The following is a 115,343-nucleotide window of genomic DNA, read 5'->3' on the forward strand; positions in this document are numbered from 1 at the left end:
GTACAATTACTTTTTATTACCATTACACTTGTAGCTTGTAAAAATGAAACTAAGGAGAATAAAACAGTTATAGAAACCGTAAAAAAAGAAGATATAACTACGAGTATTTATCCAGAATCTATAACCAAAGTATTTAATGCTCACGGAAGCATTGAAACATGGAATAAGATGAATACACTATCATTTACAATGGTAAAACCAGATGGAAATGAAGTAACTACGCTAAACTTAAAAACAAGAGCAGAACAAATTGATACGCCAAATTACACACAAGGATTTGATGGCACAACACTTTGGGTTAGTGAAAAAGACGGAAAAGAATATGCAGGAAAGCCAAAATTTTATAAAGGCCTAATGTTTTATTTCTATGCCATGCCTTTTGTTTTAGGCGATGACGGCATTGAGTATAAAGACATAGAGCCTTTAGTCTTTGAAGGAAAATCTTATCCTGGAATTTTAATTTCTTACGAAGATGGTATAGGCGAATCTTCAAATGACCAATACAAGATTTTTTATGATGCTGACACCGGAAAAATGGAATGGTTAGGTTACACGGTTACTTTTGGAAAAGATGGAGGCAGTGATGATTTTCATTTTATAAGATATAACAATTGGCAAACTGTTAATGGTTTGGTAGTGCCTAAGAGTATAGATTGGTATAAGTATGAAAATAATGCGCCAACAGAAAAACGAAATACAGTTCCTTTTACAAATGTTGTACTATCTGAAGAAGCACCAAATGCTAAATTATTTGTGCAACCAGAAGGTGCAAAATTGATTGAATAATGTATATAAATTACAGATGAGGTTTTTCACTTCATTCTGAATGAAATAAAAAAGCGAGCCATTTGGCTCGCTTTTTTATCATTTATTTGTGAGTTACTTTTTTTCTGAGAATTTCTCGGAATAACGTTTCCAAAGCTCAGTTTGGTGCGTTTCTAAGCTGAGGTTTCTACCATCAATAAATGCGTGAATTAATATATTGGTTCGCATATCTAATGCATCACCTTCACTAATAAAAAGTGTAGCACTTTTACCAATTTCAAGCGTTCCATAAGCATTATCAATGCCTAATATTTTAGCCGGATTTTTGGTAATTAATTGCAAAGCTTGTTCTTTAGTTAAGCCATAAGCAACCGTTGTACCAGCATAAAATGGAAGGTTTCTAGAGTTCATGCGTTCCATTTGTCCGCTTGGCTCTAGTGCAACTAAAATATCTGCATCCACTAGTTTTTTTGCTAGTTTGTATGGTAAATCATAATCATCATCTTCTAATTCTGGTCTGGTGTGTACACGTCGTAAAAATACGGAAACATTGTTTTCTTTTAAAAAGTTAGTTACGTTGCCAGCTTGGTAGGCACCAACAATAGTAATTTTAGAAACGCCTTGTGCTTTTGTAAAATTCACAGCATCTGTAATTCCTTTTTCATCATCTACATTAATATATAAGCGTTTAGAGCCATCAAATAATCCAGACATGGCCTCAAACGGTAAATGAGATTCCTTTTTGTCTCCTTTGTTATAACTCTTAGATTCCGCAAAATAATCGGATAATTCTTTTACTTGTTCGTTGTATTTTTTATTAGGTTTTAAACCTGCATCTTCGCCTAGCCACCAACGTCCTCTCGTAAAACTGCTAGGCCAATTGATGTGAATACCATCATCCATTTTTATAGCTGCATCTTCCCAGTTCCAAGCATCATATTGTACAACGGATGAGGTTCCAGAAATGCGTCCACCTCTTGGTACAACTTGCCCCAACAGCACACCATTTGGTCGCATAGATTCTATTACTTTAGATTCTGTGTTATATGCTATAATACTTCTAATGTGTGGATTGTAAGTTCCTAATTCAGATAAGTCAACAGAGGCTTTTACAGCATCTACTTCTACCAATCCTAAAGTTCCGTTAGCCACAATAAAGCCAGGATAAACGTGCTTACCTTTGGCATCAATAATGTCCATAGCTTGCTTTGTAAGAGGTGTTGAAGCTTCTGGTCCAATGGTTGTTATTTTTCCATCACTAACAACAATTATGCTGTTTTCAATAACGGTTCCATCTCCAATATGAGCGGTTGCACCAACAATGGCAAAATCTTTTGATTGCACTGGTGCAGGTGTTTGCTGTGCGAAACCTAACGTAATGCACAACAAAAATATAACGGTATTTATTTTATTTAAAGTTTTCATTTTTAATTGTTTTAGTGTGCAGTATGTTCATTATCCATTGAGTCGCAATGCATTAATTTATCTTCTTTCTTCTTAACAGGTTGGGTTTTTAACCCTTTGTTTTTATCTTGAAGCATTAGATTAATTAACTCACTTTTTTCCTTTTTAATCGCTTCGCGCATTTGCTTGTCTTTTTCTAGGTCAAAATAAGTGACACCTTCAATAATGGTTTTTTCAGCTTTAGCATAAATGGACAATGGATGGTCAGACCATAACACAACATCTGCATCTTTACCAACTTTAAGACTACCGACGCGTTTATCTAAATGCAATAGTTTCGCCGGATTCAAAGTCACAAATTTCCAAGCTTCTTCTTCACTAATACCACCATATTTTAACGATTTTGCAGCTTCTTGGTTGAGTCGTCTAGACATTTCAGCATCATCAGAATTTATAGCCACGGTAACACCTGCATTGTGCATAATTGCGGCATTGTACGGAATGGCATCATTCACTTCGTATTTGTAAGCCCACCAATCACTAAAAGTCGAACCGCCAACACCATGTGCTTTCATTTTATCGGCTACTTTGTAACCTTCAAGAATGTGAGTAAAGGTGTTAATTTTAAAGTCGAATTGTTCTGCAACTTTCATTAGCATATTAATTTCACTTTGCACATAAGAATGACAAGAAATAAAACGCTCGCTGTTTAAAATTTCGGCAAGCGTTTCCATTTCAATATCCTTTCGGTAAGGTTTACCGCTTTTTTTAAGTTCATCGTATGCTTTCGCTCTTGTGAAATAATCAATAAAAACTTGTTCAACTCCCATTCTAGATTGTGGAAAACGTGAATTTCTTCGCATACGCGATTGTTTTACGTTTTCACCCAAAGCAAATTTTATAAACTTTGGCGAATTGTCATAGATTAAATTTTCTGCAGATTCGCCCCATTTTAATTTAATAATTGCTGAGCGTCCACCAATAGGATTTGCCGAACCATGTAAAATTTGAATCGATGTTACGCCACCTGCTAAATTTCTGTAGATATCAATAGATTCATCATCTAAGACATCCTCAATAGTTACTTCAGCAGAAGAATTCTGTCCACCTTCATTAATAGATGAAGCTGCAATATGCGAATGCTCATCAATTATACCAGCCGTAATATGTTTACCAGTAGCATCAATCACTTTCGCGTTTTTATTTGAAAGGTTTTTTCCAATTTTAGCAATCTTTCCATCTTTAATTAAAACATCTATGTTTTCTAAAATGCCTTCCTTTTCATTGGTCCATACGGTCGCGTTTTTAAATAGTAGCACTTCAGATTTTGGTTTTTCCGTAAAACCATAAGCTAAGTTAGGGAAGGTGATAGGACTCATAAAAGGTTCATCTTCTACGTCTCCATGCATTTTTTTAGTACCCTTTTTATCGGCATCTTTTTGCTTCAATTTAATGGCATTAAACAGTAATTCATTTCCGTTTGGTAAGATTGCTTTTCCGTTTAACGAATTATTGTTAGCAGCATTAGCTACCACTCTTACAAACTCTTTTTTAGTGCTATCCGCAGTTTTAAAAGTTAGGTTAACCCAATTATCTTTATAACTCATTTTAGTACCTAAGATCTTGTCGTTACTTTTAATTGTAGCATTTGGTTTGCTTGTACTACCAGAAACTGAAAGTTCATAATCTGTTCCATTAATTTGAAACTTGTAATCACCATCAATATCATTTTTAGTCATATCTGAAACTACATTTGCATTGCCTTGAACCCAATTTTCGTAGAGTTTGGTTTTCTTTTCAAAAATATCACCATCTGTAATTAAAAAGTTAGCGTAGCTACCAGCTTTTAAAGTACCTAAAACATCTGATTTACCTAATAATGAAGCCGGAACTGTGGTTAAAGCTTCTAAAGCTTTTTGTTTAGAAAGACCCATTTCTATAGCTTTCATTAAGTTTGATGAGAATGATTTTTTAGATTTTAAACCATGTGTTGTAAAAGTGAATTTAATTCCGTTTTCTGCCAATAATCTAGGATTGTGAGGTTCTTGATTCCATGAGCGCATATCACTTAAAGATAATGTACTCGCTAAAAATGGGTCGTCAACATCATAAGCTAATTGAAAATCTAATGGCAAAATTACAGTGGCATTTGTTGCTTTTATTTCACTGATACGTTCATATTCATCACCACCTCCAAGAATAGTATATTGAATATTAAAAGCATCACCAACTTTATCAGCACGTAAAAGATTAAGTCTGCTGCCAGCTTCAAAAATCTGAAGCAAATTCTTGTTTTTATTTAAGGCTTCTAATGATAAATCTTTTGTGTCTATGTTTCCTGCTTCATACCATTTAGCATCATTATACATTTGTCGCAATAAAGCCATACTTCCCATAATAGACGATGGGTAAGATTGGTTAGATTTTGCACTTTTACTAAACGAAAAATGTTGAGATGTTCTGCCATCTACAATTCGCATGGCATTGTCAGCATTATTGTTTAAAGCAATTAAAGCACCAGTTCCGCGCACTACACCATCAGGGAAATGCGTGTTTACAACACCAAAGCCTAGGTTGAGTAATTCTGTAGCTGACTTTTCATCGTACTTAAAAGTTGTCATTACATCTTGTTCTGGCATAATGTGGTCGTTCCAGTAAAAACCGCTTCGGCTTGGTCCGTATTGAGATTCGCCACGTTGTCTTTTTGGTTTTTCTACACCAAATGTGGTGTATAAATCAATGAAAGAAGGATAAACTGTTTTACCAGAAAGATCAATTGTTGTGGTATTCTTCGGAATGGTTACCGATTGACCAACACTTACAACTTTGCCGTCTTTTATAAGTAGAGTGGCATTGTCTAAGACTTCGGTTGGTGACACATGAATCTTTGCATTTGTAAATGCAGTGTAATTGGTATTATTTGCAATGACACCAGAATTACTCGGAAAGTAGTCTTGTGCAAATAACGAAAAACTGCACATCAGTACGAGCAGTCGTAAATAGTATTTTATCATAAGAGTGGTTGGTTGGATTAACTTTCTAAATATAGGAAATATTGATTGAACCTAAATAGATTTAAATATTTTAACGTTTTAAGGGTAGTCGTACAGTAAAGTTTAGATTGCGCTCAACTAGACATTTAGGATATATTAAAGGCTTTTGCCTATATAATAATTAACCAAAAGCGCAACAACATAACTATAACTTTTCATACCAGCAGATTGATTGTTGGCTTTTAGAAAATTATCGAAGGTGGCTTCAAAAAGTGGTTCGATAGGATTCTCGTAAGATTGCCAGAAATCTTGAGTTTCTTGATAGTTTTTTAAGATGCCTTTATTAATAGTAGAAAGCATGTACTCATAACGTTCAAAGTCTCTTTTATAAACTTCAGCCAAACAATAACGTAATGCGAATGTATAGCCTGAATATTTAAAATAAATATCTTCATTATGTATAGCGGCCAAGCTACCTATAAAGTTAGCTTCATTTTCTGCTGCGTAGCCTAATTGGTGTGCAGCTTCATGACAAGAGGTTGTTGGGAATTTGTATGTTGATATTAATCCATTAACCTGGGCCTCGTTAGTAAACGGATTTAGATAACCAGAAAATCCCATGTAGGTTAATGGTAAACTATAAATCGATTTTTTAATGCTTTTAGGATGATACTCCAAATGCGGATAAACTTCAGAGAGTTTTTGGTAACCATCTTTTACTTTATTAAAAATCTCTGATTTGGTATGAGGTGAAACTACCTTTACAGTATCGTTTTTAGTAAGTTGAAATTGTAAGGCATTTGATTTTTTAATTAATCGTTCGGTAAAAGAAATCAATTGCTCATTTGAATATTCAGCTTCAATATTTAATGACTTATAAAGTGGTTGTCTGTAATAATTAAAAGCCCAAAGAATATGAAAAGAAAAATAAGCAATAGATAAGGTTGCTCCAATATCTAAAAACCAATTTTTAGTATCTTTTATAATGCGTTTTCTATTTACAATTAACCACCTTATTAAATAGATTCCGGCTAATGTGTAGAAGATGTCACCAGCAGAAAATGGTAGCCATCCAAAAGCATAGCGCATTAATTTTGAAATAAAAACATAAAGTCCGTTACTGTAAAATTGTTCTACAAACTCTGGGTAATGCTTCAATTGAGATAAAAAAAGTAGCTGGACACCAAAGAAAATTACAAGGATTAGTTTTTTGTTTTTACGCATGTTTCAAAAATAGGGAAAAGATTCATTGAGGCAATCTCAATAAAACTAGAAACAGCATTTTTTTATATGCGTTAGTCATTAAATTAGTCTTTTTTCTTCTTTTTAGTGGTTATAATTATGGCACCATTTGGAGCATTATATTTTTTTATGGCTTTTTCATCTTTAAAGACTTCAATCTTTTCAATATCATCAGGCGATAAGTTTTTGAGAGATCCTTTATTGGTTATTTTTCCATCTATAATTACCAAAGGAGATTTTTCATCTGTAATGGATATCTCACTAGTTTTTTCTGTAGATTTTTCAGCATCAACATTTTTCTTTGTTGTAATAAGTATAACACCATTAGGTGAGTTGTATTCTGTAATGGCTTTTTCTCCTTTAATTACAAAAACAGATTCAATCTTATCTTCGTCTAATAAGTCTATACTAAAATCAAATTTTTTACCATCAACATAAATATCTGGTTTTGCACCATCTTTTAACTTAACGTGTAGCTTTTCAACCAAAGAACTGTCTTTTTTTGCTTCATTATTTTTTTGTGCTTGCATTAGCAATATTGATAAAAATATTGCACATGCTGTTAAAATTATTTTTTTCATGGTTTAAAATGTTTTCTTATTAATAAATATTTAATTTTCTTCCTTATTCTTTTGTGGTATAGATAATTACCATGTCATTTTCATAAATGATATTTTTTTCATTGTCAGTAGAATCTGAATTAGAGACCATCTCCTTAGCTAAACTTAACAAGGCTTCTTTCTCAGAATAATTTAGTTCTTCTTGTTTTTGGTTGGTTATAATAAAAGTTATAAATAATAGCAATGAAGCTGCGGCAGACATGATACCAACAAACACCTTACGCTTTCTATTTTTTTTATTTTGAAATGATTCCCATAGTTTCTCATTAAAATTGTGAGGTGTTTCAATTTTATTATTTTTTACAAATGTAGACCATGCATCTAATGATGGTGTTATGCCTGAGGTTTTGTCTAATAAAAATTGTTCGTCATCTAACGTGGTATATCCTTCTTTATATTTTTTTAATAATACTTTAGTTTTATCCTCTTTCATAATAATAAGTTTTATCTAATTGTAGACTTACTTTTTTTCTTGCTCGAGATAACAATACTCTGGTGTGTTCAATTTTCAGTTGTAAGGCTGCAGCTATTTCTACAAATTCATAACCGTCTAAGTCACGCATTATAATGACTTCCTTTTGTTGCTCAGGGAGATTATTTATAATTTTTTTAATTATTGTGTGGAGTTCTTTTCTTTCTAGCTGTTCTAGATTGTTTTCTGACTTTAATATCTCCAGTTGAAACGAACTATCATAAATTTCTAGCTTTTTCTTTCTTAGTATATCAATACAATGATTCCGAGCTGTAGAAAAAACTAATGCAGTAATATTAGGATGTTTTTCAATTTGTTTCCGTTTTAGCCAAAGTTTTATCATTATTTCTTGTATCGCATCTTCAGCGTTTGGACTATTACCAAGCATCCGAGAAACCATTGGAAACAAACGTTTAGATTGTGAAAATACTTTAAGCTTAAATTCTGTTTTAGTCATTCTACTTTAATAACGATAAAATAGTAATGGACATAACACAAAAACATGCTTTTTTTTAATTTATTTTTATAAATTATTGACAATTAGATTGTTGACGTGTGTTCTTAAATCTCAATTTTTCGTTTTCAGAGAGATTACTAGATGTAATTTCTGTATTTAGTTTGGTTAGGGTAATTGCGTTTATTGAATCATTTAGAACCAATGGATACAACTGTATAGTTAGCGAGAAGTTTTATTTAACCCAATTTCTCTATTCTTTTAGCTATTTTATTTTTCCTAGTCGTTTTAAAATTAAGAGTGATATTCCTAATAAAACACCTATTCCTCCAAGAAAATATCCTCCGTATTTATCTTTATTTCCGCGAACAAAAAATGCTTCGCCATCTTTGTCAATAAATTGAACAGTTTTATTAAACCTTAAATCTCTATTTCTTTGAAGAGGTGTTTTGTCAGCGTGATAAATAGTGATTTCATCTCCAACTTTTAGCTTATCTAATTGTTCAAACTTGGGACTAAAATCTCCTGTTTCTTTTCCAACAAATAGGTCGAACATAATAGGGAAATCAACAATATGTATAAATCGGTGGTTTCCTTTATTTCTATAATTTAGATCTTGAAACGTTTTATCAAAATAATCTATTTTTCCAGTTAAACTTTCAAATTCAGTTTTTTCTTTACTTCCTCTAATAGACAGATAAACTCCAAATCCAACAATAGCAATACAAGCAATAAGAGATTTGTGAAATATTTCTTTAGGTTCTTTTTTTGTCATTTGGTTTTTGATATGTGTGCAGATTTATAGTTTTTATATTTCATTGGGATTATACACTATCAATTGTTATATTGATTTATCGAGTTAGGTTATATTTATTAGTGAACGTCAATACCATCAAAATTAATTTCGCTTATCACCAAATCAGTATATTTCTCTCCTTCGTAGGACTCCATTATTTCTAAAGTTAAAACTAAGTCTTGATTTTCTGTTGTGGATTGAATTGGTTCAATTTCAAATCGTTGAGAAGCTGTTGTGTCTTTTAATTCTAAAATTGCAATAGTTTCATTGTCAATTTTTAATTTTATTTTTTTTGCTCTAGAATTTTTTTTCCAAAGTTCTTTTGTTTTTATATATCCATTATAAATAACAATAGCATTAATTCTTGGCGACTTAGCTTTAAAATGAAAACTAATTGTTTCTCCAATACCGTTTTTAGATTGCGGAACCCAACCTGTGAATAAGTCGAAGTCGTGAATATTTTCATTAGAATAATTCTCATCATCATTTAAAACACTTGAAGATGACGTTTTGTATGGTCCACCACCACAATACCAGCTGCAACCAATAACATCGGTTTGTGGTCCGTAACCCAATTCTAGAGAGTCAATTGCTTTTGTCTCAGTTTCCGTTAATTCGGAATATTTAATTTCATTTTCAAGATTGTTGAGTTTAGAAAATAATTCAGTCGCCCTCTTCCAATATTCAAAATCCGATTGCGAATAATTATTTTCGATTCCCAAATTGGGTAAAAGAGTAACAGTATTTTGTCCACTAATGAATGCTATTGAAGTTAGAAATATAAAGAAGAATAAAAATCTCATTTTTTAGTGTCTTGTAAATTGATTAGGTAATATACATAATAACACTTTTTTTAGTGCTTATTTTATTAAATAACTTTGCAATGTTTTTTTATTCCACCTTTTTAATTTTTTCTTTGATTAACAGGAAACTCAAAATTAAAATAGTGCTAATTCCAACGAAAAGTAATCCGTATTTAAACAATCCTGTTAGGAAAAATGTAGCAAATCCTTTATAACGATTATTATTTGCGTATTCAACAAGTTGTGGTATAATGTTAGAATGCTCTACAAAGAAATAACCAATAATACAGGTTATGCTAACTAGGTATAACATTAGGATTTTTAGTTTCCTGTTGCGCATTACTTATTTGTCCTTTTAGTGCTAAGATTAAATAAACATAAGTAAAGTTAAATCATTATTTACAATCTAATAAAGACTGCTTCATATTTCGTAAATTTGCATTACTAAAAAATGAATTATTAACTTAAAAGATATCCACTTTTGTGGACAATAATATGAGTTCAGAAATAAGAGCCTTAGAACCAAAACAACTTTGGAACAAATTCGCAGATTTAAACGCTGTGCCAAGACCTTCTAAAAAGGAAGAACGCGTGATTCAATTTATGAAAGATTTTGGTAACAATCTTGGATTAGAAACCATTGAAGACGAAGTAGGTAATGTTATTATCCGCAAGCCAGCAACAAAAGGTATGGAAGACAGAAAGCCTATTGTAATGCAAAGTCATTTAGATATGGTGCATCAAAAAAATAACGATACGGTATTTGATTTTGATACACAAGGTATTGAAATGTTTGTAGAAGGCGATTGGGTAAAAGCAAAAGGAACAACACTTGGTGCTGATAATGGCTTAGGTGTGGCAACAATAATGGCCATTTTAGAAAGCGATACTATTGCGCATCCTGCATTAGAAGCTTTGTTTACTATTGACGAAGAAACCGGAATGACAGGTGCACAAGGTTTAAAAGGTGGTTTGCTAAAAGGTGAAATTCTTTTAAATTTAGATACCGAAGAAGATGATGAGATTGGCGTAGGTTGTGCTGGAGGCGTAGATGTTACGGCTACACGAGATTATAAAGAAGAAGAAACGCCAGAGTTTAAAATTGGTTATACCATAACTGTAAAAGGTTTACAAGGTGGACATTCTGGAATGCAAATTCACGAAGGTTTAGGAAATGCCAATAAATTAATGAATCGTTTATTATTTGATGGTTTTGAAAACTTCGGATTACGTATTTCTGAAATTGATGGTGGAAGTTTACGTAATGCTATACCTAGAGAAAGTAATGCTATTGTTGCCATAGACGCTGTGCATGAAGCTGCTTTTGAAGCTGAAATGAAAGATTTCGCTGATATGCTTAAGGTTGAATTTAAAACCATGGAGCCAGATTTAGAAATTATAGTATCTAAAACAGAGCTTCCTGAAAAAATTATGGATTTAGGTGTGCAAGAAGGTTTTACCAGAGCATTGTATGCAGCACACAATGGTGTTTATCGTATGAGTCCAGATATTGAAGGTTTAGTTGAAACCTCTAATAACATCGCAAGAGTTATTGTAAAAGATGGTCATATAAAAATTGGTTGTTTAACTCGTAGTTCTGTAGATAGTACAAAGGACGATTTGGCAAATACCTTACGCGCTACTTTTGAATTAACAGGTTGCGAAGTTGAATTTTCTGGCGATTATCCTGGTTGGGCTCCAAATATGGATTCTGATATTTTAAAAGTTATGGTTCCTATCTACGAGCGACTAAATAACGGAGAAAAACCTCATGTTGCAGCTTGCCATGCTGGTTTAGAATGTGGAATTCTAGGCACTAATTATCCTAATATGGATATGATTAGCTTTGGGCCAAATATTAAAGGCGCACACTCTCCAGATGAACGTGCTCAGATTTCTTCGGCACAGAAGTATTGGGAATTTGTACTAGAGATTTTAAAAAATATCCCTAAGGCTTAATTTAATAATCGTGTAAGGTTTCTATAACCTTTTGGGTATTAAGGTAAAGATGAAAAAAACCTACAAGGTTTTGGAAACCTTGTAGATCTAATTAAACTGTAATAAAAAAGCAGCTACTTATATGTTTAGTAGCTGCTTTTCTTAATTTATAATACCGTATAAAACTATTTTTTTATACTAGCCAATTCAATATCGAAAACTAGGTTTGCGCTTGGCGGAATTACAGGAGGATTTCCTCTTTCACCATAACCTAAGTAATAAGGAATAAAAACTCTGGCCTTGTCACCAATTTTCATGTTAAGCATAGCTTCTCTAAAACCAGCAATTAAACCAGCTGTTTTATTGTAAGGCATATCAAAAGATGTGTAACGACCAGCTTTATCGGTACGTTCATCATATTTACCATTCTTTTCAGCTACGTCTTTCCAGGTGGTCCAGAATAATTCGCCATTTTCTAAATAGCCAGCACATTCAATATTTACACGGTCTGTAGATTCTGGTGTTACACCATTACTTTCGTGTGTAAAAATCATAGCCATACCTGTTGGTGATTCTATTTTTCTTCCTGTTAAATTTTCATTCTTTTTTAAGAATGCAATCTGTGCTTGTTTCGCTAATTCTTCAGCTTTCTTTTTAGCTTCTTCTCTTATTTTAGCTTGTCTTTCTTTAATCTTAGGTAATTCTTCTGTAAACACTTTAGCAGCATCAAAAGCTTTTGCTTCCGGACCTTTTCTAATGATGTTTAATTTAGTAATCACAACATCTTCAACGGGTTTGTGATTTCTAGCTCTTGGGTCAATAACTTTAACGTTAGAGATAGAGTCTTGTATTTCTATACCCTCTACTAATTCTCCAAAAACGGCATGTTTATTATCTAACCTTGGGTCGGGTCTTTCCATAATAAAGAATTGACTACCATTACCATTTGGTCCACCATTTGCCATAGATAAAATACCTGGTTTATCGTGTTTTAATTCAGGGTGAAATTCATCATCAAACTTATAACCTGGATCACCCATTCCTGTTGCCGTTGGGTCACCACCTTGAATCATAAAATTATCTATAACTCTATGAAATGTAGTACCATCGTAATAACGTTTTCCTTTATATTCTTCTTTTGCTAAAGGATGTGTACCTTCTGCTAGTGCTACAAAATTTGCAACCGTTACAGGTGCTTTGTCATAAAACAACTTGGCCACCATAGTGCCTTTGTTTGTTACGAACTCTGCATAAAGTCCATCTTCTAATTCTGGATAAAGACGTTCTTGGCAAGAAATATTTACCAGTACTAATAATACAACGAAAGCTGTAAGTGTTTTCTTAATCATTTGTTTTAATAATTGTGTTTAATGTTACTTCGCAAATTAGAGGAACATTGGTTCCTATTTTATGTTCATCTCCGTAATACCCAAAAGCTTTTTGGGAAGGAAAAATAAATGTCGCTGATTCTGTTGGTTTTAATAGTTTTAAACCTTCTCGTAAACCTGTAAACAATTCTTCTTTGTCCATTACGTAGGTTTTATTGGTGTTTGCGTAAATTTCATCACCTTCTATATTAGAAACATCAAAAGTGAAATCTATTACATCACCAAATTGAGGTTGGGCTTTGTCGCCTTCAACTTGTGTATTATAAGCATACCAAAAGCCGCTTTCTGAGGCAATGTAATCTCTTTCTGGATTACTATTTATAATATCTTGTATTTGTTTGTTTTCAAGCTCATTAAGCTTTCTGTTTCGTTCGGCTGACTCTTTTAAAAAGGAACCCGATTGCACAGATTCTGGTAATCTTGCTTCGGGCGATTTACAGCCAAAAAACACTAAGGTAATAGCAAATAAAATGAGTAGGTTTTTCATATTAATTAAATTAATGTCCGTTTTGGGCAATGGACAATTGGTTTTTATATTGCGGTAATATACTAATAAATTTGTTTATGGTTGTTTCCATATTATCATCACTCCGTCCTCCAGCAGCATTTGTATGGCCTCCACCATGGAAATGAGCTCTAGATAATTCATTAACAGAAAAATCACCTTTACTGCGTAAAGAGATTTTAATTATTTGATCTTGTTTGCTTTCTGTAAACATTGCTGCAAAAATAATACCTTTTAAAGACAAGGCATAATTAACAAAACCTTCAGTATCTCCTTTTTTAAAATTAAATTCATCTAATTCAGCCTGAGATAACGTGATGTAGGCAGTTCTTAATTCTGGTATAACTTTGAGATTTTGTAAGGCACGTCCTAATAACTGTAAACGGTTGTAACTATTAGTGTCGTATATATTATTATGAATTTGTGAGTTTTCTGCACCTTTTTCTATTAAACATCCAATAACTTCATGTGTTCTTTTAGTGGTTGCAGGAAACCTAAATGAGCCAGTGTCCGTCATTATACCAACATAGAGACAAGTTGCTATTGCGGCATTTATTTTAGTTTCGTCACCAAGCATTTCAATAAAATTATAGACCATTTCGCAAGTAGAAGACATGCTAACATCCGAGTACATATATTTAGCATAGTCATCTGGTTGTTGGTGATGATCTATCATAAATTTAATTGCTTTGGATTGTTCTAATACTCCGGCCATATCATGTCCTGCTCTATGATAAGCATTAAAATCTAAAGTGAATATAAGGTCCGCTTTCTCAATTAGTGAAATACTTTCTTCGTGTTGAGTTTCAAATTTTAAAACAGAATTGTCGCCAGGTAACCACTTTAAAAAATCGGGATAATCATTTGGTGCAATAACGGTTGTTTGGTGATTATATAAATTTAAGTAATGATATAAGCCTAGAGTAGAACCCATAGCGTCACCATCTGGATTTCTATGAGGAACAATAACTATATGTTTTGGCGTGCTTAAAAGCGTCTTTATTTTTGAAATCTGTGTTTTAATCATAGATGGCGAAGATACATTATTCAGATATTTTGAAGAATACTTTTAATATGAAATTAAGACAGCTCTAATAATTAGAAATTAGATTCTAATGAATTTAAAAACTTTTCAGCATTAAATATTTTTAGAAAAAGTAATCTTAGTTATAACAAAATTAACATGGTTTTATTTATTGATTGTGGCTCTTGATTAATTAAAGAAATACATTACTTTTGCAGAATATTTAAAAAAAGATACATGGCAACTAACAGAACATTTACAATGTTAAAGCCTGATGCTGTTGAAAAAGGACACATTGGCGCAATTTTAGAAAAGATTTCAGCTTCGGGTTTTAGAATCGTAGCAATGAAATTAACGCAAATGACTAAAGCAGATGCTGAGGAATTTTATGCAATACATAACGAACGTCCATTTTTTGGAGAGTTAGTAGAATATATGACTCGTGGCCCTATAGTTGCAGCGGTTTTAGAAAAGGAAAACGCTGTAGAAGATTTTAGAACGTTAATTGGTGCAACTAATCCTGCTGATGCAGCAGAAGGTACTATTCGTAAAATGTTTGCAGATTCTATTAGCGAAAACGCTGTTCATGGAAGTGATAGTGATGATAATGCAGCTATTGAAAGTGCGTTCCATTTTGCTGGAAGAGATATGTTTTAAGAAAAAACATTTATAATATTAAAAAAAAAGACCATCTAAAAGGATGGTCTTTTTTTGTTTAAATCAATTTATAATTAGTTTTAATACAACAACAATTTATTAGACTATAATCTGGTGTCATTAAAGTCGTTTCTAAATTGATTTTCAGATGGTCTTAGATAAATGATATATAAAATTAAGACTAGTCCTAATACAATAAAATCGGGTTTTAAAAACAGAATTAAAAAGGCAGCTCCTTCTAAAATAGCTAAACGAATAATTGAAGCGGTTTGGTAAAATGGAATTTTTTCTTCAAGCTTTAATTTAGTGTCAACCTTTTTTAACTGATTGTTATATAGTAAATTACTGAGGATTATTGCCATTATCGGAATCATTAGATAAATTATTGAGGATGTATCTATTTTGGGTAGATTAAAATTTTCTACTGAAGTAAGGTTGCCTAAAATGATGTAAGCAACAATTATTCCAGCACAAATGGCAAGGTGAATAACTTTTATTGGTTTTAATTTCTCATTCATTTTCTATTTATTTAGAATGTATACCATCAAGATATGTAATAAGTCTTAAATTTAAGATACAATTTCAATAATAAAGGATTTATTTAGGTGAGGTTTTAAACTCTTTTTTATTCATTTTTTAAATATTATACAATTCAGCATTAAAAAAATACAATTCGGTAAGTTCAGTTTTAAAAAAGAAGACTTCTATTCGATATTTGTATCAAACAAAACCATTACTTATGAATTTACTCGTAAAAATAACTGTATTAACCATGATGAGCTTTTTAAGTTTTCAATTAGAAGCTCAAGATAATTTTACAATTACTGTAAAAGTTGAAGACGCTAATAGTAACGACGGTAAAATGTTTATAGCACTATATAACACTGAAACGGGATTTTTAAAGCAATCTTACAAAGGTGAAATTAGTGCCATTACCAATAAATCTTGTAAAGTTTTATTTAAAGATATTCCAAAAGGTGTTTATGCGGTTTCAATATTTCATGATGAAAACGATAATGGAAAAATGGATACTAATTTTTTTGGTATTCCTTCTGAAGATTATGGGTGTTCTAATGATGCTACTGGTTTTATGGGACCACCAAAATGGGAGGATGCTAAATTTGAACTAAACAAAAACAAATCAATCACAATATCACTTTAATTTAAAAACAATGAAAATGAAGAATACTATAATCATAGCTTTATTAATAATTACAGGATTTGCACAAGCACAAACAAATTTTGAAAAAGGAATGACCAAAGCCTTTGAGTCTTGGCAGAAAGGGGATACAGATAGTGCTCAAAATATGTTTGAGCGTATAGCAAAAGCAGAGCCAACAGAATGGCTACCTAGTTATTATATAGCACAGATAAATAGCTTAAAAAGCTGGAATGAGAAAGATGAAACGATACTAAAAGCACAGTTAGATAAGGCGCAAGAGCATTTAGATTTAGCAATGGCTATAAGTGAAGATAATGCTGAGCTAATAATAATGCAGGCGCAAATTTTAACCAATTGGGTTGTTTTTGATGGTATGACGTATGGTATGAAGTATGGTGCAAAAATTTCTGAGTTATATGGCAAAGCGTTAACCTTAGAACCAGAAAATCCAAGAGCAATGTTTTGTAACGCTGACTGGAATTTGAACAGTGCAAAATATTTTGGAAAAGATACAGCACCTTATTGCGAAGAGATTGAAGTATCCCTAAAACTTTTTGATACCTTTAAGCCAGAGAGCGCATTACATCCTAATTGGGGAAAAGAGCGTGCAGAAATTGTTGCAAAAGAATGTAAAGCCTAATAAATTAAACACATGAAAAGGTCAGTAAAAAAAATCATATTAACTTTTTTAATTGGAAGTGGAATTTTTCTAATAGGAAAACTTTTTTTCGGAGGTTTTGATTATAAAACAATAAATGATTTTTTTATTGAGTTTGGGTTTTATCAACTCTATGCATTTGTTTTAGGGTATTCTAATATGGCGTTTTTTGATTATATGGAAAAACGTCACTGGAAAACTGGAGATTCTATAAAGCGCATTATTATTGGAGTTTTAGGAAGTACCATTATAACATTAATTGGTTTATTTTTATTAAGAGCTTTTACTTCAGTTGTTATTTACAGTGTGGATTTTCAAACATTTTTAAATAACGAATCTTGGAAAGGCTACTCCTTTGGTTTATGGATAACACTGACCGTTGTTTCTATTTTTCATGTGATTTATTTTTATAATCGTTATCAAAAGAATAAAGTTAAAGAGCAAAAAATAATAGCTGGTACTGCAAGTGCAAAGTTTGATGCTTTAAAAAATCAATTAGATCCACATTTTTTGTTTAACAGCTTAAATGTATTAACAAGTTTAATAGAGGAAAATCCAGAAAATGCTCAAAAATTCACAACTTCTTTATCTAAGGTTTATCGTTATGTTTTAGAACAAAAAAGTAAAGAATTAGTAACAGTAGATGAAGAATTAAATTTTGCCAGAACCTATATGTCGCTGTTAAAAATGAGATTTGAAGACAGCATTATTTTTGAGATTCCTGATAAAGCTACAAACCCAGAGAGTAAAGTTGTACCATTATCATTACAACTTTTACTAGAAAATGCGGTAAAGCATAATATGGTTACATCGAGTAAGCCATTACATATTAAAATATATGAAGACGGAAATAACTTAGTGGTTATGAATAATCTTCAGCCCAAACAAATTGTAAAAAAGAGTAGTGGAGTTGGTTTAGAAAATATTAAGCAACGTTATCAACTGCTTTCAACCAGAAAAGTCATCATCAATCAACGAGAAAAGGATTTTGCAGTAGCAATACCTATGCTCACAAAACAAGTATCAATAATGAGAACAACACAAAAATCAAAAGATCGTCTTAACGACGATTATGTTAGAGCACGCAAACGTGTAGAAGAATTAAAAGGCTTTTACTATAGTTTAATTTCTTATGTTTTTGTTATTCCGTTTTTAATATTTATATGGTACACTTATTCAAGACACACCATACAATGGTTTTGGTTTCCAACGTTTGGTTGGGGTTTAAGTTTGGTCATTCAGGCTTATAGAGTATATGTAGATAATGGTGCATTAGGAGGTGATTGGGAAAAGCGCAAAATTGAAGAATATATGCGTAAACAAGATAATAATCGTTGGAATTAATATTTGATAAAATGAAAACTAATAATACAGATTTAACATATTTAAAGGCGAAAAATAGAGTAGAAAAGTTAAAGAAATTTTACAACCATTTAGCTGTCTATATTATAATTAATTCAATTATTACGGCTTTTAAGGTATTTAATAGCTTAGGTAGTTGGGAAAGTTTTACAAACGAATTATTCAGTTTTGATGTCTTAAGTTCTTGGACAGTTTGGGGATTAGTTTTAGTAATACACTTAATCTCTGTTGTGTTTTTTCAAGATTGGGAAGAACGAAAAATTGAAGCATATATGAAAAAAGAAAATGAAACAAAACGCTGGAATTAAATTATTGAATTATGAAAACACCAGATTCAGAATTAGATTATATAAAGGCAAAAAATAAAGTTGAAAAACTAAAACGATTTTATACACATTTTGCGGTTTACTTTGTTATTAATACGGTAATTACGGCAGTTAAAATAATGCATAACTTAAAAAATGGTGAAACATTTAATGAAGCTTTTTTTGATTTTGCAACCATAATTACTTGGTTAGTTTGGGGAATTGCAATTGCGCTGCATGCCTTTTCAGTTTTTGGACTTCCACTTATTCTAGGAGAGGATTGGGAAGAGCGAAAAATTGAAAAGTTGATGAATGATGAGCTACAAAACGAATAAAAATAAAATACAATGGAAAAATATCATATAGAACCTTACGAAGAATCTAATAATACAAGTGATTTTAGAAATGAAGAAGCTTATTTAAGAGCTAAAAAAAAGGTAGATGCTATAGTCGGTTTTTATTGGCATTTAGCAGTTTACATCGTAGTTAATATATTTTTAATTATTCTAATTGGAGTAAATGCTGGCTTTTCTGGCTTTGGTCCATACGCAACCGCTGTTTTTTGGGGAATAGGATTGGTGTTTCATTTCTTGGGTGTTTTTGGTCCAAACTTTTTATTCAATAAGGAATGGGAAAACAAAAAAATTCAAGAATTTATGGAGAAAGATAAAGAGCATTGGCAATAGTTTTAATACATTGTTATGAAACAAGAAATAGAAAAACAGCAGTTAAGAAAAGCAAAAGATAAGGTTAGAAAAGTAAAGATTTTCTATATTCATTTAGCTGGTTATATTATAGCTGTAGCCCTTCTTTTATATAATTTATATATTGTTGTAGGTCCATATAAAAATAATATCATCAGTTTAAATCTGAGTATTTTAGTGGCTTGGACCGTTTTTATAATTATACATGGAATAAATGTTTTTAAAGAAAAACAAATTTTTAGAAAGAGTTGGGAAGACAAAAAAACCAAAGATTTTTTAAACAATAAAGAAGAAGAAACCACTTTTTGGGAATAGATAAATTAGTTGTTAAGTAAATAAATTTAAATAATGAATGTAATCATAATAGAAGACGAAAAACCTTCAGCAAGACGTCTACAACGTATGTTAAAAACATTAAATATTAATGCAGAAACAATGTTGCATTCAGTTGAAGAATCTATTGATTGGTTTCAGAATAACAAACATCCAGATTTGATATTTTTAGATATTCAATTAAGCGATGGTCTGTCTTTTGAGATTTTTGAAGCGATTGAGATAAAATCAGCTGTAATTTTCACCACAGCTTATGATGAGTATGCATTACAAGCCTTTAAGCTAAACAGTATAGATTATTTGTTAAAACCAATTGACGACGACGATTTAAAAACCGCAGTAGAGAAATATAAAGGTAGAACACCACAAAATCAGTCGGTTACTTTAGATTTTAATGATATTAAAAATCTTTTAGTAAACCCAATAGAACGCGAGTACAAAAAACGTTTTTCGGTAAAAGTTGGTCAGCATCTTAAACTTATAAATATTGAAGATATAGAATGTATTTATAGCGAAAATAAAGGAACTTATGCTTTTACAAATGAAGGACGCAATTACCTCTTAGATTCTACTTTAGACCAGTTAGAAGAAGAGTTAGAACCTAATGTATTTTTCCGTATTAGTAGAAAATTTTATGTAAATATTAATGCCATTAAAGATATGGTTAGTTATACCAATTCTCGACTTCAAATAAAACTGAATCGTTTTAACGAGCAAGATATTATTGTAGCAAGAGAACGGGTAAAGGATTTTAAAAACTGGTTAGAATAATTATTCCTTATCGTCTATTCTGTTTTCATCAAAGGCAGATGGTAATAATTTAGGAATAAACTTTACAAATAAAGGTAAAAGCAACATGCCTCCAGGTAGCATAAAGATTGCTAAGCTTGGGATAGATTTAAAAATATCTAGTAATTGCGACTGAATTTTCTTCTGCTCTTCGTCAGTAAGTGTTCGTTGTGTAGATTGTGCTAAAAGCGTCATCGCTTCCTTACTTTCTGATAGTTCTTTAATTAATCGTTTGCTATTTCGGGTAATAAGTTTAGAAACAACCTTACTACTATTATCGTAAAAACTTTGTGCTAGGTTTTTAGAACTTAAAAATGCAACATCTTCTTTGTGTTCGTCGTAGAATAAATTAATATCATTAACAGATTGCGCAATAATTTCGCTATCTAAGATTAAATCATTTTTTAAACGTAACAAGAATTCGCGTTCTTCAGTGTCAATGGTTTTATCCGTCCAAGACGCCATGCAAACCAAATCAACAACGTATAGTTTTTCTAGAGGTTCAGATATAAAAGATACAGCGTTTTGGTATGTTGGTAGTTCTGAATTTTTATGACGAATAGAGCCTTCAAATAATTTTATAAGATTATCATCATACTCTGTTTTTACAGACTTATTGTCTATTACGGAGAATACAATAGTCTCTAGAGCAGATTCAAGATTATTTACGTAGTTTTTAATGTCTTTTTCATCTCTTAAAAAGCGTTGATATCCTAAAACATCAACAAACAAAAGAGCATTAATTAAAAAGTAATTAAAGTTTTTTGTAATAAAATTATCGTCGATATGAATACGCTTATGAATCATTTTCTCCAATAAACTATCTGGTGTTTTATCTCCAAATAATTCTTCAAAAAAAGACCGCTTCTGATTACTAATTGCTTTGTAGTATCTAATTAAACTATCTATAAAATCTTCATCAGATTTATGTTTTAAATAAATAAAGTAATAGGTGAGCAGTAAATTAATTTTGCAACGTTCCTCTTCAGTTAAATCAAAGGGTTTAATAATGTCGAGAACAACTTTAATGTTACTTCCGTAAATAAATCCTGCTTGTTTTAAGCGGTTATAAAACGCTTCGGTTTCTGTTTGCGAGTATACCGTTTCAGAAACTTGGTTTAATAACTTTTTTATCCAGCCATGAGCTGATGGATTCATATCTTTTAATTTGAAAAGTCAAAGTTAAATTTTTCTATTGATATATCACGATTTATTTCAATAACAAAACCACAACTTTTAATTTTATTCTAGGTGTCAGAGACGCAAACAATTAACTAAAATCACTAGACTTTAAATCAATAAGACTCCTTATAAACAAAACAATTTCACTATTTTTATAGCCATTATTCAAAACAAAAAAACATGAAGAAATTATCCCTTACAATTATTGCCTTTATTATCTCATTTTCGTCAGTAATGGCAGATGAAGGTATGTGGTTTTTAATGCATATAGAGCGTTTAAATTATCGCGATATGCAAAAAATGGGCTTACAATTAACGCCTGAAGAAATCTATAGTATTAACAACCAAAGCTTAAAAGATGCCATTGTACAATTTAATGGTGGCTGTACAGCAAGTATTATTTCAGATAGTGGATTAGTATTAACAAATCACCATTGTGGTTATGATGCTATTGCAGAATTATCAACTGCAGAACAAAATCATTTAAAAAACGGATTTTGGGCTAGTTCTATGGCAGAAGAAATGAAGCCAGAAAGTTTATACGTTCGCTTTTTTGTGCGTATGGATGACGTTTCTAAACGTATGTTAGCTCAAGTTAACGATAGTATGAGTGAAAAAGAACGAGAAGCTGCACTTAACAAAGAGATTGCTAAAATTGAGCAAGAGAATAGTGAAGGTGGAAAATATACGGTTTCTGTGCGTTCGTTTTATCAAGGAAATGAATTTTACTATTTTGTTTACGAAGATTATAAAGATGTTCGTTTGGTAGGAACACCTCCAGAAAGTGTTGGTAAATATGGTGGTGACACAGATAACTGGGAATGGCCAAGACATACTGGTGATTTCTCTTTATTTAGAGTTTATGCTGATCAAGACGGAAAACCTGCAGACTATTCTACAGACAACGTGCCTTTAAAAGCAAAATATCATTTACCAGTAAATATTGATGGTGTTAAGGAAAACGATTTTGCAATGATTTTAGGATATCCAGGAAGAACTAATCGATGGATGCCAGCACAAGGTGTAGAACAAAACGTTAAATACGCTTATCCTGCTTGGGTTGAAGGTTCTAAATTAAGCATGGATGTTTATAAAAAGTACATGGATGCAGACGAATCTATAAACCTTATGTATGCGTCTTCTTATGCAAGTATTGCAAACTATTGGAAAAATAGAGCAGGAATGATTGAAGCTTTAACCGAACATAAAACAGTAGAAAAAAAGAGCAAAATTGAAGCTAAATTTGATAAATGGGCGAATAAGAAAGCGAACAAAGCAACTTATGGTAACGTTATAGAAAATATAAATAAGTATTATAGTTTAACCAACGAAAAAGCGAAACAAGGTAATTATCTTATTGGGATGCTACGTTCTAGTAAGTTTGCAGTTTTACCTTATAGAGTAGGTTCTGCATTAAAACAATATGCAAGTGCTAGTGAAGCAGAACAGAAAAACCTATTACCTAGAATACAAGGATATGTTGAGAGTAATTATAAAGACTTCTATTTACCTTTAGAAGAAGAAGTTTTTGCAAAACAATTAGGTTTAATGGCTTCAAAATCTAATTACTCCTTACCAGAATTGGTAGCTGAAATTGGAGAAAAGAACAACAATGATTTTACTAGTTATACCAAAGCTATATTTGATTTAAGTATGTTTACTTCTAAAGAACGTGTAGAAGCATTTTTACAATATCCAGATATGGCTATTTTAGAAAATGACCCGTTATATATTTTATCTAATCAATTGTTGGATAAGTATAGAGAGAGTCCTGAAGATTTAGTACAGCCAGAAAATGATTTTCAAGCCTCTTTTAGATTATTGGTTAAAGGATTAAGAGAGTCTGGATTAAGTGATATTAAATATCCAGATGCAAATTCTACATTGCGTTTATCTTACGGAAAAGTGAGAGCTTTACCAGCAGATAAAAGAAACGATGCAAAAGAAAATAATTACACCACTTTTAAAGGTATGATTAAAAAATATAAGCCTAATGATAGTGAGTTTGATTTAGATCAAAGCATGTTAGATATTTATGAAAAGAAAGATTATGGTCGTTATGCTAACGAGCGTGGTGAGTTACCTGTAAACTTTTTAACGGATAACGATATCACAGGAGGAAACTCTGGATCACCTGTAATTAACGGTAAAGGCGAATTAATTGGATTGGCTTTTGATGGAAATATTGAAGCCATGGCAGGAGATGTAATTTTCGATTCAAAATTACAACGTACTATAAATGTAGATATTAGATATGTGCTTTGGTTAATTGATAAATACTCTAATGCAAAACATATTGTAGATGAGTTAACAATTATTACCAAATAGTAAAAAGAAAACTAATTGTAATAAAAAAAAGCGACCTGAATTATTGGTCGCTTTTTTTATTGGTTTTTAAGACTGTTTTAAAACTTATATATAGCTTTACATGCTTTTAACAAATATTAAGTTAGATGATTGTTTAACTATCAATTTAAGTTAACGTCACAACAGTAATATTATTTATCTCTTAGGAAAGTATTTACTTCAATAGCGACATCATCCCAAGTTTTACTAACTCCATCTGCACCTTTGTGTAAGTCATAGCAAACTTTATTTAATGCTTCTAAGGCACCTAATGCGTCCCAATCTTTTAGGTTCATTGTACCTTTCATGCTTACGCGTCTTTCTTCTGTAATACTTACTTCTAATGGTAACTCTGCAGTTACACCATTCATTGTTATTTTGGCAGTAATTTCATTATTTACAGCTCTAAGTTTTCCTTTTAAAAACTCAGTATCTAGCATAACACCAAAAAAGGAAGCTTTTAATTTAGCATCTCTTGTTTCATCTTTAGTAAATAAACTACTTACAGGAATGGTAAACTCTAAACCATTTAATGCTTCAGAAGGTGTAGCACCTGCTTTTTCTTCAAAATTTAAAGTTGCAAATTCACCACCAACGGGTACTTTTTCAGTTGTTTTATAAGCTGTCCATTTTACAGAAGTTGCTTCGGGTTTAACAATGTACTTAACAGTATTTTCAACTGTCTCTTCGGTTTCAGTTTCTGACTTTTTATTCTCTTGCTTACAAGATGAAAACACTAAGGCAATTACAGCGAGAATTGATAAATATTTTATTCTTTTCATGGTTTTTTTTGTTTAAGTAAAGTTAGTAATATAACAGCGTATGTGCAAGCCAGATTTGATTCTTAAGATTTTAATTTTAACCCGTATGATAAAAATCATATTTTAAAACCCAACATACGACTAATTTTGGTGGCTATAAAATAGGTATGAGTCAAACGTTAATACAAAAATATAATGTTGCGGGACCTCGTTATACGAGTTATCCAACAGTTCCTTATTGGGATCTGGATACGTTTTCATTATCAGAATGGAAAGCATCATTAAAACGGTCTTTTGAGGAGAGTAATTCTTCAGAAGGGATAAGTCTATATATTCATTTACCCTTTTGCGAAAGTCTTTGCACATTTTGTGGTTGCCATAAACACATTACAAAAAGACACGAAGTAGAATCGCCATACATAAACGCTGTAATAAAGGAATGGAATTTATATTGTGAGCTACTAAACGAAAAACCAAAAATTAAAGAATTACATTTAGGAGGAGGTACACCTACTTTTTTCTCGCCAGAACATCTTAATTTTTTAATAACGGAATTATTAAAAGTGTCTGATTTAGCTGAGGATTACGAATTTAGTTTTGAGGGACATCCTAATAACACTACAGAAGAGCATTTGCAAACTTTGTTCAATTTAGGATTTAGACGTGTTAGTTTTGGAGTGCAAGATTACAACATAAAAGTACAGATAGCCATACATAGAATTCAGCCATTTGAAAATGTAAAACGAGTTACAGACTTGGCGCGTAAAATTGGCTATACTTCTGTTGGGCACGATATTATTTTTGGTTTACCTTTTCAAACCGAAGCAGATGTTATAGAAACCATCAACAAAACTCAAGCTTTAATGCCAGATCGTATAGCATTTTATAGTTATGCGCATGTGCCTTGGATAAAAGGAAATGGGCAACGTGGATTTAATGATGACGATTTACCAACGGCAGATTCTAAACGAAAACAATACGAAACTGGTAAGCAAAATTTAGAAGATGCTGGCTATGTAGAAATAGGTATGGATCATTTTGCTTTAAAGACAGATTCACTTTACCAAGCCATGGAGAATGAAACACTGCATCGTAATTTTATGGGTTATACAGCCTCTAAGACACAGGCTATGATTGGTTTAGGGGTATCTTCAATAAGTGATAGTTGGTATGGTTTTGCTCAGAATGTAAAATCTATTGAACAGTATTATAATTTAATTGAAGAGAATACTATTCCGGTTTTTAAAGGTCATATTTTAAATAGTGAAGATTTAGTTATTAGAAAGCACATACTTAACCTAATGTGCAATTTTAAAACTTCATGGACAAATAACAATTTAACTTTTGATGATTTGCCTAACGTTCTCATAAAACTAAAAGAATTTGAACTAGATGGTTTACTTCAGTTTGAATCTAAACAGGTAACTGTTACAGATAAAGGGAAACCATTTATAAGAAATATATGTATGGCTTTTGATTTGTTATTACAACGAAAAAAGCCAGAAACAAAGTTGTTTTCAATGACAATTTAAATTTAAAAGTGATACTAATAACACTAAAAATTACAATTTAAAATGTGTGTTTTGTGTAAAGCATCATTAAATTAAAACTAATAATAATGAAAAAAATAATTGTACCCATAGATTTTTCTGAACATTCAGAATTTGCATTAGAAGCTGCAGCAAGTTTAGCACAAAAATTTGGTTCTGAACTAATTGTATTACACATGTTAGAATTGTCTAATGCTGTTATATCTTCAGCAAGTGATACATTAAGTCAAGAGGCAGTTTTTTATCTAAAAATGGCAGAACAAAAGTTTGAAACCTTTTTAGATAAACCATATTTAAAAGACATTAAAGTGACACCAATTGTTAAACACTTTAAAGTTTGGAGTGAAGTTAATGATGTTGCAGATGAGCATAACGCCAATTTGATTATAATGGGATCGCAAGGTGCTAGTGGTATAAAAGAAGTTTTAATTGGCTCTAATACAGAAAAGGTTGTAAGACATTCTGATGTCCCTGTTTTGGTAATAAAACATAACCCTATTTTATTAGATTTTGAAAATGTAGTTTTTGCATGTGATTTTTCTGAAGAAGCTGTTGAGCCGTATTTAAATGCAAAATCAACTTTTAATAAACTTGGTGCTAAAATGCATTTGGTATATGTAAATTCTCCCGATGGCAACTTTAAAAGTTCTTCAGAAATAGATAAAAAGGTTGCCGATTTCTTAAAAAGAGCAGATGGAAATGTAGATAATTTAAATACTGTAAATGTGGTTTCAGATTATTCTATAGAAAAAGGAATTCTAAATTTTGCTAATGTTATTGGTGCAGATTTAATAGCGGTAGCTACACATGGTAGAAAAGGTTTGTCACATTTCTTTGAAGGTAGTGTTTCAGAAGATATAGCAAATCACTCTACTTTACCTGTTATGACTTTTAAAATATAGTTATAGGTGTTAGTCTTTGTTAGTTAGTTTTTTATAACATCTATTTAAAACGTCAAAAGATTTAATTCTTTGGCGTTTTTTAATTTGTTAGAATCTATATCCAATCCTTAAATGCAGATTTAGAGCTAAAAAATTAATATCTTTTATATATACATTTTTTTCTTTAAAAAGATGACCAAATCCTAAACCTATACCTGTTTCATAGGTTAAATGACTTCCAATATTACGTCTTATTCCCCAAGTAGGAATTATAGAGATATCGCTAATAAAATTAAGATGACTAGGAATAGAGCCTATTACAAGATCGGGATGATAAGTTGTTCTAATTGAAATAAAATTTCCGCTGTTGCCATCTATTCGTTTTGATTTAGAAACACGTTTGTTTAAATTATAATACCACCTAGGTTCAACTATTATAGCTGGAAGAAACACAAATACTGATTCTTCGAAATTTTCACTGAAAGCGCCAAAATCTAATCCTAGTTCACTTCGTAAAGCTATAGAATTTGTAAGCTTTGTTTCATTATGTGCCCATATACCTAAGAAACCTGTTTGGATGCCAAAAGTTGATTTTTCTACGCTAATATTTTGATTTTGAGCTTTTATTGAAATAAAAGAAGTAACTAATAATACAAAAAGAGTGTATTTCATTTTAATTGGATTAATTAAGAATGCTAATATAGCACTAATCGTTTGAGTTTGTAAGAATAGATATTGCGCGTTAATGACACTCAATAGCGCTAGAGGCTGTTTCTACAATTGGAGCAGGAGAGATATAAGGAATTCCAAGACCTAAGCCTCTTAAAATAAATAATAAGCCTATAATTACAACAAAAACTGGTATTGCCTTTTGAATACGTTGTTTTATAGTACTATTTAAAAATTTTCCTAAATATATGGCTGTAGTCATAAGTGGTATAGTGCCTATTCCAAATAATATCATATACAAACTTCCTTCAAATAAACTACCTGTTGCAATAGCTCCAAATACTGCCATGTAAACTAATCCACATGGTAAAAAGCCATTTAGAAAACCAATGGTTAAGAATGTATCTGGAGTTCTCTTTTTTAGAGCCTTGCCTAAAGAAGATTTTAATTTAGAAATTAGTTTGTAAAGTGGTTTAGAAAGGTTGTGTTTGCTAATTGTTTTATAAGGTAAAATAATAATTACAATCATTAAGATACCGATGACAATGGAGAGTTGCTGTTGAACTCCAAACAGGTAAAAACTTTTACCTAAAAGGCCAAAAACCAACCCAATAATACTATACGCGATTAATCTGCCAAAATGATAAATGGCAATTTGAGATACTTTTTTAAAGGAGTTAGAACGATCTACGGGAAGCATAAAGGCAATAGGGCCACACATTCCCACGCAATGTAAACTCCCTAATAATCCTAATATGAGAGCCGAAACTAACATTTAATATGTGATTTCAGATTTATAGAGATAAGAATTATTGTTATATTGCCAATCTATTTTAATGTTCCAACGACCATCCAACAAGCGTTTGTCAGGTATGAGCAAATTGTGGTTAGACAATGAAATTGGAGTTTCAAAATCTAATTGCTTGTTAGATGGTCTGTATAGGAACACTTTTCCTTCAATATTTTTATAATCTAAATTTTTTGGGAATGAAATCTCAATGCCTTTATTAGTTTTTTTCCATGATATATTAGTACTTAGAGTTTTAGAATGTTCTTCTTTATCAATGTCATCTTGAAATTGAAGTTCTTCTCCATAATAGTCTTCAACTACCAAATCATGATTATATTTTTTATTTGTACTCATGCTAATAACAAAGTACATGATAAATGAAATAAAACATACAAAAGCTATTACTATTGCTGTTCCCCAATTTATTTTCATAATTCTACTTCCCTAAGGAATCTCCATTTTTTTGTTTTATTCTGAAAATTTTCCAGAATTTTTATGCTAGCTATTAAATATTTTTAATTAAAAGTTCTTGGGCCTAAGAAAGATACAGAAGTAGTTTCAATTAACTCACCATTGCTGTAAAGATCAATCGTTACTTCATTTTTATCTCCAGATAAATCACTTTGTTTTAATTCAATAAATAGTGTTCCTTCAGCTATGCCTTGGGCATCTACTCCAAAGGTATCTGATGTAGAAACTACATTTATTGAGCCATCCCATCCCCTTAATTTAAAACTCAAATCATTAATGTCTTGCGATGTTTTGTTTACTAATTTAAAGGTGTAAACATTACTTATAATTCCATTGGCTTTATGTTCAAAAAGTTGCCCAGGTAAACGTAATATTCTCGCTTCAACATCACTTCTTAACAATAACATACCAGCAAGTACTCCAATTAAAATAGTAAGTACAGCGATATAACCTTTCATTCGAGCCGTTAGTTTAAAGGGCTCTTTTTTCTCTATTTCATCTTCACTTGCAAAACGGATTAACCCTTTAGGAAGATTAATACTCTCCATAATATGGTCGCACTCATCAATACAAGCAGTACAATTAACACACTCTAATTGTGTTCCGTTTCTTATATCAATACCAGTTGGGCACACTTGTACACATTGGTTACAATCTATACAATCTCCATAGCCTAATGCTTCGCGATCTTCTTTTTTTCTAAATTTCTTTCTGCCATTTTCAGCCTCACCACGTTTGTAATCATAGGCAACAACAATAGATTTGTTGTCTAATAATACACCTTGTAAACGACCATATGGACAAGCAATTATACAAACTTGCTCTCTAAACCAAGCAAATACAAAATAGAATACTGCAGTAAAAATTACTAATGGAATAAATGTACCAGTATGCTCAAAAGGCCCGTCAGTAATATATCTTAGTAATTTGTCGCTGCCAATTAAATAAGCTAAAAATACATTAGCTATTAAGAAAGAAATTACTAAGTAGATAAACCATTTTAATAATCGCTTTCTAATTTTTTCTGCATCCCATTTTTGGCGCGCCAGACGTATTTGTTTATTTCGGTCTCCGTCAATCCAATATTCAATGCGTCTAAACACCATTTCTAAGAAAATGGTTTGCGGACACATCCAACCACAAAAAACACGTCCAAAACCTACTGTAAATAGTGTTATGAAGATAACACCAATTAGCATGGAAATGACAAATAGATAGAAGTCTTGTGGCCAAAAAGGAAAACCAAAAATATTGAACCGTCTTTCTAAAATATTAAATAATAGAAATTGATTACCATTGATTTTTATAAATGGAGCAGCAAATAGAAATGCTAATAAAAAATAGCTTAATAGTTTGCGCTTCTCATATAATGGTCCAGATGGTTTTTTAGGAAATACCCATTTACGTTTACCATCTTCATCGATAGTGTTTATAGAATCTCTAAAAACTTCATTTTCTGGCGTTTCCATTTTAGGACGGCTTTACGTTGTTTCTATTAATTAGAAGCCACTGTATTTATTTCAGTTGTTTCTGTTACTTCTTCCGTTTCAGTAGCAGGCGTTTCAGAGCTGTCTTCTGCTTTAACAGAATCATCTACCCAGATGTCTCCTTCGGGTGCTTTTGGCTCTGCAGGTATAGTACCTTGAAAATTTAAAACATAACTTGCTACCTGAGCCATTTCTAACGGTTTTAGTTCAGATTTCCAAGAAACCATTCCTTTACCATCTCGTCCTCCTTCAGAAATTGTTTTAAATACATTTTTTATACCGCCTCCTAAAATCCAATGTTGGTCTGTTAGGTTAGGACCAATACCTCCTCCACCATCAGCTTTGTGACAGGCTACACAGTTAGCTTCAAAAATCTTTTTACCCGAATTTAGATCTGATGTTTCAGTTAAAAGTTCTACCGTATTAAAGTCTACTAAACCTTTTGCTGTTTTTTTGTATTCTTCAATAGCAGCATTTGCTTCAGCATATTCAATTTCATATTCTTCAAATTGATCGTTACCATTTAATACATGATAGCGTATACCATATATTACTGCAAAAACTATTGAGATATAGAAACTGTAAATCCACCAAGGCGGTAAATTATTGTCTAACTCTTTAATACCATCGTAATTATGGTCTAATATAATTTCGCTTTCTTCTTCAATAGCTTTTTGTTTACCAACTAATTTAGAGTAGAGCGCCTTAACTTTTTTAAATTCTGGAGCTTTAGACTTAGAGGCTAAATAACGTTTCTTACCTTCTTCATCTAAACTTTGATATAGAATGTTATCCATTGAACTAACAATACCTTCTATAGCAATAAGAACTAGTAATACTAATAATAAGAATAGTAAAATAATTGGTTGCTCAATAAATGCAGGTTTATCTCCTGAGTCTACAAAGTATTCAACAAGTCCAGCAATAGCAAAAAAGATTACAGGAACTCTTACATATGATGGGATTAAATTTCTCATAATTCGGTATCGTTTTGGTTGTCTAATGGTAAGTTACTTACAGTGTTTATATAATCTTTCTTGGCAGTAACGACCCAGAAAAATAATGCTACAAAGAATATAAAGAATATAAGAAGCGAAATAATTGGATAAATCTCAATGCCATCCATACTATCCATATAGTTTTTTACAAATTTTAACATAATGATTTAGTTTTGAGCCGTTTCGTTTACAATATCTTTTACTTTTATATCAGTTCCTAATCGTTGCAAATAAGCAATCATTGCAACGATTTCTCTATTGCGCATTTCAACAAAATTATCTCCTGAAGCTGCTTTATCTGCTTCGTAAGAGGCTACAAAATCAGGATCACTATATAGATTTTCTTCTATTTTTTTACCTTGCTCTAACATTGAAGCTTGTGCATTTGCAATTTCTTCTTCTGTATATGGAACTCCTAAGGACACCATAGCTTCCATTTTCTTTTCTGTTAAAGATTTATCTAGTTTGGCACCTTCACCAACAATAAGCCATTTATAAGAAGGCATTATAGAACCACTAGAGGTTGTTTGAGGATCGTACATGTGATTAAAGTGCCAGTTGTCTGAATACTTGCCACCAACTCTATGTAAATCTGGCCCAGTTCGTTTACTTCCCCAAAGGAATGGATGATCATAAACATATTCACCTGCTTTAGAATACTCTCCATAACGTTCTACCTCAGATCTAAATGGACGTACCATTTGAGAGTGACAACCAACGCATCCTTCTCTAATATAAAGGTCTCTTCCTTCTAATTCTAAAGGTGTGTATGGTTTAACACTACTTATGGTTGGGATGTTAGACTTTACAACAAGTGTTGGTATAATTTGTACAATACCTCCAATTGAAATAGCGATAGTAGCATATATTGTTAATAATACAGGCTTACGTTCTAACCAAGTGTGCCATCCTTCTCCAGAAACACGACTTTTAGAAACACGTTTTAAAGCTGGTGCTTCGGCAAGTTCATCAGTTACTTTATGGTTCGCTTTTGAAATTGTTAATACAACATTAAAAACTAAAATAAGCATACCAGAAAGATATAATGTACCACCTATAGCACGCATCCAATACATTGGCATAATCTCAGTTACAGTTTCTAAGAAGTTACCATAAACTAAAGTACCATCTGGATTAAACTGTTTCCACATACTAGCCTGAGCAAATCCAGCAACATATAATGGTAAAGTATATAGCATTATACCTAGAGTTCCTATCCAGAAATGAAGATTTGCTAATCCAATTGAATGAAGTTTTGTTTTAAATAATCTTGGCACTAACCAATATATCATACCAAAAGTTAAGAACCCATTCCATGCTAAAGCTCCAACATGCACATGTGCAATAATCCAATCTGTAAAGTGCGCAATAGCATTTACGTTTTTAAGAGATAGCATTGGTCCTTCAAAAGTAGCCATACCATAACCAGTTATTGCTACAACCATGAATTTTAAAACAGGATCTGTACGTACTTTATCCCAAGCACCACGTAATGTCAGTAATCCGTTTATCATTCCTCCCCATGAAGGCATTAATAACATAATTGAAAACGTAGTACCTAAACTTTGTGCCCATGTAGGTAAAGCTGTATATAATAAATGGTGTGGTCCTGCCCAGATATATATAAATATTAACGACCAGAAGTGAACAATGGAAAGTCTATAAGAATAAACAGGTCTATTTGCAGCCTTAGGTACAAAATAATACATTAATCCTAAGAACGGTGTTGTTAAGAAAAATGCAACCGCATTGTGTCCATACCACCATTGTACCAAGGCATCTTGAACACCTGCGTATACAGAGTAACTCTTAAAGCTACTAACAGGTAATTCTAAATTATTAAAAATATGAAGTACTGCTACTGTAACAAAAGTAGCTATGTAAAACCAAATGGCAACATATAAGTGACGTTGACGTCGCTTTATCATTGTACCAATTAAATTAATACCAAAAGCGACCCATATAACAGCAATCGCTAAGTCAAATGGCCACTCTAATTCTGCATATTCTTTAGATGAAGAATATCCTAAAGGTAATGTAATTGCAGCACCAACAATAATAAGTTGCCAACCCCAAAAGTTAATGTTACTTAATAGGTCACTAAACATTCTAGCTTTCAATAATCGTTGAGTAGAATAATAAACTCCGGCAAAAATCGCATTACCAACAAAAGCAAAAATTACAGCATTGGTATGTAAAGGTCTTAATCGACCAAAACTTAACCAAGAGACACCATCTGTCATGTTTGGGAATAAAAACATAAAGGCCAATATTAGGCCTACGAGCATCCCAACAACACCCCAGAGAATGGTTGCGTAAAGGAATTTTTTAACGATTTTATTATCGTAATAGAATTGTTGCATTTCCATATAAAAAAAATTAGTCGGTTTTAGTTTGTTTAGATATACTGTTTTTTTCTTTTACTAGTTCATCTTCAAAAAGCATGCGCACAGATGGTGTATAATCATCATCGTATTGACCTGACCTTACTGCCATTATAAAAATAACAAAGAAAGTCACGCCAACGAATACGCTAACGGCTAATAAAATATATATAACGCTCATACCTAATTGAAGTTATTGCCCAAAAATAATTAAGGGCTTATTGTTAAAACATGACAATTATCATGTTTTGTTATTTTTAATCATTCTAATTTTCTACCAAGAATATTTGTAGCTATCGTTGTAAATATAACAATGCTTATAGAGCTTAACGGCATTAAAATTGCAGCAACCACTGGTTCTAGTTGACCAGTGACAGCAAAATATAAACCAATAATGTTATAAATAAAAGACAATACAAAGCTCCATTTTATAATTTTTATAGCAGATCTTGATGCCTGGATAAATTGATATAACTGATTAAATTTTGAAGCATCTAAAATACCGTCACAAGCTGGTGAGAAGACATTAACATCTTCAGAGATGGCAATCCCAACATCGCTTTGAGCTAATGCTCCAGCATCATTTAATCCATCACCAATCATTAATACTTTTGCTCCTTCAGATTGATGATATTTTATAAATTCTAATTTATCTTCTGGTTTTTGGTTAAAAATCAATTTTGTTTTTGCTGGAAGCAATTTTTTTAAATTTTCGCGTTCACCTTCATTATCTCCAGATAATATAACTAAATCAAATTGTTGTTTTAACTGATTAAATAATTTTGAGACGCCCTTTCTGTAACTATTATAAAAGGTGTATTTTCCTTTGTAAATATTATTACTACTTATATGTACGGTAGTATTTAAAACAGACGTTTCTTTTGTGTTTCCTACAAAATTGGCAGAACCAATTTTCATGTTTATAGTGTTGTGTTTTGCTTCAATTCCCTTACCTATGTGCTCTTCAAAAGCATCAAGTGTAATAATGTTATTTTCTTGTAAAACGTTATATAAAGTTCTACTTAATGGGTGGTTAGAGCCTCTAAGTGAGTTTTTTAATACTAAATTTTCAGAATCCGATAGAACATCACCTTCATATTCAGCATTGCTTTGTTTATTAGAGGTAATTGTCCCTGTCTTATCAAAAATAATGGTATTTATTTGCGCCAATTGTTCTAAAACACTTGCGTTTTTTACATAAAACTTTAGTTTGCCAAAAATGCGCAATAAGTTACCAAATGTAAAAGGTGCAGATAGAGCTATAGCACAAGGGCATGCAATAATTAATACTGCTGTAAATACATTCATAGCTTTATTAGAGTCTACAAAAAGCCAAAATATAGTGGCGACAATAGCAACCGATAAAATAGTAATTGTAAAATGTTTACTAATAGTGTTGGTTATAGAAGTAAAGCCATCTTCTTTATTTTTACTAAAGACATCATTGCTCCATAATTGCGTAAGGTAACTTTGCTCAACAGATTTTAGAGCTTCCAATTCAATAACACCATTGGTTTGTTTGCCTCCTGCAAATAATTTATCGCCAGATTGCTTAGAGACCTTTTGTGATTCACCTGTTACAAAACTATAATCAATTTGGGCTTTACCATTAATTAAAATACCATCAACAGGAATTAACTCTTCATTTCTAATTAAAATACGATCACCTTTTTCAATATCATAAACCTGTATGGTTTCTTCATAACCTTCCTTATTTATTTTTGTTATCGCAATAGGAAAGTAAGATTTATAATCGCGCTCAAAGGATAGAAAATCGTATGTTTTTTTCTGAAAGAATTTTCCAACTAAAAGAAAGAAAACTAAACCAGCGAGACTATCAAAAAATCCTGAACCAAAATCGAATATAATTTCAATAGTACTTCTAATAAACAAAACAGAAATACCTAAAGCAATTGGCACATCTATATTTAAAATTTTGGCTTTTAATCCTTTAAAAGCTGAAATAAAATAATCTTGAGACGAATAAAACACTATAGGAAGTGAAAGCGCAAACATTAACCATCTAAACAATGGCTTGTATTGTTCTAACCAATACTCGTTCACTTCAAAATACTCAGGAAAAGACAAAAACATAATGTTGCCAAATCCAAAAGCTGCAACTCCAAGTTTGTAAATTAAGGTTCTGTTGATTTGTTGTTTTCCCGATTTAAAATCATCTAAACTAATATAAGGTTCATAACCAATAGAACTTAACAGTAAAACCACGGATTTTAAGTTGGTTGTTTCTAAATTGTAAGTAACTCTTACCGTTTTTTTGCCAAAGTTGACCTGAGAATCTGAAATATGAGGATTGAGTTTGTTAAGGTTTTCAAGAATCCAAATACAAGAGCTACAATGAATATGAGGAATATATAAAGTTGCGATTTCTATAGAGTCGCTTCTAAATTCCGTTAATTTTTCTATAATATTTTCTTGAGATAGGAAATCGTATTTTCCTTCAATTTCTTTTGGAATTGATCCAGGTGAATTTTCTAAATCATAATAACAAGTAAGGTCGTTTTCGTTAAAAATTTCAAAAACGGTTTTACAACCGTTACAACAGAATGATTTATCCTGAAACGTAATTGGATGATTACCACAGTCATCACCACAGTGAAAACAACTATTGTTTTCCATTTTAAATTTTGCTCAATTATACCTATTACAAATATGATACAATATAACACTATATTTTATGATAATTGTCATGTTTTGATTAACTTTGACTTCAATGAATTTGCTATGAGTAAGTGCGATCAATGTATTATTAGACAATTTAATTCTCTAAGAGCTTTAGGAAAAGATGATTTAATACGAATTTCGGGATGTAAAACTTCTCGATACGTTAGTAAAGGAGAAATTATCTTTAGGGAAGGTGAGAGTGTTAATGGCGTCTATTGTATTAAAGATGGTGTTTGTAAATTGTCTAAATTAAGTTCTAATGGTAAAGACCAAATTGTAAAATTGATTGTTAGAGGTGATCTTATTGGGCAACGCTCTTTAGTCTCTGATGAGAAGTCTAATCTTACTGCCATTGCGTTAAATGACATGGAAGTTTGTTTTATTCCTAAGAATGAAATAATGAATGATTTAACTAATAACGCTAGGTTTTCTTTAGATATGCTTCAGGAAATGGCAAAAGAATTGAAAATTGCAGATAATGTTATTGTAGATATGGCGCAAAAATCTGTTAAACAACGCCTAGCTGATGTCTTAATATATTTGAATGAAACATTTGATAAAGATAAGGACGGTTTTCTTAAAGTTGTTTTATCTAGAGAAGACTATGCAAACTTAGTTGGTACAGCTACAGAATCTGCGATAAGAATTTTATCTCAGTTTAAAAAAAGTGGTTTGATTTCTACAACCGGAAAACATGTGAAAATTGAAGATTTAGAAGGTTTAAGGCGCGTTGACTAAAGGAGCTTTAGATAGCATAAAAAAAACTGAGGTTCATTCTATACAAACAGAATGAACCTCAGTTTTTTAAGTATTAAGGTCTTTTTTTTAATTTATTTTAAAAGATTTTATTTCATTGAAAGGTGTTGTTTTTAAAACTTCCATTGTTGCTTTATACGCTTTCCAATCCTTTTCAAAGAAATCATTTGTTTCAGCAAATAGCTTTTCTAAAGCATCTTTAGTTTGTTTAATTAATGTAGTTTCAGTTGAAGTTAATCCGTTTTGGCTACCATTTACATACCTACTTGCAGTTCTTAAACGCTGTAATGGTGTAACCTGAGGACTTCTGGTAATACCTTGTCTTTTATCAACTTTCCCTAGATACTTATCTAATAATTGATTAATAGATTTAACCACAGATTTTGAAGTTTTAATTTCTTCTTTATATTTTTCTTTATCTAATTTGGTCAACTCTTTTTTATAATTTTCTGCTATAGTTTTATTTTCTACTAATTGTTTTACGGCATCTGCTGTGGTTTGTTGCAATTGTTCTAATTGTTTTGAAGCAGCATAAATTTCATTAATATTTTGTTGAGAAACTTCTAATCTTGGATCAGATGCTATAGTTATTTTAGTTTCTGATGTTTGGTCGCCATAATGTAGAACTGCTCTATAAGTGCCTGGTTTTACTGTAACACCTCCAGATTCTCTTGTGCGTTTTCTAATCTTACGAGAAGGTCTGTCTGCACCAGCTTCGTCCATGTTCCATGTCCATTTCTGTATACCGTTTTCCTTTGGTGCTTTTGTTTTTAAAGTTCTAATTAAACGGTCGCCATCATATAGTTTTAATGTTAGAGAATCCCATTTTACTTTGTTTTTGTCTTTTTTAGAATCAATTTCAACAGTCTCTTCATCTTCTTCATTACCTTCATCTTCCTTTGAATCAGAATCTAACGATGCATGCTTTTTAAACAAATAAGAGAATCTTGCACCTCCTTTTCTATTTTCTCCTTGGTACATAGCATCTGCTCCAAATCTGCTACCAGTTGGTTGTTGGTAAGCAGCTAAATAAGCGGTTGGCGGATCAAACAATTTAATAGTTGAAGTTAATATTGATTTATCTTTAGCCATTGCTCTTAAAGGTCTAATATCATCTAAAACCCAAGCGGCTCTTCCAAAAGTACCAATTACTAAATCGTGCTCTCTTGGGTGAATCACTAAATCTTTTACAGAAGTTGTAGGGAAACCTTCTGTCCATTTAGTCCATTGATCGCCTGCATTTATTGAAATATATAAACCATCATCCGTACCTAAAAACATCAAATTAGGTTCTACTAGATCTTCAACAATAGCTAAGGTGTAACTTTTTACATCGTTTTCATCTACAATGCGCTCCCAAGATTTGCCGTAATTTTTAGTTCTGTAAGCATAAGGTGTGTAATTAAAACGTCTATAATCATTGGCTATTAAAAGGGCTTCTCCTTTATTTTTGTTAGATGCTTTTATTTGTGCAATCCAGCTTCCTGTTGGTAAACCTTTAATGTTTTTGGTTACTTCTGTCCAAGATTCGCCTCCATTAGTCGTATAATGCACGCGTCCATCATCAGTACCAGCCCAAAGCATATCTTTTTCAACTGGTGATGGTTCAATTACTAAAATTGTACAATGGTTTTCTGCTCCAGTGGCATCCATAGTTAATCCACCACTTTCAGACTGTTTTAATTTTGAAGGATTATTGGTTGATAAATCTGGTGAAATAACGGTCCAAGTTTCACCTTTATCTGTCGATTTATGTACAAACTGACTTCCAAAGTAAATGGTACTATTATTAAAAGGATCTATGTTTATTGCTGAGTTCCAATTGAATCTAAGTTTTACATTTGCATTAGGATGTGTTGGTCTTACGCCATAGTTATTTCCTGTTTGCCAATCATATCTACTTACGTAACCTTGCTGGCTCATAGACCAACCATAACGAGAGTTGTCTTTATCTGGTATAACATCAAAACCATCTCCAAAACTTATTTCTTGCCAATAGCTATTTCTTATGCCTTGTGCACGCCAAACGTAAGCTGGTCCTCGCCAAGAACCATTATCTTGCATTCCTCCATATACATTATAAGGAAATTCATTATCTACATTAATATGGTAAAACTGTGCCACAGGAAGATTACCAATAAATCGCCATGTTTTTCCGCCATCTTTAGTAATATTCATCCCACCATCATTGCCATCAATCATAAATTTACCATTTTCAGGATGAATCCACCAAGAGTGATGATCCGGATGCACACCGTTAACAACACCATAAGCAGGCATTAATTGTTTAAAATTTTTGCCACCATCTTCAGAAACGTTGACGTAGGTAAAAATAGAGTACACTCTGTTTTCATTTTCAGGATCTACGTAAATTTCAGAATAATAGAAAGGTCTGTTTCCAATGTCGCTTTTATCATTTATTTTTTTCCATTTAAAACCACCATCTTCACTTTTGTAAAGTGCATTTTTTTTGGCTTCAACCAAAGCATAAATAACATCTGGTTTATTTGGCGCAATAGCAACACCAATGCGTCCTAAATTTCCTTTTGGAAAACCGTCTTCTTCTGTAATTTTCTTCCATGTTTTTCCACCATCATGTGTAATATGCATACCAGAACCTTCGCCTCCAGAATTAAAAAACCAAGGTTCGCGCTTATGTTCCCAAAGTGTTGCAATTAATTTATTTGGGTTTGTAGGATCCATTATTAAATCTGCAGCACCTGTTTTGTTGTTAGCAAATAATATTTTATTCCAAGTTTCGCCTCCATCTGTAGTTTTAAAAACACCACGTTCTGGATGTTCTCCCCAAGGTGAACCAATGGCGCCAACGTAAACCACATCAGGATTTGTTGGGTCTACAATAATTCTATGAATATGTCTTGTTTTCTCAAGACCCATTGCTATCCAGTTTTTTCCACCATCTAAAGATTTATAAATTCCATAGCCACCATTTAAAGAGTTCCGTGGATTGCCTTCGCCTGTACCAACCCAAATAACACTTGGGTTAGATTGCTGAATCTCAACAGCACCAATGGAAGCGGTAACTTCTTTATCAAAAACAGGCTCCCAAGTAATGCCTCCAGAATTAGATTTCCATAAACCACCAGAAGCTGTACCAACATACATAACATCGGGATTATTAGTAACCACATCAATGGCTGTAACTCGGCCAGACATGCCTCCAGGACCAATATTTCTTGGTGACATGTTTTTTACTAAGTCCATTGAAAAGTCTTGTGCAGAAATAATAGTTATGCAACAGAGCATAACAAGAGAGAGAAATTGCTTCATTTTATAGTGGTTAATTAAGTAATGCTTAAAATTAAGTAAAATAATTATAGAAATCTTAAGGACTTGTTAAGTTATCTCTAAGTCTGTTTATTGGTTTGAAAATTCATTATTTTTACATAGCTATGAATAAAAAAATAAATAAAAGAGGCTTTGTATTTAAAACCTACGAAGCACCAAATCAGTCGCCTTTTGAAAAACTCTTTGAGATTTTTAAAGAATTAATCACACATACCTCGGGAGATTTTGACGAAGCCATAGATTGGTTACGTCAATTAGACAAAGAGTATAAACTCACCACACCAGAGTATACCATTGATGATTTTATAGAAGATCTAAAAAACAAAGGTTATATACGTGAAGAAATTGATCCTAATGGAGCAGGTGAAGGTGGAATGATTATTACTGCAAAAACCGAACGAGCTATAAGGCAACAGGCTTTAGACCAAATTTTTGGTAAAATTAAACGCAGTGGTTCAGGCAATCATAAGAGTAAAGGTGTTGGTCTTGGTGATGAGCATACAGGTGATTTTAGAACGTATCAATTTGGAGATAATCTAGACAAAGTTTCTATGACCGAAAGTATTAGAAACGCTCAAATAAATAATGGTATAGGCGATTTTAGTCTCACTGAAGATGATTTGGTGGTAGAAGAAACTCTTCATAAAAGTCAGATGAGTACTGTTTTGATGATTGATATTAGTCACAGTATGATTCTTTATGGAGAAGACAGAATTACACCTGCAAAAAAAGTTGCTATGGCTTTAGCAGAATTAATTACCACGCGATACCCAAAAGATACATTAGAAATCTTGGTATTTGGTAATGATGCGTGGCCAATTAAAATTAAGGAATTACCATACCTAAAAGTAGGACCTTACCACACTAATACGGTTGCAGGTTTGCAATTAGCCATGGATATGTTGCGCAGAAAACGTAACACTAATAAACAGATTTTTATGATTACTGACGGTAAACCAAGTTGTTTGCGTTTGCCAGATGGTCAATATTATAAAAACAGTAATGGTTTAGATCCATATATAACTAACAAATGTTATGCAATGGCACAGCAGGCGAGACGATTACATATTCCAATTACGACATTTATGATTGCAGAAGACCCTTATTTAATGCAATTTATTAGAGAATTTACGCAAGCCAATAGAGGGAAAGCATTTTACACTGGCTTAAAAGGTTTGGGTGAAATGATTTTTGAAGATTACGAGAATAACAGAAAAAAGAGGATTAAAGGATAAAAAAAGAAAAAGAATAAAGAGCATAGAAAAGAGAAATGGCTGAGTCTATTTTCTGTTATCTATTATCTCTTTTCTAATAATTGAATATGAAAATAGAAACAATAAATACATTAGGCGAATTAAAACAATCAGAATATCAATCAAAATCTATAAAAGATGAATTGAGAGATAATTTAATCGAAAACATAAAAAATAAGAAAACAACTTTTGAAGGTATTCATGGTTATGAGAATACAGTTATTCCTGAGTTAGAACGTGCTATTTTATCTAGACATAATATTAATTTATTAGGACTTAGAGGTCAAGCGAAAACACGTTTGGCTAGAATGATGGTAAATCTTTTGGACGAATATATTCCTGTAGTAAAAGGTTCTGAAATTAATGATGATCCGTTAGCACCAATTTCTAGATACGCTATTGAATTAATCAAAGAAAAAGGAGATAATACACCAATTACTTGGTTGCATAGAAGCGAGCGATTTGCTGAGAAATTAGCAACTCCGGATGTTACTGTAGCAGATATTATTGGAGATGTAGACCCAATAAAAGCTGCGAATTTAAAACTGAGTTATGCAGACGATCGCGTGATTCATTACGGAATGATACCAAGAGCGAACCGTTGCATTTTTGTTATTAATGAATTGCCAGATTTACAAGCTAGAATACAGGTAGCTTTGTTTAATATTTTACAAGAAGGCGATATACAGATTAGAGGATTCAAATTACGATTGCCATTAGATATGCAGTTTGTATTTACAGCAAATCCTGAAGATTATACTAATAGAGGAAGTATTGTAACACCATTAAAGGATAGAATAGGTTCTCAGATTTTAACGCATTATCCAGATTCTGTAGAAACGGCAAGAACAATTACAGCTCAAGAAGCAAAGTTAGATTCTAGACAATCAGAATCTGTTTATGTACCAGAATTAGCAAAAGATTTATTAGAACAAATTAGTTTTGAAGCTAGAGAAAGCGAGTACGTTGATGTAAAAAGTGGAGTAAGTGCACGTATGAGTATTACAGCTTTCGAAAATCTACTAAGTACAGCAGAAAGACGTGCTTTAATTTCTGGAGATGAAACAACTTCTGTACGATTATCTGATTTTATTGGTGTGATTCCTGCGATAACCGGAAAAGTAGAATTGGTTTACGAAGGTGAACAAGAAGGTGCAGATTTTGTGGCTAATTCATTAATGGAAGAAGCGGTGAAAACATTATTCCCGAAGTATTTTCCTAAGGTTGAAAAATTACAAAAGCAAGATGAAGAAACACCTTATGACGATTTAATCTCATGGTTCTTTAATGGTGATGGTTTTGAACTTTTAGATGAATATGACGATGCAACTTATAAAGCCAAATTAGATGAAGTAACACCTTTAGATGCTTTAATTGCTGATTATCAGCCAGAAATTGACCCAAAGGATGTCTATTTTGAAAAAGAATTTATTCTTTGGGGTTTAACCCAATTTAAAAAACTGAGCAAGTATCGTTATTCTGAAGGTATGCAGTTTAAAGATCCATACGGAAGTTATATTAGTGGCTTGTAGAATTTACCAATTACTACGACTTTTAATATTAGCATCGCAGAGTTTAATAATCTCTGCGATTCTTTTTTGTTGTGTTGCTTTTCGTTTAGCTTGGTTTAACCAATACAAATAACTTTTTCTGTAACTAGGAGCAAAGTTGAGGTAGTTGTTATAAGCATTTTTATTTTCATTAAATGCAATTTGAAGATTCTCTGGGATTATTCCTTTTTCAACAGCATCTAATGAAGTCCAACTTCCATTTTCTTTGGCTATTTTAATAGATTGATGTCCACTATGATGTATTAAGTTATCATTGTGTAATTCTTTAATATGTCTTTTATTAACGGCACTCCAAACGCTTTTTGGTTTTCTCGGACAGAAATATTGTATTCGTTTTCCGTCACCAAGGCTCTTTACGGTAGAGTCTATCCAACCAAAGCAAAGGGCAACTTTTACAGCCTCTTCCCAACGCATAGATTTGTTTTTATGCGCTACTTTATAAAAAATAAGATGAACACCATTTACAGAATCGTGATAGTTAAGCAACCATTCTCTCCATTCAACATCGGTTTTAAAATATAACTCTAGTAAATCTGACATTTATAATTTTTTCGAGTTAACAAAGAAGTCTCTGTCAATTTTTATAGATTCAGCATTGATTTTTTTTGTCTGAAATTTTGCTTTAGGAAACAACCATTCTGATTTTCCATCAATCTCAATTTGAATTGGCATATCAAAGCCATCCACAATGTTTGTCCATCGATATTTCAACTTATTATTTTTAATAGAATATTCTAAAGTCGGAATTTTAATGGTTCTTAAATACTGATTAAAAAATGCAGTTAAATCAATACCTGTTTTTTTACTTAAATAGTTTTCAATCTGCGATGTAGTCACGGTTTGATGATAGAATTCTGAATTTAGTCCTCTTAATATTTGTCGCCATTTTTCATCATCTTCAATCAATTGTCTTAGAGTGTGCAGCATATTAGCACCTTTATAATACATATCGCTAGAACCTTCATTGTTTACATTATAGTGTCCAATTAAAGGTTTGTCATTTTGAATGTTACTACGTGTACCAATGACATAATCTGCAGAAGCTTCTTTACCATAATAGTAATCTAAAAATAGGTTTTCAGAATAGGAGGTAAAGCCTTCATGTATCCACATATCTGCAATATCTTTATTGGTAATATTGTTGGCAAACCACTCATGTCCTGCTTCATGGATAATAATAAAATCGAACTTTAAACCTAGTCCAGTTCCAGATAAATCTCGACCCAAATAACCTTGTTTATATTTGTTGCCATAGGTAACGGAACTTTGGTGTTCCATACCTAAATAAGGCACTTCAACCAATTTAAAACTGTCTTCATAAAACGGATATGGACCAAACCAATGCTCAAAAGCTTTCATCATTTTAGGCGCATCTTTAAAATGGGTTTTAGCTTTTTCTAGATTATAAGAAAGCACCCAATAATCCATATCTAAATTCCCTTTTTCGCCTTCATAAACTTCAGAGAAATTGGTGTAATCTCCAATATTTACATTAACACCATAATTGTTAATTGGGTTGTTTACAAACCAATGTGAGGTTACTGTGTTATTATCGTTTTCTACTAATTTGCGTAAGCGACCGTTTGATACATTTGTTAGCCCTTTTGGATTAGTAACACTAATGAGCATACTATCTACTTCATCATACATATGGTCTTTGTTAGGCCACCAAACGCTTGAGCCTAAACCTTGACAAGATGTAGCAATAAAATGTTTATCGTTTTTATCTTTTTTCCATGAAAATCCACCATCCCAAGGTGCACGTTTCGCTTCCTTTGGATGACCTTGGTAATAGACATCTATAGTGTGAATTGCTCCAGTGTCTTGATTTTTGTTTAAGGTTATAAAATGTGCATTACCGTTATGTTTTACTTCTAATTCTTTTCCGTCTTGAAGTACTTTAGTGATTTTTAAAGGGTCTTGTAAATCTATTTGCATCACCTGAAAAGGCTTCAAAACTTTATACTGAATTGTGTTTTTTCCTGAAATGAATTTGTCTTCAGGTTTTACTTCAATATCAAGATGGTAATAGGTTAAATCCCACCATTCACGTTCTGGTGTTATGCTTCCTCTTAAAGTATCTTGTTTTGTAAAGTTGTTTTTATCTGTTAGTAAGCCTTGGCCTTGACAACTAGATACTAGAAATATTGCAGAAAGCAATACTAAAAAGTTTTTCATGATGATTTACGTTATAGTTCCTTCCTTTAGTAAAGGCTAGAAATGGATATTTATCTCATAATTTTATTAGGGAAAACAACAACACTCTCGTGCCCATTTTCTCCTAAAGTAGCGACTCCAAAGAATGAATTATCAATTACAATGCCTTTTAGTGTAAATTCGGTTATACCTTCCACATAGTGACTATGGTCCCAAGTTGGTGATGTTGTGTCTCTCCAGTAGATTTTATAACCTTTTGCACCTTCAACTTTGTTCCATTTTAACTTTGCAGATGCTTCAACAATGCCTCCAATGCCAACTTCGGTTGGCGCAGGAGGAGCAGAAGCTAGGCTTGCCATTGTAATTGCATTTACAGCGGTTAGTTTTTTACAATAAGGAAAATTTACATGCTCAAAAGTATCACCATAATTGATGCCGTTTTCTGTACGTATATCTTGATGTTGTTGCGTGTAGTTTTCATGTGCTTCCATGATTCTTAATCCTGCAAAACCCATGTCATTAAAAGGTCTATGGTGTCCACCTCGACCAAAACGATCTAATCTGTAAACTAACATCGGATTCATTTCTGGCATATAAGTTTTAGTAGTTTTGTAAACATAACGCGCTAATTGACGAGAAGTCCCATCGACTTCACCACCATAAAAACGACGTGTTCTATTTTGATTTGCGAGTTTTTCTGGGTCAGTTTCATCTGTTGTTATTGGTTCTGAAAAAATTCGGAATGCACGGTTGTCAATCACACCATCTACACCAGAGATGTTTCCTATCATATCATTGTTTAAAACACCTATAATATCCCAATTCTGTTCTTTAGCATATTTCGCTAACCCTTGTCCACCAAATAAACCTTGTTCTTCACCTGAAAGTCCGACATAGATAATACTGTTTTCAAATTTATATTGAGACAAAACTCTAGCAGCTTCAATGGCTCCTGCCATACCAGTTGCATTGTCATTAGCACCTGGAGCATCTGATGTAAAATCGTTTGGGTCACTAACTCTAGAATCAATATCACCACTCATTATAATAAAACGATTAGGATATTTTGTACCTTTTTGAATGGCAACTACATTAACCACATTGACATCTTTAACTATGCGTTGGTTTGTTCCTTTTTTAACGAAGTTATTTTGATAAAATACGTTGAGGCAGTTGTTACAATCTTTAGATATATTATCGAATTCGGATTTTATCCAACGACGAGCAGCACCAATGCCTCTTGTGGCTGAAATAGTATCACTTAAGGTATGTCTTGTGCCAAAATCTGCAAGTCTTTTAACATCATTACGCAAATTTTCTTCAGAAATTGCATCAACGATGTCATAGATTTTTTGATCTGTTTGCGCAAATGCATTTAATGATAATAGAAGTAGAAATAGCGGAATTAGATGTTTCATAGCTTAGTTATTTATAAGTTTTAAAGTTCCGAAAATATTGGCATCAATCCAACCTCTATTTTTATCTTCTCCGTCAACAAATACAGAGCCAATAAAATTTTCGCGTTCCTTGCTATTGTCATTATCGCAGTAGGCTAGGGCAAAGCCCATTAATTTGCCAGCTTGCAGTTTTATAGGAGAATTTTCAGCATCATCTTTATACGTGTCATTGAATAGAGAGATTCTTACTTCCCAAATGGTCTTGTTTCCTGTTGTGATTCGTTTAGACTCTATATGAGAATTATATAGTTTCCCTGTCTTTTTTGTAGACATATCAACAACATTTCCATCTAAAGCAATATGATAAGCGAATGCATTATGGTTAAATTGATGTTCGCCACCACTATTATCTTCATCTATAAAAACCTCAAGGCAATCATCGTCCCACCAAGCAATTAATGGGTTTTTATTGTTATCTATTAATTTGTCATCTTCTATTTCTGCTAAAAGATAAAGCGCGTCTTCTGTCCAAGTTAATTTGTAACGACCAGAAAAATCTTCTTCTGTATAAGGATTACCTAGCCATCTTTGATCTAAGGGTAACCATGTATTATTTTTCCAGATTTCTTCATCTGCTTTTCCATCTATTACTGGTTTTATGGTTGCTTTTTTTATAGTATTGAATTGATTTACAGGTTTGTCTATTTTCTTTTTATAATTGAATTTAACGGTTTCTGTTTTACCTTTTTCATTGATGTCTACATAGATATTCATTTCGTTGTCCGAAATTTTTTCAAACATCATACCTTCAAAAACCACTTTGTTTTCTGTGATTTTTAAAAGAGGAAAATCAACTGTTTCATCTTTTGTTTCCCAACCTTTAAGATCTGGTCCAAAATGTTTGAGTTGAAGAATTAATGAGTTTTTAATTTCTCTTATTACTTCAATCTCATAAAACGTTATTTTTCCGTCGTTAATTAATTTAAAGGTTGCCATCATAGAACCACCAGATGGCTCACTCCAAATTTCTTCTGTTATTCCTCCAAAAGCTTCACCATGCCAAGTGCCAGAAATCCATGCAATGTTTTCTAGTTTTGGTTCTAAGGTTTTTTCCGTTTGTGCATTTACTATTGAAATTGCTAAAAAAAAGAGTATTATATATTTTATCATAACTATTGTATAAAAGTAACTTTGGTAATTAATCCGTCTTCAACTTCATAAATGGCTACGGCATTAAAGATTTTTCCGTTGGCAGTCACTTGTTCTTCGTCAATAACTTTATTGCCAATAACAATTCGTTTTTTTATAAAAGCTCTTAAATCTGGCACACGGTTAAACCAATCATTATAGCTTTTTCTCATAGCTTCTTTGCCTTCCGTTTGAAGCGTATTTGGATAAACATATAGTTTAACATCATCTGCATAATCTTTCATAAATGCATCAATGTTTCTGGCATTGTAAGCATCTAAATTTCTTTGAATAATAGCTTCAATATCAGAAGTTTCTGTTGAAGTATTTGGTGAAGTAGTTTCTGTTTCTGTAATTTCAGTTTCATCTTCTGAACTATTATCAATAGGTTCTTGCGATGCACTGTTGGCTTCAATATCTCCTGCGATTAGTAATTGTGTACTCAAAGCATTGGTCGATAAACGTGTAATTTTTGTGATTCCGTTAGAAGATAAATCGGCAATTTGCTTCCAATTATTATCTTTATTTAAAGTGAGTTTGTATAGTATATTATCTTTTCCTGATAGAATTGTTTTATTATCTAACCAACATATATCTTCAACATTTGTTATTGTATTAGCAATCACTTTAATGGCTCCTGTTGTAGGATTTAATGATTTTATTTGCCATTGAATTTCATTCTCTTTAGAAATAAAACTTACCAAATTAGAATTAGGGATTTTGTGAAAAGAACGACCAACATTACTGGCGAGTTTTTGGTTGGTGCCATTTAGAATATTAGACACGTATAGGTTTAATTTTTCATCTTCGATTACTGCAGAAACAATGGTCTCATTATTAAACCAAGTGTAATATGCAATCACTTTATCTTTAATAAGTTCTGAAGATTGGCCATTGCTTAGACTATATGTATATAAGCGTTGTTTACCATCTGGATCCAATCTTACTGCAGAAACTTCATGTTTATTAGGGATTTTTAAAGGTGAATATTCTCCACCTTCGGTATGGTTTATCCAAATTTTAGCATTGTAACGTGTGTCATATTTAGCAATATCTGTTTGTCCATTTCTTATAGATGAAAAAACAATATATCTGTTATCCAAAAAAGAAGGTTGATTATCGTAGCCTTGATTATTTGAAATGTTTTTACCATTTTTTATTTCAATTTTAGAATTATGCGATTCTAGATCAAACAAAAATACTTCTGTATTCGTTTGTGCATAAGATACAATTGAAAAAAGGATTAATGATATTTTAAAAATAGTCTTCATAGAAAGAAATTTAATACCTTAAAGGCTATGTTATTTTTGTTTCAGTTGTTTTAAATTGGCATTCAATTCGTTGAGGTAGTACTGTCTTACTTTTTTATCTTTTGCTATTGCTATTGATTGTTCAAGATAAGCAATTGCTGTTTTTTTATCCTCTTTCATTGAGGCTATTTTACTAAGACCTTCTAATGCTTTATACGAATCAGAATTTGCAATTAAGCAGTGTTTATAAAGTTTTTCTGCTTCTTTTAAGTTTTTAAAGCTTAAATAATTGTTTGCTAATTGGATACGAAATTGTTCTAAGCTAACAGGAAAGTGTGATTTTATACCAGATTCCATTTGTACTAAATCATCTTGCTTATTTTTTCGAATATAGTAATTGGTAATATTTCCTAAACTATACCAAGGCAACAAAAATTCGGAATTGTATTTATCATTTAATTGTTTGTAGTAAGCAATGACGTCGCTACCGTTTTTAAATGAGTAAAACGTTTCACTATCTAAATACCAACCCTTAAATACATCATTTAAAACATCTGTTATTGCTGTTAAATGTAAAGAACCATGGTTGTCTTCAGGATAGGCATTTAGGTGCCAATTGGTTTGCTCAGAACTTTCTTTTTCTAAAACAGCAACTAACTCATCTATACCCATACCCTCTGTGTTGGCTTGCGCGATATAAAGTTGAGAATTAGTTGTAAATTCATTTTTAAATTCATCTTCTAACCGTTTTACAATTTCATAGTCATTAAACCAATATGAAGGGTCTATAGCTAAAAAGACATCAAAATCATTAGGATTTGTCATCCAGTAATGTGTAGTTAATATTCCAAATTTTGAATGTCCTATTAAGATATCTAAATCAGAAGTTCTGTAAGATTTATTGATTAGTGGTTTTAATTCCGTTTGAATGAATTTTATAAACGTATCTGCATTTTGCTTTGGGTCGGAATTTTGAAGTTGTTTTGTTCCTCCATTGTCAGAAATGCCTATTAAAATAGCTTCAGGAATGGTAAATGCAGAATTTGATAAGAATTCTATTAAACCACTGTCGTAATGAAAATTATAGTCACCATCTAATAAATAGATTACAGGGAATTTTGCTTTATTATTTTCATCATAACTAGGAGGTAAATACACTTGATAAGCGCGTTGTTCCTTTAAAATTTCAGATTGAAAACAATAACGTTCACCAATAGAAATTTGCTGCGCATGTGAAACGCTAGAAATCATAAAAACAAACAGAATCCTTAAATAGTGTTGGTATTTCATTATGTGTTATCTTATTATTTTCGAAGATACTAAAAATAAAAAAGCCAATTCAACTAAATGAATTGGCTTAATAATTAGAGATATTTGAGTTAGTCTAATTATTGAAATATTTAGAAACAGTATTTGTTTTCTGCTTTTACTTTTTCTGCAATCTCGATACGTAAATCTACGATATCTGGATAGTTTGCATATTTTGTAAAACGTTTAAGACCCATTAACATCATACGTTGTTCGTCACCTTCAGCAAAAGAAATAATACTTTCTTTTCCTTTTTCTTCAACGATATCTACTGCGTGATATAAATATAATTTAGCCATAGCAATTTGTGCAGATTGTGCTTCAACTCCAAATCGTTTTGCATTTTTCTCTGTTCTTAAAATTGCAGATTCTGCCATATAGATTTCAATTAAGATATCTGCAGCTGCAATAAGTAATTGTTGGTGCTCTTCTAATTGAGGACCAAATTTTTGAACGGCTCCACCAGCAACCATTAAGAACGCTTTTTTCAACTTCTTAATCATTTCTTTTTCTTCAGAAAATAATTCCGAATAATCTGGAGTATCAAAAGAAGGAATTCCCATTAATTCTTCTTGAACTTTTTGTGCAGGACCTAATAAATCTACGTGACCTTTCATAGCTTTTTTAACAAGCATACCAACGGTAAGCATTCTGTTAATTTCGTTAGTACCTTCATAAATACGAGCAATACGAGCATCTCTCCAAGCAGCTTCCATAGGTGTTTCTTCAGAGAATCCCATTCCACCAAAAATCTGGATACCTTCATCTGCACAGTTTTGTACATCTTCAGATACAGCCACTTTTAGTATAGAACATTCTATTGCATATTCCTCAACGCCTTTAAGTTCTGCTTCTTGATGTGTGTTTCCAGCGGCAACTCTTAAAGCAATTCTATCTTCAATGTTTTTAGCAGCTCTATATGTTGCAGATTCACCAGCATAAGCACTTGCTGCCATTTCTGCTAATTTTGTTTTAATAGCACCAAAATCTGCAATAGGAGTTTTAAATTGTTTACGCTCAGTTGCGTAATTTACAGCAGTTGTTAAAATACGACGTTGTGAATCTAAACAAGCCGCAGCTAATTTAATACGTCCTACGTTTAGTGCATTCATGGCAATTTTAAACCCTTCACCACGACCAGCTAACATATTTTCAACAGGAACAACAGTATCATTAAAAAATACTTGACGTGTAGATGATGCACGAATACCTAATTTGTGTTCTTCTTCACCTAAAGTGATTCCGTTTGGATTATCTCCATCATATTCAACAATGAATCCAGTAATATTTTTATCGTCTTCGATACGAGCAAAAACTATCATCAAGCTACAGAAACCTGCATTTGAGATCCACATTTTTTGTCCGTTAATTTTGTATGATTTTCCATCTGCAGAAAGCTCTGCAGTTGTTTTACCAGAATTAGCATCAGATCCAGCTCCAGGCTCTGTTAAACAGTATGCTCCAAACCACTCTCCTGTAGCTAATTTAGGAACGTATTTTTGCTTTTGTTCTTCTGTACCATAAAGTGTAATTGGCATAGTACCAATACCTGTATGTGCACCAAAAGCAGTACTAAAAGAACCAGTTCCAGAAGAAATATAATCACAGGTTAAACATGTAGATACAAATCCCATACCTAACCCTTCATACGCTTCAGGAACAGCAACACCTAAAAAGCCCATTTCACCAGCTTTACGCATCACTTCTTCAGTTAATGCATAATCTTTAGCTTCAAATCTCGCTTTGTGTGCAATGATTTCACGTTCGTTGAATTCCATTACGGATTCTTTCATCATTGTTTGTTCTTCTGAAAAATCTTCAGGAGTAAAAATGTCGTCACAATTTGTTTCTTTTACAAGGAATTGTCCTCCTCTTAATAATTCTTTTTCTTCTGTTGCCATAATAAGCCCCTTCTAACTTCCCCAAAAGGGAAGAACTGTTACAGGGTGAGTTTTAGTTATACTTTATTTTAATTTGTTGTCTTTAGGTTAGGATGGGCTTCTTAATTAAGAAACTCAAATATCCCACAAGCCCCTTGACCTGTACCAACACACATAGTAACTGCTCCATACTTCCCTTTCATGTCTTGCTTTCGCATTTCATCAAAAAGTTGTACAGATAGTTTTGCTCCTGTACATCCTAATGGATGACCAAGTGCAATTGCACCACCATTTACGTTAATGATATCTGGATTAAGGTTTAATTCTCTAATTACAGCTAAAGATTGTGAAGCAAACGCTTCGTTTAATTCAATCAAAGCTAAATCGTCTTGTTTTAAACCTGCTTGTTTTAATGCTTTTGGTATTGCTTTTACTGGTCCAATTCCCATGATACGAGGCTCAACACCTGCGGCAGCATAGTTTATCATTCTTGCAATTGGCTCTAAACCTAGTTCTTTAACCATGTCTTCACTCATAACCATTACAAAAGCAGCTCCATCACTCATTTGAGATGAGTTACCAGCTGTAACACTTCCTCCAGCAGCAAATACTGCTCTTAGTTTTGCTAAAGCTTCTTTATTGGTTCCTTTTCTAGGACCTTCATCTTTAGTTACGGTGTACGATTTAGTGGCTTTTTTTCCGTTAGCATCAATGTAAGTTTGCTCGACTTCAATTGGTACAATTTGATCTTGAAAACGATTTTCAGCTTGCGCTCTTAAAGCTTTCATATGTGAATTGTAAGCAAACTCATCTTGGTCTTCACGAGATACGTTGAACTGTTTTGCAACAGCTTCTGCAGTATTTCCCATGCCCCAATAATAATCTTCATGACCCGCTTTTACAATATCGTAATTTAATTCTGGTTTAAAACCAGTCATAGGTACACTACTCATGCTTTCTGCTCCACCAGCAATAATACAATCTGCCATTCCAGCCTGTATTTTCGCCGTTGCCATACCAATAGTTTCTACTCCAGACGAGCAAAAACGGTTCACGGTTACACCAGGAACATCAACAATATCTAATCCCATTAAAGAGATTAAACGTGCCATGTTTAAACCTTGAGAACCTTCTGGCATTGCGTTACCAACAATTACATCGTCAATACGTTTTGGGTCTAATTTAGGCAGTTCTTTCATCATGTGTTTGATGGTCTCTGCAGCTAATTCATCAGTTCTTTTAAAACGGAACACGCCTTTTGGTGCTTTACCAACTGCTGTTCTGTATGCTTTTACTATATATGCTGTTTTCATCTTTTTCTTAGTTTCTTAAAGGTTTTCCTTTGGTTAACATGTGTTGAATTCTTTCTAATGTTTTACGTTCTGTACAAAGAGAAAGGAATGCTTCACGTTCTAAATCCAATAAATATTGCTCGCTAACTAAAGTTGGTTCAGATAAATCTCCACCAGCCATGACGTAAGCTAATTTATTTGCAATTTTCATATCGTGTTCTGAAATGTAGTTAGAGTCTTGCATCGAGTCTGTTCCGACTAAGAACATACCTAAAGCTTGCTTACCTAATACTTTTACATCAGTACGTTTTACAGGTTGTGTATAACCAGAATTAGCCATTAACATAGCGTGTTGTTTTGCTACTGCTATTTGACGGTCTTTATTAACAACAACGACATCTTTTCCTTTTTGAAGTAGGTTTAAATCGAAAGCTTCATAAGCCGAAGTCGATACTTTTGCCATACCAATAGTTAAGAAGTGTTCTTGTAACACGTTAAGTTGTACGTCTCCTTTTTGGAATGTATCAGATGCTCTCAAAGCCATTTCTTTAGAACCACCACCACCAGGAATAACACCAACACCAAACTCTACAAGTCCCATGTATGTTTCTGCAGCTGCAACTACTTTATCTGCGTGTAATGATAATTCACATCCACCACCTAAAGCCATTCCGTGAGGAGCAGAAATAGTTGGAATAGAAGAGTAACGCATGCGCATCATGGTATCTTGGAAATATTTGATAGCCATGTTAAGCTCATCATACTCTTGCTCTGCAGCCATCATAAAAATCATTCCGATGTTTGCACCAACCGAGAAGTTTGCCGCTTGGTTACCAACTATTAATCCGGCAAAATCTTTTTCTGCTAAATCAATACCTTTATTTAGTCCTGCAAGTACGTCTCCACCAATGGTATTCATTTTAGATTGGAATTCTACATTAAGGATTCCGTCTCCTAAATCTTCAATAACAACACCAGAGTTTTTAAATACTTCGTTTGTTTTTCTAATATTATCTAAGATGATGAAACTATCTTGACCAGGAATTTTTGTTTGTGTTTTAGAAGGAATATCATAGAAATATGTAGCACCTTCCTTTACTGTATAGAAAGATGTACTTCCAGAAGCAATCATCTCATTAACCCAAGCAGCAGGCTCTAAACCTTCCGCTTTCATTAATTCGATACCTTTTTCTACACCAATAGCATCCCAAATTTGGAAAGGACCATGTTCCCAACCAAAACCAGCTTTCATAGCATCGTCAATTTTATAAACATCATCTGAAATTTCTGGAATACGATTAGACACGTAAGCAAATAATGCTGTGAAGCTTTTTCTGTAAAATTCTCCAGCTTTATCTTTTCCTTTTACTAATACTTTAAAACGGTCAACAACTTTATCAATCGTTTTCGTAAGTTCTAAAGTTGCAAATTTTGCTTTTTTAGAAGGTCTATATTCTAAAGTGTTTAAGTCTAAAGCTAAAATTTCTTTTTTACCTTCTGCAGTAACATTCTTTTTATAAAATCCTTGTCCAGTTTTACTTCCTAACCATTTGTTTTCCATCATGGTGTTGATGAAATCTGGTAATTCAAATAACTCTAAACGTTCGTCATTTGGGCAGTTTTCTCTAATTCCGTTTGCGACGTGAACTAAAGTGTCTAATCCAACAACATCAACCGTACGGAAGGTTGCAGATTTAGGACGACCAATTACTGGACCTGATAATTTATCTACTTCCTCAACTGTTAAGTCTAAATCTTTTACTGCGTGAAATAAACTTTGTATGCTGAAAATACCAACTCTATTTCCTATAAATGCAGGCGTATCTTTAGCAACAACAGATGTTTTTCCTAAGAATTTTTCACCATATTCATTTAAAAACTCAAGTACAGAAGCATCTGTTTTTGGTCCAGGAATAATTTCGAATAACTTTAAGTAACGTGCTGGATTAAAGAAGTGTGTACCACAGAAATGCTTTTGAAAATCTTCACTACGTCCTTCGTTCATGAATTTAATAGGAATACCAGAAGTATTAGAAGTAATCAATGTTCCTGGTGTTCTGTATTTTTCTAGTTTTTCAAACACTTGTTGTTTAATATCAAGTCGTTCTACAACAACTTCCATAATCCAATCTACATCTGCAACTTTAGCTATATCGTCTTCTAAATTACCAGTTGTGATACGACTTGCAAATTTTTGATTGTAAATAGGAGAAGGTTTAGATTTTAGTGATGCAGTTAATGCATCATTTACTAATCTGTTTCTTACGACTTTGTCTTCTAATGATAATCCTTTAGCTTTTTCTTTGTCGTTTAACTCTCTAGGAACGATGTCTAATAATAGTACATCTACACCAATGTTGGCAAAATGGCATGCGATTCCGCTACCCATAATACCTGAACCGATAATGGCTACTTTTTTAATTCTACGTTTACTCATCTTACTTTAAAATGTGTTCTTTTTTGTTGTATATCTGTTTATTTGAAATCATGTTATTAATAACTTCGGCAACTTTTTGAAAGTTGGCTAATTCTTCTTCACTAACATTAGCTTTAATGGTTTCATTAAAAGTGATGACGCGTTCTTTGGAATAGTTTCTTTTCTCTCTTCCAAATTCGGTTAAAAAGATTAAAACGCCTCTACCGTCTTCAGGATTTGGTCTCCGTTCTATTAATCCTTTATTCTCCATAGTTTTCAAGGTTCTAGAAAGGCTTGTTGCTTCCATTCCCATTTTTGGACCTAAAGATGTAGATGGTGTTCCATTTTCTGGATCAATACTCAATAATGCAAATCCTGTTGCCATGGTTGATTCGAATTTAAGAGCTTCTTCATTATACATTTTGTTAACCGCTAACCACGTGGTTCTTAGTATGTAATCTATTGTTTTGTCTTTCATAATCCCGTATTGGGAATCAAATATAGTAAAAAATACTATGCACGCATAATAAATGGTCAAAATAATAAGTTATTAATACTTCAGTAATTGGGTGTTTAATTTAGAAATGTCTTATTTTAAAGGCTGTATTTTGAGATTATCTCAATAATAAACATAAAGATTTAACATTTTGAAAATGACATTGTCATTAAATAGAATTCTTTAATATTTTATCTGATAAGTAAAATATTTAATCAATTAGCTATAAATCTTATCGTATAGATCCTTGTAAATTTCTTTAATAATTACACGTTTCATTTTCATTGTAGGTGTAAGTTGTCCACCATCTATAGACCAAACATCTGGTGTGAGTTCAAAACGTTTAATTTGTTCCCATTTACCAAAGTTTTTGTTGTATTTGTCTATTTCTTTTTGAATACGATTAATAACAATTTCTGAATTAGCTATTTCAGATTCTGATTTTCCAACACCATTTTGTTTATGGTCTATCCAATCTCTTATAAAATCGAAATTAGGTTGTATTAAGGCTGCAGGCATTTTTTCACCTTCTCCAACAACCATAATTTGTTCAATAAAAAGCGACTGTTTCATATCGTTTTCTAAAAGAGGCGGTATTACATATTTTCCACCAGAGGTTTTAAACATTTCTTTCTTACGACCTGTAATTTTTAAAAAACCATCTGCATCAATTTCTCCTTTATCTCCAGTATGGAAATAATCACCTGTCATAACACTTGCTGTTTTATTTGGATCCTTATAATAGCCTAACATTACATTTGGGCCTTTTATTAAGATTTCTCCATCGTCTGCTATTTTAACCTCAACGTCATCTATTGGTTTTCCTACAGTACCTACTCGATAACCGTTGTTTTTGTATAAGCCAACGGCAACAACGGGAGAAGTTTCGGTTAAACCATAACCTTCCATGACTTTCATTTTAGCTGCTCCAAAAATTCTTGCTAATCTTGGTTGTAAGGCTGCACTACCAGAAACCATAGTACCTAGTTCGCCACCAAGTGCTTCGCGCCATTTACTAAAAATCAATTTATTGGCAATTTTGAGTTGAAACTCGTACCATGCACCATTAGTTCCATATGGTTCCCAACGCTCGCCCAATCTTACAGCCCAAAAGAATAACGCTTTTTTTGCACCTGTCAATTCTTCGCCTTTTAGCATTATTTTATCGAAAACTTTTTCGAGTAACCGAGGAACAACGCTCATTAAATTGGGTTTTATTTCTTTGGCGTTATCTCCAATTTTATCTATGCCTTCTGCAAAATATATGGATGCTCCAGAATGTTGATACACATATATTAATAGACGTTCAAAAATATGACAAATAGGAAGAAAGCTTAAAACACGATTATCTCCTTTTTTTAAAGGGACTCTAGGAGCACTATTTAGCGCATTGCTAGTTATATTCCAATGAGACAACATGACGCCTTTAGGTTTACCTGTAGTACCAGAGGTGTAGATTATTGTTGCTAAATCTTCTGGTTTTACGGCTTCTTTTCTTAATTCTACTTCTGGTTGATTGCTTTGGTCTTCACCTAGTTTAAATAACTCTGAATAATGTTTGCAACCTTCAATATGATCAAAAGAATAAACGTCTTTAATTTTTGTGTTTGCCTGTACTTGTCTAACTTTTTCTAAAACTTCTTTATCTGAAACAAAGCAGTAAATTGATTCACTGTGATTTAAAACATACTCATAATCTTCAGCAGAAATCGTAGGATAAATTGGGATATTTTGCGCTCCAAGTTGAAGTACACCAATGTCCATAATATTCCATTCTGTTCTATTTGTTGTGGAAATAACAGCAATTTTGTCATCCTTTTTTATACCAAGCCTCAACAATGCTCTACTTATAGAATTGGCTTTGTCAACATATTCTTGGGTTGATATTGGTGTCCACTTCCCATTGTATTTTGTAACTAATGCAGATTTATTTGGTTTGTGCGTTAGTTGGTAATAAGGGAAATCAAAAAGTCTTGTTATTTCTGTCATTTGAATCTAGCAATTATATCTTCGCAAATTATGAAAATAAAAAGGATTTTCAAATATGAAGATAAAAAAGTGGTAGTTTATTAAAAAAGGTGATATTTTTTTGCGGTATCTTTAATCTGGTTACTTTTTATTTGCTTTAATAAGTTGTTTTATTTTTAAAATAATTGTAGTTTTATGCTTAATTTAAATTGGTTTACCAATCTGGTTATCCAATTTAGTTATTGTTTAATTTTATAGTTTATTAATAATTTTTATAATCGCTTATGAAAACTTTTTACACTTTTAAGAGACATGCTGTATTTGCACTGTCTTTTTTACTATTATCTACAATTAGTATTTATTCTCAAACAACATACAATGTGGCTAATTTAGATGATATTGATGCGCTTGAGGATTTATTTGAAACTCTTGCTGCAGGAGATACTGTTATTTTAGCAGATGGAGTTTATAATACTGATGAGAGAATTAAATTTTCGCCAACAACTGGTACCGCTGCAATGCCAATTACATTTAGGGCACAGACACCAGGAGGTGTTAAATTTACGGGAGGATTAAATATGAGTATAGGTGGAGACTATGTAGTAATTGATGGTTTTCATTGGCAAGGTGGTTATGGATCCAGTAAAGTAATTGAGTTTAGGGATGGAGAAGACTATGCCAACCATAGCACCATGCAAAATTGTGCAATGGATGGATTAGGGATTGATCCAGATGATATAGAAGCAGGAACAAGCGTAAAACATAATTGGGTAATGCTATACGGTAATTATAATACTGTTATAAATTGTTCATTTATGAATAAAGTAAGTTCTGGAAATATGATTTTGGTAGAATTAGCATACAATGCCTATCCTCCTGTAGGTGATGGTGAGCCAGAAATTAACACTAGTTGCGATATCGTAGGACACACAATTAGTAATAACTACTTTTATAACTATGAGAAAATAGACGCCTCTTTAACTAATGCAGGTGACAGTGAAACTATACGTATAGGAACAAGCTCTTATCAAAATGTTGATAGTAATACAATTGTTAGCAATAACTATTTTGTTGAAGCAGATGGTGAAAATGAAATTATTACTAATAAAAGTAAAAACAATTCCTACATTAATAATACGTTTAGACGCTGTAGAGGATCTCTAGTATTACGCCATGGGTCTAATGCAACAGTTGAAGGGAATTACTTCTTAGGTGAAAATGTTGATGGTACTGGAGGTGTGAGAATTGTTGATAGCGAACATACCATAACCAACAATTATATTCAAGATTGTATTACCGTAGTTGATCAAGCTAAGTGGAATAATGGAATAACCTTTTTAGGTGGAAGTGCAAATAATTCAGTGCCTTGTACTTCTGATAACACATCTAGTGATTATCAGAAAGTGGAAAATATTACACTCTCTAATAATACGATTATAAATACTAATGCGCCTTTATTCTATAATACAGATAAAGGTTCTACTGACCCAACAGGAACAGTTGCTAATAATTTAATTTATTTTACCACAGGAAATGCAAATATTACAGATGTAATTTCTGGTGATACTCCTACATCTTATGCTGACCTAGGAACAACATTAAACTATTTAGGTAACGTTTATACAGGCAGTGCATTAGGAGCAACGAACGCTGGTTTTTCTCAAGAAAATGATATCGTAGCGACTCTTAATGGTGAAATTTACACTTTTTCTGGTACAGGTTCTACAGGCAAAGGTGCTGATATGGGTGTATATTCTCCAACTACAGACGATATGGTAGGTTATGGAATAGGTGCTTGTTTTTTAGATAATTTAGGGAGTAATATTACTGACGGAAATTGTACTATCGTAGTGCCAGAATCATTAACTATAAGTAGTTTACCGTTACTAGATTCAGAGTCTAATAGTTATGATGTTTTTGTTTATGCTAATGTAGGTTGGACAGCAATGCCTAATGATACTTGGATTTCTTTAGATATTAATTCTGGTACAGGTGATGCAACAGTTTCTGTTACAGTAACTGATAATATTGAAACAAGCAGCAGAACCGGAACCATAACTTTTACACAAAACCCTGGAGGTGATAATATTATTAGAACATTAACGGTTACTCAAGAAGGAGCAGATTTAACCGATTTATATGATTTAATTAACACTGGCATTGAGGGAGAGGATCCCGTTTTTGTCCATTCTTTTTCTAAAGAAGAAGTAAACGGCATAGATAAGTTTAATTATGCAACAAATACTTTAGATAAAGACAATAGCTCAGTTTGGGCAGCAGATGATGGTGCTATTTTGCCTGGTGACTATAAAGGCGATGGTGAGTATATTATATATGATTTGGGCAGTATTTATAACCTAGACTTAGTTCAGTTTAGTACAACTAGTAAACCAGACGCTTTTGGATTTCAAGTTTTGGTATCTACAACAGGTACAGATGAAGCGGACTTTTCAATGATATTACCTACAACTGGTGATTTAATTTTAACAGCAACTAACACAACTGATTTTAATCTTTATGAAGTCGATGCTAGTGCACGCTATGTAAAGTTATTAGGTTATGGAAGATTTAATAGTGCAGGTGATTCTAGAGAAAGTGTTTGGAGTGCAGTTGGTGAAATTGAATTTTTTGGAACTCAAAGTTTATCTATTGCAGATGATGAGTTTGTAAAAAATATAAGTATCTATCCTGTTCCTACAAGTGATATATTAACAATTAAAGTATTAAATGATACGGAAATAGAAAATGCGAAGATATACAGTGTAACAGGGAAATTAGTTTTAGATACTAAGACAAAACTTACCAATTCAGAGTTTTCAATAGATTTATCGAATTTAGAAAATGGTACTTATATAATTAGTTTAACTAATACTAAAGGTTTTAAAGCGTCAAAATTTATTGTTGTTTCAAATTAAAACTGTAAAACTATTAAGTAAGCTAAAAAATAGCTCTTCCTGTTATGAAGAGCTATTTTTTTATTTATAGCATAAATTAGAACACTTCGATTTTAAACTTGAGAATAGTTAGTAATCTGTAACTCAATATTTAAATTAATCAAAATTTGAAATTGCATTATAGTATTTTGTTATGAAATTATCTTTTTATTTGATTATTTTTGAGCTTTTGATAAAAATTTGAATTTAGATTATGAATAGCTGTTTTTTCAAACGTTTTCGTAAATAAATCGTGTAAATTCCAATGTTTTAGAGGGTTTTATGACAAAAGTCAGGTTTAATAAAGATCATTGTATCTAACTTTGACAACTCAAAATAATGGTAATAATTTACATAATATTAATAATTAAAAAACATGGAAGTAAAACAATTTAAAAGTGGAGTTTGGACAGAAAAAGTCAATGTTAGGGATTTTGTTATAAACAATATTACACCTTATCATGGGACTCATGAATTTTTAGTTGGACCAAGTGCAAAAACTCAAAAACTTTGGGATTTATGTAAACAGGCAACTCAAGAAGAAAGAGATAATAATGGTGTTCGTTCTGTAGATACAGAAACTATTTCTACTGTTAGTGCTTTTGAAGCTGGATATATTGATAGAGATAATGAAGTAATAGTTGGTCTGCAAACAGATGAATTATTAAAAAGAACAATGAAGCCTTTTGGAGGTTTTAAAGTAGTTCAAAAAGCATTGTCTGAGCAAGGTGTTGCACCAAATGAAAACCTCACAAATTTATTCACTAAATATGTTAAAACACATAATGATGGTGTTTTTGATGCTTATACTACAGAAATTAAAAAGTTCCGTTCTTTAGGCTTTTTAACAGGTTTGCCAGATAACTATGCAAGAGGTAGAGTAATTGGAGATTATCGTCGTGTAGCATTATACGGAATAGATTTCTTAATTAATTCTAAAAAAGCTGATAAAGAAGCGATAACAGGTCCAATGACGGACGATGTTATTCGTTTACGTGAAGAAGTGGCAGAACAAATTAAATCATTAAAAGAAATGATTGAGTTAGGTGCTAAATATAATTTAGATTTAGCGCGTCCAGCTCAAAATGCCCAAGAAGCCGTACAATGGACATATATGGCTTATTTAGCAGCTGTAAAATCTCAAGATGGAGCAGCAATGTCTTTAGGTAATGTATCAACTTTCCTTGATATTTTTATTGAAAATGATTTAAAAGAAGGTATAATTACTGAGCAAGAAGCACAAGAGTACATTGACCAATTTGTAATGAAATTACGTATGGTTCGTCACTTAAGAATGGCAGCTTACGATGAAATTTTTGCAGGAGACCCAACATGGGTAACTGAAGCAATTGGAGGAATGTTTTCTGATGGAAGAAGTAAAGTTACTAAAACATCGTTCCGTTTCTTACATACATTATACAATTTAGGGCCGTCACCAGAACCAAATATTACAATCCTTTGGTCTGAATCTTTACCACAAAACTTTAAAGATTATTGTGCAAAAGTGGCTATAGATACATCATCTATTCAGTTTGAAAATGATAATTTAATGCGCGAAAATCGTGGTTCTGACGATTACGGTATAGCATGTTGTGTATCTTACCAAGCATTAGGAAAATCTATTCAATTCTTTGGCGCACGTACAAACCTTGCTAAAACTTTATTATTAGCTGTTAATGGTGGACGATGTGAGTTTACAGGAAAACAAGTAGTAGAAGGTATCCCAGAATACACAGATGAGTATTTAGATTTCGATAAAGTAATGGCTAATTTCAAAATAGCTATGAAAGAAGTGGCTCGTGTTTATAATGATTCAATGAATATTATACATTATATGCATGATAAATACTATTATGAAAAAGCTCAGATGGCTTTAATTGATACTAATCCTAGTATTAATATAGCATATGGTATTGCAGGTTTATCAATTGTAGCAGATTCACTTTCAGCCATAAAATATGCAAAAGTAAAACCTGTTAGAAACGAAGAAGGATTAACTGTAGATTTTAAAATTGAAGGCGAATTCCCTTGCTATGGTAATGATGATGATAGAGTAGATGCTTTAGCAGCAAATGCGGTTGCCGATTTTAATAACGAGTTAAAACAATTACCAGTTTATAAAAATGCAGAACCAACAATGTCTGTTTTAACCATAACATCTAATGTGTCTTATGGTAAGAAAACAGGAGCAACACCAGATGGTAGAGCTTATGGAGTGCCATTTGCACCAGGAGCAAACCCAATGCATGGTCGCGATAAAAATGGAGCTATAGCATCATTAAACTCTGTTGCAAAAATTGATTATAAAGATTCTCTAGACGGAATTTCTAACACCTTCTCAATTGTACCAAAATCATTAGGTTCAACTGAAGAAGATAGAATAGACAATTTAGCAACAACCTTAGATGGTTATTTCTCAAGAAATGCACAGCATTTAAATGTGAATGTTCTAGATAAGGAAACATTGTTAGATGCTATGGAAAATCCAGGAGAATATCCACAGCTTACTATTCGTGTATCTGGTTATGCTGTAAATTTTGTTAGATTAACAAAAGAACAGCAAATGGAAGTGATTACACGTTCTTTCCACGAATCCATGTAATTTTTATTAATATTTTGAAAGCATCTAGGTAAAGAAAATTTATTTTTCATTATCTAGATGCTTAATTTAAATACTATACCTATCAAAACAGCAGAGAATATATTAAGAGTGCATTCAATTGAGTCGTTCGGTACGCATGATGGTCCCGGAATTCGCATGGTTATATTCTTGCAAGGATGTAAACTAAAATGCTTGTATTGTCATAATCCAGATTCAATACAAACCACAGGAGGTGAAGAATACCATATAGAAGAGCTAGTGCAAATGGCTCTTAAAATGAAATCTTACTTCGGTAAAAAAGGAGGTGTTACCGTATCTGGTGGAGAACCATTGTTACAAGCCAAAGCATTAATTCCTTTTTTCAAAAGACTAAAAGAAGAAGGTATTCATACCAATATAGATACTAATGGTAGAATATTAAATCATTTTTCTCGAGAATTATTAGATGACTATGCCGATTTAATAATGTTAGATATAAAACATATGACAGAAGAAGGTTATGTGGCTTTAACAGGACAGGCAAATAAAGAAATAGCATTTAATCTTGCAAAGCATAGAGAAGACTCTGGGAAAAACATGTGGTTACGCTATGTTTTAATACCAGGACTTACAAATGACCCAAAATTATTACATCAATTAGGTAATCATTTCAAAGATTATAAAACTATTGAGAAAATTGAAATTCAGCCTTATCATAAATTAGGAATACATAAATGGGAAGCATTGGGTTGGGAGTATCAACTTAAAGACGCTCGAGAAAACACTGAAGAAGAATTACAAGAAGCTTCAGAAATATTAAAAACTTATTTTAAAGAAGTAAGGATTAATTAACATCCCTATCATTATTCTAAACACTATATTTTCATAAGATTCATTTAATAAATCTTTTAGAAACTACATTACTACGCTTGAAAAAACAACCACATGAAAACGTACAAAGAAGAACATAAAAAGGCATCAGAGTTTGCTACACGATCTGATTACTTAGATCACGAATTACAAATAATGAAGCCTAGAAGGTATAAGCTAAACCTTCCTGGTAGAGATTTTAGATTTGAATGGGAGGATTTAGTACCTGCGTTTGCAGGTACTCTTGGGATTATAGCAATGTATTCTTCTGTAATGATGGCTTGGGCAGAAGGTTTAACAGAAGCTTGGGATCATATTACACTAGGCAAGGAGTTTGCCATAGAAGTATCTCGAGTAGAAATGTTAATTCCGGCTTTGCTATTTGTTATTTTAGCTTCAGGTTTTTTTAATCCTAGAGCAAATTTAGCAGGTAATCATGGTCCTATGATTCCTTTAATAGCAAGTATAGCTTTAGCAGGTGCTCACCCTTTAGCATTAGCCATATTAATTGGTGTTTTTGGTTTACTTCTCAGTTTTTTTAAAGGAGGATCAAGGCTTGTTAATTTAACGAGTAAAGGTGTTGCAGGTGGTCTGTTGATATTTTTAGGGTTTTCTGGTGCTTTAGTTCAAATAGAGACCATTCAAAACTGGAGTATGGGATTAGAGACTAGTACAATTGAAGCTGGTTCTATGGGATTTTTAGGGCTCCTAATTTTGGGTGTAACAGTAATATTGTATAGTTTCCTTGCACGTATTGAAAAGCGTTGGTTGGCCATACCTGCCTGCGCTATTACAGCATTGATTGTAGCTTTAATAGGTGGTGCCAGTTTTGATCTTCAGTTTACAACTCAAATAGGATTACCTAACTTAAATCCTGTTTATTGGTGGGGAAATACAGAAGAAGGGTGGATGCTTGGGCTACCAAATACGCAACATTTTTTAGCGTCGTTACCTTTTGCTATTTTAGCTGTAGCCATGTGGTCTCCAGACTTTTTAGGACATCGTATCTTTCAAGAAATGAATTACCCAAAGAAATCTGAAAAAGTACTTATGGATGTTGATGATACCATGACTATGTGTTCTATAAGACAAATGGTTGGTACAGCTGTTGGTGGCGGTAATATTACCTCCTCTTGGGGAACGTATATGATACCTGCTGCAATTGCAAAAAGACCTATTCCAGCTGGCGCAATTTTACTTGGTTTAATGGTGATTATCGTTGCTATTTTGGGTTTTCCAATGGATATAGCTGTGTGGCCACCAGTAAGAGCAATTGCATTATTAGTTGGTGTGTTTTTACCAATGATTGAAGCTGGTATACAAATGGTGAGAAAAAGTGCATGCTCTCAAGCTGCAGGTATCTGTATTTTTACAGCTATGGTTACAAACCCAGTGTTGGCTTGGGCATTAGCTATGTTTTTAGATAATAATGGACTAATAGGTGATAAAGACAGACCAAAAACGCTTTCTAAAGTAGACAAATTGGTGATACCATTAGCCATACTTATAGTTTGTATCGGTGCCATGCTAGCTGTAGGTATGTTAGAGTCTAGTTATGGAATTCTACCTTACTTATAGTTTCAAAATTACTCTGTAAATTCTATTTTACTATAGTATACAAATCTAAGTTTTAGATAACAAAAGCACTTTAATATTAAAGTGCTTTTGTCATTTTATAGGTTTACTTAAATAATATTAATTGTTAATTTAATAATTAAGTATTCAAAGCGATGATGTTGTTATGTTCAAACTTTTTGGCTAAAATACTTAGCTTAATAATTTCTTGCTTGTTTTTAAAAATGATTTTGATCATTTTATAATTGTCGTTTTGATGTTAAATTTAGTCTTTCCCATATAGAAAATTCATTTAGCAAATAATTTTAAAACATCATTATAATGGAAATAGCAGAAAAAGTTAAACCTAGAGTTTACAGATTTGGAAATAAATCAGCAGATGGTGATAGTAAAATGAAGAATTTATTAGGTGGTAAAGGTGCTAATTTAGCAGAAATGAGTACTATAGGCATTCCGGTTCCGCCAGGATTTACAATTACAACTGATGTTTGTACAGAATATAACATACTTGGTAAGGATGCCACTGTAGATTTAATTAAGGAAGAAGTAGAAAAGTCAATCTTAAATATAGAAACTCAAATGGGTTCTGTATTTGGTGATAAAGATAATCCATTGCTAATCTCTGTTAGGTCTGGTGCAAGAGTGTCTATGCCAGGAATGATGGATACTGTATTAAATTTAGGACTTAATGACGAGGTTGTTATTGGTTTAGCAAAACGCACTAATAACGATCAGTTTGCATGGGATTCTTACCGTCGGTTTATTCAAATGTATGGTGGAGTTGTTCTAGGAATGAAACCAGAATCAAAAGATGATATAGACCCTTTTGAGGAAATTATGGAACACCTTAAAGAAAAGCGAGGAATTCATCTAGACACTGAATTCTCAATTCAAGATTTACAAGATTTAGTTTACGATTTCAAAGATGCTGTAAAAAAACGTACAGGACATGATTTTCCAACTAATCCGTGGGAACAACTTTGGGGAGCTGTAATGGCTGTTTTTGATAGTTGGAATGGTAATAGAGCAATCTATTATAGAAATATGCATGGTTATCCTGCGGATTGGGGAACAGCTGTAAATGTTCAAGCTATGGTTTACGGTAATATGGGTGATAATTCTGGTACAGGTGTTTGTTTTACTCGCGATGCTGGTACAGGCGAGAATGTTTTTAATGGAGAATATTTAATAAATGCCCAAGGAGAAGATGTAGTTGCTGGTGTTCGTACACCACAACAAATTACTAAATTAGGGTCACAACGTTGGGCAGAATTGGCTAAGATTGATGAGGTGGGTCGTGCAGAAAATTATCCGTCACTCGAAGAGTTGATGCCTAAAATTTTTAACGAATTAAATGGGTATCAGAACATTTTAGAAAAACATTATCGCGATATGCAAGATATGGAGTTTACCATTCAAGATGGGAAACTTTGGATTCTTCAAACCAGAAATGGTAAGCGTACTGGTGCTGCCATGGTGAAAATTGCTATGGATTTGCTAAAAGAAGGTATGATTAACGAAAAAGAAGCTTTATTAAAAATTGAACCCAATAAACTCGATGAATTATTACATCCAATTTTTGACCCAAAAGCCCTTAAAAGAGCCAATGTTATTGCACAAGGATTGCCTGCATCTCCAGGTGCGGCAACAGGTAAAATTGTTTTTTTTGCAGAAGAAGCCAATAAATATAAAAACAGTATCCTAGTGCGTATTGAAACATCACCAGAAGATTTAGAAGGTATGAATATTGCCAAAGGTATTTTAACTGCTCGTGGCGGAATGACGTCGCATGCAGCTGTTGTTGCACGTGGTATGGGTAAATGTTGTATCTCTGGAGCAGGTGCATTAAAAATAAATTATAAAACAAAAACACTTACCGTTGATGACCATGAATATCACGATGGAGATTGGATTTCATTAAATGGCTCAACAGGAAATATTATTGAAGGAAAAGTGGCCACTGTAGAGCCAGAATTAAGTGGTGAGTTTGCTGAGGTTATGGAATTAGCTGATAAATATGGCGTAATGAAAGTTCGTACCAATGCAGATACTCCAAAGGATGCTAAAGTTGCACGTAATTTTGGTGCTCAAGGTATTGGTTTAACAAGAACTGAGCATATGTTCTTTGAAGTCGATAGAATTAAAGCCATGAGAGAAATGATATTGGCAGATACCGTTAAAGGCAGAAAACAAGCACTTGAAGAATTATTGCCAATGCAGCGTGCTGATTTTGAAGGTATTTTTGAAGCTATGGAAGGCCTTTCGGTAACTATTCGTTTGTTAGACCCTCCTTTACATGAATTTGTGCCTCATCAATTAGCAACTCAAAAAGAATTGGCAGACGATATGCATATTTCTTTGCAAGCTGTTAAAAACAAAGTATCAGAGCTCGAAGAGTTTAACCCAATGCTAGGTCATAGAGGTTGTAGATTAGGAAATACCTATCCTGAAATTACAGAAATGCAAACGCGTGCTATACTAGAAGCCGCGCTTAACTTAAAAGAAAGAGGAGTTATATGTAAGCCTGAAATTATGGTGCCTTTAGTTGGTACTGTAAAGGAATTTGAAATGCAGGAACAAATTATTAGGTCAACAACAAATGCTGTTTTTGAAGAACGTAAAGACAGTATTGAGTATTTGGTTGGAACAATGATTGAAGTTCCTAGAGCAGCTTTAATGGCTGATTTAATTGCAGAAAAAGCGGATTTCTTTTCGTTTGGTACTAATGATTTAACACAAATGACCTTTGGGTATTCTCGTGATGATGCTGGAAAGTTCTTACCAATATATATTGAAAAAGGTATCTTAAAAGTGGATCCATTTGAAGTAATTGATCAAGAAGGTGTGGGGCAATTAATAGAAATTGCAACACAACGAGGACGAAGTGTAAAACCTAATTTAAAAATAGGTATTTGTGGAGAGCATGGAGGTGAGCCAAGTTCTGTTGAATATTGTTACAGTGTTGGTATGAATTATGTGAGTTGTTCACCATTTAGAGTACCAATAGCTAGATTAGTATCTGCACAAGCAGCAATAAAAGCAAACATGTAATTAGTGTTTTAAAAAAGCCTGACGTAAATTACCTCAGGCTTTTTTTTATCTCAATTATCTATTTTCAATCCACTTTCTTGCATTAATAAAAGCTTCTAGCCAAGGCGACACTTCGTCATTTCTATCTTGTGGGTAATTTGCCCAATTCCATTGGAAAATAGAACGTTCTATATGTGGCATAGTTACTAAATGACGACCTGTTTTATCGCACATCATCGCAGTATTAAAATCCGAGCCATTAGGATTTGCAGGATATTCAGCATAACCATATTTAGCAACAATGTTGTATTTGTCTTCAGAATATGGTAAGTTAAATTTACCTTCTCCATGCGAAATCCATACGCCTAGAGTTGTACCTGCAAGGGTTGATAACATCACTGATTTATTCTCCTGAATTTTAACTGAAGTAAATCCACTCTCGTGTTTATGAGAATCATTATGAACCATTTTTCCATGAATTTCATGTTCTGGATTTATTTCATCTAACTCCATAAATAGCTGGCATCCATTGCAAATTCCTACAGAAAGCGTGTCTTCTCTTTTAAAGAAATTTTGAAAAACGGTATTAGCTTTTTCATTGTACTTAATAGCACCAGCCCAACCTTTTGCGGATCCTAATACGTCTGAATTACTAAATCCACCAACCGCTCCTAAAAACTGAATGTCCTCTAAGGTTTCTCTTCCAGAAATTAAATCCGTCATATGAACATCCTTAACATCAAAACCAGCTAAAAACATAGCATTGGCCATTTCACGTTCAGAATTACTTCCTTTTTCTCTTAAAATAGCAGCTTTTGGTCTAGGTTTATTTGAGTCTGTTTTTGATAATTTACCAGTAAAATGAGAAGGGAATTTATATTCTAAGGCTTGATTTTTATAATTATCAAATCTGTCTTTTGCTAAGCCGTTTGCCGTTTGTTTTTGGTCTAGTAAGTAAGAGGTTTTATACCACATATCTCTTAATCTCGAAACAGTCATGGTAAATACTTCGTTACCATTTATAATTCCTAAAACATCACTTTCAGTAACGTCGCCAATTTTATGAAATTCAATATTTGCATTAGATAATTCAGCTTCAATAGAATCATCAGAAGATTGAAAAACAAGTCCTGCATTTTCAGCAAATAATACTTTAAATGAATCTTTTTCTCCAAGATTGGTTAAATCTAACTCAGCACCTAAATTATTATCAGCAAAACAAAGTTCTAATAATGTGGTTATTAATCCACCAGAAGCCACATCATGGCCTGCAACAATTTGATCGTTCTTTATTAAATCTTGAATGGTGTTAAATACATTTTTTACGTAAGCTGCACTTTTAATATTAGGTGTTGTATTACCTATTTTATTATTGATTTGTGCGAAAGAACTTCCTCCTAATTCATAAGAATCTTGCGAAAGATTAATATAATAAATAGAACCTTTTCCTTTTTGTAATACAGGCTCTACAACTTTAGTAATATCATTACAATTGGCTGCTGCAGATATAATCACAGTACCTGGAGAAATTACATCACCATCAGGATATTTTTGCTTCATTGAAAGCGAATCTTTTCCTGTTGGTACATTTATCCCTAAATCAATTGAAAATTCTGAAATTGCTTTAACGGCTTCATATAAACGTGCATCTTCACCTGCGTTTTTACAAGGCCACATCCAATTAGCAGATAAAGAAATACTTTTAAGACCATCTTTTAAAGGTGCCCAAATAATATTGGTTAAAGCTTCTGCAATTGAGTTACGACTGCCAGCTTCAGGATTAATTAAACCCGAAATAGGAGAGTGCCCAATTGATGTAGCAATACCTTCTTTTCCTTTAAAATCTAAAGCCATTACACCTACATTATTTAATGGTAATTGTAATGGACCAACACATTGTTGTTTGGCAACTTTACCACCAACGCAACGGTCTACTTTATTTGTTAACCAATCTTTACTTGCAACAGCTTCAAGTTGTAAAACTTGATCTAAATAGTCGTAGAAATTTTTAGTGTTATAAGAAATGCCACTGTATTCTTTTTCTACAGTAACATCATTCATTATTGTTTTTGGAGAACTCCCAAACATATCTTCCAAAGCTAAATCCATAGGTTTTTTACCTGTAGTTTTAGATTCAAAAGTAAAGCGATGTTTTCCGGTAACTTCACCAACATCATATATTGGAGAACGTTCTCTATCTGCTATTTTATGTAAAGTATCTAAATGTTTCTCTGCAATAACTAATCCCATTCGTTCTTGAGACTCATTACCAATAATTTCTTTTGCAGACAAGGTTGGGTCGCCAACTGGTAATTTGTCTAAATCTATATGTCCACCAGTATCTTCAACCAATTCCGACAAACAATTTAAATGTCCACCAGCACCATGATCGTGAATAGAAACTATGAAATTCTCATCGCTTTCTACCATGCCACGTACAGCATTAGCAGCACGTTTTTGCATTTCAGGGTTAGAACGTTGTACGGCATTTAGCTCAATACCAGAAGCTAAAGCACCTGTGTCTGCCGAAGAAACTGCTGCGCCTCCCATTCCAATTCTGTAATTATCTCCTCCAAGAATAACAATTTTATCACCTTCTTTTGGGATATCTTTTATGGCTTGGTCTGCTTTACCATATCCAATTCCACCAGCTTGCATTATTACTTTATCGTAACCAATTTTACCATTAGCATCGCTATGCTCAAAGGTTAAAACTGAACCACAGATTAACGGTTGACCAAATTTGTTACCAAAATCTGAAGCACCATTACTAGCTTTAATTAAAATGTCCATTGGAGTTTGGTACAACCATTTACGTTCTGGAAATGCTTTTTCCCAAGGACGTTCGTCGTTTAATCTTGAGTAAGATGTCATGTAAACCGCAGTACCAGCTAAAGGCAGTGAGCCTTTTCCACCAGCAAGTCTATCTCTAATTTCTCCACCAGAACCTGTTGCTGCGCCATTAAATGGCTCAACAGTTGTTGGGAAGTTATGTGTTTCTGCTTTTAATGAAATTACAGACTCAAAATCTTTTGTTGTGTAAAAGTCTGGTATATCTGCACGTTGAGGTGCAAATTGTTCTACTATTGGTCCTTTTATAAAAGCAACATTATCTTTATAGGCAGATACAATATCGTTTGGGTTTTGTTTTGATGTTTCTTTTATAAGTTTGAATAAAGAGGTTTCTTTTTCTTCTCCATCAATAACAAACGTACCATTGAATATTTTATGACGACAATGCTCAGAATTTACTTGAGAAAATCCAAAGACCTCAGAATCCGTTAATGGTCGTCCTATTTTTTTTGAAACACCTTCTAAATACTGAACTTCTTCATCACTCAGAGATAAACCTTCTTGCTCATTATATGCAGAAATATCTTCAATATTTATTATGGATTCTGGTAGAATATCAATATTGAAAATTTCTTGATTAAGACTTTGAAATTTTTCAGAAATCATTGGGTCAAAATCTGAAAAATCTTTAGAAACAGAAGTGAATTCTTCAATTCTAATAATATCAGAAACACCCATATTTTGAGTCATTTCAACAGCATTTGTACTCCATGGTGTTATCATTGCGGCTCTTGGTCCAACAAAAAAAGCATCGAGTGATGCTTGTTCTATTTTTGGCTGGTTGCCAAATAACCATGTCAATTTTGATATGGTTTCTATTGATAATTCTTTTGTGGCTTGAACAGCATATACTGTGCTGTTTTGGTTTCCGAAGAAATGAATCATTTATCTGTGTTATTTGTCGTGAAAATTAAAACACAAAGTTAATCCATTTTGTGGTAATCTTTATATGTTTTGAATTTAGAATAGCGAAGTATTCAACAAGTTTTAAACAAAAAAAGCAGCTATATAAGCTGCTTTTTGTAATAAGATGTCCTTGTTTTATTGCTTTATCAGTTTCTTTGTAATAGTAGAATTACCTTGAGAAATTTTTACAATATATACTCCAGATTGTAATTTTTGAAGATTTAAAGTACTTGTTTTGTTTATTAAAGTCTTTGTGACTTGTTTTCCTAATATATCATAAATTTCTATAGTAGTTTCAATATTAGACTTTAAATCTACCTTTAGATTATTATTAACCGGATTAGGGTGAAGTTTAACACTTTCTATACTATATTCATCTGTACTTAAACCAGCATAACAAGTATAAGAAAGGTCATCAAACATAACTCTGTTGCTCGAGCCACTATTTCCGTCTATTACAATTGAAATATTATTTTCAATATTAATATTAGGTATGGTGATGGTTTGTTGGTTGTCACCGTAAGCAATGGTGCTAATAAATGTTCCGTTAACATTAAGGTTAAAAGTTCCACTTCCTCCACTAAAAACGCGTTGTGTAGTTACAGTTAAGGAACCAATGCCACCTGAAGTTGTTGGTAATGTTAAAGTTCCATTTCTTACGGTTATTGCTCTTGTATTTAAAGTTTGATCTGTTCTGGCATCTGTAGCGTTCCATGTGCCACCTTCGTCTCCAGTCCAAGTTACATCAGAATAAGAACCTGATGAATTTCCTAAATTTTCAAACGTTTCTGCTAAACAATCTGTTCCGCCAACGCTACCATTATTAGTTGTTGTTGCACAAGATTGATTGCTAAATCCTGAAGTGTTTCCAGCAGCATCTTTTGCTTTAACTGTAAAACAATAATTAGTATCAGGCAATAATCCCGTTACAGTTGCAGTATTAGAAACAACATTAAATGAATACACAGCATCTATATAAACATCATAGCTTGTAACAGCTATATTATCTGTAGAGGCTGTCCAGTTTAAATCAATGGTACTATCAGACGGATTAGAAGCTACTAAATTTGTTGGGTCAGTTGGCACTTCAGTATCTGTTGTAGGGTTCCAAATCATGTTTGCATATTCTGGGTGGTCTACAAAAGGGTTAGCATTACCTTGAAAATTGTATGCAGCATTATTTCTGTCAATTTCTTGTTGGTCTACTGGGTCAACATTGTAATGCCAATCTAACAACAATGTGATTGCCCAATCTTCTAAAGCTTGATTCTCAGTACCATTAAACATATCAAAACCACCATAGTTATCCATTGTATCTTCATAACGTACAGCAAAATAAAGCACAGCTCTGGCAATATCACCTTTAAATTCATCAATTGGTTCAAATACAGTACCAGAATAACCAGACACACTACTTGATCCTCTTTTTGAACCATTTAAAGAGGTCCAATTGGCAGAACTTACAGTTCCAAAAGGAAAGCTTCCTCTTTGTCCGTTAGCGTAACCGTCACTAGGAATTACATGGTGAATGTCATTTCTCATAGGAGAAGCACTACTGAAAGCAGATTGAGGAACTAAATGTTCACGATTATAACAATCTCCTTCAGAACTATAATTTCCACAGTTATTTGAGAAATGGTTATAACCATAAGGGTCAGCTCCATCAGGATTTTCTGTATAATACAATAAAATACTACCATCATTTTCATAGGCAGTATCTGTAAATGTTGTTACATAACCATTATAAAGTTCACCATATCCTTGGTCTACATGACCATTACTTATAATGTTTTTTAATTGTGTCTTTAAAGCATATTCTGTTAAACCACTAGCACTATCATAATAGTTAGAAGGGATTTGTGCAAAACCTAGGGTTGTGATGAAAAAGAAAAATATGTAAAGGTGTTTCATAAGTAATAATGTTAATTATTAATTTGGGTTATTTTTTTCTAAAAGCGCCATGTAAAAGCCATCAAAACCAGATTTGTAAGCTAATACTTTTTTGTCTTTTACAAAGGTAAAATCTTTTCCTGCTTCTGAAGTTAAAAATTTGTCAACTTGTTTTTGATTCTCAGAAGGTAAAACAGAACATGTTGCGTAAACCATTTTTCCTCCGGGTTTTACCATTTTAGAATATTGTTCTAATACTTCTTGTTGCGTTTTCTTAATATTTTCTATGAACTCAGGCTCAAGTTTCCATTTAGCATCCGGATTTCTACGCAGAACTCCCAAACCAGAGCATGGTGCATCAATTAATAAACGATCCGCTTTACCATGTAGTTTTTTTATTGGTTTAGTAGAATCAATAACCTTCATCTCAATATTATGCACACCATTTCTACGTGCTCTAATTTTTAATTTTTTCAATTTACTTTCGTAAATATCCATAGCAATTAACTGTCCTTTGTTTTCCATTAAGGAAGCTAAGTGTAATGTTTTACCACCAGCACCTGCACAAACATCAACAACTTTCATGCCTGGTTTTACATCTAAATAGTCTGCAACTAATTGAGAAGATGCATCTTGTACTTCAAACCAACCATTTTTAAAAGCTTCTGTTCTAAAGACATTAGCACGTTCTGTAAGTTTTAAAGCCGATGGATGGTTAGGTAGAAATTCAGTTTCAATTTCTTCAGATTGTAGTTTTAATTGCAAATCTTTTTTAGTTGTTTTTAAAGTGTTTACTCTAAGGATGACATCAGCTTGCTCATTTTGCATTGCTATTTCTTTAGTCCACTCTGCCTCACCTAATTCTGCAACACCTAATTCGTCAATCCAATCTGGAATTGATTCTTTAAATTTTCTAATTTTAGATAATTCATCAAAACGTCCTTTTATTTTTCTGGTAGGCGTATCTGTAAAGTATTTCCAGTCTGGTAATTTTATTCCTTTTAAGGTAGCCCAAACGGCAAACATGCGCCATAAATCATCTCTATGGTAAGGTGCTTTTACATCAGCGATTTCTGCATATAATCTTTGGTAGCGTACAATTGTGTAAACAGTTTCTGCAACAAAACCTCGGTCTCTACTTCCCCAACGCTTATCTCGTTTTAGTAATTGCTGTATTACTTTATCTGCATATTCACCTTCATTAAAAATAAGGTGTAATCCATCAATCACTGCAAAGCATAAGTTTCTATGTAATCTCATAACTAGTCTTCAATTTTCAATCCTTAACTCACAGTTTTATTAATCTGCAAAAAAGAACGTGCAAAGTTAAGTTAAAAGTTTAAAATGTATGGGTCTTTATTGAAAAGTGTTATTTTTAAATTTTATTAGAGATTTAATAAGGTAAGCGCAAGTTTTTGTGTTGAAAAGCATCTAAAGCTAATTAAACATAAATCATTTTTTTGACGGAAACACAATTTATAGAAGAATTAAAACTAAAAAGTACCAAGGCTTATGGTAAGCTTTTGGATGACTTTCAGCAAAAAGTCTTTGGTACTTGTCTTTCTTTTGTGCCTAATAAAGAAGATGCTGAGGATATTGCGCAAGAAGTGTTTGTGGAAGTTTTTAATTCTATAAGTAAGTTTAAAGGTGATTCCAAGTTATCTACATGGATATATAGAATTACAACAAATAAATGTTTAGAGTTTATTAGAAAAAAGAACACAAAAAAACGTTTTGCTTTTTTACAGTCAATAACAGGAAATGCGATTCCGATAGATAAAACGGATTATTTTACTGAAATGAATCATCCAGGAATTTTGCTTGAAAATAAAGAGTTAAGTGAAACCTTGTTTAAAGCGATAAATAGTTTGCCAGAAAGTCAAAGTGTTGTTTTTACACTTCATAAAATTGATGGTAAAAGTTATCAAGAAGTCGCCGAAATTACAAAACGAAGCTTATCTTCAGTTGAGTCTGTGATGTTTAGAGCAAAAAAGAATTTACAGAAAGGTTTAGAAAATTATTATAAAAAAGAACAATAATGCAAGTTTTTTAAAATTTATGCATCTAAAGCTATATATATGAAAACTAATGTTGAAATGAATAAGAAAATTAATGACGTATTTGATTCTGTTGAATCAATTCAAGAAGTCAAGGTCTCTCCTTTTTTTAAAGAAAAGGTGATGCATCAAATTCGTACTGCATCAGAAGATATACAAGACACTTCATGGTCTTGGTTTACACCAAAATTACAATTGGCTACTTTGGTATGTGTTGTGGTTTTAAATGTTTTAGCATTTAATAATTTAAAAGAATCTACTTATGATGAGAATGTGAGTAGTTTTGCAGAATCTTATGGATTATCAGTAAGTACAGAATCGTCTTTATTTAATTAGTTATGAAGAAAAATACATTTTTATACATTTTACTTTTCTTTCTAATTGTAGTTAATGGTTTTTTTCTGTTTAACTACATTGGAATGCGTAGTTTTGATGGACTAGAAGATTCTCGAAGAGACAAAAATTTTATAGTAAATGAACTTGGATTTAATGCTGAGCAATTAGAAGAATTTAATGATAAGAGTAAAGGTCATCATGAAACAATGACGCGTTTTTCTGAAGAGATTAGAATTCTAAAAGATCAGTTATTTAGTTCATTGACTGATGATAATGTACAAGTCGCTACTATAGATTCGATTTCTTCATTAATATGTGATATAGAAACTTTAAAAGAAAAAGAGGTTTTTTATCATTTTAAGATGATTCAAGATATTGCAGATGATGAGCAAAAGGAAAAATTTAAAAGTATATTAAAGGATGCTTTAAGGCGAGGTGATAATGAAAATAGGCCACCACCAAATGGTGCGGAAGGTCATAGACCACCTCCTCCAAACGATGGAGAAGGACATAGGCCTCCACCGAGATAAGATTAAATATTTAGTAAAAGACTTTCAACATAACGAAGGTCTTTTTTTTGTGTTTTTTTTAACATAGTTGCACACAAGTTTATTAACCGCATTCACATCTAAATTTAAGTATCAATATAAACTCAAAAAATATTTAGATATGAAAAAATTTAGAGTAAAAATTAGACTTTTATTAGCAATTATATTGCTTAGCTTCTCAATTATAAGTTTTAATGCTTGTAGTGATGACGATTCAATATCTGAAAATGCAGATTCAGATACGGATGATGATACATTAACAGATTTAGCAATCAGTTTTGTGTTAACAGATACAGGTCAAAATGTTTTTTATGATGATGATGGAAATGAAATATCTACACCCAGTGCTTCAGAAGATTATTACGGCCAAGATGCACAATTTACAGGGATTGAGTCTTCTTTTCAAGATAATGGAGATGGGACAGTAACTGATTTAAATACTGGATTAATGTGGCAACAAACACCAGACTTTGAAAGACACAATTATTATGATGCTTTTGATTATGTTGATGATCTAGAAACTGGAGGTTATACAGATTGGAGACTTCCAACAATAAAAGAATTGTATTCTTTAATTAATTCTAATGGTAGTTTAGATGCTACTTCAACATCAAACTCTCAACCTTATCTCTATGATGATTATTTCGATTTTGAATACGACCAAATGATGTCGTACGCAGGTCAATATTGGTCGAGTACAAAGTATGTTAAAGGAGGTTTGCAAGACATAAATATGGAAGGTGCTTTTGGTTTCAATTTTGCAGATGGCCATATTAAAGCTTACGAAACAGGGTTGTATTTTGATGGCAGCACTGGAGTGGAAAATCCTGGTTGTTTTGTTAGAGCGGTTAGAGGAGAAGAAAATATATATGGCGTAAACAGTTTTAGTGATAATGGAGATGGAACTATATCTGATACAGCTACAGGCTTAATGTGGCAACAAGTAGATGATGGAAATACTTATGATTGGAAAAGCGCCCTTGCATACGCCACTAATAGTGAACTTGCAGGCTACACAGATTGGCATTTGCCAAATACAAAAGAGTTACAAAGTATTGTAGATTATGATAAAACTACATTCCCAGCAATTGACGAAACTTATTTTTCTTGCACAGATGATGATAGTTGGTTTTGGACTAGTACAACGCAAGGCGATTTTAAGTATACAGCTTGTTATCTAGCATTTGGTAAAGCTTACAGTAAAGATAATAGCAGTGCAACCGAATATTACGATTGGCATGGAGCAGGTGCTCAGCGTTCTGACCCAAAAAGTGGAGACATAGAAGACTATCTTTTAGAATCTGTAAATGCGGTTGATTCACTTCGTATCCAAAACTACGTAAGATTAGTGAGAGACATAAATTAACAAAACAAATACTGAAATGCTGATTGAGGTCATTTTAAGAGAAATGAAATATTTAGTCCTTTGCATTGAGTTTTGGTGAAATTTATCAGAATCAAAAGAAAATAAATAATTTATAATAGAGCAGATTATGCCAATTAAAAGTATAAAGGGTTGTATAGGTTGCGAAGAGTGCATAAAAAGCTGTCCAACTGATGTTATCAGATTAAATCCTGATTCTAAAAAGGCAGAAATATTATACCCAGAAGACTGCCAAATTTGTCATTTATGTAGAATGTACTGTCCAGTTGATGCTATAACCATTACACCAGACAAGTCTATTCCTGTGATTGTTTCTTGGGGCTAAAATCCGTATCATGAAAACAAAAAACTATATTATCAAATTTTCGGCACTTATTTTTACATTTATTGTAGTGCCATTGTTCTTGTATTTCTCTGGAAATTTTGAAAGAAGAAATATCTTAATGGAAACACTTTCCATAGTTACTATTTTAGCGTTTTCATTACTGCTTTCTCAATTTTTTACATCCAGATTAAATTATAAATTAATGAAGCAAATTAGAATGGTCAATGTTGTGGCTATTCATAGATTTATTGGTTACATTTTTATTTCAGTAATCTTACTGCATCCATTTTTTATTATTGTTCCAAAGTTTTTTGATAATACTTTAACACCAACAGATGCCTTTGTGCGATTGATAACAACGTACAACACTACAGGCATTATTCTCGGGTTAATTGCTTATGGAATCATGATTATTCTAATGGTTACAGCATTTTTTAGATTTAAAATGAATTTACACTATCGCACATGGAGAAGCTTACACGGTTATTTAACCTTACTATTTGTAATTACAGCTACTTGGCATGTAATTGATATGGGAAGGCATAGCAACGGTTCATATACACTGTTTTATCTTCTGGTTGTGGCAACAGGAATTTATTATGTAATGAGAAAGTACCTATTTAAAAAAACAGCAAAAAAATGACAACAGAATCTAAAAATATGTCAAGACGAAAGTTCATCACATTAGCTGGAGCTGGAGCAGGATTCGCAGCTATGGCAGGATTTGGAATGAATTTAGATTGGGCTTTAAACAAGCCTGAAATTGATACAGATGCATTAGGTATTAACAAGATAAGTACAGATGTTTTGGTTGTTGGCAGCGGAATGGCTGGCTTGTTTGCTGCTGTAAAAGCACATGATGCTGGAGCTAATGTAATGATGGTTTCTAAAGGACGCTTGGGAGCTTCAGGACAAACGCCATTTGCCAAAGGAATTTTTGCCTATGATAAAGACAAAGAAGAAATAAGTATCGATGAATTTGTCGCTAAAGTATCGCGTTCTGCGCTTGGTACAAACAATCAGGCTTATACCAGACAACTAGCAGAACATTCATTGGCACGAGTAAACGAGTTAAGAGAATGGGGATTTTTTGAATCTTCCTTGTACAATAAAAGCTTTAGTAAACCCATTGAAGAACGTAATATTCCTCTTCAAGAACGTGTAACCATTACACATTTAATTAAAGAAGACGAAAGAGTTGTAGGAGCAGCTGGTTTTAGTATTGATGAGCAGAAAGTGTTGTTTTACGAAGCAAAAAGCGTTATACTTTGTACAGGAGCTGGTGGTTTTAAACCTAACGGATTTCCTATTTGTGATTTAACCCACGATGGTACAATAATGGCTTATGATATTGGAGCAAAAGTCACTGGAAAAGAATGGAACGACGGTCATCCATCGAGAGGAGAAAATCCGGCAGCTTGTTACGATGGTTGGGGAGATATGTTTGAACAAAAACCAGGCACAACAGGTATAGAAGTGCGCCATGATCTTGGTGTTGATATGAATTATATGGCTTATATGAATGGTGGAGCTGCTCAAATGGGACCTCCAGGAATGGGAAATCAGGACAATAAAGTCAAAGGAGGACCTTTTACGCCAGAAGAATTTACAAAAAGAGACCGTGGAGATGGACCACCTCCAGGTGGTGAAAATAGAAAAAGACCTCCAAGAAAAGAACGTGAAGATGGACCACCAGGAATGGGAAGAGGAACTGTTGTTGGTGGTTCATCTGCAGGTATGTCAATTCATAAAGCAGAGGGATTGGTGCCAATAAATGATAAATGCGAATCTACAATTAAAGGGTTGTATGCAGCAGGTGATGCTTTGGGTTCTTATATGGCAGGAGGAATATACACACAAATAGGTTCTTCTCTATCTGGCTCTGCAGTTCAAGGAGCTATTGCAGGCGAAACGGCAGCTAATTATAGCAAAAATGTGAAATCGCATAGTATTTCAACTTCAAAATTAAACAGTATTGAAGAAGAGATTTTGGCACCGTTAAAACGAGAAGCTGGTTATAGCCCAGCTTGGGTAACACAAACCTTGCAGAGTATTATGATTCCAAATTTCATCATTTACATCAAAAAGGAAAACCTAATGAGAGCTGCTTTGGCTTATGTAGAAGAATTAAGAGATCACCATGTGCCACATTTGAGGGCTTCAAACTTACATGAATTGCGTTTGGCGCACGAAACTAAAAATATGGTTATTAGTGCAGAAATGAAATTGAGGGCATCCCTAATGCGAAAGGAAAGTAGATGCAGTCATTACAGATTAGATTACCCAGAAATGGATAATGAAAATTGGCAAGCATGGATTAATATCTTTAGAGGAAAAGATGGCACAATGCAGCTAGAAAAGCAACCTTTTGATACTGTGAACCAAATAAACTCTGTTAGAAATAAAGAGACTGTATAATTTGAGGTTTACAAAAATCTAGAAGTTTGTTTTTTAAGTTTTTTTTAACTGATGTACTCACAAGTTTAATAAGAAAACTGCATCTAAAACCATATAATTTAAAACTTAAAAAGATGAAAAGTAACACATTAAAAGCAGTAGTATTAGTATTTGGAGTAGTATTGTTTATGTCAGCAAATGCATATGGTCAGTCTGGAGATAGACCAGAAAGAAAAGAACCACCAACTTTTGCTGAGTTATTAAAAGAAATGGATGCTAACGAAGATGGAAAATTGGCCAAAGAAGAATTAAAGGGACCTCTAAAAGATGATTTTGCTAAGATTGATACTGATGAAGATGGTTTTATTTCTGAAGAAGAATTTAAAAATGCCCCAAAGCCAGAACGTAAAGAGCGCAAAAGAGATTAATAGTGATTGTTTAGATTGATTGGTTGTAAAGGCTTCATAAGAAATTATGCAGCTTTTAAAGCATTAAGTTATTAAAAACGTAAAATTAAAAATCTAAGAAAAATGAATAATGTAAAAAAGAGTATAAATATTGTTTTTATAGTCACAATTTTTAGTGCGGCATTGTTGATGTTTAACGCTTGTAGTGACGATGATAGTAATGAAAGTTCTTGCGTAACAACCACATGGTATCAAGACTTAGATGGTGATGGTTTAGGTGATCCAGATATTAGTCAAGAAGCATGTGATCAACCAGATGGTTATGTTGCAGATAATACAGATACTAATGATTCGGACGATTCAGACTTTGAAGCTACAGATTGGACAGAAGCCACGCATAGTAAAGATGCTGATCCAGATTTTGATGAAGTATTTGAAGATAATTCCGTAAAACGAATAGATTTTGTAATCAGTGAAACGCGTTGGCAAAGTATGCTAGATGATATGACAAGTCTTTATGGAACTTTTGGAAGTGGAAATGGTTCATTCTCAGGAGATGAAGAAGATCCAATTTTTGTGCCAGCTGAAGTTTTTTATAATGGAATAGAATGGTATCGCGTAGGTGTTCGATTTAAAGGAAATTCTAGTTTAGCGAGTTCTTGGGCTAATGGAATTCTAAAACTGTCGTTTAAGTTAGATTTTGATGAGTTTGAAGATGACTATCCACAAATTGATAATCAACGTTTTTATGGATTTAAAAAGTTAAGCCTTAAAAACAATTATAACGATAAATCTATGATGAGAGAAAAAGTAGCAGGTGATGTTTTTAGAAATGCTGGTTTAGTAGGTTCACATACGGCATTTTATGTGCTCTATGTGGATCATGGAGATGGTCCAGAATATTTTGGAGTTTATACATTGGTAGAAGAAGTTGATGATACGGTTTTAGATACCCAATTTTCTGATGATGATGGTAATTTATATAAGCCAGATGGTGATGCAGCTACTTTTGCAGCAGGAACTTATGATGAAGATGAATATGTAAAGAAAACGAATGCAGACGATGCTGATTTTTCAGATGTTCAAAGTTTATTGTCCATAGTTAATGATGCTTCAAGAACGACAGATGCAGCAACTTGGAGAACAAATTTAGATGCTGTTTTTGATACGGATGTATTTTTAAAGTATTTGGCGGCTAATACCGTTATTCAAAATTGGGATACTTATGGTAAAATGTCACACAACTACTTTTTGTACAATGATCCAGATACCAGTAAATTAACTTGGATTCCTTGGGATAATAATGAAGCACTAGAAGATGGTAACCAAGGAGGAGCATTAGCTCTTAATTTCTCAGATTTAGGCAGTAGCTCATCATGGCCACTAATTGGTTACCTATATGCGGATGATGTCTATAAAGCCAAATATGATACTTATTTGCAGGAAATTGTGGATGATGCTTTTAATGTGAGTAACATACAAGCGCAGTACGCAACATATTCAACATTGATTGAGCCTTATGCGACCTCAGAGATTGATGGCTATTCATTTTTAAATAGTAGTTCAGATTTTCAAGCAGCAGTGAGCGAATTAAACTCGCATGTGGTTTCACGTGCTTCGGCTGTAAGTGCATATTTAGATTAATAAATAATTGAGTTTTTTAGATTGATTATTAGTTTATTTGTAAGAGCTTCGTGAGTAATTGCGGAGCTTTTATTTTAAATATTAGAAATAGAAAATGTTCAATTAGAAGAATTAAAGATGAGAATATTTAGGAAAATAAGAAAGAATTTACTGATTTCAGGAAAAATAAAAAATTATCTGCTATATGCTCTAGGAGAAATATTACTAATTGTAATAGGTGTATTAATCGCATGGAAAATCAATAATTTAAATGAATTAAGAAAGAACAGAATTGTAGAACTAAAAATTTATCAATCTTTAAATGAAGAGCTAAATTCTAACCTAATTTTATTAGATGCTTCAATTGCTAGTTATACTAAGAATACATTGGCGATAGAAAAGACAATGGATATAATAGTACAAGAAGAAAAAAATGAATTAGCTTTAGATGACAAGCTAAGTATTATTAATGTGGACTACAAAGCTACTAAATTACATAATGGGTGAATACCACAAACAAATTTGAATTTATAGAAAGCACAGTGCTTAAAGACCTTATTGCAGCATACCCTAATGAATTAGATAGTTTTGAAAGTCAAGAAACAAAAATTGAAAATATTATTGTAAACCGATTACAACCAGCTATCGAAAAACATATTTCCTTAATTGATATACTTACTAATAGAGAGTTAAAAAGCAATAATATACAACGATTTTCTGGTCAGTCAAATTACTTCAGTCTACTAACAAGTAGAGAATATCAAAACTGTTTGGTAGACCGATTATTACAGACTGAAATTCAACTAAAAAATGCTATAAATTTAAGAGACAAAACACAAACTATTGCCTCTAATTTGCATAAGGAGTTAAAGGATTAATGTGAGAGATTTTCTTTTCAAAAAAAATAAAAATTGAGCACAAGTTTTTTTTAAACAATGCATCTAAATATCTATTATCAATAAAATCAAACCTAAAAAGAATGAAAAAAAACATTACTCTACTATTAATTTTCATGTTATCAATGCATGCATTTTCGCAAGATTTGTATGATATTAATACCATTCAGACCATAGAAATCCAGTTTGCAGAAAGCAATTGGGATGCGTTGCTAGATGCAGAAAAAGCTGGCGAAAATAACTATACGGAAGCCACTTCTGTGACTATAAATGGAACGGTTTATAACCAAGTTGGTGTAAAGTATAAGGGGAATAGTTCTTATAATGCTAATCAAATAAAGAATCCATTTCATATAGAATTAGATACTTATGTAGATCAAGACCATCAAGGTTATACAGATATAAAGCTGGCCAATGTGATGTTTGATCCTTCTTTTGTGAGAGAAACAGTAGCCTATAATATTGTTAATCAATACATGGATGCACCAGAAGCGAATTACGCAAATGTGTATGTAAATGGTACTTTAATCGGTTTGTACACTAATACAGAGTCTATTTCAAAGAAATTTGTAAACAAGCATTTCGACTCTAACGATAATGCTTTTTTTAGTTGTAGCCCTCCAGATGGTGCAGGACCACAAACAACAACACTGCCAAATTTGGAATATTTGGGTACAAGTTATACAAGTTATGATGATGCTTATGAAATTAAATCTAATGATGAAGATGATCCTTCAGTCGCCTTAGCACATTGGGATGATTTAATAGATCTTACGTATACATTAAATTACGATATTTCTAATATAGAAGCCGTTTTAGATGTAGATATGGCACTATGGATGTTGGCTTTTGATAATGTAATTGTTAATTTAGATAGTTACATTGGGCAGTTTAAGCAAAATTATTATTTATACAAAGATAACAATGGGCAGTTTAAATCTGTAGTTTGGGATTTAAATATGTCCTTTGGTACTTTTGCAATGACAGGAGAAAGTAGTGGTGGTCCTGGTCCAGGTGGAGGAGGAAGCACTCTAAATTCCACCACTCAAAAAGCGCAATTAGATTATTTGCTGCATGATACAAGTACTAGTTTTCCTCTAGTTTCTAAATTATTGGCTGTGCCTAAATATAAGAGAATGTACTTAGCACATTTTAAAACGATACTTACTGAAAACATTAGTAATTCTAATTATTTAACGCTTGCAAATGATTATCAAGCCATAATTTCTGCTGCAGTTGCCGCAGATACAAACAAATTTTATACGAATTCTCAATTTACAGGAAATATTAATACGGACTATAGCTTAGGTATGAATACAGCACCTGGCTTAACTAATTTAATGAGTGCTAGAAGTTCTTATTTATTATCACAATCAGATTTTACAAATACACAACCTACAATAACTAATTTAGGATCTTTAGTAGAAGTGCCTATAATTGGAGATGTAATTACAATTACGGCTAATGTTACAGATACTAACGATGTGTATTTGGGATACAGAACAGATGAAACAGTTCCATTTACTAAAGTATTAATGTACGATGATGGTGCACATAACGACGGTGCTGCTGGTGATAACGTATATGGTGTTGATGTTACTATTAATGAGTCTTATATGCAATATTATATATATGCAGAAAATAGTAATATTGGTGCATTTTCACCTGCAAGAGCAGAGCATGAGTTTTATACTGTAAATGCAACTTATACAACATTAACGGCAGGAGATTTAGTTGTAAACGAAATATTAGCATCTAACGATACTGGTGAAACAGATGAGCAAGGCGAATATGAGGATTGGATAGAATTATACAATACATCAGATGAAGCTGTAAGTTTAGATAATTTATATTTATCAGACGACGCAGAAGATCCATTAATTTATCAATTTCCAACGGGTACAACATTAGAACCAGATAGTTATTTAATTGTATGGTGTGATAAAGATACTGAACAAGGTGATTTTCATGCAGATTTTAAACTTTCATCGGGAGGAGAAACAGTAATTTTATCTTATGCAGACGGAACAATATTAGAGAATATTACTTTTGGAGAGCAAACTACAGATTTAGCTTATGCCAGAAATCCCAATGGTACAGGAGATTTTGTAATACAAGAACCAACTTTTAATGCAAATAATGAAGGGTTAGAAGAATATGAAGTTTTAAATGTCGGAGATTTAGTTATAAATGAGATTTTAGCTTCTAACGATTCAGGAGCTACGGATGAGCAAGGTGAATACGAAGATTGGATAGAATTATACAATACAACAAATGAAACCCTAAGTTTAGATAATTTATATTTATCAGATGATGCAGACGACCCTTTAGTTTATCAATTTCCCACAGGAACAACTTTAGAGGCAGATAGTTATTTAATTGTATGGTGTGATAAAGATACTGATCAAGGTGATTTTCATGCCGATTTCAAATTTTCATCGAGTGGTGAAACTGCAATTTTATCTTATGCAAACGGAACAATTTTAGAGAATATTACTTTTGGCGAGCAAACTACAGATATGGCTTATGCCAGAAACCCAAATGGTACAGGAGATTTTGTAATTCAAACTCCAACTTTTGCAATGAATAACCAATCGTTATCAATAGATGAGGTTTTATTTAATGACGGATTAAGGTTCTATCCTAACCCTACTTCAAATTATTTAGAGATAGAAAACTCTAATTATAGTATTGAAACCGTAAAAGTTTATAACCTTCAAGGTCAGCAATTGCTTAATAACCAATATCTAGATAAAAATTCTATAACGCTCGATTTTACTGCATTCTCAAAAGGCTTGTATATGGTAGTTGTTAATGAAATCACAGTATTAAAAATTGCGAGAAATTAATTGTAATTTATAGAGGTACTATTTATTTTATTAGAAAAAAAAGCTCAAGAATAATATCATTCTTGGGCTTTTTTATAGTGGCTACATAATTATTTTGAAATAGAAAAAGTTGAAAATTATAGCGTTGTTCTTTTGTGATTTTTTTAACAACATTACAAACAAGTTTATAACAGAGAAAGCATCTAAAGCTATATAACTTTATAATTAAAACCACACAAAATGAAAACAATAGAAAGAAACTCAAAATTCCTTTTCATGGTGTTAACTTTTAGTATTTCTATACTAACTTTTAATGCCTGTAGTGATGACGACAACGATGTTAACGTTATAGTGTCAGAAGATATTGAAATAACCGATACCAATTTATCTGGCACGGCTGAAGGAGATACAGATAACTCTGGTTACGACGAGGACGATTTAGTAGAAAATGCAACTTTTGAAAATACAGTGCAAATTGTGTTCTCTAATACTTCTGCAACAATTACAAATCCTGTTCCTGATGATGTGATTATTACACAAGATGGAGCAGATATTACCATTAATTCTTCAATTTCAAAAGTAGCTTACGAAATTTCAGGTACAACAACCGATGGAATGCTTAAAATTTATAGCGATAAAAAGTTTAAGCTAACACTTTCTGATTTAAGTATTACAAATGAAGACGGTCCTGCTATAAATATTCAATCATCAAAAACAAGTTTCGTAATATTAGAAGGTACTACCAATTTAGCAGACGCTTATAGTTACAGTAATATTCCAGATGATGAAGATGCTAAAGCTGCTTTTTTTAGTGAAGGACAGTTAGTATTTAGTGGTTCAGGAGAACTAGTAGTTACCGGAAACTATAAACATGGAATTGCTAGTGATGATTATGTAAGAGTTGTTAGTGGAACAATTACGGTAAGTGATGCGGCTTCAGATGCCATACATACCAATGATTATATTATTGTAGATGGAGGTACACTACTTTTATCAGCAGCTAGCGACGGTATGGATTGCGAAGAAGGTTATATTATTATCAACGACGGAACCTTTAATATAAATGTTGTTGATGACGGAATTGTAGCCTCTTACGATATAGATGATGAAGAAGAACCAGACGATTCTATTATGCCAAATGTAACCATAAATGGTGGTGATTTTGTAATAAATACTTCTGAAGGTGAAGGCATAGAAGCCAAAGGAACAATGACCATTAATCAAGGTACAATAAACATCAATTCATACGATGACGGTCTTAACGCAGGTGATGATATATACATTAACGGAGGAAATATTTATGTTTACACCACACTTAACGATGCTATTGATAGTAATGGAGGAATTACCGTTACAGGTGGTACAACCATTGCCATAGCAGTTAGAATTGACGAGCCAGATGGTAGTTTTGATTGCGATGATAATACATTTAAAATTACAGGAGGAACAATTTTAGGATTGGGCTTAAATACTTCATTCCCAACTGAAAGCGAAAGCACGCAAAATTCTGTGATTTTTGATGGTGTAAGTGCTAACCAATTATTACATATTCAATCAGAAGATGGAACAGAAGCGCTTACTTATCTAGTACCAAATAGAGTAAACACAATTATATATTCAAATGCTAAATTAGAATCAGGGCAAACCTATGATATTTATACAGGAGGAACCGTAAGTAATGGAACTGAACTTAACGGATTATACACTTCTGGGACTTATAGTAATGGAATAAATTCAGGTGATTATTTTACCATAAATAGCACAGTTACACAAATAGGAGGAGATATGGGACCTACAGGAGAACCAACTAACGGAGGTCCTGGTGGACATTAAAAATAGAATTATGAAAACTAATAAAACTAAAATAATATTTACAATTTTGGTGTTTTTAATAAGTATAACTGCGTTTGCGCAAGAGCCACCAGGCGGTCGAGGAGGAAGAGGGCGTGGACAAGGAGGACCACCAAATGGAAATAAGCCAAATGCATCAGAAATTTTAAAATTATTAGATTCTAATAATGATGAATTAATAGATAAAGAAGAAGCTGCAAATGATGAAAGAGGTAAAATTGCAAAAGATTTTGATATCATAGACGCTAATGAAGATGGATTTATAGATTTAGAAGAGTTAGAATCAGCATTAGATAGTTCAAAACCAAGAAAAGTATCTGTAAAAAAGTTGTTAAAGGAGGTTGATCAAAATGAAGATGGTTTATTAAATGAATTAGAAGTTGCTGCAAAAGATAAGCGTGATTTAATGGAAAGTTTTTCTGAAATTGATGAGAATAAAGATGGCCAATTAGATAAAGATGAACTTGAAGCTTTTTATACTCCTAAAGAAGAGGATAAGAAGAAAAGAAAAGAGAAGAATTAATAAGGTTTAATAAGTTTTTTGTAAATTAAAAGATAACAACAAATCAAATTAAATGAAGTACTCGATTTTTTCTAAGTCAACGTTCTTTTTATTAATGATTGCCGCACTAATAGTAAGTTGTAAGCAAACTGTTAAAACGGAAAGTGAAGGCCCAAGCAATCACCCTCAAGGTGGACGACCAAATGTGTCTGAATTAATATCTGAAATGGATGTCAATAAAGATGGTAAACTTTCAAAATCTGAAGTTCATGGACCATTGTCTAATGATTTTTATAAGATTGACGCAGATAATGATGGTTTTCTAACTGAAAAAGAATTAGAAAATGCACCTAAGCCAGAAAGAAGAGAACCAAGACAAATGGATAACTCTAATAATGTTCAAAAAGATTTAGAAGTAACTATAAATGTAGACCCTTCTTTATTTATAAAAGAGAGTTTATTAAAAGATATCACTAAAGAAGAACGAACACTTGCAGATGGTACTAAAGCACTTTGCTATATTATAACAACGGCTTCTCAGCCACAAGAACATAATATGGGGCCATGGTGTCCTACACATATCAATGATGGTAAAGACAAAGGCGGTATGTGGTTTAAAGATGATAAAGTGTATGATGTAGATGGTCATTTTATAGCTAATCTTAAAGATTTTTATAATGATGAAGAATGGGCACTATTTAGAGAAGATGGTTCTATTAAAGTAACTGATAGCCAAGATGAATGTGAAGCAGCTGCAAGACCAGATGTAGATGAAAAGTATCATAATTACTGTGTGCAATGTATGCCAGATTATTATAAAGAGAAAGTGTCTACTTATGTCATTCCTGTAAAACCTATGTATTTAGAAAACTCAAATCCTTTAGGTGGCAACGGAATTGGTATAGCTTTCAATGGTGTTAATTTTGATGCCTCAGCACCTACACACGCTATTCTCGCAGCACATACATTAGCACCTTTAGATGATGCAGGCGGACACGTAAATCCACATTCTGGATATCATTACCATGCGGTAACTGGCTCTACTAAAGAGGTTGCACAAAAAGATGTACATGCACCAATGATTGGTTATGCCTTAGACGGTTTTGGGATTTATGCACATACAGATAGCATGGGACATTCAGATAATAATTTAGATGACTGCAACGGTCATTACGATGAGGTTAGAGGTTATCATTATCATGCAGGTTCTGCAGGAAGTAATAAAATTCTCGGTTGTTTGCATGGCATTAGCGGCTCGTTAAGTGTTTCAAATTAATTAGTAATTAAACAGAATAAAAATTGAATCAGGTATAAAAGAGTTTGCTGTTTGAGATATTATCTTAAAAGGTGCTTCAAAAAAAAATGTGTTTTTCTGCGCAAGTTTTTTATTAAAATCACATCTAAAGAATTATAAGCTTAAAACAATACACTAGCTATGAAAAATATATTTAAATTAATATTTCTTACAATTACAGTTTTTTCTTTAAACCTGGCCTGCTCATCAGATGATGAATCCTCAAGTAGTGTTGCAGATGATGTGGATGATACAGATGATGTTGTGGTAACTGAACTTCATGCAGCCTTTGCTGAGTTTAATTCAGATGCGGTTACTGTTATGTTGTCAGATGACGGAACAGATATTTATATAGAAACCACAGGTTTTCCAAATCACACCTCAATTTATTGGCACCCAGACAATGAGCTGTATATAGATGAATCTCCCCAAGGTGTTGTGAAAACAACACAAGACACTTACATTGGAGGTGGTACAGGAGAGGCTTCTAGCTTTACCGTTGATGCTTCACCAGATTTAGATGGTGCTACCGTGGCAACGGAATTAAATACCATTGGTATTGCAGTTAGTGGAGCAGCTATATTTAATGATCAAGAAGGCGCTGGTGATTTGGATCAGGCTGCTGGAAGTTTAGATTATAATGGTGCCCACAAAGGACCAGGTGTTTACCATTATCACTTAGAGCCAAAATCAATTACAAATGATGACGATGCGTTAGTTGGTATTTTACTAGATGGTGTCTTTTTATACGGAAGAAGAGATTACCCATCAAATGAATATCCATCAGATTTAGATGCTTCAGGAGGACATTTTGGGCCAACACCTCACAATGAAGATGGTGAATATCACTATCATATAATAAACGAAGAATACAATGCACCTTTATATGCCTATGATGAAGCTATTGTTCTGTTTGCAGGCCCATTTCAAGGTTATTAAAGATAATATTTATGAGGTCAATTCTTTGTTTTATCCTTATTACATTTTCAATATTAGGTTGTAAAAAAAACGAATCTATTAACATGAGTAGTAATGATGTTGCAGAAGTTGAAACCATTGTTATCAAAGACATTGAGGTCTTAAAAGAAGATTTAGTTTTAAATGGAAATAAAGGTAGGTGGTATTATAAAGAAGAACCATTTAATGGATATTCTTTAAAATATTACCCAAGTGGAAAAATAGAAGAGAAATGGGGTTTTTATAATGGCAAAAGAGAGGGTGTTGCAAAACGTTGGACAAGAAACGGAAAGCTTCAGGTAGAATCTTATTATAAAAATAACCGTTTATCTGGTGAATATAAAAGTTGGTGGGAAAATGATACACTAGCAAGTTTAGCTTTTTACAAAGAAGGTTTATTGCAAGGTTTGGAGAAAAAATGGTATTCTAATGGTCAATTGGCTAAATTAAGAAACCTTATTGATGGAAAAGAAGAAGGTTTTCAAAAAGCTTGGTTAGTCAATGGTACATTATACGTTAATTATGAAGCTAAAAATGGAAGAATTTTTGGTATGAGAAGGGCAAATTCATGTTATAGATTAGAGGATGAAGAGATTATTAGAAGGAAGAAAAAATAAAATTATAATAATGCTTTTAGTAGCAATTATTTGGAGCTGTAAAGAGAATACTAAAAAAGAAAAAATAGAAGTTGTTGAGACAAGTAGAGTAGAGTATTTACCGTTTTATAAGGATGATACTTTTACACCACATTGGTTAACACCAGGAACAATAGAGGAAAAGCAATTTCATAAAATCCCAGATTTTAAATTAGTAAATCAATTAGGTGATACAATTTCTCAAAAGACATTTGAAAATAAAATATATATAACGGATTTCTTTTTTACTACATGTCCTGGTATTTGTCCAAAAATGACAAATAACATGGCTAAAATTCAAGAAGAATTTATTGATGATAACGATGTTTTATTATTATCACATTCAGTAATGCCAAATACAGATACAGTTTCTGTTTTAAAAGCCTATGCTGATACTAATAATGTTATTAATAATAAATGGCATCTTGTCACAGGTGATAGAGGCTCGATTTACAATTTAGGAAGAGAACACTATTTTGTAGAAAATGATTTAGGAGAAGAAAAGAGCATAGAAGATTTTCTTCATACAGAAAACTTTTTACTGATAGATAAAAACAAACATATTAGAGGTATTTACAATGGTTTAAATAGAGCGTCAATAGCTCAGCTAATTGTAGATGTAAAAGCTCTAAAAACGGAAACTAATGTGATGAATTAGTTTATAATTGATTGATTGATAATTTGAAAAGCTTTGCGATTATTCGTGAAGCTTTTCTATTTTTAGAGAAAATTATAATTATGAAGAATTTAATATTTGTTTGCTTCTTGTTGATTGGGTTAAGTTCTTGTAAATCTGAAGAACCATTAAAATTAGAAAATATTTCTAGGGTTGAAATTGAAATTTTAATGCAAGATTCTTTATTAAATATTAGAGCATTAGAAGTTGTTGGAAAAGAAAATGTTGGCATGTTTGCAACTTCTAATGGAGATATAGGAATAATGTATCAGATTAATCGCCCAGAATTATATCCAGGGGAAGAAAAAATAATGTCGGCTAGTATAAGTGCTAAACTTGGAGCTGATACCCTAGATGTAAATATTAGAGCAATGTCTAAGACAAATAATGCTCATCATTATATATCAATAGGCAGTCCAACTAGAGCTTTTAAATTATCTAAGTCTGGAAAAAAAATTACTTACCAAGAAAACCATAAAAAAGCCTTCTACGATTCCATGGATTTCTGGAACGATTTAGAAGGTATTGCTATTGGAGATCCAACGGATGATTGTATGAGTATTATTATCACCAGAGATGGAGGAGACACTTGGGAGAAAATATCTTGTAATAATTTACCAAAAGCCAAAGATGGTGAAGCTGCTTTTGCGGCTAGTGATACTAATATTGCAATAGTTGGTGACCATACTTGGGTAGCAACAGGAGGAAAAGCTAGTAGAATATTGTATTCTCCGGATAAAGGAAAAACTTGGGACGTTTATGATACACCAATTGTTCAAGGAAAAGAAACCACAGGAATATATTCTTTAGCCTTTTATGATGAGAACAACGGATTTGCCATTGGTGGAGATTACACCAAACCAAACGATACAATAAATAATAAAATAAGAACAATTGATGGAGGAAAAACTTGGCAAGTTGTAGCTAATGGAAAAGGACCAGGTTACAGAAGTTGTGTACAATATATTCCAAACTCAAAAGGTAAAGAATTAGTAGCTGTTGGTTTTAAAGGCATCGATTACAGTAATGATGCTGGTGACTCATGGAAACATCTAAGCGATGAAGGATTTTATACCATTCGGTTTTTAAATGATTCTGTAGCTTATGCAGCAGGAAAAGGTAGAATTAGTAAATTAACTTTTGGTGAATAAAAAAAGGAAGCTACTCGCTTCCTTTTTTTATTTTTTATTACTTCTATTTTTACTATGACGCTTTTTATATTCTTCAAACATTTTTTGTTTAAAGGAACGTTCTGCTTGATATAGTTTTATTATTTTTTTAGCAGGAAGAATCTCAAGTAAATCTTTAAGAAGTTTAGATTGTAATGCTACTTTTTGCTTTTCAATTTTCTCCATATCTAACAATAGAGATTTTGCTTCACTTTCTGTTAATTCATCGGTGTTTTTGATGTTACGTTTATTAACTGATTGCTCTCTAAGTTTCATTTTTGCATCTTCATTAGCATTGTAAACTGGCCAGAATTTTTGAGCTTCAGACTTGGTTAAATCTAACTGTTCTGTAATATGCGCTATTTTAAGAGCTTTAATTTTTTCTCTGTCTGGTCGTTGGGCAAATACACTTGCGGTAACAAATAAAGTTAAGAGAATGGTTTGTATTGTTTTCATATGTTCTTAATCTAAAATAAAATCTTCAGCATCTACACTTTCTAAATAATCATTTAATGTAGTGTCTGATATATTAACATCTATAAAATCGGATTCAGAAATATCTTCAGCCTTAAATAAGGTCGCTAATTCTTCATTACTATAATCTTCTTGGTACAAATAGTTTTCTATACTTGCCGTATCTATTGCATTTAAGCTTATTGCTTTGTTATTAAATACCAAGCTAAATAATAATACAAAACTGGCTGCTATACCTGCTAAGTAATAAAATTTACTTTTTGACTTAAGTTGAATAACTGGTTTTTCTGTTTTAGTTTGTATTGTTTCTAAAATATTGCTCTCAACAGTGTCAAAATATGCATTTGGTACTTTAAATCCAGGCGTTTCAATACTATCAAGAATAGTATTATTGCTGATACGTTCAAAAATTTGGTTTTCCAACGAATCAAAATAATGTTCTGGTGTTTTAAAACCAGAAGAGGTAATGTTATGTATATTTTCTTTTTTCATTTTACAGTCTCCAAATCCATGGAAATCTATTGTTTAACTATATATAAGACTTCAAATTAAATAAATGGTTTAATCTGAAGTTAAAAAAGCTTCAATTTTTTTAGCGGCAATATGATAGGAAGCTTTTAAAGCACCTTCACTTGTTTCTAAAATTTCAGCCATGTCTTTATATTTTAAATCTTCAAAATAACGCATATTAAAAACTATTTGTTGTTTTTGCGGTAATGTTGCTATAGCCTTTTGTAATTTTAACTGAATATCATCACCTTCAAAATAGATATCTGCTGTTAAGCTATTTATTGCTTTATTTTGGTATTCTTCATTTGTTATCTGTTGGCGTTTAGCATTTTTATTAATTAAAGTAATAGATTCATTTGTAGCAATACGATATATCCACGAAAATAATTTACTATCTCCTTTAAACTTATCGATGCTTCGATACACTTTTATAAACGTATTTTGAAGTACATCATCTGCATCATCATGGTTGAGTACAATCTTTCGAATATGCCAATACAAACGTTCCTTATAGAGTTTTAATAATTCTCTAAAAGCAGCTTCTTTTGTTAAAGGGCTTTTTAACCTTGCAATAAATTCAGATTCGTCAATCAAGTGATTTACTTTGATAGTTAGACTTGTTAAATTACTAAAAGTTTAATTAAAAAAAACACCAAAATCACGTTTTTTAACTTTTGCTGAAAATCAGTAATTTACATCTTATTTTTTCGATTAAATACAAAAAAACACGATAAAAAGCATTTTTTTCTTGTTTGGTATGTTTATTTATTATATGTTTGTCTCAGCTTAACCTATTAACCGTTATCAGTTCCCCAAATCTGATAACAACAGAGAAGGATGTATTTAATTATGCATCCTTTTTTTGTATAATAGTTTCAAATTAATTTGAAGTAATTTTAATTAGAATTCTAAAAATTTAGGCTTTAATCAAAACTTTGCATGTCTACCAATTTTCTGTAAATACCATTTTTAGAAATAAGTTCTGCGTGTGTGCCTTGCTCTGCAATTTCACCTTTTTGCATTACTACAATTTGATCTGCGTTTTGTATGGTAGATAACCTGTGTGCTATGACAATAGATGTTCTATTTTTCATCATGTTTTCTAACGCATCTTGCACCAAACGTTCGCTTTCTGTATCTAAAGCAGAAGTGGCTTCATCTAAAATCATTATGGGCGGATTCTTAAGAACTGCTCTCGCAATACTTATACGTTGTTGTTGTCCGCCAGATAATTTGCCGCCAGAATCACCTATGTTAGTGTCAATACCATTTGGTAAATCTTTTACAAATTCCCAAGCATTTGCAACTTTTAGAGCTTCAATTATTTCTAGGTCAGTAGCATCTTCTTTACCTAATAATAGATTGTTTTTTATGCTATCATTAAATAGAATAGAATCTTGGGTTACTAAACCCATTAAACCTCTTAAAGAATGTTTTGTAATATCTTTAATGTTTTCACCATCTATGCTAATATTGCCATCATTAACATCGTAAAAACGAGTTACAAGATTAGCAATCGTACTTTTTCCACTGCCAGATTGTCCAACTAATGCAACACTCTTTCCTTTAGGAACTTCTAGCGTGAAGTTTTTAAGCACAAGGTCATCTTCATATTTAAATGAAATATTGTTTAGTTTTATTTCTGAAGTGAAGTCTGATTTTATTTTGGCATTTGTTATATCTTGTATACTAGATTCAGTATTTAAGATATCTAATACACGATCGGCTGAAGCATTACCTGCTTTAACTTTATAAGTTGCTTTACTAATAGCTTTGGCAGGTGTTAAAATATTATAAGCTAATGCCATATATGTAATAAACTGGTCAGAAGTTAACGTTTTATCTACTAAAACCATTTGCCCTCCATATAATAGAATAACAGCAATTACCACAATGCCGAGAAATTCAGATGTTGGAGATGCTAAATTCTGCCTATGTGCCAAATCATTAGCAAACTTGTATAATCTTGAGGTAGAATTCTTAAAAGTTGACGTAAATCTTTCTTCAGCATTAAATCCTTTGATAACTTTTAGACCGTTCAGAGTTTCATCTAAAACCGATAAAAAAGCACCATTTTCTTCTTGAACGCGTTGAGAACGCTTTTTTAAACTTTTACCAACTCGAGAAATTATAATACCTGAAATAGGAATAAATATGAAAACAAAAATGGTTAGTTTCAGGCTTATCGTAAACATTACTACAATTGTAAAAATTATAGTTAATGGTTCCCTCACTAACAATTCTAAAATTGCCAATAGCGAATTCTGTATTTCATTAACGTCTGTAGATATTCTTGCAATTATATCCCCTTTTCTTTTTTCAGAAAAATATGATACAGGTAATGCTACAGTTTTTCCATATAATTCATTTCTTATGTCTTTAAGTATGCCATTCCTTAGGTATGCTAAAAAGAAATTTGAAAAATATCCTGAAGCATTTTTAAGTAAAAAAGTGGCAAGAACAACACATATCATTATAATGAGTACACTATATTGACCGTCAGCTTCAATTTTTTGAGTAATAAAAAAGTTTAATGAATCTTCAAGGAATTTACCATATTCTAAAATACCATTGTAGTTCGCTCTTAAGGGTTTATTGGCAATTGGTTCTGCTGTTTTCAATAAAACCTTTAACATTGGCATTAAGGAAACAAAAGATAATGTTCCAAATAGCGCATATAGAACATTGAAAAATATATTTAAAAACGCATACCTTTTATAAGGAACAATAAACCTAGATAACTTCTTTATATAATCCATTCATTACAAATTCATATCCTTGAGGATAGCATCAATTCTATCTTCCAAAAATTGCTCCGTTTTCGCAAAGTCTGACGAATTGTCTAATTCTGTATTAACGCTGATATAGAATTTTATTTTTGGTTCGGTACCACTTGGTCTAAGTGCAATTTTACTACCATCTTCTGTGTAGTAAATTAATACGTTAGATTTAGGCACATCAATAGTGGTTTCTTCGTTCGTTTGAAGATTTTTAGAAATAGATAATTGGTAATCTTCAATTAAAACTACTTTTTCACCATTAATTTCTGTTAAAGGATTTTCTCTCGCATCAATCATCATTTGCTTAATTTCTTGTGCACCTTCAATTCCTTTTTTAGTTAAAGAAATTAAACGTTCTTTAAAGAAACCATGCTCTACATATAAATCAATTAATTCTTGGTACATGGTTTTGCCTTTTTCTTTTGCTTGTGCAGCAATTTCAATAGCCAAAAGTGTAGATGTTACAGCATCTTTATCGCGCACAAAGTCACCAACCATAAAACCAAAACTCTCTTCTCCACCACCAATAAAATCCATAGTTGGGAAGTCTTTTATCATTTTAGCAATCCATTTAAAACCAGTAAGGCCAATTTTACATTCAACATTGTATGCGTTTGCTAAAACAGACATCATCGGTGTGGATACAATTGTAGATCCAACAAATTGATTACCATTTATTTTTCCTGCTTTTTTCCATTGATTTAAAAGAAAATTAGTCATTAAAATCATGGTTTGGTTTCCGTTAAGGATTACCAATTCGTTTTTTAAATTTCTAACAACGACACCCAAACGATCACAGTCTGGATCTGTACCAATAACAATATCGCCATCTACTTTTTCTGCTAATTCTATAGCCATTTTTAAAGCTTCTGGCTCTTCAGGATTTGGTGAAACTACGGTTGGAAAATCTCCATTTGGTACGCGTTGTTCTTCAACAATATTAACGTTGGTATAGCCTGCACGTTTTAAAGTTTCTGGTATTGCGGTAATTGATGTTCCGTGTAAAGAGGTGAAAACGATATTTAAGTTTTCTTTTGCTTGTTTTGAGGTATTGAAACTTCCGTTTTTTACAGAATTATCAATAAATACGTCATCAACGTCTTTACCAATATATTGAATTAACTCTGAATTTGCTTCAAACTTAATTTCAGAGTAATCTATTTTATTTATTTCTCCAATAACACCTGCATCTTGAGGTGGCACTAATTGTCCACCATCTTGCCAGTATACTTTATAGCCATTATATTCTGGTGGATTGTGAGATGCTGTTAATACTATACCACAATGACAATCTAAATGTTTTAGTGCAAAAGATAATTCTGGTGTAGGTCTTAATTCTTCAAATAAAAAGACTTTTATTCCATTAGCAGAAAACACATCTGCAACTAATTTACCAAAAGTGTTACTATTATGTCTACAATCGTAAGCTATTGCTACTTTTAATTCTTCATTAGGAAAAGATGCTTTTAAGTAATTACTTAAGCCTTGTGTATTTTTACCTAAGGTATATTTGTTAATACGGTTAGTGCCTAAACCCATAACACCTCGCATTCCACCAGTTCCAAATTCTAGATTTTTATAAAAACTTTCTTCTAATTCTTTCGGATTAGAGGCAATCATATCTTTTATTTGCTTTTGAGATTCTTTATCAAAAGTTGGCGTTAACCAAGCATTTACGCGTTCTAAAATTTCTGGTTTAATGTGAATCATGGATATGTGGATTTATTAGCTATAAAATTTGTTTAACAAAAATAAACATTTCGCAATTTTAAAGCGATAAAGAATACTATAAATTGTACACCTTAGTTTAAGTTAAGATTTTCTTTTATAAAATAACGTTGTTGCTGTCTGTTAGAACGCAATACTAGTTCGCCTAAAAAGCCTGCAATAAATAATTGAGACCCAATAATCATGGTAGATAAGGCAATGTAAAATTGCGGACGATCTGTAATTAGTCTTCCTGTTGGGTTAAGAAATAACTTATCTATTCCTAAATAGAATGAAAAACCAAAACCAATTATAAACATAATAACGCCTAGTGCGCCAAAGAGGTGCATAGGTCGTTTACCAAAGCGAGATACAAACCAAATAGTAATAAGGTCTAAAAAGCCATTTATAAAACGGTTCATTCCAAATTTGGTATGACCATATTTACGTGCTTGGTGTTGTACAACTTTTTCACCAATATTAGTAAAGCCAGCATTTTTTGCTAATACAGGTATGTAGCGATGCATCTCGCCATAAACGTCAATATGTTTTACAACCGTATTGCTGTATGCTTTTAAACCGCAATTAAAATCATTTAGTGTAACACCAGATGTACGTCTTGCAGCCCAATTAAATAATTTTGAAGGTAAGTTTTTAGAAAAATAAGAATCGTAGCGTTTCTTTTTCCAGCCAGAGACAAGATCAAAACCATCGGTCTTTATCATCTTAAAGAGTTCTGGAATTTCTTCCGGATTATCTTGTAAATCGGCATCCATAGTAATTACAACATCACCTTCTGCTTTAGCAAAACCTGCATGTAAAGCTTGAGATTTTCCGAAGTTTTTTAGAAACCGAATCCCTTTTACACATGGATTTATTTCACCTAATTCAGAAATAATTTGCCATGATTTATCAGTGCTACCATCATCTATAAATAAGATTTCGTAAGAATACTGATTGGATTGCATCACAGATACAATCCAATTATGTAATTCTTTTAAAGATTCTTCTTCGTTAAGTAGTGGTATTACTACTGATATATCCATTTAATTTTGGTCTAATTTCTAAACGTCAAAAATAGAGAAAATAATTAAGCTAAATCAGGATCGTTACGTTTTACTACCAGAGCAACAATTAAACCTACAACACTAAATCCTACTAGTTGATAAGCAATAGATTTTAATAGGTTGCTAATTGAGAAAAAGCTTCCTTGTGCTTCAATTTGTTTAATTGTTTCATCCATAACTTCTTGAGGAGCACCAAACTTTTTCATCATTGACATTTGATTATCAATAATTTTTTCTTGTAGAATCATTGCTGCATCAGTATCTACAAAATTAAAAATAATTAAACCTATTATTGCTGGTATGACAATTCCAATAGCTATAGTAATAAAAAAAGCAGTAAACGCATCTTTAAAACTAATAAATCCACCTAATAGTTGTCTAGCCTTCATAGCTGAAATAATTCCTATAACGATTACCAGAATCATTTGCCCAATACCAAACCACCATTGGGTAAATAAGTCTAGATAAACAGCGTATCCAATAATGGTAAAAGAGGATAGAATTAAAGCTAAATAAATTCCATAAGTTGATGCCGAAGATTTAAATGATTTTTCCATGATTATGTTAGTTTTGACAGTTAGTAACCAAAGTTAAGTAAATGTTACATACTTTAGTGAAATAAATTTAGTAAAAATATTGTACAGTTATAAAAATTGCTTAAATTTGCACCTCGAAAAAATCGAATTTATTTAAAGCATTTAGTGATGAAAGCAGGAATACATCCAGAAAATTATAGAATAGTAGCATTTAAAGACATGTCTAACGAAGACGTATTTTTAACTAAGTCTACGGCAGATACAAATGAAACTATTGAAGTTGACGGTGTTGAATATCCATTAGTTAAATTGGAAATTTCTAGAACATCTCATCCTTATTACACTGGTAAATCTAAATTGGTAGATACAGCTGGTCGTATTGACAAGTTCAAAAACAAATACGCTAAGTTTAAAAAATAAACTAAGCATACCGATAAACGAAAAAAGCCTTTCTATAAACAGAAAGGCTTTTTTGTTTTCTACAATTAAATTACTTTTACGTATTAAATAGGCAGGTTAAGAAATGCGCTATTTCTAGGCTAATGCTATTAACTTCACTTTATTATGAATTACATTCTATTTGATGGTCCATACAGAAATAATTTATTACCATTTACCTTTACAAGACCAGTAGCAGACATAAGGGTTGGTATTCTAACAATTCGTCAAAAATGGGAATCATTCTTAGAATATACAACGACAACAATAACGGAAGATTATTTGTCAGATAAATTTCCAATGGTTGAAATGGAAGAGAACATAATGATTAATGCATCATTTCTTCCAAATTTTGAAGTCATTGAAATTGTTAAAAACCTAAAACATAATCAAGCCTTATTTAAAGATGAAGATGTTATAGCATTTTTTGCCAAAGAAGGTGAAGAGTATGATGATTTTTCGTCTTTTGAAGCCATTGAGTTGCAAGGAAGTATTATTAAGATTGAAAATACTTGGGATATTTTCTCTAAAAATGGAGAAGCTATTTCTGAAGATTTTAAACTCATAACAAAAGATAGACAATCAGAGCCAATACCAGATTCTGTTCAGATTATTAACAGAGAAAATATTTTTATTGAAAAAGGAGCAACATTGAACTTTGCTACATTAAATGCAAGTTCTGGTCCAATTTATATAGGAAGAGATGCTGAAGTTATGGAAGGTTCAATGGTTAGAGGTCCGTTAGCCCTTTGTAATAATGCTGCTTTAAAAATGGGTACTAAAGTTTATGGCCCTACAACCGTTGGTCCTTTTAGTAAAATAGGAGGAGAGGTTAATAATTCTGTAATTTTTGGTTATTCTAATAAAGGTCATGATGGGTTTTTAGGAAATTCAGTACTTGGTGAATGGTGTAATCTAGGAGCAGATACTAATAATAGTAACCTAAAAAATAATTATGCCGAAGTTAGGCTTTGGGATTATAATACAGAAGGTTTTGCTAAAACAGGCCTACAATTCTGTGGTTTAATGATGGGAGATCATAGTAAATGTGGAATTAACACCATGTTTAATACTGGCACAGTAGTTGGAGTAAGTTCTAATATTTTTGGAAGTGGTTTTCCTCGCAATTTTGTTCCTAGTTTTTCTTGGGGAGGACATAGTGGTTTTGTAACCTATAAAACAGACAAGGTATTTGAAGTAGCAAAAGTTGTTATGTCTAGAAGAGGTATTGAGTTTACCGATAAAGACAAAGCTATTTTAGAGCACGTTTACGAAGAAACAAAACAATATAGAAGAAATTAATATGTATTTAAGACCCAAATTAACCCTACTTTTTTTATTTCTTTGTTCATTTAGTTTTGCTCAAGAGGTTGAAATTAAAAAGCTTAAAATTAATAACAAACTGGATCATTTTGCGGTTAGAGTTGTAAATGATAAAGTGTTTTTTAGCTCTAATTTAACTAGAAAAAACGGTCGTGCAATATTAGATGATTATGCTCAAAATCTTTACGGTATATATGAAGCTACCGTTGGAGAAGATGGTGAATTAGAGAACCTTGAACTTATAAAGAAGAAAAAAGTTGGCATGGCTAATATGACGGCAGCAACCTTTTCTAAAGATGGAAAATTTATGTATTATACATCTAATCATACATCTGCTGGAGAAAATAAGTTACAAGATAAAAATACCTTTAACCTATTAATTCAGAGAGCAGAATATGTTGAAGGAAAAGGGTGGGTAAATATCACAACGTTACCTTTCTGTGATCCAAATTTTAATTATTTACATCCAGCATTAAGTCCAGATGGCAATACATTATACTTTGTTTCTACAATAGACGGAACAAAAGGCAAGTCTGATTTATATAAAGTATCTGTTAGTAATCATGAAACCTATGGCGAAATTACAAGGTTAAGTGATGAAATTAACTCATCTCGTAAAGAATTATTTCCCTTTGTTAGTGATGAAAATAAATTATATTATTCTTCGGATAGACGAGGAGGTCTTGGAGGTTTAGATATTTACTGTTATGATTTAAATACTACAGATTCAGGAAAGCCAGCTTTATTGTTGCAAGAACCTATTAACAGTAAAGGAGATGATTTTTCATTTTTTTTAAATGATGATTTAACAACAGGTTATATTTCCTCAAGACGCATTAAAGGTGATGGAGGTGATGATTTATATTACTTTAAAAATTTTGATTTTGAAGAAGGAAAATAGTAATATAATTATTGTTTTTTAACAGATTTTAATTCTAATAAATTAGTAGCATTAATACCTAAGCCAGTTACATTCTTTCTTGTAAATCTTACAACTTCATCATAAAATAGTGGTACAATTGGAGCAGAATCCATAATTAAAGAATCCATTTTAGTATAAAGTTTAGCTCTTATTTTACTGTTTGTTTCTATATAAGCGGCTTCATACATATTGTCGAATTCTACATTTTTAAAATGTGTATAATTAGGTCCATTGGGTGCAAAATTTTTACTGTAGTATAGCGAAAGGTAGTTTTCTGCATCTGGATAATCAGCTATCCAACTGGCTCTGAAAAAATCGAGTTGACCACTTGCTTTTGCATCTTTTAAACTTGAAGGCGGAATTACATCTACATTAACTATTAAACCCGTTTTTTGAAGCTCTCGTTGTATAAACTCGCAAAAACTTAAATAATTACTTGTTGTTGTTAGTGTAATTTCTGGGTTTTCAATTCCTGTTTCTTCCTTAAATTCGGCAACCAATTGTTTTGCTAATTCTGGTTGATAGCTAAACCCAATAGCAGCATCATAGCCAGGTAATCCTTTTGGTATAAAGCCTCCATTTGCAGGTATTCCGATACCGTTTCTTAGGTAAGTCATCATTTTATTTCTGTCAAATCCCACATTAATGGCTTTACGAAGTTTTAGTGATTTAATGGTTTCTAAGTTAGTTTCCATAAAAAAGCCTAAATATTCTGTGTTAAGATAAGGGCCTCTAATCATGTTTACATTTTCAGCATAATTATTTCTTAATTGTCCTTCGGCTGTTAAAATTTCATCTTTATAAGAACCATCTAAACCTGAAACAAAATCGATATTACCTTGCGCAAATTGCAGAAATTCACTTTGTTTATCTGGTAAAAAAGTAATTGCTATGGCTTCTAGATAAGGTAATTGCTGTCCTTGCGTATCAGTTTCAAAATAATGGTTATTTCGTCTAAAAACTAATTTTAAATTTTCTTCCCATCGTTTAAATTTAAATGGACCAGTGCCTATTGGGTGAGACCTAAAATCATTGCCGTAATGTTCTACAATTTCCTTTGGTACAACAGAGCAATATTTCATGGTTAATAAGCCTAAAAATGCTGGAAATGGTTGTTTTAATTTAATTTGAAATGTAGAGTCATTAATGGCAGAAAAATCCTCGACCTTATTTAAAACCCAACTTCCTGGAGATGCAATTTTTTTATCTTTTAATCGGTTAAAACTATATTCAAAATCTGATGCTGTTGTATTTCTTGTTGAATCTTTTCCAAAGTTTTTGTGTTTATGAAAAAACACATCATCACGCAGCAAAAACGTATAAGTTTTAGCACTATCCGTAATTGTCCATTTTTTTGCAATACAAGGTTTTACTTGGAGTTGGTCATCCATTTGCACCAATCCATTAAATAATTGGTGAGTTGCCCAAATATCAGCTATATCCTTAGAGAATGCAGGATCTAAAGAGCCAATGTTTTTATGTTCGTTGTATTTAAAGACTAGATGGTCGTTCTTTATTTTAGATTTACTATTACAAGACATAGCAAGCAGAGCCATTGCTAAGCAAAATACTTTGAGCTTTGGTGAATAGAAAAAGTTATAAGTTAGATTCATAATTATCCTTCAGGTAGTGATTTCCATTTTTTAATAGATTTAGTAAAAAAGAATAAAAATACTAAAGCTGCAATGAAATACACAAAACTCCAATTGAAACCTAACCAATCAAATAAAGTATCACAATGATAACCAGATTCGTAATAATCTGCACGATCTCTGCAAGCATCTTCTTGGTACGTAGTAATTAATCCAGTAATCAATAAAAGATATAATGGGAAACCTACAACAGATATATTAACACAAACGCCAGCAATTGTTTTATGTAACTTTTCGGAATATACTATTGATATTAGCATAATTATTGCTCCTAAAATCAATAAAAAATACATTATAAAGTACCCAATAGAATCTCCATTAGGTATAATTACAAAGGATAAAAACGTTCCTAATAATGCTACTATTAATGCTAAAACACCTGTGGTAATTATGGAGAATAGCAAGGGTTTTAGTCCAGTTGTTCTAAACATAAAAATAATACTTGCGCTGAAGAATGCAAACCACATAAAGAAATGAATACTGTCTAAAAATGGTGTTGATTCTTTTATGTCTTCAATATTTTCAAATACATTTTCTAAAGCAGTATTGTTATAATAATAGTCTGTTATTCTTTCAAAGTAAAATTGCGCAAATTTTGTTCGTTCTTCTGAGATTGTTGTGTTTTCAAAAACAAAGTTATCTATAGGTTCCGTTCTTATAAAATGTTTAACTTCAAAATTTTCAGGATGATAAACTAAATCAGTCCATTTTTTTGCAGATATATTATGCGGAATTTTATAGTTTTTAGAGAATTTTAAAAAGTCTTCAAAAAGTGTGTTAAACTCTGTCTTGTCTTTTCGCTCTAAAAATTCGATATTTCTTTTATTTCTATAAAAATTTCTAATAGAAAATTGTTCATTGTTGTAATAGTTATTGTCAAATTCATTATAAACAAATGAATTAGTCATGTGATTTTGAAAATGACTATCGTTTAAAGTGTCGTTTTTAGAAATGAAGAATGTTGAAGATGCATTATAATAACTCGGTTTTGTTGTGTTTAAATAAGGCTTAATATCTACTACTGAATCTTTTAGATAGAGCACAGTATTATCACCTTTTACTTTGGTAAAAACAGGTGTTAATAAAGTGCTGTCTTCACTAAATTCGTAAGACACATATTTGTGTCTGTCTATCGTTGGGATTTCTTTAGTCTTTAGCGAATAGAATTGGTAAGAAACACCTAAGAATTTTTCATAAGGTAAGTTTCTGTCAATAAAATCTTCTGTAGTTTCGCAATATAAATCAAAATATAGCTGTGGGTAATTACGTTTATCAATGGTGTAATCACTAACACTTTCAGAAAAGAACATGGCTACGTCATTTGCTATCTCAATTTCTTTATTAACTTGATTGTCAGGATAAGTTGCAGAGATGTAGGTTTTAATCCCATAGTTATAAGAAAGAAAAAAGGTGCTACAACTGTAAATAATAAGGATATAGCTTATAAATTGCCCAAATAATTTTGAACTTGATGTTGGATAAAAATTTTTAAATCCATTGTTTTTAAACATATAAATTAACCAGCCTACCAACAATAAAATAGACACCATTGTGGTAAAATACACAGCGCCATTTTTAAAAAAGATGTCTTTGGTATTGTACTCATGCAATAATTCTGGGTTGGTTAAAGACAGAAATCCAACTGCAAAAAAGAGTAAGTGAAGGAGTAAAGCACATAGAAGCATCCAAACTAAACGCGTATTCCATATGGTTGGATAACGTTCTATTAAATATTGATTAGTTTTATATATAATTTTTTTCATAGGAAATTTTAATAATTAGGATACAAAAAAGCGTCTAGTGGAAGCGGTAATATTTCTAGTATAGGTAACTTCTATTTTGTGTTTTCCTAATGTTTCTAACACTGATGAAAAGTTGGTGTTATTATCAAAATACGCGACAAAGATTCCACCATTGAAAATTAATTTGCTTAAGTGTAAATCTTCAAAAATAGAAAGTAATTTTTCGCGTTCTTCGTTGCAATCAATTTCAACAATTAATTGGTTTTCTTCAACTTTGTTTTCAGTTTTATTGTCTTTGTATTTTCCATCTTTAAGGTAAATAACTTTATCCGAAATTTTTTCTACCTCATAAAGTTGCTGAGAACTTAGAATTAATGCAATTGGATTATTAATAGAGTTGCACATAGACTTTAAGTCTTCTAAAATAACTTGTTGTGCCAAAACATCTAAATTTGCCAATGGCTCATCTAGCAACAATAATTCAGGCTGTCTTAGTAATGTTCTTGCAAGTTCAAATCGCATTTTGTAACCAGATGATAATTCATTCCATTTTAAATGTTTATAGTTCCATAGACCAAAACGAGCAATCATCATTAAAACTCTAGTTTCGTTCTCTTCTGGTGAAATTCCGTAGCTCGATAGCACAAACTTTAAATTATCCTTTAAGCTACCATACCATTTTTGCGTACGTTGCGGAATGTATACTAGATTAGTGCGTAAGTCGTAATTTGAATTATAGTTGTTATCAAATTTAAATTCTAAATCACCTTCATTATATTTTAATTCTTTAGCTAATATTCTAAGTAAAGTTGTTTTTCCGTTACCATTTTCGCCAACCAAACCATAAACCTGACTCTTGTTAATTTTCACTGAAATTGGTCCTAATTTAAAGCGATTATAGCCATAGCTTTTAGTTAAATCTGTCCCAATAACTACAGGATTATTTGTGTTATACTCAGTAATAGGAATTTTTGAAACTTGATCTATAATACTGAGCGATTTTTCAATAAACTCCTTTTCTTTTTTTGGATGTTTTTCTTTCCAATCGGTTAAATCAATTATCTGTCTATAAAGTCTTAAGTCCTGCGTGTCCATAACACAATCCATTAACTTACGATAGCCAAGTACGGTATCTTTATTTTTATAAAAAGAAACGACTTCCTTTATTCTAGCTTCAGCTTTAGACATATAATACAGTTTATTAATTTTATCGTTAGAGAACCTTAATAGATTGCAAGACCACTAACAATTACGTAAATTTGCGCACTCTAATATTGTATTGAGTAAATATAATTTATTAAAAATCCTGAACCAAGTTTGAAATAATAAAACATGGAACAAAAAAAAGTCGCTTTTTATACATTAGGTTGTAAACTAAATTTTTCTGAAACGTCTACTATTGCTAGAGGATTTACAGACGAAGGTTTTGATCGTGTAGACTTTAAGGAAAAGGCAGATATATATGTTATTAATACCTGTTCTGTAACTGAAAATGCAGATAAACGTTTTAAGACCATAGTTAAACAAGCGCAAAAAAATAATCCTGATGCTTTTGTAGCAGCCATAGGTTGCTATGCACAGTTAAAGCCAGAACAATTAGCTGATGTAAATGGTGTAGATTTGGTTTTAGGTGCTACAGAGAAATTTAAGATAACAGACTATCTTAATGATTTATCTAAAAACGATTTTGGCGAAGTTCATTCTTGTGAAATAGAAGAAGCCGATTTTTATGTTGGTAGTTATTCAATTGGAGATAGAACTAGAGCGTTCTTAAAAGTACAAGATGGCTGCGATTATAAATGCACGTATTGCACCATTCCTTTAGCTAGAGGGATTTCTCGAAGTGATACCATGACTAATGTCTTAAAGAATGCAGCCGAAATTTCAGAACAAGGGATAAAAGAAATTGTGCTTACTGGTGTAAATATTGGTGATTACGGAAAAGGAGAATTTGGAAATAAAAAACACGAACATACATTTTTAGATTTAGTAACTGAACTCGATAAGGTAAAAGGTATAGAACGTCTTAGAATTTCATCTATAGAGCCAAATTTACTAAAAAATGAAACGATTGACTTAGTGTCTAAATCAAGAGCATTTGTTCCTCATTTTCATATACCATTACAGAGTGGCAGCAACGACATCTTAAAAAAGATGAAACGTCGTTATTTAAAGGAATTATATGTAGATAGAGTTTCTAAAATAAAAGAAGTAATGCCACACGCTTGTATTGGTGTAGATGTTATAGTTGGGTTTCCTGGTGAAACAGACGAGTTGTTTTTAGAGACTTACAATTTTTTAAGTGAATTAGATATTTCTTATTTACATGTGTTTACCTATTCTGAGCGCGACAATACTGAAGCTGCAGACATGGAAGGCGCTGTTTATAAAAATGTAAGAGCAAAACGAAGTAAAATGCTTAGAGGATTATCTGTTAAAAAACGTAGAGTTTTTTATGAAAAACAACTTAAAACAAATAGGACTGTTTTGTTTGAAGGTGAAAATAAAGAAGGCTACATACATGGATTTACAGAGAATTATGTAAAAGTAAAAACACCGTGGAATCCTGAATTAGTGAATACGCTTCACCGCGTAAATCTTACAGAAATTGATGAAGATGGTTTGGTAAGATTTAACTTTTTAGAAAAGGCATTAGTTTAACTTAAAAACAAAAAAATCCGAAAACTTAAAAATTTTTCGGATTAATTCATTCTTTTTCAAATTATATACGAATACCAACAGGTAGCATACGCTTATATTTTCTATTACGTCTTACAAATTTTGCAATTTCAGGGCTTGTAGGTACAACACTAATATTACGCTCTTTTATATTACTAAAAACTAAGTCAATAAATTCTAATTCAAATTCATCGGTTCTTATTGCATCAGGAATAATCATTTTTGTTAAGAATATCTTTCGTTCTTGCAAAGAATATTCAATTATTGCCATGTTATTTTCAACGTTTAATTCAAATTGTCGTAGAAAATCATTGTCAATCAAGTCTGAAGTTTCTGTCATAATTACTTAATTTAAAATTAACGGTTGGCGAGTAGATACTATAAAATATATAGTTTTGCAGTGCAAAGGTACAAAAAATCAATGAATGTTTTAGTTTTCTGATGTTAAAACCTTAAATTGTAATTCTTTAAGAGGTCCCATTTAAATTGTTATATAACCTATGAGTACAGTGTTAAATCACGTCTATTTAATGCCAGGAATGGCAGCCAATCCATCTATTTTTGAACATATAGATTTACCCAAAGACACGTATAAAATTCACTGGCTAGAGTGGCAAATTCCCAGTAAAAATGAGACTTTACAGGCATATGCGCAGCGTATGTGTAAATTTATTGAGCATAAAAATGTGGTTTTACTTGGTGTTTCTTTTGGTGGTATTTTGGTACAAGAAATGAGTAAGTTTGTAAAAGTAAAAAAACTTATTGTGGTCTCTAGTGTAAAGTCTCACCATGAGCTGCCAAAGCGATTAAAATTACTCAAAGTCACTAAAGCATATAATATATTGCCTACGCAATTAGTTAGTAATATAGATTTATTAGCAAAATATGCTTTAGGAGAAACTATTAAAAAACGTGTAGATTTATATAAAAAATACCTTTCAGTTAATGATAAGACCTATTTAGATTGGGCAATTAAGCAAGTAGTTTGTTGGGAACAAGAAAAGGCGCATCCTGAGGCCATCTATATTCATGGCGATAATGATGCTATTTTTCCGCATTCTTGTGTAGGAAATTGTATAGTTGTAAAAGGAGGAACTCATATTATGATTATTAATAAATATAAGTGGTTTAACGAAAATTTACCAAAACTTATCGAATCGTGATTTTAAATTTGCCCATAGATTGATTACATTTATAAATTAGAAAAAAAAGAAAAGAATATGGAAATTATAAAAAATAGTTTAGCATTAGTAGGAGTTGTCTGTATTTCGGGCATGTTTATCTTCGCTATGCAAAAGTCACCAAATGACAAAGCACCATCGGATTATCAAATAGGAAAAGAAGATCCCATTGTAAATAATTACAATGTATATGCTTTAGAGATGCCAGATAATTTAAATTTTGCAGGAGAACCAGTTCCTATTGAAAATCCAGATATTTACGAGCGTATGGACCGAGAATTATTGGTAAATACGTATTGGCAATCTAATGGACTTTTAATGTTTAAAAGAGCACAAAAGTATTTTCCTATAATAGAACCAATTTTAGAAAGAAATGGAGTGCCAGATGATTTTAAATATTTAGCAGTTATAGAAAGTGGGTTGGTACAAACCGCAAAATCACCAGCAGGAGCAAGCGGTGTTTGGCAAATTATGAAAGCTACTGGTCGCGAAAATGGTTTAGAAGTAAATGCTAATGTAGATGAACGCTACAATATAGAAAAAGCAACAGAGGTAGCTTGCGATTATTTAAAGAAAGCTAAAGAGAGTTTAGGGTCTTGGACAAAAGCAGCAGCCGCTTATAATGCTGGTAATTATGGTGTGGCAAGACGATTAAAAGAGCAAGGCGTAAATGGTTATTACGATTTGCTTTTAGGAGAAGAAACAGGTCGTTATGTATTTAGAATTGTAGCTTTAAAAGAGATACTTTCTAACCCAAGTAAATACGGATTTAACTTTAATAAATCTCACTTATATAAAGAAGTGCCAACCTATAAAGTTGAAGTGGATACAGCTGTAACCGATTTTGCTCAATTTGCAAAAAGATTTGGAATAAACTATAAGATTTTAAAATTGCATAATCCTTGGTTGAGAGAACCGCATCTAAATAATAAATCTCGTAAATCTTATTTAATAGAAATCCCTAAAGAAGGATTTTATAATACACAACCATAGAATTTGGAATTTGTTAGAAATCATATCTGGCAAATTTTAATTGTACTCAATTATATTATAGCTTTATCTGCTGTTGCAACGATTCTGCATAAAAAACTGAATCCTACTAAAGCTTTAAGTTATATTATAGGTTTATTAGCGCTACCATTTTTAGGTTTAATTGTGTATTATCTTTTTGGACAAGAATACAGAAAGACAAAAATTTTCAATAGAAAAAATGTTTTAAACCAATCTGTTGTAAAAAAAATTCAAGACACCTTAGAACTAGATACAAAGACTATTAGTGCAGTTGAAGATTTACTTGATCAAAAATCAAAATTGATTCCGCTACTGTATAATAATGAAAAGTCTAAACTGACCATTAATAATGATGTTACACTAATAAAAAATGGAGATGCTAAATTCAAATTGCTTTTTAAAGATGTCAAAGAAGCTAAGCATCATATTCATCTGGAGTATTTTGTAATAAAAGATGATGAAATTGGCAGTAAGCTTCTTAATTTATTATGCAAAAAGGCAAATGAAGGTATAGAAGTTAGAATGGCAATTGATGATGTAGGTAGTTCTATTTCTTCTAAAATGAAGCAAAAGCTTCAAGATTCTGGTGTTAAAATGAAACCATTTATGCCTGTGTTATTTTCAAAATTCACAGGAAAAATGAACTATCGAGATCATCGCAAAATCGTTGTTATAGATGGTGCAATAGGATATGTAGGAGGAATAAATGTTTCTGATAATTATGTAAATGCTAATAACAAAAGATATTGGAGAGATACGCACATGCGTATTGTGGGTGAAGCTGTAAAATCTTTGCAAATATTATTTTTTACAACATGGGACTTTGTGAGTAATGAAGAATTAAAAATTTCTAAGATTTATTTCCCAGAGCATAATTGTAAGGAAAATATACCACTTCAAATAGCGGCTAGTGGACCAGACACAGATTGGTCTAATATAATGGAAGCCATTTTTGTAGCTATAACCAATGCAGAGAATCATGTCTATATTACAACACCTTATTTTATTCCTAATAGTGAAATTGTTACAGCATTACAAGTAACAGCAAGAAGCAATATAAAGGTTAAAATTATTGTACCAAAAACATCGGACTCTTGGATTGCAGAACACGCAACCAACTCTTATTTAGAGATGCTTTTAGAAGCAGGAGTAGAGGTATACACTTATACCAAAGGGTTTATTCATGCAAAAACAATGGTTGTTGATGGTGTTTTTAGTACAATTGGTACTACCAACATGGACTACAGAAGTTTTAATATTAATTTTGAAGTAAATGCCTTAATATACAATGAAGGCATAAGTGCACAACTCACTAAATTCTTTAATGATGATTTAAACGATTGTGAACAATTAGATTTAAAATCTTGGCAAAAACGTTCTAGACAAACCAAGCTAATAGAGGCTATTGCTCGTCTAATGGCGCCTTTGCTTTAAAAAATTAACGTCTACTTCTTCTATTTTGTCTTGCAGAAGTTGGTTGACCGTATTGTTGTTTTGGTATAACAGCTTTTTTCATTTGTTGCTTCATCATTTTAATTTGTTCAGCAAGCATGTCTCTTTTGTCTAGTTTTTCAGCTTCAGCTAAAAGTTTTTGAGCTTCTGGCTTTCTTCTTTTAGAAAAAGCTATTCCGGCTAAATTTAATTTTGCCATGGCTAAATCATGGTCCATAGAAAGACCTAGATTAATTGCTTTTTTGAAGTAAGCCTCAGCTTCGTTCATATTGGTTTGCGAAACCATAATACCGTTAAGGTAATTTAAATAGCCTTGTTGTTTTTTTACTAAAGCACCTTCTGGATTTTTTATTTTATCTAACCATTTTTTAGCTCCAACAAAATCTTGTTTTCTTAATTTTAAAAAAGCTAGTAAAATCATTTCATTTTTAAAGTATAAGAAAATGAAAATAGTAGAAAGTAAGATATACATTATACCGTTACCTATATAGCCTTCGGTGAATTGATAAATGCCAAAACCTATGATTAAG

Annotated in this window: 98 protein-coding genes (2 of these 98 cut by a window edge); 48 read left to right on the forward strand and 50 right to left on the reverse strand. The window is 32.2% G+C overall.

The window, feature by feature from the left end; all coding sequences use genetic code 11:
- Positions 1 to 786: the 3' portion of a hypothetical protein gene (locus HNV10_RS11725; RefSeq protein ID WP_173301577.1), read on the forward strand. 12 nt of this gene lie to the left of the window's left edge; only the last 786 of its 798 coding nucleotides appear in the window; the start codon falls outside the window, past its left edge; its stop codon occupies positions 784 to 786.
- Between the two features lie 93 nt (positions 787 to 879).
- Here HNV10_RS11725 and HNV10_RS11730 read toward each other — a convergent pair whose 3' ends face one another.
- The 8 genes from HNV10_RS11730 to HNV10_RS11765 form a co-directional block, all read right to left on the reverse strand.
- Positions 880 to 2,190 carry an amidohydrolase family protein gene (locus tag HNV10_RS11730; protein ID WP_173301578.1) on the reverse strand — a complete coding sequence of 437 codons (1,311 nt, stop codon included), beginning with the start codon at positions 2,188 to 2,190 and terminating at the stop codon, positions 880 to 882.
- A gap of 11 nt (positions 2,191 to 2,201) precedes the next feature.
- On the reverse strand, positions 2,202 to 5,183 hold the full coding sequence (locus HNV10_RS11735; RefSeq protein ID WP_241695502.1) for an amidohydrolase family protein: 2,982 nt from the start codon (positions 5,181 to 5,183) through the stop codon (positions 2,202 to 2,204).
- Positions 5,184 to 5,318: 135 nt separating this feature from the next.
- Entirely contained in the window at positions 5,319 to 6,386 is a 1,068-nt protein-coding gene (locus HNV10_RS11740) for a DUF3810 domain-containing protein (protein WP_173301579.1), read from the reverse strand.
- Positions 6,387 to 6,469: 83 nt separating this feature from the next.
- Positions 6,470 to 6,985 (reverse strand): hypothetical protein, encoded by a 516-nt coding sequence (locus HNV10_RS11745; protein ID WP_173301580.1) that lies wholly within the window; start codon positions 6,983 to 6,985, stop codon positions 6,470 to 6,472.
- A 43-nt stretch (positions 6,986 to 7,028) separates the two neighbouring features.
- Positions 7,029 to 7,457, reverse strand: a complete 429-nt coding sequence (locus HNV10_RS11750; RefSeq protein WP_173301581.1) for a hypothetical protein — start codon at positions 7,455 to 7,457, stop codon at positions 7,029 to 7,031.
- Entirely contained in the window at positions 7,444 to 7,953 is a 510-nt protein-coding gene (locus HNV10_RS11755) for an RNA polymerase sigma factor (RefSeq protein WP_173301582.1), read from the reverse strand. The genes HNV10_RS11750 and HNV10_RS11755 overlap by 14 nt, the downstream gene beginning before the upstream one ends.
- Positions 7,954 to 8,215: 262 nt before the next feature.
- On the reverse strand, positions 8,216 to 8,725 hold the full coding sequence (locus tag HNV10_RS11760; protein ID WP_173301583.1) for a hypothetical protein: 510 nt from the start codon (positions 8,723 to 8,725) through the stop codon (positions 8,216 to 8,218).
- 98 nt (positions 8,726 to 8,823) lie between these two features.
- Complete coding sequence (locus tag HNV10_RS11765; RefSeq protein WP_173301584.1) at positions 8,824 to 9,549, reverse strand: NADase-type glycan-binding domain-containing protein; 726 nt, start codon at positions 9,547 to 9,549, stop codon at positions 8,824 to 8,826.
- A gap of 495 nt (positions 9,550 to 10,044) precedes the next feature.
- On the opposite strand from HNV10_RS11765, the gene HNV10_RS11770 reads away from it, so the two are divergent.
- Positions 10,045 to 11,508, forward strand: coding sequence for an aminoacyl-histidine dipeptidase (locus HNV10_RS11770; RefSeq protein WP_173301585.1), 1,464 nt, complete (start codon positions 10,045 to 10,047; stop codon positions 11,506 to 11,508).
- 164 nt (positions 11,509 to 11,672) lie between these two features.
- Here the strand turns inward: HNV10_RS11770 and HNV10_RS11775 are convergent, their stop codons facing one another.
- From HNV10_RS11775 to HNV10_RS11785, 3 genes are read right to left on the reverse strand one after another with little or no spacing between them, the layout of a single operon-like run.
- Positions 11,673 to 12,836, reverse strand: a complete 1,164-nt coding sequence (locus HNV10_RS11775) for a peptidylprolyl isomerase (RefSeq protein WP_173301586.1) — start codon at positions 12,834 to 12,836, stop codon at positions 11,673 to 11,675.
- Positions 12,829 to 13,362, reverse strand: coding sequence for a gliding motility-associated peptidyl-prolyl isomerase GldI (gene gldI / locus HNV10_RS11780; RefSeq protein ID WP_173301587.1), 534 nt, complete (start codon positions 13,360 to 13,362; stop codon positions 12,829 to 12,831). The genes HNV10_RS11775 and gldI overlap by 8 nt, the downstream gene beginning before the upstream one ends.
- A 10-nt stretch (positions 13,363 to 13,372) precedes the next feature.
- Positions 13,373 to 14,407: a DHH family phosphoesterase gene (locus tag HNV10_RS11785; RefSeq protein WP_173301588.1), complete on the reverse strand. Its 1,035-nt coding sequence runs from the start codon at positions 14,405 to 14,407 to the stop codon at positions 13,373 to 13,375.
- 234 nt (positions 14,408 to 14,641) lie between these two features.
- Between HNV10_RS11785 and HNV10_RS11790 the strand changes: the two genes are divergently transcribed.
- Positions 14,642 to 15,061 carry a nucleoside-diphosphate kinase gene (locus tag HNV10_RS11790; protein WP_173301589.1) on the forward strand — a complete coding sequence of 140 codons (420 nt, stop codon included), beginning with the start codon at positions 14,642 to 14,644 and terminating at the stop codon, positions 15,059 to 15,061.
- Positions 15,062 to 15,165: 104 nt separating this feature from the next.
- On the opposite strand, the gene HNV10_RS11795 is transcribed toward HNV10_RS11790, so the two are convergent.
- Positions 15,166 to 15,579: an MFS transporter gene (locus HNV10_RS11795; RefSeq protein WP_173301590.1), complete on the reverse strand. Its 414-nt coding sequence runs from the start codon at positions 15,577 to 15,579 to the stop codon at positions 15,166 to 15,168.
- A gap of 221 nt (positions 15,580 to 15,800) precedes the next feature.
- Here HNV10_RS11795 and HNV10_RS11800 point away from each other — a divergent pair, with 221 nt between their 5' ends.
- Genes HNV10_RS11800 through HNV10_RS11835 form a run of 8 tightly spaced genes read left to right on the forward strand, consistent with a single transcriptional unit; the run spans position 15,801 to position 20,356 of the window.
- Positions 15,801 to 16,223 carry a DUF2141 domain-containing protein gene (locus HNV10_RS11800; protein WP_173301591.1) on the forward strand — a complete coding sequence of 141 codons (423 nt, stop codon included), beginning with the start codon at positions 15,801 to 15,803 and terminating at the stop codon, positions 16,221 to 16,223.
- Positions 16,224 to 16,239: 16 nt separating this feature from the next.
- Positions 16,240 to 16,863 (forward strand): tetratricopeptide repeat protein, encoded by a 624-nt coding sequence (locus HNV10_RS11805; RefSeq protein WP_173301592.1) that lies wholly within the window; start codon positions 16,240 to 16,242, stop codon positions 16,861 to 16,863.
- A 12-nt stretch (positions 16,864 to 16,875) separates the two neighbouring features.
- The gene (locus tag HNV10_RS11810; RefSeq protein ID WP_173301593.1) at positions 16,876 to 18,225 is read left to right on the forward strand and encodes a histidine kinase; all 1,350 of its coding nucleotides are present in this window, start codon (positions 16,876 to 16,878) and stop codon (positions 18,223 to 18,225) included.
- An 11-nt stretch (positions 18,226 to 18,236) separates the two neighbouring features.
- Positions 18,237 to 18,551, forward strand: coding sequence for a 2TM domain-containing protein (locus HNV10_RS11815; protein ID WP_194241042.1), 315 nt, complete (start codon positions 18,237 to 18,239; stop codon positions 18,549 to 18,551).
- Positions 18,552 to 18,562: 11 nt separating this feature from the next.
- Complete coding sequence (locus HNV10_RS11820; protein WP_173301594.1) at positions 18,563 to 18,883, forward strand: 2TM domain-containing protein; 321 nt, start codon at positions 18,563 to 18,565, stop codon at positions 18,881 to 18,883.
- Between the two features lie 12 nt (positions 18,884 to 18,895).
- Positions 18,896 to 19,234 (forward strand): 2TM domain-containing protein, encoded by a 339-nt coding sequence (locus tag HNV10_RS11825; protein ID WP_173301595.1) that lies wholly within the window; start codon positions 18,896 to 18,898, stop codon positions 19,232 to 19,234.
- A 15-nt stretch (positions 19,235 to 19,249) separates the two neighbouring features.
- On the forward strand, positions 19,250 to 19,567 hold the full coding sequence (locus HNV10_RS11830; protein WP_173301596.1) for a 2TM domain-containing protein: 318 nt from the start codon (positions 19,250 to 19,252) through the stop codon (positions 19,565 to 19,567).
- 33 nt (positions 19,568 to 19,600) lie between these two features.
- On the forward strand, positions 19,601 to 20,356 hold the full coding sequence (locus tag HNV10_RS11835) for a LytR/AlgR family response regulator transcription factor (RefSeq protein ID WP_173301597.1): 756 nt from the start codon (positions 19,601 to 19,603) through the stop codon (positions 20,354 to 20,356).
- Here the strand turns inward: HNV10_RS11835 and HNV10_RS11840 are convergent, their stop codons facing one another.
- Positions 20,357 to 21,532 (reverse strand): LETM1-related biofilm-associated protein, encoded by a 1,176-nt coding sequence (locus HNV10_RS11840; RefSeq protein WP_173301598.1) that lies wholly within the window; start codon positions 21,530 to 21,532, stop codon positions 20,357 to 20,359.
- Between the two features lie 204 nt (positions 21,533 to 21,736).
- Between HNV10_RS11840 and HNV10_RS11845 the strand changes: the two genes are divergently transcribed.
- Positions 21,737 to 23,884, forward strand: coding sequence for a S46 family peptidase (locus tag HNV10_RS11845; RefSeq protein ID WP_173301599.1), 2,148 nt, complete (start codon positions 21,737 to 21,739; stop codon positions 23,882 to 23,884).
- Between the two features lie 170 nt (positions 23,885 to 24,054).
- Here the strand turns inward: HNV10_RS11845 and HNV10_RS11850 are convergent, their stop codons facing one another.
- Positions 24,055 to 24,684 carry a YceI family protein gene (locus HNV10_RS11850; RefSeq protein WP_173301600.1) on the reverse strand — a complete coding sequence of 210 codons (630 nt, stop codon included), beginning with the start codon at positions 24,682 to 24,684 and terminating at the stop codon, positions 24,055 to 24,057.
- Positions 24,685 to 24,830: 146 nt separating this feature from the next.
- Here HNV10_RS11850 and hemN point away from each other — a divergent pair, with 146 nt between their 5' ends.
- Positions 24,831 to 26,195, forward strand: a complete 1,365-nt coding sequence (gene hemN, locus HNV10_RS11855) for an oxygen-independent coproporphyrinogen III oxidase (protein WP_173301601.1) — start codon at positions 24,831 to 24,833, stop codon at positions 26,193 to 26,195.
- 86 nt (positions 26,196 to 26,281) lie between these two features.
- A complete protein-coding gene (locus HNV10_RS11860; RefSeq protein WP_173301602.1) occupies positions 26,282 to 27,115 on the forward strand; it encodes a universal stress protein in 834 nt (277 codons plus the stop codon).
- A gap of 87 nt (positions 27,116 to 27,202) precedes the next feature.
- Here HNV10_RS11860 and HNV10_RS11865 read toward each other — a convergent pair whose 3' ends face one another.
- The 9 genes from HNV10_RS11865 to HNV10_RS11905 all read right to left on the reverse strand — a co-directional run bounded on the left by HNV10_RS11865 (position 27,203) and on the right by HNV10_RS11905 (position 36,530).
- Complete coding sequence (locus HNV10_RS11865) at positions 27,203 to 27,766, reverse strand: hypothetical protein (RefSeq protein WP_173301603.1); 564 nt, start codon at positions 27,764 to 27,766, stop codon at positions 27,203 to 27,205.
- 70 nt (positions 27,767 to 27,836) lie between these two features.
- Positions 27,837 to 28,538 (reverse strand): sulfite exporter TauE/SafE family protein, encoded by a 702-nt coding sequence (locus HNV10_RS11870; protein WP_173301604.1) that lies wholly within the window; start codon positions 28,536 to 28,538, stop codon positions 27,837 to 27,839.
- Positions 28,539 to 28,985 carry a FixH family protein gene (locus HNV10_RS11875; RefSeq protein WP_173301605.1) on the reverse strand — a complete coding sequence of 149 codons (447 nt, stop codon included), beginning with the start codon at positions 28,983 to 28,985 and terminating at the stop codon, positions 28,539 to 28,541.
- Between the two features lie 83 nt (positions 28,986 to 29,068).
- On the reverse strand, positions 29,069 to 30,493 hold the full coding sequence (ccoG, locus tag HNV10_RS11880) for a cytochrome c oxidase accessory protein CcoG (protein WP_173301606.1): 1,425 nt from the start codon (positions 30,491 to 30,493) through the stop codon (positions 29,069 to 29,071).
- 26 nt (positions 30,494 to 30,519) lie between these two features.
- Complete coding sequence (locus tag HNV10_RS11885; RefSeq protein ID WP_173301607.1) at positions 30,520 to 31,488, reverse strand: cbb3-type cytochrome c oxidase N-terminal domain-containing protein; 969 nt, start codon at positions 31,486 to 31,488, stop codon at positions 30,520 to 30,522.
- Positions 31,485 to 31,670: a CcoQ/FixQ family Cbb3-type cytochrome c oxidase assembly chaperone gene (locus HNV10_RS11890; protein WP_173301608.1), complete on the reverse strand. Its 186-nt coding sequence runs from the start codon at positions 31,668 to 31,670 to the stop codon at positions 31,485 to 31,487. The genes HNV10_RS11885 and HNV10_RS11890 overlap by 4 nt, the downstream gene beginning before the upstream one ends.
- Before the next feature lie 6 nt (positions 31,671 to 31,676).
- Positions 31,677 to 33,878 (reverse strand): cytochrome-c oxidase, cbb3-type subunit I, encoded by a 2,202-nt coding sequence (ccoN, locus tag HNV10_RS11895; RefSeq protein ID WP_173301609.1) that lies wholly within the window; start codon positions 33,876 to 33,878, stop codon positions 31,677 to 31,679.
- A gap of 10 nt (positions 33,879 to 33,888) precedes the next feature.
- Positions 33,889 to 34,074, reverse strand: a complete 186-nt coding sequence (ccoS, locus tag HNV10_RS11900; RefSeq protein WP_173301610.1) for a cbb3-type cytochrome oxidase assembly protein CcoS — start codon at positions 34,072 to 34,074, stop codon at positions 33,889 to 33,891.
- 80 nt (positions 34,075 to 34,154) lie between these two features.
- A complete protein-coding gene (locus tag HNV10_RS11905; protein WP_173301611.1) occupies positions 34,155 to 36,530 on the reverse strand; it encodes a heavy metal translocating P-type ATPase in 2,376 nt (791 codons plus the stop codon).
- 105 nt (positions 36,531 to 36,635) lie between these two features.
- Between HNV10_RS11905 and HNV10_RS11910 the strand changes: the two genes are divergently transcribed.
- Positions 36,636 to 37,313, forward strand: a complete 678-nt coding sequence (locus tag HNV10_RS11910) for a Crp/Fnr family transcriptional regulator (RefSeq protein WP_173301612.1) — start codon at positions 36,636 to 36,638, stop codon at positions 37,311 to 37,313.
- 87 nt (positions 37,314 to 37,400) lie between these two features.
- Here HNV10_RS11910 and HNV10_RS11915 read toward each other — a convergent pair whose 3' ends face one another.
- Positions 37,401 to 40,622: a VPS10 domain-containing protein gene (locus tag HNV10_RS11915; protein WP_173301613.1), complete on the reverse strand. Its 3,222-nt coding sequence runs from the start codon at positions 40,620 to 40,622 to the stop codon at positions 37,401 to 37,403.
- 122 nt (positions 40,623 to 40,744) lie between these two features.
- Between HNV10_RS11915 and HNV10_RS11920 the strand changes: the two genes are divergently transcribed.
- Positions 40,745 to 41,875 (forward strand): vWA domain-containing protein, encoded by a 1,131-nt coding sequence (locus HNV10_RS11920; RefSeq protein WP_173301614.1) that lies wholly within the window; start codon positions 40,745 to 40,747, stop codon positions 41,873 to 41,875.
- An 86-nt stretch (positions 41,876 to 41,961) separates the two neighbouring features.
- Complete coding sequence (locus HNV10_RS11925; RefSeq protein WP_173301615.1) at positions 41,962 to 43,425, forward strand: MoxR family ATPase; 1,464 nt, start codon at positions 41,962 to 41,964, stop codon at positions 43,423 to 43,425.
- 3 nt (positions 43,426 to 43,428) lie between these two features.
- Here the strand turns inward: HNV10_RS11925 and HNV10_RS11930 are convergent, their stop codons facing one another.
- The 11 genes from HNV10_RS11930 to HNV10_RS11980 form a co-directional block, all read right to left on the reverse strand.
- Positions 43,429 to 44,004, reverse strand: a complete 576-nt coding sequence (locus tag HNV10_RS11930) for a YdeI/OmpD-associated family protein (RefSeq protein ID WP_173301616.1) — start codon at positions 44,002 to 44,004, stop codon at positions 43,429 to 43,431.
- Positions 44,005 to 45,642: a M1 family metallopeptidase gene (locus HNV10_RS11935; protein ID WP_173301617.1), complete on the reverse strand. Its 1,638-nt coding sequence runs from the start codon at positions 45,640 to 45,642 to the stop codon at positions 44,005 to 44,007. It abuts the gene before it with no gap.
- A 50-nt stretch (positions 45,643 to 45,692) separates the two neighbouring features.
- Positions 45,693 to 47,039, reverse strand: coding sequence for a M28 family peptidase (locus HNV10_RS11940; protein WP_173301618.1), 1,347 nt, complete (start codon positions 47,037 to 47,039; stop codon positions 45,693 to 45,695).
- A 3-nt stretch (positions 47,040 to 47,042) separates the two neighbouring features.
- Complete coding sequence (locus HNV10_RS11945) at positions 47,043 to 48,188, reverse strand: DUF6265 family protein (RefSeq protein ID WP_241695503.1); 1,146 nt, start codon at positions 48,186 to 48,188, stop codon at positions 47,043 to 47,045.
- 2 nt (positions 48,189 to 48,190) lie between these two features.
- Positions 48,191 to 49,477: a nuclear transport factor 2 family protein gene (locus tag HNV10_RS11950; RefSeq protein ID WP_173301619.1), complete on the reverse strand. Its 1,287-nt coding sequence runs from the start codon at positions 49,475 to 49,477 to the stop codon at positions 48,191 to 48,193.
- 30 nt (positions 49,478 to 49,507) lie between these two features.
- A complete protein-coding gene (locus HNV10_RS11955; RefSeq protein WP_173301620.1) occupies positions 49,508 to 50,746 on the reverse strand; it encodes an alpha/beta hydrolase-fold protein in 1,239 nt (412 codons plus the stop codon).
- A 110-nt stretch (positions 50,747 to 50,856) separates the two neighbouring features.
- Positions 50,857 to 52,665, reverse strand: coding sequence for an acyl-CoA dehydrogenase family protein (locus HNV10_RS11960; RefSeq protein ID WP_173301621.1), 1,809 nt, complete (start codon positions 52,663 to 52,665; stop codon positions 50,857 to 50,859).
- A gap of 101 nt (positions 52,666 to 52,766) precedes the next feature.
- Positions 52,767 to 53,957, reverse strand: coding sequence for an acetyl-CoA C-acyltransferase (locus HNV10_RS11965; protein ID WP_173301622.1), 1,191 nt, complete (start codon positions 53,955 to 53,957; stop codon positions 52,767 to 52,769).
- 7 nt (positions 53,958 to 53,964) lie between these two features.
- Positions 53,965 to 56,373: a 3-hydroxyacyl-CoA dehydrogenase/enoyl-CoA hydratase family protein gene (locus tag HNV10_RS11970; RefSeq protein ID WP_173301623.1), complete on the reverse strand. Its 2,409-nt coding sequence runs from the start codon at positions 56,371 to 56,373 to the stop codon at positions 53,965 to 53,967.
- Between the two features lies 1 nt (position 56,374).
- A complete protein-coding gene (locus tag HNV10_RS11975; protein ID WP_173301624.1) occupies positions 56,375 to 56,830 on the reverse strand; it encodes a MarR family winged helix-turn-helix transcriptional regulator in 456 nt (151 codons plus the stop codon).
- A 237-nt stretch (positions 56,831 to 57,067) separates the two neighbouring features.
- A complete protein-coding gene (locus HNV10_RS11980) occupies positions 57,068 to 58,837 on the reverse strand; it encodes an AMP-dependent synthetase/ligase (RefSeq protein WP_173301625.1) in 1,770 nt (589 codons plus the stop codon).
- A 263-nt stretch (positions 58,838 to 59,100) separates the two neighbouring features.
- On the opposite strand from HNV10_RS11980, the gene HNV10_RS11985 reads away from it, so the two are divergent.
- The 5 genes from HNV10_RS11985 to ppdK all read left to right on the forward strand — a co-directional run bounded on the left by HNV10_RS11985 (position 59,101) and on the right by ppdK (position 69,826).
- Complete coding sequence (locus HNV10_RS11985; protein WP_173301626.1) at positions 59,101 to 61,731, forward strand: chondroitinase-B domain-containing protein; 2,631 nt, start codon at positions 59,101 to 59,103, stop codon at positions 61,729 to 61,731.
- 394 nt (positions 61,732 to 62,125) lie between these two features.
- Positions 62,126 to 64,351 carry a formate C-acetyltransferase gene (gene pflB / locus HNV10_RS11990; protein WP_173301627.1) on the forward strand — a complete coding sequence of 742 codons (2,226 nt, stop codon included), beginning with the start codon at positions 62,126 to 62,128 and terminating at the stop codon, positions 64,349 to 64,351.
- A 57-nt stretch (positions 64,352 to 64,408) separates the two neighbouring features.
- Positions 64,409 to 65,182: a pyruvate formate-lyase-activating protein gene (gene pflA, locus HNV10_RS11995; RefSeq protein WP_194241043.1), complete on the forward strand. Its 774-nt coding sequence runs from the start codon at positions 64,409 to 64,411 to the stop codon at positions 65,180 to 65,182.
- A 93-nt stretch (positions 65,183 to 65,275) separates the two neighbouring features.
- On the forward strand, positions 65,276 to 66,778 hold the full coding sequence (locus HNV10_RS12000) for a DUF3360 family protein (protein WP_173301628.1): 1,503 nt from the start codon (positions 65,276 to 65,278) through the stop codon (positions 66,776 to 66,778).
- Between the two features lie 318 nt (positions 66,779 to 67,096).
- Positions 67,097 to 69,826: a pyruvate, phosphate dikinase gene (gene ppdK, locus HNV10_RS12005; RefSeq protein ID WP_173301629.1), complete on the forward strand. Its 2,730-nt coding sequence runs from the start codon at positions 67,097 to 67,099 to the stop codon at positions 69,824 to 69,826.
- A 54-nt stretch (positions 69,827 to 69,880) separates the two neighbouring features.
- On the opposite strand, the gene purL is transcribed toward ppdK, so the two are convergent.
- From purL to HNV10_RS12020, 3 genes are all read right to left on the reverse strand, one after another.
- Positions 69,881 to 73,543 carry a phosphoribosylformylglycinamidine synthase gene (gene purL / locus HNV10_RS12010; protein WP_173301630.1) on the reverse strand — a complete coding sequence of 1,221 codons (3,663 nt, stop codon included), beginning with the start codon at positions 73,541 to 73,543 and terminating at the stop codon, positions 69,881 to 69,883.
- Positions 73,544 to 73,699: 156 nt separating this feature from the next.
- A complete protein-coding gene (locus HNV10_RS12015) occupies positions 73,700 to 75,475 on the reverse strand; it encodes an endonuclease (RefSeq protein WP_173301631.1) in 1,776 nt (591 codons plus the stop codon).
- Positions 75,476 to 75,493: 18 nt separating this feature from the next.
- Positions 75,494 to 76,714, reverse strand: coding sequence for an RsmB/NOP family class I SAM-dependent RNA methyltransferase (locus HNV10_RS12020; protein WP_173301632.1), 1,221 nt, complete (start codon positions 76,712 to 76,714; stop codon positions 75,494 to 75,496).
- Positions 76,715 to 76,914: 200 nt separating this feature from the next.
- On the opposite strand from HNV10_RS12020, the gene HNV10_RS12025 reads away from it, so the two are divergent.
- The 19 genes from HNV10_RS12025 to HNV10_RS12115 all read left to right on the forward strand — a co-directional run bounded on the left by HNV10_RS12025 (position 76,915) and on the right by HNV10_RS12115 (position 95,321).
- Positions 76,915 to 77,493, forward strand: coding sequence for an RNA polymerase sigma factor (locus HNV10_RS12025; protein ID WP_173301633.1), 579 nt, complete (start codon positions 76,915 to 76,917; stop codon positions 77,491 to 77,493).
- Positions 77,494 to 77,532: 39 nt separating this feature from the next.
- Complete coding sequence (locus tag HNV10_RS12030) at positions 77,533 to 77,847, forward strand: hypothetical protein (RefSeq protein ID WP_173301634.1); 315 nt, start codon at positions 77,533 to 77,535, stop codon at positions 77,845 to 77,847.
- A gap of 2 nt (positions 77,848 to 77,849) precedes the next feature.
- Positions 77,850 to 78,377: a hypothetical protein gene (locus HNV10_RS12035; RefSeq protein WP_173301635.1), complete on the forward strand. Its 528-nt coding sequence runs from the start codon at positions 77,850 to 77,852 to the stop codon at positions 78,375 to 78,377.
- Positions 78,378 to 78,516: 139 nt separating this feature from the next.
- Positions 78,517 to 79,761 carry an Lcl C-terminal domain-containing protein gene (locus HNV10_RS12040; protein ID WP_173301636.1) on the forward strand — a complete coding sequence of 415 codons (1,245 nt, stop codon included), beginning with the start codon at positions 78,517 to 78,519 and terminating at the stop codon, positions 79,759 to 79,761.
- 127 nt (positions 79,762 to 79,888) lie between these two features.
- The gene (locus tag HNV10_RS12045; RefSeq protein WP_173301637.1) at positions 79,889 to 80,104 is read left to right on the forward strand and encodes a 4Fe-4S dicluster domain-containing protein; all 216 of its coding nucleotides are present in this window, start codon (positions 79,889 to 79,891) and stop codon (positions 80,102 to 80,104) included.
- A gap of 10 nt (positions 80,105 to 80,114) precedes the next feature.
- On the forward strand, positions 80,115 to 80,747 hold the full coding sequence (locus tag HNV10_RS12050; RefSeq protein ID WP_173301638.1) for a ferric reductase-like transmembrane domain-containing protein: 633 nt from the start codon (positions 80,115 to 80,117) through the stop codon (positions 80,745 to 80,747).
- A gap of 17 nt (positions 80,748 to 80,764) precedes the next feature.
- Positions 80,765 to 82,522, forward strand: coding sequence for an FAD-dependent oxidoreductase (locus HNV10_RS12055; protein WP_206675997.1), 1,758 nt, complete (start codon positions 80,765 to 80,767; stop codon positions 82,520 to 82,522).
- Between the two features lie 113 nt (positions 82,523 to 82,635).
- The gene (locus HNV10_RS12060; RefSeq protein ID WP_173301640.1) at positions 82,636 to 82,929 is read left to right on the forward strand and encodes an EF-hand domain-containing protein; all 294 of its coding nucleotides are present in this window, start codon (positions 82,636 to 82,638) and stop codon (positions 82,927 to 82,929) included.
- Between the two features lie 102 nt (positions 82,930 to 83,031).
- The gene (locus HNV10_RS12065) at positions 83,032 to 84,552 is read left to right on the forward strand and encodes a CotH kinase family protein (protein WP_241695504.1); all 1,521 of its coding nucleotides are present in this window, start codon (positions 83,032 to 83,034) and stop codon (positions 84,550 to 84,552) included.
- Positions 84,553 to 84,669: 117 nt separating this feature from the next.
- Entirely contained in the window at positions 84,670 to 85,038 is a 369-nt protein-coding gene (locus tag HNV10_RS12070) for a DUF6090 family protein (RefSeq protein ID WP_173301641.1), read from the forward strand.
- Positions 85,035 to 85,409, forward strand: coding sequence for a hypothetical protein (locus HNV10_RS12075; protein ID WP_173301642.1), 375 nt, complete (start codon positions 85,035 to 85,037; stop codon positions 85,407 to 85,409). Before HNV10_RS12070 ends, HNV10_RS12075 begins: the two co-directional genes overlap by 4 nt.
- Before the next feature lie 101 nt (positions 85,410 to 85,510).
- Positions 85,511 to 88,276 (forward strand): CotH kinase family protein, encoded by a 2,766-nt coding sequence (locus HNV10_RS12080; RefSeq protein WP_173301643.1) that lies wholly within the window; start codon positions 85,511 to 85,513, stop codon positions 88,274 to 88,276.
- Positions 88,277 to 88,495: 219 nt separating this feature from the next.
- Positions 88,496 to 90,088, forward strand: a complete 1,593-nt coding sequence (locus HNV10_RS12085) for a carbohydrate-binding domain-containing protein (RefSeq protein ID WP_173301644.1) — start codon at positions 88,496 to 88,498, stop codon at positions 90,086 to 90,088.
- Positions 90,089 to 90,098: 10 nt separating this feature from the next.
- Positions 90,099 to 90,629: an EF-hand domain-containing protein gene (locus HNV10_RS12090; protein ID WP_173301902.1), complete on the forward strand. Its 531-nt coding sequence runs from the start codon at positions 90,099 to 90,101 to the stop codon at positions 90,627 to 90,629.
- 52 nt (positions 90,630 to 90,681) lie between these two features.
- Positions 90,682 to 91,884, forward strand: a complete 1,203-nt coding sequence (locus tag HNV10_RS12095) for a YHYH protein (protein ID WP_173301645.1) — start codon at positions 90,682 to 90,684, stop codon at positions 91,882 to 91,884.
- A gap of 159 nt (positions 91,885 to 92,043) precedes the next feature.
- The gene (locus HNV10_RS12100; protein WP_173301646.1) at positions 92,044 to 92,841 is read left to right on the forward strand and encodes a YHYH protein; all 798 of its coding nucleotides are present in this window, start codon (positions 92,044 to 92,046) and stop codon (positions 92,839 to 92,841) included.
- An 11-nt stretch (positions 92,842 to 92,852) separates the two neighbouring features.
- Entirely contained in the window at positions 92,853 to 93,476 is a 624-nt protein-coding gene (locus HNV10_RS12105) for a toxin-antitoxin system YwqK family antitoxin (RefSeq protein ID WP_173301647.1), read from the forward strand.
- A complete protein-coding gene (locus HNV10_RS12110; RefSeq protein WP_173301648.1) occupies positions 93,445 to 94,152 on the forward strand; it encodes an SCO family protein in 708 nt (235 codons plus the stop codon). Before HNV10_RS12105 ends, HNV10_RS12110 begins: the two co-directional genes overlap by 32 nt.
- A gap of 80 nt (positions 94,153 to 94,232) precedes the next feature.
- Complete coding sequence (locus HNV10_RS12115; RefSeq protein ID WP_173301649.1) at positions 94,233 to 95,321, forward strand: WD40/YVTN/BNR-like repeat-containing protein; 1,089 nt, start codon at positions 94,233 to 94,235, stop codon at positions 95,319 to 95,321.
- Positions 95,322 to 95,348: 27 nt separating this feature from the next.
- Here the strand turns inward: HNV10_RS12115 and HNV10_RS12120 are convergent, their stop codons facing one another.
- From HNV10_RS12120 to HNV10_RS12150, 7 genes are all read right to left on the reverse strand, one after another.
- Positions 95,349 to 95,795, reverse strand: coding sequence for a hypothetical protein (locus tag HNV10_RS12120; protein WP_173301650.1), 447 nt, complete (start codon positions 95,793 to 95,795; stop codon positions 95,349 to 95,351).
- Positions 95,796 to 95,801: 6 nt separating this feature from the next.
- Complete coding sequence (locus HNV10_RS12125; RefSeq protein WP_173301651.1) at positions 95,802 to 96,305, reverse strand: hypothetical protein; 504 nt, start codon at positions 96,303 to 96,305, stop codon at positions 95,802 to 95,804.
- 69 nt (positions 96,306 to 96,374) lie between these two features.
- On the reverse strand, positions 96,375 to 96,917 hold the full coding sequence (locus HNV10_RS12130; RefSeq protein ID WP_173301652.1) for an RNA polymerase sigma factor: 543 nt from the start codon (positions 96,915 to 96,917) through the stop codon (positions 96,375 to 96,377).
- Positions 96,918 to 97,246: 329 nt separating this feature from the next.
- Entirely contained in the window at positions 97,247 to 99,082 is a 1,836-nt protein-coding gene (locus HNV10_RS12135; RefSeq protein WP_173301653.1) for an ABC transporter ATP-binding protein, read from the reverse strand.
- Positions 99,083 to 99,085: 3 nt separating this feature from the next.
- Positions 99,086 to 100,813, reverse strand: a complete 1,728-nt coding sequence (locus tag HNV10_RS12140) for a phospho-sugar mutase (protein ID WP_173301654.1) — start codon at positions 100,811 to 100,813, stop codon at positions 99,086 to 99,088.
- A 92-nt stretch (positions 100,814 to 100,905) separates the two neighbouring features.
- Positions 100,906 to 101,856 (reverse strand): glycosyltransferase family 2 protein, encoded by a 951-nt coding sequence (locus HNV10_RS12145; protein WP_173301655.1) that lies wholly within the window; start codon positions 101,854 to 101,856, stop codon positions 100,906 to 100,908.
- Between the two features lie 44 nt (positions 101,857 to 101,900).
- Positions 101,901 to 102,434 (reverse strand): DUF4199 domain-containing protein, encoded by a 534-nt coding sequence (locus HNV10_RS12150; protein WP_173301656.1) that lies wholly within the window; start codon positions 102,432 to 102,434, stop codon positions 101,901 to 101,903.
- 147 nt (positions 102,435 to 102,581) lie between these two features.
- On the opposite strand from HNV10_RS12150, the gene HNV10_RS12155 reads away from it, so the two are divergent.
- The 3 genes from HNV10_RS12155 to HNV10_RS12165 all read left to right on the forward strand — a co-directional run bounded on the left by HNV10_RS12155 (position 102,582) and on the right by HNV10_RS12165 (position 105,075).
- Positions 102,582 to 102,833: a type B 50S ribosomal protein L31 gene (locus HNV10_RS12155; RefSeq protein ID WP_110475708.1), complete on the forward strand. Its 252-nt coding sequence runs from the start codon at positions 102,582 to 102,584 to the stop codon at positions 102,831 to 102,833.
- 144 nt (positions 102,834 to 102,977) lie between these two features.
- Positions 102,978 to 104,153 carry a GlmU family protein gene (locus HNV10_RS12160; protein ID WP_173301657.1) on the forward strand — a complete coding sequence of 392 codons (1,176 nt, stop codon included), beginning with the start codon at positions 102,978 to 102,980 and terminating at the stop codon, positions 104,151 to 104,153.
- A gap of 1 nt (position 104,154) precedes the next feature.
- A complete protein-coding gene (locus HNV10_RS12165; RefSeq protein ID WP_173301658.1) occupies positions 104,155 to 105,075 on the forward strand; it encodes a TolB family protein in 921 nt (306 codons plus the stop codon).
- Positions 105,076 to 105,083: 8 nt separating this feature from the next.
- Here the strand turns inward: HNV10_RS12165 and HNV10_RS12170 are convergent, their stop codons facing one another.
- From HNV10_RS12170 to HNV10_RS12180, 3 genes are read right to left on the reverse strand one after another with little or no spacing between them, the layout of a single operon-like run.
- A complete protein-coding gene (locus HNV10_RS12170) occupies positions 105,084 to 106,652 on the reverse strand; it encodes an ABC transporter substrate-binding protein (protein ID WP_241695505.1) in 1,569 nt (522 codons plus the stop codon).
- 59 nt (positions 106,653 to 106,711) lie between these two features.
- Entirely contained in the window at positions 106,712 to 108,511 is a 1,800-nt protein-coding gene (locus HNV10_RS12175) for a hypothetical protein (protein ID WP_173301660.1), read from the reverse strand.
- A gap of 15 nt (positions 108,512 to 108,526) precedes the next feature.
- Positions 108,527 to 109,678 (reverse strand): ATP-binding cassette domain-containing protein, encoded by a 1,152-nt coding sequence (locus HNV10_RS12180; RefSeq protein WP_173301661.1) that lies wholly within the window; start codon positions 109,676 to 109,678, stop codon positions 108,527 to 108,529.
- Positions 109,679 to 109,822: 144 nt separating this feature from the next.
- Between HNV10_RS12180 and mtaB the strand changes: the two genes are divergently transcribed.
- Positions 109,823 to 111,151 carry a tRNA (N(6)-L-threonylcarbamoyladenosine(37)-C(2))-methylthiotransferase MtaB gene (mtaB, locus tag HNV10_RS12185; RefSeq protein WP_173301662.1) on the forward strand — a complete coding sequence of 443 codons (1,329 nt, stop codon included), beginning with the start codon at positions 109,823 to 109,825 and terminating at the stop codon, positions 111,149 to 111,151.
- Between the two features lie 61 nt (positions 111,152 to 111,212).
- On the opposite strand, the gene HNV10_RS12190 is transcribed toward mtaB, so the two are convergent.
- A complete protein-coding gene (locus HNV10_RS12190) occupies positions 111,213 to 111,509 on the reverse strand; it encodes an N-acetyltransferase (protein ID WP_173301663.1) in 297 nt (98 codons plus the stop codon).
- A 160-nt stretch (positions 111,510 to 111,669) separates the two neighbouring features.
- Here HNV10_RS12190 and HNV10_RS12195 point away from each other — a divergent pair, with 160 nt between their 5' ends.
- The 3 genes from HNV10_RS12195 to cls are packed head-to-tail and all read left to right on the forward strand — an operon-like array spanning position 111,670 to position 114,795.
- Entirely contained in the window at positions 111,670 to 112,332 is a 663-nt protein-coding gene (locus HNV10_RS12195; RefSeq protein WP_173301664.1) for an alpha/beta hydrolase, read from the forward strand.
- 57 nt (positions 112,333 to 112,389) lie between these two features.
- Positions 112,390 to 113,343 carry a lytic transglycosylase domain-containing protein gene (locus tag HNV10_RS12200; protein WP_173301665.1) on the forward strand — a complete coding sequence of 318 codons (954 nt, stop codon included), beginning with the start codon at positions 112,390 to 112,392 and terminating at the stop codon, positions 113,341 to 113,343.
- Positions 113,344 to 113,346: 3 nt separating this feature from the next.
- Entirely contained in the window at positions 113,347 to 114,795 is a 1,449-nt protein-coding gene (gene cls, locus HNV10_RS12205) for a cardiolipin synthase (protein WP_173301666.1), read from the forward strand.
- Positions 114,796 to 114,799: 4 nt separating this feature from the next.
- On the opposite strand, the gene HNV10_RS12210 is transcribed toward cls, so the two are convergent.
- Positions 114,800 to 115,343: the 3' portion of a DUF2892 domain-containing protein gene (locus HNV10_RS12210; protein ID WP_173301667.1), read on the reverse strand. 35 nt of this gene lie beyond the right edge of the window; 544 of the gene's 579 nt are visible here — the last part of the coding sequence; its start codon lies off the right edge, out of view — the gene reads right to left on this strand; it ends in the stop codon at positions 114,800 to 114,802.

Source organism: Winogradskyella litoriviva (assembly GCF_013249065.1).
Classification (GTDB): Bacteria; Bacteroidota; Bacteroidia; order Flavobacteriales; family Flavobacteriaceae; genus Winogradskyella; species Winogradskyella litoriviva.

What these genes read in the sequence shown, in the direction of transcription:
- HNV10_RS12000 (WP_173301628.1), top strand. Translation starts at nt 65,276, where the DNA reads ATGAAAACGTACAAAGAAGAACATAAAAAGGCATCAGAGTTTGCTACA.
- HNV10_RS11775 (WP_173301586.1), bottom strand. Translation starts at nt 12,836, where the DNA reads ATGATTAAGAAAACACTTACAGCTTTCGTTGTATTATTAGTACTGGTA.
- HNV10_RS12065 (WP_241695504.1), top strand. Translation starts at nt 83,032, where the DNA reads ATGAATAATGTAAAAAAGAGTATAAATATTGTTTTTATAGTCACAATT.
- HNV10_RS12180 (WP_173301661.1), bottom strand. Translation starts at nt 109,678, where the DNA reads ATGTCTAAAGCTGAAGCTAGAATAAAGGAAGTCGTTTCTTTTTATAAA.
- HNV10_RS11770 (WP_173301585.1), top strand. Translation starts at nt 10,045, where the DNA reads ATGAGTTCAGAAATAAGAGCCTTAGAACCAAAACAACTTTGGAACAAA.
- HNV10_RS11815 (WP_194241042.1), top strand. Translation starts at nt 18,237, where the DNA reads ATGAAAACTAATAATACAGATTTAACATATTTAAAGGCGAAAAATAGA.
- HNV10_RS11985 (WP_173301626.1), top strand. Translation starts at nt 59,101, where the DNA reads ATGAAAACTTTTTACACTTTTAAGAGACATGCTGTATTTGCACTGTCT.
- HNV10_RS11740 (WP_173301579.1), bottom strand. Translation starts at nt 6,386, where the DNA reads ATGCGTAAAAACAAAAAACTAATCCTTGTAATTTTCTTTGGTGTCCAG.
- HNV10_RS11795 (WP_173301590.1), bottom strand. Translation starts at nt 15,579, where the DNA reads ATGAATGAGAAATTAAAACCAATAAAAGTTATTCACCTTGCCATTTGT.
- HNV10_RS11830 (WP_173301596.1), top strand. Translation starts at nt 19,250, where the DNA reads ATGAAACAAGAAATAGAAAAACAGCAGTTAAGAAAAGCAAAAGATAAG.
- HNV10_RS11755 (WP_173301582.1), bottom strand. Translation starts at nt 7,953, where the DNA reads ATGACTAAAACAGAATTTAAGCTTAAAGTATTTTCACAATCTAAACGT.
- HNV10_RS11840 (WP_173301598.1), bottom strand. Translation starts at nt 21,532, where the DNA reads ATGAATCCATCAGCTCATGGCTGGATAAAAAAGTTATTAAACCAAGTT.
- HNV10_RS11750 (WP_173301581.1), bottom strand. Translation starts at nt 7,457, where the DNA reads ATGAAAGAGGATAAAACTAAAGTATTATTAAAAAAATATAAAGAAGGA.
- HNV10_RS12125 (WP_173301651.1), bottom strand. Translation starts at nt 96,305, where the DNA reads ATGAAAAAAGAAAATATACATAACATTACCTCTTCTGGTTTTAAAACA.
- HNV10_RS11835 (WP_173301597.1), top strand. Translation starts at nt 19,601, where the DNA reads ATGAATGTAATCATAATAGAAGACGAAAAACCTTCAGCAAGACGTCTA.
- HNV10_RS11800 (WP_173301591.1), top strand. Translation starts at nt 15,801, where the DNA reads ATGAATTTACTCGTAAAAATAACTGTATTAACCATGATGAGCTTTTTA.
- hemN (WP_173301601.1), top strand. Translation starts at nt 24,831, where the DNA reads ATGAGTCAAACGTTAATACAAAAATATAATGTTGCGGGACCTCGTTAT.
- HNV10_RS11940 (WP_173301618.1), bottom strand. Translation starts at nt 47,039, where the DNA reads ATGAAACATCTAATTCCGCTATTTCTACTTCTATTATCATTAAATGCA.
- HNV10_RS12015 (WP_173301631.1), bottom strand. Translation starts at nt 75,475, where the DNA reads ATGAAACACCTTTACATATTTTTCTTTTTCATCACAACCCTAGGTTTT.
- HNV10_RS11845 (WP_173301599.1), top strand. Translation starts at nt 21,737, where the DNA reads ATGAAGAAATTATCCCTTACAATTATTGCCTTTATTATCTCATTTTCG.
- HNV10_RS12135 (WP_173301653.1), bottom strand. Translation starts at nt 99,082, where the DNA reads ATGGATTATATAAAGAAGTTATCTAGGTTTATTGTTCCTTATAAAAGG.
- HNV10_RS12120 (WP_173301650.1), bottom strand. Translation starts at nt 95,795, where the DNA reads ATGAAAACAATACAAACCATTCTCTTAACTTTATTTGTTACCGCAAGT.
- HNV10_RS12070 (WP_173301641.1), top strand. Translation starts at nt 84,670, where the DNA reads ATGAGAATATTTAGGAAAATAAGAAAGAATTTACTGATTTCAGGAAAA.
- pflA (WP_194241043.1), top strand. Translation starts at nt 64,409, where the DNA reads ATGCTTAATTTAAATACTATACCTATCAAAACAGCAGAGAATATATTA.
- ppdK (WP_173301629.1), top strand. Translation starts at nt 67,097, where the DNA reads ATGGAAATAGCAGAAAAAGTTAAACCTAGAGTTTACAGATTTGGAAAT.
- HNV10_RS11885 (WP_173301607.1), bottom strand. Translation starts at nt 31,488, where the DNA reads ATGAGAAATTTAATCCCATCATATGTAAGAGTTCCTGTAATCTTTTTT.
- HNV10_RS11870 (WP_173301604.1), bottom strand. Translation starts at nt 28,538, where the DNA reads ATGTTAGTTTCGGCTCTCATATTAGGATTATTAGGGAGTTTACATTGC.
- HNV10_RS11935 (WP_173301617.1), bottom strand. Translation starts at nt 45,642, where the DNA reads ATGAAAAACTTTTTAGTATTGCTTTCTGCAATATTTCTAGTATCTAGT.
- HNV10_RS11745 (WP_173301580.1), bottom strand. Translation starts at nt 6,985, where the DNA reads ATGAAAAAAATAATTTTAACAGCATGTGCAATATTTTTATCAATATTG.
- HNV10_RS12090 (WP_173301902.1), top strand. Translation starts at nt 90,099, where the DNA reads ATGAAAACTAATAAAACTAAAATAATATTTACAATTTTGGTGTTTTTA.
- HNV10_RS12105 (WP_173301647.1), top strand. Translation starts at nt 92,853, where the DNA reads ATGAGGTCAATTCTTTGTTTTATCCTTATTACATTTTCAATATTAGGT.
- HNV10_RS11730 (WP_173301578.1), bottom strand. Translation starts at nt 2,190, where the DNA reads ATGAAAACTTTAAATAAAATAAATACCGTTATATTTTTGTTGTGCATT.
- HNV10_RS12160 (WP_173301657.1), top strand. Translation starts at nt 102,978, where the DNA reads ATGAATTACATTCTATTTGATGGTCCATACAGAAATAATTTATTACCA.
- HNV10_RS11955 (WP_173301620.1), bottom strand. Translation starts at nt 50,746, where the DNA reads ATGAAATACCAACACTATTTAAGGATTCTGTTTGTTTTTATGATTTCT.
- HNV10_RS11810 (WP_173301593.1), top strand. Translation starts at nt 16,876, where the DNA reads ATGAAAAGGTCAGTAAAAAAAATCATATTAACTTTTTTAATTGGAAGT.
- HNV10_RS12100 (WP_173301646.1), top strand. Translation starts at nt 92,044, where the DNA reads ATGAAAAATATATTTAAATTAATATTTCTTACAATTACAGTTTTTTCT.
- HNV10_RS12175 (WP_173301660.1), bottom strand. Translation starts at nt 108,511, where the DNA reads ATGAAAAAAATTATATATAAAACTAATCAATATTTAATAGAACGTTAT.
- HNV10_RS11905 (WP_173301611.1), bottom strand. Translation starts at nt 36,530, where the DNA reads ATGGAAAACAATAGTTGTTTTCACTGTGGTGATGACTGTGGTAATCAT.
- HNV10_RS11925 (WP_173301615.1), top strand. Translation starts at nt 41,962, where the DNA reads ATGAAAATAGAAACAATAAATACATTAGGCGAATTAAAACAATCAGAA.
- HNV10_RS12170 (WP_241695505.1), bottom strand. Translation starts at nt 106,652, where the DNA reads ATGGCTCTGCTTGCTATGTCTTGTAATAGTAAATCTAAAATAAAGAAC.
- HNV10_RS11790 (WP_173301589.1), top strand. Translation starts at nt 14,642, where the DNA reads ATGGCAACTAACAGAACATTTACAATGTTAAAGCCTGATGCTGTTGAA.
- HNV10_RS12095 (WP_173301645.1), top strand. Translation starts at nt 90,682, where the DNA reads ATGAAGTACTCGATTTTTTCTAAGTCAACGTTCTTTTTATTAATGATT.
- HNV10_RS12060 (WP_173301640.1), top strand. Translation starts at nt 82,636, where the DNA reads ATGAAAAGTAACACATTAAAAGCAGTAGTATTAGTATTTGGAGTAGTA.
- pflB (WP_173301627.1), top strand. Translation starts at nt 62,126, where the DNA reads ATGGAAGTAAAACAATTTAAAAGTGGAGTTTGGACAGAAAAAGTCAAT.
- HNV10_RS12080 (WP_173301643.1), top strand. Translation starts at nt 85,511, where the DNA reads ATGAAAAAAAACATTACTCTACTATTAATTTTCATGTTATCAATGCAT.
- ccoG (WP_173301606.1), bottom strand. Translation starts at nt 30,493, where the DNA reads ATGGAAACGCCAGAAAATGAAGTTTTTAGAGATTCTATAAACACTATC.
- HNV10_RS11915 (WP_173301613.1), bottom strand. Translation starts at nt 40,622, where the DNA reads ATGAAGCAATTTCTCTCTCTTGTTATGCTCTGTTGCATAACTATTATT.
- HNV10_RS12050 (WP_173301638.1), top strand. Translation starts at nt 80,115, where the DNA reads ATGAAAACAAAAAACTATATTATCAAATTTTCGGCACTTATTTTTACA.
- HNV10_RS11960 (WP_173301621.1), bottom strand. Translation starts at nt 52,665, where the DNA reads ATGGCAACAGAAGAAAAAGAATTATTAAGAGGAGGACAATTCCTTGTA.
- HNV10_RS11970 (WP_173301623.1), bottom strand. Translation starts at nt 56,373, where the DNA reads ATGAGTAAACGTAGAATTAAAAAAGTAGCCATTATCGGTTCAGGTATT.
- ccoS (WP_173301610.1), bottom strand. Translation starts at nt 34,074, where the DNA reads ATGAGCGTTATATATATTTTATTAGCCGTTAGCGTATTCGTTGGCGTG.
- HNV10_RS12030 (WP_173301634.1), top strand. Translation starts at nt 77,533, where the DNA reads ATGAAAACTAATGTTGAAATGAATAAGAAAATTAATGACGTATTTGAT.
- HNV10_RS11980 (WP_173301625.1), bottom strand. Translation starts at nt 58,837, where the DNA reads ATGACAGAAATAACAAGACTTTTTGATTTCCCTTATTACCAACTAACG.
- HNV10_RS12035 (WP_173301635.1), top strand. Translation starts at nt 77,850, where the DNA reads ATGAAGAAAAATACATTTTTATACATTTTACTTTTCTTTCTAATTGTA.
- gldI (WP_173301587.1), bottom strand. Translation starts at nt 13,362, where the DNA reads ATGAAAAACCTACTCATTTTATTTGCTATTACCTTAGTGTTTTTTGGC.
- HNV10_RS11805 (WP_173301592.1), top strand. Translation starts at nt 16,240, where the DNA reads ATGAAGAATACTATAATCATAGCTTTATTAATAATTACAGGATTTGCA.
- HNV10_RS11975 (WP_173301624.1), bottom strand. Translation starts at nt 56,830, where the DNA reads ATGAAAGACAAAACAATAGATTACATACTAAGAACCACGTGGTTAGCG.
- purL (WP_173301630.1), bottom strand. Translation starts at nt 73,543, where the DNA reads ATGATTCATTTCTTCGGAAACCAAAACAGCACAGTATATGCTGTTCAA.
- HNV10_RS12115 (WP_173301649.1), top strand. Translation starts at nt 94,233, where the DNA reads ATGAAGAATTTAATATTTGTTTGCTTCTTGTTGATTGGGTTAAGTTCT.
- HNV10_RS12200 (WP_173301665.1), top strand. Translation starts at nt 112,390, where the DNA reads ATGGAAATTATAAAAAATAGTTTAGCATTAGTAGGAGTTGTCTGTATT.
- HNV10_RS12150 (WP_173301656.1), bottom strand. Translation starts at nt 102,434, where the DNA reads ATGGAAAAATCATTTAAATCTTCGGCATCAACTTATGGAATTTATTTA.
- HNV10_RS11820 (WP_173301594.1), top strand. Translation starts at nt 18,563, where the DNA reads ATGAAAACACCAGATTCAGAATTAGATTATATAAAGGCAAAAAATAAA.
- HNV10_RS11825 (WP_173301595.1), top strand. Translation starts at nt 18,896, where the DNA reads ATGGAAAAATATCATATAGAACCTTACGAAGAATCTAATAATACAAGT.
- HNV10_RS11785 (WP_173301588.1), bottom strand. Translation starts at nt 14,407, where the DNA reads ATGATTAAAACACAGATTTCAAAAATAAAGACGCTTTTAAGCACGCCA.
- HNV10_RS12190 (WP_173301663.1), bottom strand. Translation starts at nt 111,509, where the DNA reads ATGACAGAAACTTCAGACTTGATTGACAATGATTTTCTACGACAATTT.
- HNV10_RS11850 (WP_173301600.1), bottom strand. Translation starts at nt 24,684, where the DNA reads ATGAAAAGAATAAAATATTTATCAATTCTCGCTGTAATTGCCTTAGTG.
- HNV10_RS11865 (WP_173301603.1), bottom strand. Translation starts at nt 27,766, where the DNA reads ATGAAATACACTCTTTTTGTATTATTAGTTACTTCTTTTATTTCAATA.
- HNV10_RS11930 (WP_173301616.1), bottom strand. Translation starts at nt 44,004, where the DNA reads ATGTCAGATTTACTAGAGTTATATTTTAAAACCGATGTTGAATGGAGA.
- HNV10_RS12055 (WP_206675997.1), top strand. Translation starts at nt 80,765, where the DNA reads ATGTCAAGACGAAAGTTCATCACATTAGCTGGAGCTGGAGCAGGATTC.
- HNV10_RS11920 (WP_173301614.1), top strand. Translation starts at nt 40,745, where the DNA reads ATGAATAAAAAAATAAATAAAAGAGGCTTTGTATTTAAAACCTACGAA.
- mtaB (WP_173301662.1), top strand. Translation starts at nt 109,823, where the DNA reads ATGGAACAAAAAAAAGTCGCTTTTTATACATTAGGTTGTAAACTAAAT.
- HNV10_RS11890 (WP_173301608.1), bottom strand. Translation starts at nt 31,670, where the DNA reads ATGTTAAAATTTGTAAAAAACTATATGGATAGTATGGATGGCATTGAG.
- HNV10_RS12045 (WP_173301637.1), top strand. Translation starts at nt 79,889, where the DNA reads ATGCCAATTAAAAGTATAAAGGGTTGTATAGGTTGCGAAGAGTGCATA.
- HNV10_RS12110 (WP_173301648.1), top strand. Translation starts at nt 93,445, where the DNA reads ATGAAGAGATTATTAGAAGGAAGAAAAAATAAAATTATAATAATGCTT.
- HNV10_RS11760 (WP_173301583.1), bottom strand. Translation starts at nt 8,725, where the DNA reads ATGACAAAAAAAGAACCTAAAGAAATATTTCACAAATCTCTTATTGCT.
- HNV10_RS12195 (WP_173301664.1), top strand. Translation starts at nt 111,670, where the DNA reads ATGAGTACAGTGTTAAATCACGTCTATTTAATGCCAGGAATGGCAGCC.
- HNV10_RS12140 (WP_173301654.1), bottom strand. Translation starts at nt 100,813, where the DNA reads ATGATTCACATTAAACCAGAAATTTTAGAACGCGTAAATGCTTGGTTA.
- HNV10_RS12085 (WP_173301644.1), top strand. Translation starts at nt 88,496, where the DNA reads ATGAAAACAATAGAAAGAAACTCAAAATTCCTTTTCATGGTGTTAACT.
- HNV10_RS11950 (WP_173301619.1), bottom strand. Translation starts at nt 49,477, where the DNA reads ATGAAGACTATTTTTAAAATATCATTAATCCTTTTTTCAATTGTATCT.
- HNV10_RS12145 (WP_173301655.1), bottom strand. Translation starts at nt 101,856, where the DNA reads ATGGATATATCAGTAGTAATACCACTACTTAACGAAGAAGAATCTTTA.
- ccoN (WP_173301609.1), bottom strand. Translation starts at nt 33,878, where the DNA reads ATGGAAATGCAACAATTCTATTACGATAATAAAATCGTTAAAAAATTC.
- HNV10_RS11945 (WP_241695503.1), bottom strand. Translation starts at nt 48,188, where the DNA reads ATGATAAAATATATAATACTCTTTTTTTTAGCAATTTCAATAGTAAAT.
- HNV10_RS11875 (WP_173301605.1), bottom strand. Translation starts at nt 28,985, where the DNA reads ATGAAAATAAATTGGGGAACAGCAATAGTAATAGCTTTTGTATGTTTT.
- HNV10_RS11735 (WP_241695502.1), bottom strand. Translation starts at nt 5,183, where the DNA reads ATGATAAAATACTATTTACGACTGCTCGTACTGATGTGCAGTTTTTCG.
- HNV10_RS11965 (WP_173301622.1), bottom strand. Translation starts at nt 53,957, where the DNA reads ATGAAAACAGCATATATAGTAAAAGCATACAGAACAGCAGTTGGTAAA.
- HNV10_RS11860 (WP_173301602.1), top strand. Translation starts at nt 26,282, where the DNA reads ATGAAAAAAATAATTGTACCCATAGATTTTTCTGAACATTCAGAATTT.
- HNV10_RS12165 (WP_173301658.1), top strand. Translation starts at nt 104,155, where the DNA reads ATGTATTTAAGACCCAAATTAACCCTACTTTTTTTATTTCTTTGTTCA.
- HNV10_RS11765 (WP_173301584.1), bottom strand. Translation starts at nt 9,549, where the DNA reads ATGAGATTTTTATTCTTCTTTATATTTCTAACTTCAATAGCATTCATT.
- HNV10_RS11910 (WP_173301612.1), top strand. Translation starts at nt 36,636, where the DNA reads ATGAGTAAGTGCGATCAATGTATTATTAGACAATTTAATTCTCTAAGA.
- HNV10_RS12020 (WP_173301632.1), bottom strand. Translation starts at nt 76,714, where the DNA reads ATGAGATTACATAGAAACTTATGCTTTGCAGTGATTGATGGATTACAC.
- HNV10_RS12155 (WP_110475708.1), top strand. Translation starts at nt 102,582, where the DNA reads ATGAAAGCAGGAATACATCCAGAAAATTATAGAATAGTAGCATTTAAA.
- HNV10_RS12040 (WP_173301636.1), top strand. Translation starts at nt 78,517, where the DNA reads ATGAAAAAATTTAGAGTAAAAATTAGACTTTTATTAGCAATTATATTG.